The sequence below is a fragment of the Serratia sp. PL7 genome (assembly GCF_945957435.1).
Window position 1 is genome coordinate 1 of record NZ_CAMFLB010000006.1, and the last position, 115,343, is coordinate 115,343.

A 115,343-nucleotide genomic window follows, 5' to 3' on the forward strand; every position below is an offset into this window, starting at 1 on the left:
TTGGGCAGCCAGTTGCTCCTGCAGTTTCGCCATCGCCTGCTGGGACTTCTGGTCATTCTCTTTGCTACGTGCTGACAGTTGATCTTGCAGCTGTGTTACCTGCAAGGCTTTTTGTTCACTGTCTTTTGCCTGGGCAGCCAACTGTGCTTGCAGTTTCGCCAACGCCTGCTGATTTTGCTGCAGTTGCTTGGCCTGCTCGGCTTTTTCATCGTTAGTTTTAGCATACGCCGTCAGTTGCTCTTGCAACTTGGCACCAGCCTGCTGCAACTGTTTCACCTGCTCAGCTTTCTGCTGGCTGTCTTTGGTCTGGGCAGCCAGTTGCTCCTGCAGCTTCGCCATCGCCTGCTGGGACTTCTGTTCATTCTCTTTGCTACGGGCTGACAACTGGTTCTGCAGTTGGGCAATGGCCTGTTGATTTTGCTGTAACGTTTGCTGCAGTTGCTTGATCTGTTGCGCTTTTTGTTCGTTATCTTTGGTTTGCGCTGCCAATTGTTGCTGCAATTGCGAACTGTTACGTTGCTCCTGCTGTTGCAGCTTCATTTGCTGCATCTGACGCTCGCTTTCCTTGGCCTGTGCGGCAAGCTGCTGCTGCAGCCGCGCATTTTCACGTTGGCTTTGCTCAATGGCCTGTTGCAGACGCGCCAACTCTGCTGAAGAACCCGCTGACTGAGATTGCGCTTTACGCAACTGTTCAAGAGCCGCTTCCTGGCTGGTGACTTTGGCTTTCAGCTGATTGATGGTTGCCTGCAGCGTCTTCATCTCGCGAATACGCTCACTGCCCCTCTCATCCGCCGACTTTGCCAGTGCGTTAGGTTTGCTGCCGGCAGGCTTACTACTTTTGGGTCTTGCAGGTTCTGCTGTATCCAGTTGGGAAGGCGTCAGAAACAGGAGTGCCGGAGCCTCATCCACCTGGCGTGTGATCGCGTCCAGTGAATTCAACGCATGGGCATCGGGATTAACCGCCTCCTCAGCCCTTACGACTCCTAGCGGCAACGCCAACGTCAACAAGGCACCGCAATATATCCTGCGTTTCATTTCACGCTTTCCCCTCTCTGGATCAGGCCTTGCAGGACATCACGTTCGATCTCGGCACATAACTGATTGGTCTTGTATTTGTACAACGCATCAAGAGTGTCTTTGGTTGTCGAATTGACATCGCCGCGCACCGCGCTATAAACCGAGGCATTGTTCACCAGACGGTTAAAGTTGGCCTGTTTGACCGCGTAAGCCTTCGGATTAACCTGCTTGAGTGAGGCCAACTCGCTTTGGCAAAGGCCAATCTTGCTGGTTTTGGTTTCTGCGGCAACCGGTTGTGGTGGCGGGGACACGCTGATCTGCTGAGGGGGAGCTTGTACGGTGGTCGCTGGCGAGTCTTCTTGCGAACGGGTCTGTGCGGTTTTCTGGCATCCTGCCAGCAATAAACCACTGCACAGTATTACGCCTAAACAGAGGTTCTTTTGGGTGCTTATCATCGAAAATTCCTTTCAAAAAATTCCGTTACCGATAGGTCAACTCAGACAAGATCGGTTATATCCTGGATAAATAATATGTGCACTTTTCAGCAATGATATAGGGGAGGCTCTTCAGTAGCAAACATTCACTGGAGCTATACTATGGCCGCTCATTGCCCCTACTCTTGCAACATTCGCCATGGTCTATTGACTTAACGAATACTGAGCCGGGTTTCCTCGGTGACCTGCATAGCGCAATAATGCGCCGCAACTTGCCAGCGATTTAACCTACCCACGACGTTTATGAAGTGCAAAATAATACTGGTATTTTGTATATCCAGCAACTCTACAAGCGAGCCTGAACGCCGAGTTGCGGGGCAAAAACGGCGTTAGTCGCCAGGAAGGATAAGGATACGCTCCGGTATGCAACAGCATCCACTCTGATCCCCCGGTAAAGAAAACCGCAAAAAATCAAAATAATATACATTAAAAACAATTAGATAGATTAATTAATGACGATATCCGCCGCTATGCTTCTGCCCGTCATTTTTCCGAATAAAGATGACTATTAACCATGATAAAAAATAGATGTTTATATTATTAAAAATGCATTTTTTGGCGATTTACTCCACACGTGCCCGGATGATTTTCTATAACGACAGCACGAACCAAAGATTTATCCGAGGCATTCTGATTGTTGTGTTAAAAATACGGGGTTTGATGATAATCCTTAAGCTGGCTCTCCCATCGATTATTAGGAACAATCCCCACAAATTACAGGAAATATCTTAGCAAAAAATCTCATTTCCTCGCTTTATTATTAGGAATTTTCTCGGCCTTGCTCTTTAAAATATCCACACCTCGCAAAATTCGGGATTAACTCACAAAATGTGTTCGGCCTACATTGATAGTGGACTGCCTGCCAGTGATAAAGTTTAAGCTGCTGGAAAATAAGCCGATTTGCTCATAACCTCGACAAACGGAACTTTTGTGCATTTTCATGCTTTACAAGCCCCATCGGCACCGCTATTATTCGCCCCGTTCACACGATTCCTCTGTAGTTCAGTCGGTAGAACGGCGGACTGTTAATCCGTATGTCACTGGTTCGAGTCCAGTCAGAGGAGCCATATTTAGAAAAGCCCGCTTAGGCAACTAAGCGGGCTTTTTGCTGTTTAAACACCGTATGACTCAATCGTCATAAGGTTCGCCGAGCGTGAGCATCAACCGGTTGGCCCAGGCGAAGAAGGCCGTCGCCTGCACCAGGTCCAACAGTTCCAGTTCGCCCAACCCTTGTTCGCGTAACGCAACCAACTGAGCCGCGTTGGCCTGTGGTGGCGTGGCCGAAAGCGCGGCGGCAAAGTCTATTTGCGTACGCCAATCCTCACCCTGCCCCTCGCTCAAGATCCCTCCAGGCGCGACATCCAACAGGCGCTGCACCTCATCTGTCCTTTTAGATAACTGCGCCGCTTTACGCACATGCACCGAAGCACAGTAAATACAGCCGTTCACCTTGCTGGCCACCGCCGCAGCCAACTCCCGATCCTGGCGGGCCAGACCACCAGCGGTGTAGAAAATGGCCCTATCCGTGATGGTTCGTTGTTCCAACACCGCATGATCGCGCGCCAACAAACGGAAATAGTCAGAATTCGCGTGACCGAACTTGGTCAGCAAGGCTTTTCCCGGCTCGTCAAACGCCTCCAAGGGCTTAGCAGCAATCCAAGGCTCCCATCCCAACTCCTGGCTGGTGAACGCAGGCGGTGCATGGCGGCCACTGGTTGTATGGCTCGCAGTGCGCCAAGCGGAGGCTCGGACGGGAGCACGACCGCTGGTCGCTACCGGCAATCCAGCCAGCAAGCGGTAGCCGAACAACAGACGGCTCTGGAAACTGACAAAGGCGATCAGTTGTGAAAGCGTGACAATGTCATCCAACGACCACCCCGCCTGTTGCAGAGCCTGTAAGTGTTTGGCTTCGGCCCCGGCAGGCTTGAAGGCCAGGCGTTCTGCATGATCCAATGCAGCCTGCAAACGTGGGCCGTCTGCGGGCTGAGCTTGTTGCAATTGGGCATAATGCGCCGCCAGTTGCCGATCGCCGTGCCATTCACTGATACGTTGTGCCAACAGCAGGCGCTCCGCAATCCCAAAGCCGCCCACATCCTGTGGCGCGAACAGCCTCTGATAGCTGGCCTCAATCCCGTCGGTGGCCGCCTGACGTGTTGCTCTGGCCTGTGCCAAAGGAGAGTCTGGGGCGATTTCAGCAAGTCTGGTCAGGTGATCCTGGGTGTCGGTCATACGTTTTCCTCTGCGTGATGTGAATAAGCCAACGTGGCAGGATTGCGCCGCTGCCAGCCCAGTGCCGGTGCAACGTCGCGAGCAATCAGCTCAATGGAGCGCAAAATATAGGCGTGTGGCGGATCGATAGAGTGCACCTGAAATGCCAAATCGGTGACGCGGGCCAGCGCGCTATCGCGTTGCAACGAGGCGATCACCTGTTCTGGCGTACCGAGATGCACGTCAAAAGCGCGGATCAGACCGTCGAGCGATTCATCCTGCACCTGATGCCCACTGGCGCGTAAACGCTCCAATCCACGGCTAAGCCCCTGTGCAGCAAAATCCCGTGCACGGTTCTGATCTTCGGTCACAAAAGCGGTGCGCGATCCCATGATGCGGGGCTCCACCCCAGGCGGCAGCGCGGCGAGATAGGCATCAATAATCGGATTTTGCAGCTCATCGAGTGGCGTATCCGGTGTGGCTGGCGGCCGGGGTTGAGTACGTGACAACATCAGCCCATCCCCAGCCTTACCAGCCCGGATCCCACCTTCAACCGAGAAGGTGGCTTGCCAAACGCGTTTTTTCAATTGGGGAGCGGCCGGATAGAGACGGTTGGCCGCGTTGCCGAGCGCTTCGCCGCCCCAGGCATCCAGCAGAATGCGTAAATTATCGTTAAACGCCGCATTACGCCGCTCGGCATCAATACCAAAAGCGCTAAACGAAGACGGGGTTCCTCCTGCCGCCAGCCCCACTTCCAACCGGCCACCAGATAGCAGATCCAACACTGCCGTATCTTCCGCCACGCGAACGGCAGACTCCATCGGCAAGGTGATCACTCCAGTCCCCAAACGAATATGCCGGGTGTGCGCCGCAGCCTGAGCCAAAAAAACCAGGGGTGAAGGCAGCCCGCCCTCATCCTGATGAAAATGGTGCTGCGCAACCCAGGCGGTGTCGAACCCGGCGCGTTCGGCATGGACAATCTGCTCGGTGGCCAGCCGGTAACGTTCCTGAGCACTGCCGTTATCCAGCAGGCGGGTAAAAAAGCCGAGACGTTTAGCGCTCATGAGGCATCCTTCAAAGTTTGATACATCCCACGGCCAGGAATGGCCGCAATCAATTGGCGGGTATAGTCACTGCCCGGCCGGGCAAATATCTCGGCGGTAGTGCCCACATCTACCTGCTCCCCACGGCACAGCACCGAGACGCTGTGCGAGATTTGCCGCACCGTCGCCAGATCGTGCGAGATAAACAGGTAGGTCAGCCCCAGCTCCTGCTGTAGCTGCTGCAATAAGCGCAGGATTTGCGCCTGCACGGTCACGTCTAGTGCCGAAGTGGCCTCATCCAATACCAACACCCGAGGTTGCAGTATCAGAGCACGGGCGATGGCGACCCGTTGGCGTTGGCCACCGGAAAGCTCACGCGGTTTGCGCGTCAAGAGCTCGGCAGGCAGAGCAACTCGCTCGAACAGTTCCCGCACCCGCCGGTAACGCTCAGCCTTGGCGACAGGCTCAAAGTTGAGCAACGGCTCTTCGATCGCCTGATACAAGGTTTGCGCCGGATCGAGCGAAGCAAAGGGGTTTTGATAGACCAGTTGGATACGCCGCCGAAACTGGCGCAGCGCCTCGCCCTTTAGCCGGGTAAAATCGACGCCGTCGATAACGATCTGCCCAGCATCCGGCCGCTGAAAACCCAACAGGCAGCGGGCCAAGGTGGTTTTACCGGAGCCAGACTCGCCGACAAGCGCATGTGTGGTGCCGCGCTGCACGCTGAACGACACCCGATCCAAAGCGCGGAACGGCTGCCCGCCTCTGCCAGCAAAACGGAAATCCTTCACCAGTTCGTTGACGACGATAGCCGGTTCCGCCTTACGGACAATCGCTGGCGGAGCGACGGAGGCCAGCGAAGGCACATCGGCAAACAAGCGGCGGGTATATTCATGCGCCGGTGCCTGCAATACCGCCGCCGTTTGCCCCTGTTCTTGTACCCTGCCATGACGAAATACCAGCAGCCGATCGGCCCGTTCCGCCGCCACGCCCAAATCATGGGTGACGAACAGCACCGCCGTGCCAAACTCCTGACGCAGTTCGTCGATCAGATCGAGAATGCGTTTTTGTACCGTCACGTCCAACGCACTGGTCGGTTCATCGGCAATAATCAACGCAGGCTGTAACGCGATGGCGATGGCAATCAGCACCCGCTGTTTCATACCGCCAGAAAGTTCGTGCGGATACTGACGCGCCCGCAATTCCGGATGAGTCAGCCCTACACGGGTGAGCAACTCTACTACCCGAAGCTGTACCCGCTTGCGTGGCAGGCGTCGGTGAATATTAATGATCTCGGCAACCTGCTCACCGATGGTTTTAACCGGGTTCAGCGAACTGGCGGGATCTTGCGGGATCAGGCTTATCTGCGCACCACGCACCGCATCCAACTGGCGCGGTGACCAGTGCGCAATATCGGTGCCATTAAGCCGGATAGCCCCCTGCTCCAGGCGGCCATTTTCCGCCAGCAGGCCGATAATCGCCTGGGCCGTGGTGGTTTTCCCCGATCCAGACTCCCCAACCAGGGCAACGACTTCCCCCGGCTGAATGGTAAAAGAAACGTTGTGTACTACCCGCTGGCTGCTGTTGCCCTGCTGATAGGCGATAGAAACGTTATCCAGCTCCAGCAAGGGCACAGGTGAAACGGTTGTCTGTGGGTTCATCGGCGCGCGCTCCCTAATGCATGGCTGATTCGGTTGGCGGCCAGCACCACGGCAACCACCATCAGGCCGGGGAAGGTAGTCAGCCACCAGGCCGTTGAGATGTAGTTACGCCCTTCGGCGATCAGCAAGCCCCATTCCGGCGTGGGCGGTGGCGTGCCGTATCCCAGAAAACTCAGGGTGGCAATCGCCAGAATGGCATTGCCAAACTGTAGGGCAGAGAATGCAATCACCGAGGTCAGCGAATTAGGCAAAATATGCCGCCATAGCACCGCCCAAAAGTGTCCGCCGCTGCCGTAGGCCGCTTCAACGTAGTCGCTGTGCCGCACCCTCAGCACCTCCGCACGTGCCAGACGCGCAAAGTTGGCCACCGACGAGATCCCCACCGCCAGCGCCGCATTCACCGTGCCGAAGCCCAGCAGGATAATTACGCTCAAAGAAAGCAGCAGCCCAGGGATCGACAGCAAAACATCAACCAAGCGCATCACAACATCATCGACGATGCCGCCTAAAGCCCCAGCGACCACACCCAGCGACGTCCCCACAACCAGCCCCAGCGCCACGGCAACTAGCGCTGCGGATAAAGTGTGCGATGCGCCATAGACGATCCGGGCGTAGAGATCGCGCCCCAGCGGATCGGTGCCTAGCCAATGTTCACCACCGGGTGCCAGACGTTGTGCTCCGGCAATCCCTTCCGTGCCGCTGTACACAGTAAAGAGTTCTGGGGCGATCGCCCATAGCACAGCGATCCCAAGCACGATCCAGGCTAGCCACAGGCTAAGCGGATAACGCCGCTGAGCAGGCCTGGCTGTGCGTACACTCCCTTCGGCTTCCCCACCGGACAGATCGCGTTCCGGCATCACGGATTTTTCCAACGGAATACTGCTCATCGGGTCGCTCCTGCATAGGTTTTCAGTCTGGGATCGAGCAACGGGAACAGCAGATCGACCAGCAGATTGAGGAAGACAAAGGCGGCGGCAGAGATCATCACCACCGCCTGTAGCACCGCCACATCCTGGTTCACGACCGCCTGCTGTGTCAGTTGTCCCAGGCCACTGCGGCCAAATACGGTTTCGGTGATCAGCGCTCCGGCGATCAGTTCGCCAAACAAAATGCCCGCGATAGTCAGCACCGGCAGCATGGCGTTACGCGCCACATGTCGCCACAGCACTCCGCTACGGCTAGCCCCTTTGGCACGCGCCACCGCCACAAACGGCTGAGTTTGCACGCTATCAATGCTGCGGATCAGGATCTGCGCCAGCGGTGCAGAGATTGGGATTGCCAAGGTGGCGATCGGCAACAGTAGGCCAACCCACTCGCCTGGATTAATGATCGGCACCAGCTTCAGCCGGAATGAGAAGATCTGGATCAACACGATGCCAAGCCAGAAGGTGGGAACCGACACAAACAGCGCAGGCAGCGATTGCAGCGTCGATTTCAGCCAGCCAAAACCGGTCAGATTGGAGACAAAGGCAATGACCAGTGCCAACAGCAAGGCCAGGGTGAAACCCAGCACCGCCAGTTGCAGGGTGGCAGGCAGGTTGGCAGCCAGCAAGGCACTCACCGGCACGCCGTTCTGGATCGAATAGCCCAAATCACCGCGCAGGAAATTCCCCAGCGTATGCAGATATTGCTGCCACAGGGGGATATCGGCACCGTAGGCGGCGCGCATGTCGGCAATCTGCGCCGGACTAAGGCCCATATCCGGGTTCTGAAATTTAATCAGGATCGCGTCGCCTGGCAGCACCTGCAGCAAGATAAACGACAGCGTAAATGCCGCCCACAGCACCAACAACGCCTGCCCGGTTCGGCCACTCAGGTATTTCAGCATCTTTATCTCCTCGAATATGGCGTTACCGTTTCTCTAACCACGCGCCATAGAAGCTTGGCCGACCCACGGCTTCAAAGTTGACACCTTTCAGATAGGGAGCACCGGCAAAGACCTGCGGCTCTTCAAAGAACGGGATCACATAGGCCTGATCCAGCAGATACTTTTGCGCCTCACCGGCAATCTGTAAGCGCTTGGCCGGGTCCACTTCAGAGGCGATCCCCAGCAGCAGTTGGTTCAGTGAGTTGTCGATAAATTTACTGTTCTGGCTGGTGCCCCCCTGCTGCAACAGGCCATCACGATTGGTGGGATAAAACTGGCTTTTAATCACATCGGGATCGGCACGGCCCACTTCTACCACCGAAGCCGGGGTCTTTTGCGGATCGAGGTTATCCGCCACCCGGCTACCTGCATCGCCTGCCAAGATATTCAACCGCGCCCCCACCTTGCCCCACTGCTGCGAGACCAGTTGTAGCACCGCCTTGTTTTGCGGCTGTGGCAGCGACTCGTACACCGTTAACAACAGCTTCTTACCATCCTTCTGGCGCAGGCCGTCGCTGCCCTTTTGCCAACCGGCGTCATCCAGCAGGCGGTTGGCCTTCGCCAGATCGAAGGTCAATTTATCGGAGAGATCGACAAAACCGGCTGCCGAGGAGGCAATCACCGATTTAGCTTGTGGGTAGTTGGCAGAGAACAGCGTATCGACGATCTGTTTGCTGTCGGTGGCATGCAGCAGCGCTTGCCGCACGCGAATGTCGGCCACCAGCGGATTGTCTGGTCTGAAGGCAATGCTGTCGTTGACGCCACGGGTTGGCGCAGCATAGATCGTAAAGCCCTGATCCTGGGTTTGCTTCTCATCGTAAGCCTGGATCTGGCGAATAAAGTCCGCCTGTCCGGCCTGCAACGCACCAATTCGCACGCTGTCTTCCGGGGTGACGATCACCTTGATGGCATCCAGATTGGCCCGCCCTTGCTGAGCCAGCTTGGCTGGTCCCCAGCGATAGTCTTTACGTACGCTGAGATCGACCTCGCGCCCCAGGGTTTCACCGCTCACCACAAACGGGCCAGAGCCGATAATATGGCGCGCATCACCCAGTTCATCGTATTGGCGGTTCAGCGTGCTGAGCGACACCAGCCCGGAACCGATGGTCGCCGTACCTTGCAGGAAACCTGGGGACGAGCGTTTGAAATAGAATTTGACCGTCAGCGGATCGATGACCTCACTGTGGTCATAGTTATTGATCACCTCGGAAACCGGCAAGCGCAGCGATTTATTGCCCAAACCGTAGGTATCAAAGTTCTTCGCTACCGCGTTGGCATCCAGCGGCGTCCCGTCGGAGAACGTCACGCCGGGGCGAAATTTGAAGGTATATTCCGTTTTATCAGGGTTGCTGGACCAGGACTCGGCGATCCAGGGTTCGATCTCCAGCGTCTTGGGGTTCTGGTAGGTCAGCTTGTCGGTGATCTGGTTAAGGATACCGCCGTTGGGATAAAACCCGCCGGAAGGGGGATACAGATTGGTATGCGCCTGCTGCTCCAGATAGATCAGAGTGCCGCCCTGCACCGCCGCAATGGCCGGGCTCGCCGCAGCCGCAGCGCCTAAAACCACTGCCAGTCCGCTGGTTAACGCCTTGAAAGGAAAATTAAACATGGGTGCCGTGCCTTCTTTATGTCGGTTTGTTATGGGTTAGATAACAAACCAAAACGGCACGGAGTTGAACGAACTAATTTCGCTAACTAATGATGAAAAAAGCAGTAACGCGCCAAGCAGTGGCCAGGCACGCCTACACGCCCCATCAATCCACCTGATACTGCACAATCAACTGCCCTTTCTTCATCTTGACGGCGGTGATTTGCACCTTGCCCAACTCCGCCAGCGAACGCACATGGGTGCCACCGCAGCCATAAGCTGGCAGATCGCCAAACCCGACCTGGCGGACGCCTTGCTGCTCTTGCTGCCTACGTGGCAAATCGGCGGCGATCAAATCCATCAGCCGTTGCTGTAAATATTCCTGTTCCAACACTGTTGTCTGCGCACCCGGCGCAAAGGTAATACGCCCTTCCCCCGGCCAGTGGTGCGCTTTCACCGGCTGCCAGCCTTGGCCCTCCCCCAGCCAGCCAATCAAATGCCCGGCAGAATGCCAACGGGTATGCAGGTGTCGTTGTTCACCGTCGATCTCCAGCGTGACCAGGCCACAAGGCAATGGCTCGGCCAGATAATGGAGTAATTGATCGCCCTGCGCGGCAACTCGTAACACCGCTACGCCGCCGATCGTGCCGCTATCGCTTGGCTGCCCGCCGCCCTGTGGGTGAAACAGTGTCGCATCCAACTGCACCGCATAGCTGCCATCCTCTTGCGCCGTGCAGGACAATACCCGTGCCTGGAGTTGCAAATCATCGTGATAATAATAAAGTCGTTCGGTCATGGGCTCTCTCCTGGTTAACGCCGTTATTATATTCGTGCCATAATCGGCTGATAATCCGTCTTCACTACAATGGACCTTTGCGCCATGAGCACAAATCTTTCCAGCGCACTGCTGGTTGAAATGGCCGTATTTGTTCAGGTGGTGGAAAGCGGCAGCTTCTCCGCCGCCGCCCGCCAGTTGGGCAGCTCCCCTTCTGCCACCAGCCGCAGCGTTGCCAGGTTGGAACAAGCGCTGAACGTACGGCTGTTGCACCGTACCACCCGCAAACTGCGCCTAAGTGAGCAAGGGGAGGCCGTTTTTCAGCGCTGCCGCAGCATGCTGGATGCCGCCAACTCAGTGTTGACCATCAGCGGCCAGGGCAGCTCAGAGCCGGAAGGGACGATCAGCGTCAGCGTGCCGAAGGCCGTCGGGCACTTTGTTCTGCATCCTCACATGCCGGCGTTCTTGCAGCGCTATCCGCAGGTGGATGTTCATCTACGGTTGGAAGACCGCTACATGGATTTGATCGACGATCGGGTCGATCTGGCACTGCGCATCACCGACCGCCCGTCACCGGGCCTGATCGGCCGCCCGTTGATGACCATCGAACATTTGCTCTGCGCCACTCCGCATTACCTGGCCCAGCAGGGCACGCCGCGTCACCCAAGAGACCTGACGGAGCATAGCTGCATATATCTGGGGGAGACGCCCAGCGACGCACGCTGGCGTTTTCGCCGCAACGGCAAAACGGTTTCGGTCAATGTCCGGGGGCGCTATGCCGCCAACCACACAGGGGTTCGGTTGGACGCGGTGAAACAGCATATTGGTATCGGCAGCCTGCCCTACTTTACCGCCCACCAGGCGCTGGCCAGCGGTGAGATTGTGCAGGTGTTGCCAGAATGGGATTTCCTCAGCAGCTATCATGGCGATCTGTGGCTGCTATATGCCCCAACTCAGCATCTCCCCCCCAAGTTGCGGGTATTTATTGACTATCTGGTGGCCAGTTTAGGCCAGGAACCCGCGTTAAAGCGCCTTGCGCAGGGTGATATTGATGCGGTGTGACCCCACCAGTGAATGATAACCCTCTTTCACCGGCATGATGCCGTGGAAACACAATCGCGACGGGCCGCCCCAGACCACCACGTCACCGTGGGCCAGAGGGATACGCTGCGTTCTGTCGCTGCGTTGCAGGCCACCAAACTGAAAAACGGCCGGTAGCCCCAGCGATACCGAAACGATCGGTGCCGTAAAATCATGCTCGTCAATATCTTGATGCAGCGAAAGCTTGCTGCCCGGATCGTAGCGATTCATCAGGCAGGAATCCGGGACGTAATGACCAAACCCGGCCTGCAAAGCCGCTTCATCGGCCAAAGCCAGCAAAATTGCCGGGATTTCTGGCCAACTTTTGCCGGTTCCGGGATCGCGCTGCGAATAGCGGTAGCCATTACTGTCGCTGTTCCAGCCGTTGCCGCACCAGCTCATGGCCACCGACATGGTGAAACCGCCCGGCGTGGTCATATGCCGCCAAGGCACCTGTGCCACCACGCCGTTGACCGCCGCCAGCAGTTCCGGCCCGTGATCGCGAACAAAACCGTGCAATACCACCGCCCCCGGCGCGATTTCCTCACGCCAGGGCGGTGGCAGCGCATCTTCAAACAGATCGATTGTCATCGCCTTTACCTGGATAAATACACAGGTGTAATTCTAACCGCTTGGCCGTTGTTGTCCAGTCCGGCGTAATTCATTGTTGTTAGAGCTAAATAACCTTAGAGTAGCCGCAGGAAATTCCATTAATAATCAGGAACGCTGGTGATCAAGGGCATCATACTTTCCGTCGTCGCTTCCCTGCTGTTCGGCGTGATGTATTACTACACCTCAATGCTAACCCCACTCGACGGCGAGGAAATCTATGGTTGGCGCACCTTGCTGACGCTGCCGTTTCTGACGCTGTTTATGCTGCTTTCCGGCGACTGGGTGCGGGTGAAAGAGATGCTGAACTGGCTACGGCAGCGCCCGCATCGCGTGCTGTTGTTACTGCTCACCACCTCAATACTAGGAGTTCAGTTGTGGCTATTCCTGTGGGCACCGCTGCACGGTATGGCACTGGATGTCTCACTCGGCTATTTCCTGTTGCCGCTGACCATGGTGTTGGCAGGGCGAGTGTTTTTCCGCGATCGCCTGTCTGTGCTGCAAAAGATGGCGGCCCTATGTGCACTGGTTGGCGTGGGTAATGAGCTGATCCAGGTGGGCGGGGTTTCCTGGTCAACGCTGGTAGTCGCGTTAGGCTATCCCGTTTACTTTATTCTGCGCCGCCGCTTGGGCACCGATCATTTGGGCGGACTGTGGTGTGAGCTGACGCTGATGCTGCCGGTTGCCGCGCTGTTTGCCCTTGGTGGCTCAGAACCGCTGGCGGCGCTGACGGCCAAACCGCTGCTATATTTGCAAATCCCGCTGTTGGGCATTATCAGCGCGCTGGCGCTGGTGTGCTATATCCTGGCCAGTCGCCTGCTCCCTTTCAGCCTGTTTGGCCTGTTGAGCTATGTAGAGCCGGTATTGTTGGTGATCGTCGCACTGCTGTTGGGTGAAACCATTAACGCCAACCAGTGGCTGACCTATCTCCCGATCTGGCTGGCGGTCATGCTGCTGGTACTGGAAGGTGCACGCCATCTGCTACGCAGAAGAATGTAATGCTGAAAACTGGCCTCATTACATAGTGCTAGGCTTGCAACTCAATGGGCGCAGCATGCGGCGCCCCTACGGTCGAGCATCTTTGCCCCGACAATTCAGCAATTCTATCTGAAGATTTACCTCCTACTGCCAAACCAAAATCATTACTAAAAATTATATTTAAAATATCAAACATAAAAAACAGTAATATTTAAAACAACTTTTTCGCCATTAATTGTGCGAAAACGTTGCTCTAAGATTTTATCCTTATTACTCTACGCAACTCATACACTCCAGATATGTTAATGATATCCCCGGCAAAAGTGCCAGTTCTGTCTCGTTTTAATCGGGAAAGAGGGATATCGAGCGCGCTCTTGCCATTTAAGCAACCGCCACACTCACTATTTGCGTCGTCGTCAAGGAAGAGCTGAGATGCAACAGACCCTACAAAACTGGTTGAAGAACACGGCTGGTTCACCGCTGTACGCTGTCCTGGCCAATACCAACGGTGCTGAAGGCATCAAGGCCTATTACCGTGAGGACGGCAGCCGCACGCCGTACGGGCTTTACGCCAATACGCCGTATGCCAACTGGTTCGAGGTGATGCCGGTGCTGGTGCCGCTCACTGATGGCAGCCCGTTCCTGCACTGGGTGGCAGAAACGCCCCTGCGCAACTGGGGCTGGTTGGCGCGTTCACCGTTACCGCAGGTTGCCCTGGCGGCCCACCTTGCCGGTTTGACTCAGGTGATCATGCCTGGGGGTAAAGCGGTGTTTTTCCGCTACTGGGATGGACGTTTTCTGCCGGCACACCTGCGTTATATGGGGGAGCACTGGATAGATGTTCTGCCGGTGTTCTCGGATTACTGGATAAACGGCGAGGTGTTTACCTGCCCGGTAGATCCCACGGCGCAAGCCCAGGTTAGCCCCTGGTGGCAGGTGCCGCAACGTCTGATTGACCAACTTCTGAAAACGGATCCTGGGCCGGTGATTGCCCAGGCATTACAGCAATTGCAGGAAACCCGTGCCGATCTCTATGGGCGTTTTCCCCCTGCCTTACTGGAGATGAAGATCCGACATTTACTGGTGCAAAGCCATGGGCAGCGTGAAGGGCTGATGGCTCGCATCGTCACCACATTGGAGAGTGAGTGATGAGTTATTATGGGTATGGCAACAACTCGACGACGTATACCAGCAGCGCATACGGGAATTACAACAAACGGGTGACGATCCCTGCTGACCCCCTGACCCCTGAAACGCGTTATCAACAGGTCGTCAGCAGCTTTAAAAATTGCCTGAAACGCTACCACGATACGACAGAGTTTCCGCTATTGGGCAGCTTGCTGTTGATGGATCAAGAGGTGAAAGTCGGGGACTTTGTCATTGCCACCAAGCGGATAGACAATGAAAAGTTTAACGGCATCATGCAGTGCACCCTTAACCAACCCATTACCCTGACGCACGCCTTTGAAGCCAAGGGGTATATTCCAATCGCGGGTTCGCCCTTCAAGATCATCAAACGTAAGAAAAAGGCCCCGGAACAGTTTCAGCAGATAGCCTATATGAGTGTCAACCAGGCATACGGGCCTTACTACAACAATATGGCGTCCTCGGACTTTGAGGACATCACGGTGCTGGATGGCCTGGCTTTCGATGACAACGGGATGGCCACCATCGAACTGCCCGAGTGCGACGATGCCTACACCTATCACGTTGTCGTCAACGCCCAGGCCAGCAGTGAAAGTAACCTCCAGCGGCTGGATGAATCCTACAGCGAGCTGATCGTCAAGTGTACCAACCTGCTGGAAACCCAGTGGGGCACACAGCAGCGGGCAGCTTGGCAGGCTTTTGCAGCCCAGGGCTCTCAGGTGGACTTTACCCAGGCGTTCAAGGCCTTTTTTGCCGGGTTACGTGACAAAATCCTCGAATTGTACCAGACCGCCAAAAAGATCGTGCAATGGGTCACCAGTGAAAACGTGGATGCCATGCTGGCTTATATCGGCCAGAAGGGGGTGGATAAAATGAAAGAGCTGTATGAAAGCGGCAAAAAAGAGATTGCCGATACATTAGTGATCCTCTCCGATGAGGTACTGATGTTTATCTGTGCCCACGCCTTATACAGCTACTTTTGCCTGCTGACACCGCAACAGATCGCCAATTTTGCCGGGGGAGCGGCAGGTGAGCTGGTCATGATGCTGTTGCTCTACATCGTGCTACCCGGTTCCGTAGCAAAAATAGCCCTGGACGGGTTGGATAGCTTAGCCGGTATTAAACCGGCGACTAATTAAGGAGAGCCAATGAAACCGTTGTTTCGTGCCAATGCCACCGCAGGGAAAGAGATCATGGGGGGGATTAGAGAAATCATTACCCTGATCAATGAGCACATCCCCCACTATGTGGCCATGAACCCTACCCGGGCAGGAGCAGTACCGTTAAATATTAAAAAAACCGCGAATATCGACTCCGCTGGCTTGGGCAAGGGGCTGGAAAATCAGAGCAGTGTGGTCGCACGCTCTAATAATCTTAATGAAATCAAGATTGAATCGCCGATCACCCAGGCCAACAGCAGCGGTCAGAATCCGCAGGGTAAGGCGACGCCAAGAAGCGAGAACGCTGATCTGGATGGCGATCCGATATCATTGTGCACCGGCGAAGAACTGTTGACGATTAGCGAAGGCAGCCTGCCAGGGTTGTTGCCCTTCACCTGGCAGCGTTTTTACCGCACCAGCGCCTGTGAGTTGGATCTGGGGTTGGGGTACGGCTGGAGCCATAGCCTTTCCCACCGCCTGCATTTTACCGACGACACCATTGTCTGGCATAACGATGAAAACCAGCGGACCCCCTTCCCCTATCCGAATGCCGAACACCCTACCCTGACCAATGTGCTCGGGGGCGCGGTGCTGGCCCTCGGTAGCCACGAGAACGAATACTTCCTCACCTTTGGCGGTGGCGCAGGGGTGTATACCTTTGTGCGTGAGGGAGAATGGGGGCGGTTGACCGCCCTCAGCGACAAATATCACAACCGTCTGCAACTGGAATACGATCGCCAGCAGCGCCTGATCCACCTACAGCATGCGCAGGGCCGGTTGTTGTTCCAGTACACGGATGATGACTCGGCGCACATCGCGCAGGTCCATTTGCAGGCACTGATCCGTGAAGAGGCCTATCGTGATGCGGTCTGGGTGACGCAGCAAGTGCTGGCACATTACACCTACAACGCGGCCGGGCAACTGGCCAGCGCCCTGAACGCCTGTGGGGAGCAAGAGCACTACCAGTACAACGAGGCCCATGTCATCACACAGCGCCAGTTGGCGGGCGGCGCCTGTTTTAACTGGGCCTGGGAAGGCGTGGGACCAGCATCACGCTGTATCCGTCAGTATGGCAATTTCGCCCAGTTAGATACCCGTTACCTGTGGGACGATAACCAGCGGCAGGTGACGCTAAGGCGCTGCGACGGCAGCCAGGAGATTTATCAATACGACGGCCAGGCCCGGCTGATTTTCCGGCGGGCAGCGAACGGTGCAGAAACCCGCCATACGTACAACGAAGAGGGGTTACGCGTCAGCACCACCGATGCGTTGGGCCAGCAGACCCGTTATTTTTATGACGACGCGGGTAACCTGGTGCTCGAACTGAGCCCGGATGGGAGCATGACACGCTACACCTATCTGGACGGTCAGCTCAAGCGGGTGGCCAAGGGTAGTGGTCGCCTGGAGCAAGTGTGGCTCAATAGCATTAATGAACATGGGGATATCTACGCGGCGCGCTCACCTGGGGAACAGGTGACCGAGTACGACTACTTCCCGAACGGGAAGATGCGCGCCGTTACCCATCCTGACGGGGTGACACAAACGTATCGTTGGGATAACGTAGGGCGTTTACTGGAGAGTACCACCAGTGGCGGTAGCGTGCGCCGTTACCGTTATACCCCCCTTGGCACCCAGCCGATCGCCGTCACCGATGAAGCAGGTAATACCACCCATTTTGTCTGGGATGCGTTGGAACGGTTGCTGGAACAGACCACGCCGGACGGCCGCACCCAGCAATACCGTTACAATGCCTATGGCAAGGTAACCGAATCGCGCGATCCGGCCGGTTTGGTGACCCGCTACGAGTACGCAGCTCCCCTGCATCTGCTGACGCGCAAAATCCTGCCAGATGGCAGTGCGCTGGAGTACCGTTACGACAACACGCACCTGCAGGTCAGTGAGATCCTCAACCCGAAAGGGGAAAGTTACCGCCTGGCTTACACGGCGACGGGGCTGCTGAGTGAAGAGATTGGGTTTGACGGGGTTAAAACCGCGTATGCATACGATCTGAACGACAGGCTGATTGAAAAACAAGAGTACGGCAATCAGCCAGATGCGGAGCCGCTGGTCACCACCTACCAGCGCGACTGGCAGGGAAAACTGCTGCGTAAGACCCTGCCGGATGGGCAGGTAGAGCAGTACGACTATGATGCACTGGGGCGGTTAATTGCCGTCAATGACGGGCAGACACCGCTGGCCTGGGAATACGACATCGCCAATCGCCTGGTGGCAGAGCACCAGGGGTGGGCAACGCAGCGTCATGAGTACGATCCGCACAGCGGGTTGTTGAAAGGCAGCCGACTGCCAGACGGCCAACAGCTGGCCTACCACTACCAGCATGGCCAGGTGCAGGGGATCACGCTGAATGAACAGCCGCTGCTGGCGTTCAGCCACGACAACGCCGGGCGCGAGCAGGAGCGGCGGCAGGGCAACGGGCTGGTCAACCGCTACCAGTACGATAGTCTGGGGCGTATGGTGGAGCACCGCTTGCAGGGGCCCGGCGAGATGGGGCTACAGCCACTGTGGGAGCAGCATTACCGTTACCAGGCGCAGGGTGAACTAGCGAGCATCACGGGCAATGCCCCACGGGAATACGGCTATGATGCGCGGGGGCAGTTACTGAGTGCACAATTCCCCGGCAGCCACACAGCGGTAGATCGGCACAGCGTAGCAGGGGAAAGCTTCCTGTACGACGGGGCCGGTAACCGGGTCAGTGAACAGGGCGAGCGGGACAGCGCCCCTGGCAACCGGCTGGCGTTTTTTGGTGACAGGCACTTCGAGTACGATCGCTTTGGTAACCTGGCGGTAGAGCGGCGCGGCAAGGCCCACAAATTGGTGACCACCTTTGCCTATGACTGTCGGCACCGGCTGATAAAGCGGACCGATCCGCACGGGCAAGTAACCACCTACACTTATGATGCGTTTAACCGCCGAACCAGTAAAACCGTAGAGGGCCGGACCACAGAATACCTGTGGCAGGGCAATAAGCTGATTGCGGAAACGGACAATCAGCAGCACTGGCAGACGTTCTTGTATGAGCCGGGTAGCCACAGGCCGATGGCGACGGTGGTGGGCTCTACACGGGTGAACAGCCCGAAGGTCAGGACCTATTGGTACCAGAATGATCACCTTGGTACGCCGCACAGCCTGACGGACAGCCAGGGCAATACCGTATGGCGGGGGCAGTACAGCGCCTATGGGCAACTGACCGAGGAATGGACGCCACCGGATGATCCGTATGAACACCCACAACCGAAGGTCAACAACCCACTGCGTTTTCAGGGGCAGTACGAAGATGCGGAAAGCGGGCTGTATTACAACCTGAACCGGTATTATGATCCGGGAGTTGGGCGGTATCTGACGGCGGATCCGGTGGGATTGCTGGGCGGGTTAAATGGGTATGCTTATGTCAATGGAAACCCTGTGGGTTGGGTAGATCCGTTGGGGCTGTTTAAGGTAGACAGTAACGGATTTGAAGGGGTAGAGAAACTACAGAATGACCTGGTCGAAGTGTATAGAGTTCAACCTATTAATAATTCATCAGATATTCTTCTAGGTGGCGCTTTTTTGGATCAAAGATTAAAAGGTCGCAGCTTATTGCAAGCTAATAGAGAACGTCATCGTTTAATGAGACGTATGACGTCTGATGATCCTAGTGTCGCAGTAAATGCTATGCAGCAAGCTCAGGGAGGAAGGGCTAGTAGCCCAGTAATATCAACAACTCTTGATAAAGCTGGCGCAGAGGCTAATTTAGCTAAACTTGGATCAGTTGGTGTTCCTGCTGAGTTGATTACTATCAGAGGCCCTCGCTCAGGAGGGATTGACTTCAATCTAGAACTAATTCAACGTGGGGGTAGGACAAAACGGTTCGGTGATGAAGATATGAAAGAATTTGGAATCAAAGATTTATATGTTCCAGCTGAGGGTAAGAGTAAATCAGGATTCGAGATAATCGATAGAGTGAGAACAAAAGAATGAGTGAACTTACAGTTTTTTGGAAAAAAGAAGCCGTCGGTAAGATACTTGACCCGCAACCAGATAATTTCCATCTATGCGGAAAATGGCAACCTATAGCAAGTAATTATTTAGATGATTTTATTAATGACGTACAAGAAACCGAAGATTCTTTAGTCTGCGTAGGAAGTGAAGAAAAAGGTTTAACTGGAGTAGTTTGTGCGGTACCTGATGAGTACATAGACGTTTTAATTAGAGACTCCTATAAGAATCTTCATGAATTATAGTAATAACCAAAGAGCGGTCCTCTGATCGCTCTTTAGTTGTAAGCCTAAACAAACCTTGAACGCTGAGAATTTCAACTCAGTAACGGCTAAGGATTATTTTTAAGTTAATCGTTCGAATAAGGAAGCACATTATCATTGATGATGATGTGCCTGTTTCTGATATCTCAACAAGGAAAGTATATATGGTTAACCATGAAGCTAATAGCTTGCAACTAGCGGCGTTTTTGGACTAGAGCCTGCATCAAAATCATCTGGGGCAATTCGTCATTATTCTCCGCCAGCAAATAAAGCAATAGAATATGTTTATGACCCTAAAATAGGAAAATTTTACGTAGGATGCCATAAAGATCCACCCCCTTATATTCACCTCATGAAAATGTTGCAGAAGCTATAAAATCAGATAGAACAGAAGTTTTAGGTGGAATGTTTAGACGAGGACAAAATGGGGGATTTCTTACAAATGAGCACAGTGGACACTATGGAGAACGCTGGACATTAGAACTTCGTGATAAATTTGTTAACCAAATGAAAGAGTACGGAATTGATGTCAAACATCAAAGGTGGAAAAATGAGTAATAGTGAAAAAAACTGACCATGAGGAATGGGAATGGTATCTGCTTATTGAATGATGGGCAATGGGTCGTCATGTCCAATAACAAGATCCCCCCCCTTAAAACCAGCGATGACTTTTGGTTTTCCTTCCCTATTTTGGAATGCTCACCTCAGCCAACCAAGGAGAAGCTTGGTGATGATTTTCCATATAATGAACTTTTAAAACATGCTCTTTGTAGTGAGTCAAAATATTGGTCAAGCCTTGCATTGCAATGGCTAGAGCTCATCAGTTTGGATGAAAAAATTAAATTAAAAGAGATATTGGAACTAATTGTGTTGGATAAATCTCACCCCCAGCGCAGCCGACATTTAGCTAGGAAATATTTAAAGGATATGTAATTTATTTTTATATAATTAATGCAATAAATGAAGTAAAAAAACTGAATTACAGCCTTGAGAATGGGAGTTCAAACTCAGGGCTGAACCTCATTATTACACTACCAATACCGCCTGCACAGCGCTGATAACGACCTCGCCTAGGCTAATCTTACCACCAGCCCCAACGCTACCGGCCAACCCACTCCCATTCAGCCAAGCACAGTAAGAAAATGCGGAAAGCGGGCAGAATTACTACCTTAACCGGTGGGTGTTTGGTGTTATTTTCTGGCGGCTCTGATAGGGTTGGCGGGTGGGCTCAATCCTTATCAATATGTTGATGTAAACCCGGTTGGCTGGGTAGATCCTCTGGGTTTAAAAGGACTCCCTGGGTTTGATAATCAAGCTACAGGAAATAGAAGCCCAGAACCTGAAATACTTAGGCCACAAGAAAATATTTATATACCGAGAGACCAAAATGGAAACCCTATTGAATTAGTTAAGCAACGTGTTAACGGTCAGGATATACCTCTCCCTCATCCCGATGCTGAAGGAAGAGCGCACACGGTTCTAGGAGGTAAAGTAAGCTCGGAAGGTGGTGGAGTGTATAGACAGTCAGCTGAATTCCCAGAAAATACATGGCCTTTAGCTAATGGGCAACCCGTACCTATAAGCGAAGTTCACTGGGGGGATCATGGTAAGCCTCATCATCATCCAAACCCTCACCAGCACCCTTTTATATTTGACGGGAAAATTTGGTTAAGAACGAAAGGTAACCAAATGCTTCCATTTAACACATCAACGCAAGGGAAATAGTATGGATATCTATGTGGATTTATTTTTACCGAAGGGTAATGATGTTTGTCATTTAAAAGAAGACCTAATATCATGGGGGGGGGAGAGTTTCTCCCAATCCCCAAAAAAATATTCTTGGATGGACACACTGAAATTCGCCTCCCCCGAACACTCTCCATCATACGAGATTTTATTACCTCAAAATGTAGAGTTAGATAATTACTCAATATATTCAATTGACGATAATTCGATATATGAGTGGGAGCAGGATGTTAATAATCACCTAGTATCTAATAACTATTTAAAAAAATTCATCACCGATGAATTACCTAATATAGACTCATGGATAGCTGCTATTTCATTTGATGAAGACATTATTGACAACATAAAGAAAGTGATTTTCATCAATAATGTTAACGAACTAATAGAAGAGATAGAGAAAGCAATGAACTGGAATGATACCAATGGTTTCATTGCTTATAAAATATAACTTAATTTTATAGCTCATCCTTTAATAAATAATTAGGAGCTACCAAGGGATGAACTGCTGTATTAAGAGTATATGATAGAACGAAGGTGAGGGGTTATTCAGCTTCCAGAAGGTAAAACTGGTTTGCAGGATATACCCCTCCTATTAGAGGATGAACTCATAACGAAGGAAATGTTTTTAGCATTAATCCATATACTTCCTGGATGCGAGACCATGCTATAGCTCGTTCCTATTCTCAGACTGATGGTATAATTTTGGAGTTAAAGCTGAAGCCAAGACGGTAATTAAAAATGGTCACAGGAGCTTTCTGATAGAAAATATTTTGAACAAGAAGTTCTTATGCAAGGGATTCGTGATAGCGGCATCGAGGTATTTAAACCATGATAACTATTGATTTTTTGATACGCAGGCTCAGTTGTTTTGATAATAAAATATTGTCTAAAGAGACAATTGATTTACTTTCGACCTCGATAAAATTGATCGAGGTCGAATATGATAAAAACATAGCTATTAATGAGTTTAAAATACATCGAAAATATCTTGACAAGGCTGGTGTTAAATATTTTGGAATTAATGAGCTAATAGATATACTTATGAAAATTTCAGATGAGAAAATATTAATTATAAATTGCCACAATGAAAGTCATGTATTGAAAATTTTTATGGATCTAAATCATAATGTTATTGGTGTGGTGGGATTTGAAAAACGTAGAAGAACTCCAGAAGAGATTGAACGGGAAATGCATAATTTAAGAAGAAAGTAGATTTTGTGCTATACCTAAAATACCATCATCATCAATGGATGATTTGTTGGCGACTGGAAAGCTGCCGGGTAACTCAGGCAAAATTATTACAGATCGAAGTGTTTCTTATAGCGACCTATTCAAATTAAGCACTAATAACTCTACCGGTTTTCCAAAAGAAGTTTTACTAGTTAGGCAGGAGATTGATGGAAAAATGCGTCATGTAATCTATTCTGGAGATGCTGGTCGTGTTGGCGAACCTAAAAATAGTAGGCCAATAGCACATACGCATCCTACAGAAAACATTTATCAGCAATGGCCATCACCTGGTGATATGAAAACCATCAATGGATATTATTATGCGCAACTTGATATAAAACAAAACCATAAGACCCAAGCACACTCCATTATTTGGGGAGATAAACCAGGAGAAACAACTACAATTTACCCTGGACCAGGAAAAGAACCTCTCCCATCTAGAAACCCCAAAAAGAGGAAGTAATTCCATGAGTAAAAATGATAAAATTACCGACCAAGAAATCACAGAAAAGCTGACTTCAGATGGAATAAGCCTTGATGAATACATTATACAAGAGACATATTCTGGTGACTATGAGTTAGCAGCAAGATTAACTGACGGGCGATACTTTAATTTTTTTTGGGAAGATGAACAATTTCATCAAGCAGCTTTAGAGTTTATCAAGAGAAGAGGAGCTGAAATTATTTCATGGGATGATTATGTGCATAAAAATTGAAGCTAATTATTTGTGACGAGACAATAAAATAATATTAGCCCTGAGAGCAAAATTATTATCATATCGCGAAGTTTTTCAAGGTGAAAATGTTCTTGGGCGGAACGTACAATTATAGAGTATGACAAGCAGGAGGCCCAGTTGACAGAAAAGTTGAGTGGGCAACCCAGTAGGTCAGTAGGATGGGGGCAGGTGAACAGTTCCCATCGCCACTGCTCAATTTCTTGTATCAAAACACAGACAAAACAGGGAGTGGGCAGGAAAATACAACGCTATTTATCCCTGATTGAAATCAGTAAGGAACCTTTATTCAACATGGTTAAATTAGGTATTCCAGCAAGGGTTTGGAATGGCATTGAGTTTAGCAATCACTCAAAAATAGCTCAAGAAGTCTCATCTAATTCGTGTGACACGAGGCGTTGGGTTGCTTTGTATGCTTTATTTAATATTCCAGAAAAAACCAAAATCAGTCCGCATGCATATGATTTTTTAAGGAGTTCAAAAGACTTTAAATATTGCGTAGTTGATTTTGAAATACCAAAAAATTTGATTGAATTTAATGACGGGCTTGATTCTGATAATACAATCAACCTGAAATGTTTAACAGCAAACACCGAAGAAGAACTAGATTCAATTTTTAAACAGGAAGGGATAAACCCAGCGCTATTTGTTCCGCCTTGGCGTTGTAATTATCCAATTTAACTTATAAACCCCGACCGCTACATTGATGTCGGGGGTGCTTCCTCACTATTTTCTCGACTGAGGAAGTAAAAAACACGGTGTGAATTTGGAAAGTCTTTCTCAACAATACCGTCTGTCGAGGGCAGTACAGCGCCTACGGGCAACTGACGGAGGAATGGGCACCGCCAGATGCACGGGACGAACACCCACAACCGAAGGTGAACAACCCACTGCATTTTCAGGAGCAGTATTTCGACGCGGAAAGCAGGCTGCACTTATTACCGATATCGTTATTATTCGCCGGACACGGGCAGGATAATTTAAAATCCAATAAACGTCGTAACAGCATCACCTTGCAGCCAGAAACGCCCGCTAAAGCGGCGGCCTGAGTGGCAAAGCGGCGTCAGCGTTTTTTGCAATTCCAGCTCGAAGGTCTGCGCCTGCATATCCAGCTGGGTTACCCGCGCATCCATAAAATCAAAGTAGCAGCGTACCTGCGGGTAAAGCGCCTTAAACAGGCTTTCCTTAGCGGAAAACACTATCGTCAACAGCAGGTTAAAAGGCTGTGGATGTTGACGTAACCACTGGCATTCGTCCTCATTGACGATGCCGCTCCACAACTCTTCTGCTCGTGCAGGCGGGATCTGCGTTTCCACGTCAATACCCACGCCACCTGCCCCACTCTCATGCTGAGCTGCGCACAGCGCTGTATCGCTGTTGTGACTGATCGCCCCGGCAATCCCAGCGGGCCAGAGCGGTTCACGCTTCTCCCCGCGCAATAAAGTAAAATCCTGATGCCCCAACTCTGCCAGCACCCAGCGTGCCAGATAGCGCCCGGCCAGATATTCGGCCTTACGTTTGGCGACTGCTGGTGCGACATGTTCAGGGAAATCGATACCGACGGCAGCAAACAGATCGTCGTGGTAATCCGCGACAGAGAAGTGACATTGCGCGATCAGGCCAGCAAAGCCGTCAACCGGCAATAATTCAGCATTGAGAATAAAAGAAGAGAGCACGTTTCATCCGTGATAAGGGGTCCGTTGAGACAGTATATACCGCGCGGCTGGCCGGGGCGAAACGGTTCGCCCCGGCAGCACTGTTAATGCAGGACGTCCTTCATGGTTTTTTCAAAGTCGCTCCAGGCACAGAAGCCGTCTTTATCGACCGGGCAGCCTTCCAGCGCCAGTGTGACGCGCTGCGGAGGGGTACTCAGCGTCAGCGGTTCGGCATTACGCAACTGTTCGGTTGATTGGTAGACATACTCAATCTTCAACAGATCGCGATCGTCTTTGCCATCGTGCCAACGTTGGAACACCAGCTTGCCGCCAATTGGGGTCTTCTCATACTGCTTCGGCAGCTCATACGGCTTGAACTTCATCGCTGACAGCAAGGAAGCAATGTTGGAATCATGCCCCACCAGCACGGTCAGCTTCGGTGAATCCGCCTTGCGCTCACTAATCAGCGCCGAATTGATGTAGGTCAGCAGCGGTTTGGCAACGTTCTGGGCGACGACCGGCGAAGTGAACAGCGAATCCTGATAGCCATCTTTCAGCTTGGCCAACTGCTGCCACTGGTGCGGCGTCACAATCTTGCCCCAGGCTACGTCTTTCATCGGGAAGCCTTCGTAATACTGCAGCATAAAGGCATCCACCAACGAGTTACCCACTTTCAGCGGGCCAGAAACGCCTGGCTCTTTCCCCGGCACCGCGCTCATTTTGTTCGGTTCAGTGGCCAGGTTGCACTGCTTGTCAATCTTGCAGGCGGGGGAGTCTTTGTAGTCGATGATCTGCTCGAGCTGTTTGTAGGAGGCGTCCAGCTTCAGCGATGCCAGCTCGGCATTCATGGCGCTCAACGCCTGCTGGTTAAAGGTTTCGCTGCTGTTGGTGATAATCGGGTTGAAGGTAGGATCCATCTCCCCCATTTTCTCCTGATGATGCACGCTTATATCGCAGCCTGGGAATGCACCGTTGGTAAAGAACTGCGCGGTGGCTACCGTGCGTTGCAGGCTGTTGGCATACACGTAAACGCTGTCAGCGGCCGGGCAACCTTCCTGCGGCAAAATGCCCGCCTGCTTGAGCCACGCGTTGAAATAGTGGCCCATATACACTTCCAGCACGCCGCCCTTGGTAGTCAGCAAGCCACCTGGCGTATCCCACTGTGGCCAGGCTTTCGGCGTGGACTGGGCCAGCACGCTGCCGTTGTTCGCCAGCGGCGCGCGCAGGTTATGGCGGCTCATCACCAGCACCTGTTCCAGTTGATAACCGTCGTTCTCGGCAAAGGCGGTGCCGCTAAACAGCAAAGGCAGGCAAAGTAATAACGTTTTTTTTCTCATCCGCAGAGGCTCCCTAAATATGATTATTTTGAATAGGTTAACGTTGGATTTGTATAATGACGGCGTTCGACATGAAAGTGTGTGACGGGCGTCACGGGGGAAGGGAATGCAACAGCGGCCATCCGTGGATGGCCGCCGATTAACTTAATACCACAGGCTAAGAATTGGCCAGCCGATCAACAGCAGCGCCGCGATATACACCACGCCAAGGATACCGCCAAGACGCCAGTAATCTTTCGACTTCACATAGCCGCAGCCATAGATGATCACCCCTGGGCCAGTGGCATACGGGGTCAATACCCCCATGATACCGATAGACAGCACCAGCAGGATGGAAAGGTGCTCCATCGGCACGCCTGGCAAGCCTTTACCTACCGCCAGGATCATCGGCAGCATGGTCGCGGTGTGGGCCGACAGGCTGGCAAACAGGTAGTGCGCGTAGTAGAACACCAACACCAGCAGAACGACCGTCATCTTCGGTGAGAAACCGTCCAGATGGGTGCTCATGGTGGTGGCAAACCAATCGATAAAGCCGGAGCGGCTCAGGCCACTGGCCATCACCACCAACGTTGCCAGGTTAACCAAGGTATTCCAGGCGCTGGAGTATTTGGTGATGTCTTTCCAACTGACCACGTGCAGGGCAAGCATCAGCGATACCGCCAGCAAGCACACCGTTGTCGCATCCAAAATTTTACCGCCGAACACCCACAGACACAGGCTGAGTAACACCAGGCCGATCAGGGTATATTCTTTGCGGGTCAGTTTCCCCATCTCCCCCAGTGCCGTATTGGCCCAGCCAGCCACTTCATCGCTGTGGGTAACGCCTGGCTTATACAGGTAGTAGGAAATCAACGGCGCAACGATCAGCAGCAGCAACCCAACCGGCAGGAAGGCCAGGAACCATTGCATCCAGGTGATATTGATCCCGGCAATCTTGTTGACGAACTCGATGCCCAACACGTTAGGTGCCGCACCGGTCACAAACATGGAGGAGCTGATGCTGGTCCCCACCACCATCATCCACATCAGGTAACCACCGATGCGGCGCGAAGAAGGATCGTTCGGGAAGGAATCAAACAGCGGTGGCAGGTTCTTTACCACCGGGAAGACGGTGCCACCGGTACGCGCGGTGTTGGACGGGGTAAACGGCGCCAACATGATATCGATGATCACCACCGCGTAGCCCAGCGTCAGGGGGCGTTTGCCCATGAACTTCACCAGGAACAGCGCGATGCGTCGCCCTAACCCGGTAGCTTCATAGCCCAGCGCAAAGATAAAGGCCCCAAACACCAGCCAGACGGTGGTACTGGAGAATCCGGCCAGCCCCCATTTGAGCGCCTCTTTACCGGCTTTAAAGCTGGGATTGGCCAGCTCTTCGGCGCCAAACAGCACCCAGTTGGAACTGAGCACGCTGACGGTCACGGCAATAAAGCTGATCGCCGTGGCCGGGATCGGCTCCAGGATCATACCGACGATCATCGCCACAAAGATGGCAAAGTAACGCCAGGCTTGCGGTGGCATGCCCTCCGGCGTGGGTATCATTAACAGGACGGCAAGCACCACCAACGGGGCGATCGCTTTCCAGATTTTCTCTTTGGTTTCGGACATGGACACTTCTCCTGAAGGCTTCGTTATTTTTTTAAGCCCCCGTCTGCGGCAACTGCGCCAACAGCCAGGTGACTATCAATAAATCGGCACTGCCGCCGGGGCTGAGATTGCGGGCGATGCACGCGACGTCGAACTGCCGCAAACGGGCAATACCCTGTGCAGCACCAGCCCCTCCCTGTGCCAATAACTGGCTGGCATAGTGTTGTAACCAGCGCAGCCCCTTGATGCCGCCCCGCGAGGCGACGTTGGTATCATCGTTATGCGCCATCAGCCACAGCAGGCTGTCCAGCAGCGCGACCTGCTCGCCACACCCACTGGCGATCCTCTGGCGATAGAGCGGCAACGAGCCGCCAATCACCCGCTGAAAGCCGGATTCAGCCTCACCACGGGCACCGCTCAGGCCAAATTCGGCAAATAACCGTTGCCCTGCCGTCTGGCCCGCGTTGTTGCGTTGCAGCTCTCGGCTAACCAACCCGCGGCACATCTGGGCCACTTCGCCACACAGGCTTTGGGCGTCAGTCTGCCGTTGTTGTTGCTGTAAACGGCCAAAGGCGCAGCACAACAGCCCTAGCGAGAACACGCTGCCTTTATGGGTGTTGATGCCGCCGGTAGCACGGAACATCTGTTGTTCACAGGCCATACCCAATGGGCGCAGGCGCGCAAGCTGCTGCTCGACGGACAAACCGGCATCAGCCATACCCTGGCGGATAAAATAGGGCAGCCATCGACCAATCGCCCGCGAGCTGCGGTAGAAGTGGCCAATATCCATGTCGCGATGCGCGCCGTTGTTGTGGCGATCGACCAACCCCGGTTTCGGCGTCAAGTTGACCTCCACCAACAGCGCTCGATAGGCGTTGCGGGCAAAGCGCTGGCTGTGCGAAAGATCTGTAACCGTCGGCTGCCAATCAGGCTGGGAGTGCATCATTGAGCATCCTTTCCATTGCATTGAGCAGTTGTTCGGTGCTGTGGCTCTGTTGGCGGGCGCAAATCTTGGCTGGCTGATTGCACAGCAGACAGCTGCGTTCAGGCAGACCAAGTTCGCGCCGCGACAGGATCTTCCCTTGCGGGGTCAGCACATCGATATCCCACAGGCGGCCAATCGGCTGCTGGATTTCCAGCTGAATGGCCGCCTCTTTCACCGCACGGGCATCGGCTTGCAGCGCCAGATAGCCTTCGCAGCCAGTGGGCAGCCCCAAGGTCTTCTGCTGCAAACAAAGCCAGCCTTGCTGGCGATACATCTGCTGCAAGGCCTGCCTACCCAGGTTGAACACGCGCCGCGTCATGGGGCTGTCTTTCACCGCCCCCGGCACCACCAGAGTGAGCACCACCAGCGTGGCGGTAGGATGGCGCGCCAGCCACGCCTGTTGCCGTGCCTGCCGGCATTCACGGCTGGAAAGCAGTTCGGGCAAACTTACGGCGCGGCTAGCGGCCAATTCGGGGGAGATGTAAGCCATGACGTTACTCCGCGACCTGATGTACGACGTCAATCACCGAACCGTCGCGATAGCGCACCACGGCCACCACGTTATCGGTAAAGGCGATCGGTTTTGGTTCGCCGGTCAGTACCAGCGCACGCTCACGTAGCCATTCGATGGTGACCACCTGCAGACCAGCATCGCGTAACCTCTGCGCCAACTCTGGGCGGGCCGGGTTAACGGCAATACCGTGGTCGGTCACCAGAATGTCGATGCTGGAACCCGGCGTCACGCAGGTAGTCACCTGCTCAACCAGCGTAGGAATGCGGCCACGTACCAACGGCGCGACAATAATCGCCAACCGCGCCGCCGCTGCGGTATCACAGTGGCCACCGGAAGCGCCACGGATCACCCCGTCGGACCCGGTTAGCACGTTAACGTTAAAGCCGGTGTCAATTTCCAGCGCGCTCAGCACCACCACGTCCAGGCGGTCAACCGACGCGCCCTTAGAGCTGAAGTTGGCGTATTGATTAGCGCTGATCTCGATGTGGTTTGGATTGCGAGCCAATGACATGGCCGCCGCGCGGTCAAAGCTCTGCACGTCCAGCAGTTTGCCGATCAGGCCTTTCTCATGCAGATCCACCATAGTGGAGGTGATGCCGCCCAACGCAAAACCTGCACGGACGCCACGGGCACGCATCTTGTCCTCCAGGAAACGCGTTACGGCCAGCGAAGCGCCGCCGGTGCCGGTCTGTAAGGAAAAGCCTTCGGTGAAGTAACCAGAGTCAACGATCACCTCGGCAGCACGGCGGGCAATCAGCAGCTCACGCGGGTTGGAGGTCATACGCGTGGCATCGGCACCGATCTTGTCCGCATCCCCTACTCGCTCCAACTGCACGATCAGATCGACCTGATCCTGTGCCAGACTGGCGGGATGATGCGGATAAGGCACGATCGCTTCGGTCAATAGCACTACGCTACGGGCCGCGGCGGCATCCACCTTGGCATAGCCGAGCGAACCGCAGCAGGCATCGCCGGTGTAGCCATTGGCATTGCCGAACTCATCGCAGGTAGGCACCCCGAGGAAGGCTACGTCGATCTGCAACTCACCCGACTCGACCAGGTTGACCCGGCCACCGTGCGAGTGAACCTGCACCGGCTCTTTCAGCAAGCCACGCGAAATGGCATCTGCCAAAGGTCCACGCAGGCCAGAGGTATAAATACGGCTCACCACACCATTGCGGATATGACCGACCAGCGGCGCATGGCAATCGGTCAATGAACTGGAGGCCAGCGTCAGGTTGCGAAAGCCCATCTTCGCCAGCACATCCATCACCTGGTTGAGGGCCAGATCGCCACCACGGAATGCGTGGTGGAAAGAGATGGTCATGCCGTCCTGCAGGCCGCTGCGGCGGATCGCCACTTCCAGCGACTCGCAGCGTTTGAGATCGCGCGGTTTACGCGCCTGCAGGTTGGCCTTGGAGGCTTCCTGATAAAGCCGCATCTCGGCGTGATTGTTCAAGGCCATCAGGCGTTGTTGGCGTTTCATCATGCTTCCTCGCTGTGGTTCGGTTCTTCACGCACGCCGGAAAGCGCTGCGCGTTGCAGTACCAGACGGGCCCGTTCAATCACCGGGCTATCGACCATCTTGCCGTTCAGCGAAACCACGCCACGCCCCTCTTTTTCTGCCGCTTCTGCCGCATCGACCACTCGCTGGGCATGAGCCACTTCTTTGGCGGTTGGGGCATACAGGTTGTGCAGCAGTTCGATCTGACGCGGGTTAATCAGGGATTTACCGTCAAAGCCGAGTTGTTTGATCAGCGCCGCTTCCTGTAGGAAACCCGCTTCGTTGTTGGCATCGGAATAGACGGTATCGAACGCCTGGATCCCGGCGGCGCGGGCGGCCTGCAACAGTGAGCAACGGGCAAACAGCAGTTCAATGCCTTCCGGCGAGCGCTCGGTACGCAGATTGCGTACATAGTCTTCGGCACCCAGCGCAATCCCAATCAACCTTGGGGAAGCCTGCGCAATCGCCACCGCGTTGGTGATGCCCTGTGCGGACTCGATCGCCGCCAGCAGGCCAGTGCTGCCGACCGGGCGACCACAAGCACGTTCAATGGCGGCGATTTCACGTTCCATATCCACCACGTCCTGCGCGGTGTCGGTTTTTGGCAAACGGACGATATCCGCTCCGCCACGCACCACCGCTTGCAGATCCGCCAGGCCATAGGCCGAATCCAAGGCGTTAACGCGCACAATGGTTTCTACTTCCTGATACAGCGGGTGTTGCAGTGCGTGATACACCAGGCGACGGGCCGCGTCTTTCTCACGCAGGATCACCGAGTCTTCCAGATCGAACATCAGCGCATCGGCCTGATAGATAAAGGCGTTGCTGACCATGGCGGCATTCGCCCCCGGCACGAATAGCATGCTGCGGCGCATACGGTGTTTATTCAGCGTTTTCACGGCGTTCCTCCCAAGGCAGCGTGGCGGATTCGCTGGCACGCATCAGCGCGGTTTCCAGCCGTGCACGCAGCACACAGTCCAGTGCGCCTTTATCGTCGACAATCACCTGCACCGGCGGCACGTCGTACTGCTGCAAAACCTGCAACAGGGTGTGGCGGATGGCATCGCCGAACTGTTTTTCCACGCTGCTGGCAATCAGCAGATCGTGTTCCGGGCCTTCTGCTGGCGCGATACGGACCATGACATCGCTGGATTCCAGCGTGCCGGCCATTGCTTCTCGGATTATTTTCATTGTTCACCTGATTGTGCGGACTCAAATTCTTGCGGTATTGGCTTGGCCCGGCGCTGTGCCTGCAGATCCTGCAGGTAGTACAGCGTGTCTTTCGGCACCAAAGGCGCGGCGGCATGGAAGTCTCCCGCAGCCAGCAGCTTGCGCACCCAGGAGGCAGAGATCGCCGTGCCCTGATACTGCAAGCGCTCAATTTCCACCAGTTCGATCGGTGGGCTAGGCAACGCCGGAGTTTCCAGCCAGTAGCGCATGTCGCGGTTGTATTTCGCCGTGACGGCGCAGAACGGTTCGTTGCCGACAAATCGATGCGTGATGCCCAACGCGGGGGCCAGATACTGGCGGAAAATTTTCAGATCGATTTCGGTGTAACAGTCGTCGGCAACCCCCTGCTCTTTAATGAAGTAGCAAGGGAAAGTGGCGCGGGAGATCACGTATTGAGACCCCTCATGCACCGTCAGATTGGTGATCCCCTCGGTGCCCTTCAGTACCAGATTGCGGCGATCTTCATACGGGAAGCGCGAGGTGTTTTCTTTCACCAGGAACAGATGCAGCCAGTCACAGCGGGCGGCAGCTTCCCGCACCAGATATTGATGGCCGCGGGTAAAGGGGTTGGCATTCATCACGATGCTGCCAATGGTGTCGCCCGGCTGGCGCTCGCTGGCCAGTTGTGCGGCGTAACGCTTCAGGCGGCACGGGCTGTTTTCCATCAGCACCACGATGCCCGGCACGCTGGCAATCGGGTAGAAACCACACTGGCGAAACAGCGCCTCATTCTGCACTTTGGTGTAGATAAACAGCTGGGTGTGATGGCGCTCATAGGCCAGATTCACCAGTTCGGTCGCCAATGATAACGCCAAGCCTTCACCGCGCATTTGCGGGCTGATGGCCACGCATTTGATAATATTTTCGGCGATACCTCCGCAGGCAACCAATTGCTCGCCCTGGGTCACGGTGATAAAAACCTCGACCGTGGTATCAATATTCAGATCGTTACTTCGCAAAAAAGCATTAATTGCCGCTATATTTTTGTGATCCGATCTTTTCACCCGATTAAATACGGTATCGCCCAACATGTCAGTCTCTCTAAAATAACTTATCAATAACATTTGAAATACAAAATCCCATTAGAGTTAACATCAAGGCGCAATAAAAACCTTAAAAACCATCAAGTTGAAATGACCTATAACGCGAACGGGGTATTTAATGGCGCCATGTTAAACACAAATAACGCGCTGATTATTGACCTATTTCACAATCTACCCGCAGTAAATAAGTTGTTTAATGGTTTTTATTTACTTAATTATTTTTATAGTTTTTATTAGCGACATAGTGTTTAATTAAATAACCATCTCGATGACATTTAATTAGCAGCGTAATTAAGCTACGGGGAATTAACATGGAATGGCTAAATATTCTGATTGTTGAGGATGAAACGCCGTTGGCAGAAATGCATGCGGAATTCATCAAGCAGAATGGCGGGTGCCGGCAGATTTGGCTGGCGGGCACCCTGGCACAGGCACGTACGATGACCGAACGTTTTAAACCCGACCTGATCCTGCTGGATAATTTCCTGCCGGACGGTCAGGGCATAGAACTGCTGCGCGAGCTGACGCTACAAGGCTACGGCGGTGGCATTGTGTTTATCACCGCAGCCAGCGATATGGACACAGTGGCCGAAGCGCTGCGCTATGGCGTGTTCGATTACCTGATCAAACCCCTGGCCTATGACCGCCTGGCGCAAACCCTGCAACGCTTTAGCCAACGGCGCGAAGCGCTGAAAGACACCGCGCGGGTCAACCAACGCCGTATCGATGAGATGTTCAATACCTACGCCCGCGGTGGCGATCAGACCGCGTTGCCCACCGGCATTGATGAGCTGACGCTGATGAAGATCCGCGCTCTGTTCGAAGATCCGCAAGTGCGCCATACGGCGGAAAGCGTGGCACAACAGATCGGGCTGAGCCGCACCACTGCCCGGCGTTATCTGGAGTTTTTCAGCGCCAACGATCAATTAGTGGCAGAGATTATTTACGGAAAAGTGGGCAGACCCCAGCGGCTCTATCGCTCTGCAAGCAATGGCTAAGCAGGAGCGCCCAACATACAGTGATGTAGTGGGCTGCTCCTGGGGCTGTCGTACCAGTTTGGTGAACTTGCACTATCACTGCAACGGCTTGTTCTGCCTTAAGAAACGCAATGCTGGGACTTTTGCACCTTTGACAAAGATAAACGCCAGCAGTAGCGATCCCCACAGTGCCATGGTGATATAGCTACTGACTCCCATGATATTTAGCCCGCTCTCCAGCATTTGTAACAGGAACAGCGCTAGCACAATGCCGAACACCTTGCCAAATCCACCATCAGGATTTACCCCGCCTAATACCGTCGCCAGGATAGTGATAAGCAATAGTGACTCACCGTAGGAGGCTTTGGCCGAGTTGAGTTTGGACATCATCAGCAACGCCGCGACGGCACACAGTAACGAGGAAATGACATAGACCCAAATCAGCGTGCGGCGGGTATTAATCCCAGAGAAAAAGGTGGCTTTTTCGTTGGAGCCGGACAGGTATATCTGTCGGCCCAGCGGGGTCTTGGCCAACATAAGCCAAAGCAGCAACGCCACCACGGCAAACAGATAAAGCGGTACTGGAACCCCGAGGAAATAGCTGCGATCCAATGCCAGTACATAGCTCGGAAAGTTAGAAATCGCCGAGCCTTTGGAGATCAGCACGTTCGCCCCTTTGAGCAAGGTCATGATGCCCAGTGTCGCCAGAATTGGGGATACCCGAACCACCGAGATAAGCACCCCATTGATGATCCCAACCACCAAGGCAACCGAAACCCCAGCCAACAGCATCACTATCAATGAACTGAACGTTGGCTCAAGATGGGTGCACACCCAGGCCATCACCAGCGCACTGGCGTTCGCAGTGGCAATAATGGATAAGTTGATGCCACCGGTCAGCATGGTGATCGCCATCGCCAGCGTCAATATCCCCGCGACGGGGATCTGTGAGGCGATGGATTGAAAATTGGCCGCAGACCAGAATACCTGTGGGATCAGCACACTGAACACGCCCGCCACCAGCACCAGCAGTACCACTAACCAGCGCTCGGTATGATCACGTTGAGTTGTTTTCGACATGGTTATATCCCTACCTTATGACGTTGGCCCCAGGCTGTCACACTGATGCTGATGACGATCACCAGACCGATCACCACGCTATGCCAGTACGACGAAATACCCAGTAAATTCAAACCATTTTGTAGTATTGCCAGCAAGATCACCCCGAGCAGAGTACCGGTTAGGGTACCCCGCCCGCCGACAATACTGGTCCCGCCCAACACCACCGCCGCCAGCACGGTGAGTTCATAACCGAGCAACGAGTCCGGTGCCACCGTCAAGACGGTATAGGACTGCACCACACCGGCAATACCGGATAAAAACCCCATATAGCCATAAACAAACAGTTGCAGCTTAACAATGCTGAACCCCATGCGGGATGCCGCTTCCTGATTACCGCCCAACGCATAAATTTGCCGGCCAATGCTGGTGCGAGTCATCACCAAGGCAGTGACGATAATCGTCGCCAGCAAGGTCAAAATGGGCAGAGAAAGGCCATAGTCATAGCCATCAGCGGCGGTAAAGGAGAACAGCATAGGCCCATGTTCGAACCATTCTGGATAGGTATACAGCCAGACACCCCGGCTGAGATACAGCAGCAACCCGTAGAAGATATTCAGCGTGGAAATGGTAATAATGATGGACGGCACCCGCAGGCGATTAACCAATAGCGCATTGATCACCCCCAGCAACAAGCCGATGCCTCCCGCCAGTGCGAAAGCCACCGGGAAATTACCACCAAACTTCACAATGAATGTCACCATGACATATTGCGAGATAATGGTCATTGCCGGGAATGAAATGTCAATACCGCCAGAAATCAAAACGATAAAAAAACCACACGCCAAAATAGTTAGCATGGCGTAGTTATTTATCAAGTCATAAATATTGGCGAGCGTCAGAAATTCTGGGCTGGTGAAAGCAAGATAAGTCGAAATAATCAATATGGTAAAAGCCAACATAACTTCATGGCGTTTCAGATGCTCTTTATTGAATAAGCCTGTTTTTCCTACATCAGATTTATTGAGTACATGGGGATTAGCCATTGACTACCTCCGCAATGGCAGCTTCGCTGCTGTTACTTGGCAAGAACTCCTGCACAAGCCGCCCAGACCGCATAACGATAATACGGTGGCTATTAAAGTAAGCTTCATCAATCTCATCACAAACCATTAATACCGCAATCCCACGAGCCGCCAACGCATTGATAATATTATAGATGCCTGCCTTGTTGGCGATATCGACCCCAACGGTCGGCGAGTCGAGGATCAGTATTTTCGGGTCGGTTGCCAGCCATTTGGCGATGGCAATGCGCTGCGCATTTCCACCGGATAACGTATTGACCGGCAAGTCGCTATTACCGATTTTGATCGACAGGTGTTTCACCATGTCTTCGACCAGGGTGTCGACTCGCTCGGCCCGCATCAGGTGAAAGGCATTTTTAAGCCGGTGTAATACCGTGGCACTGATATTGTCGCGGATTGATTGCTCCATAATCAGCCCGGTGCTCATTCGGTCTTCCGAGACATAGCCCACACCGGCGGCAATAGCGTCGCGGTTACTGGCGAACCGCACTGGCTTATCATTGATACGAATGCTGCCCGACTCGGGTTTCGTTAAACCAAATAGGCTGAGGCACAGCTCTGTGCGGCCAGACCCCAGCAAACCAACCAGCGCGACAATTTCGCCAGGATGCAAAGCCAGTGAGATATTCTGGTATTCGTTGCCGCGGGAAAGCGCTTCTACTGCCAACACGACCGGGCGCGCTGCGCTGTAAGGCGGTAGCACCTGAAAATCAAATTTCATATCCGTCATCAACCAGGCCAGCCGTTGATTATCCACTTCAGCAGCGGGGTAGGTTCCAACCCACTGGCCATCTTTCAGCACGGTAATACGGTCTGAAATCTCCAGCACTTCGCTCAACCGGTGACTCACAAATACCACGCAGATATTGCGTGATTTCAGCTCATGCACCACCCGTAGCAAGCCGTTAACTTCTTGCCGGGTCAGCGACGCGGTTGGCTCGTCCATCACAATGAGGCGGGCATCTTGTGCAAGCGCACGGCAGATAGCGACTAATTGTTTCTGGGCGATAGATAAATTCTCAACCAATTCGTCCAGATTAAGGTGGGCATCAATGCTGTTAATGACGCGTTCGGCTGTCTCCCGCATCTGACGTTTATTCACCCACAGCTGATGGTGATAATGGTTCATGGCGATATTCTCAGCCACGGTCAGGTTCGGGAATAATGATAAATCCTGATAAATGACCTGGATCCCCAGGCGGACAGACTCAATAGGCGTCAGGGTAGAATAGGTTTTGCCATCAATAATAATGGCGGCATCCCTATCGGGTTGGTAAACACCGGAGATAATCTTGATCAGTGTTGATTTGCCACAACCGTTCTGCCCAGCAAGGCAATGTACCTCACCCGGTAACAGGGTCATGGCCACCTTATTCAGCGCCTTGACGCCATAAAAGGTTTTACTGATATTTTCCAGGGTAATAAATGGCTGCATACATCCTCTTACTCCAGGCGGGCATTGATTGCAGAGCCGAACAAGATATCCGGCTCTGCGGTCATGCGGGGGAATTAATACAGGGAATCCACGTTGTCTTTGGTAACTCGCAATACATTGTGGAACTGAATCAGGTGTTTATCCTGATCAACCTCCGCTTTACCTACCCCTGGGATCTCCATGCCTGTTTCGATCTTCTCACCTTTAAGCACTTTGTCAGCAACGGCAGTCAGTGCATAGCCGGCAGAACCTGGGTCATACGTGACGCCCATGGCGATATCTCCGCTTTTAACCAGCGAGGCTGCCTGAGAGGGGATCATCATGCCGAACACGTGAACATTATTTTTCGCGCGTTTCTCTTTCACTGCGCGCCCGGCGCCAATTGGGCCTTGTGAACCGAAGGCCACAATACCTTTCAGGTCGCTATGTGCTTTCATCAGATCCAGTGTAGTGCGGCGTGAGTCATCAATGCTCTCGGCGACAGGCATACGGCTGGTCACTTCAAACATTTCCGGATAATGCTCTTTCTGATATTTAACAAACAAATCTGCCCACAGGTTATGTTGCGGCACGGTCAGGCTACCGACATAAATGACATAACCCCCTTTGCCCCCCATCGCTTTTGCCATTTCTTCCACGTTGTCGGCGGCAAATTTGGCGTTATCGATAATTTCAATATCCCAGTTAGCGCTAGGCTGCCCTGGTGATTCGTTGGTTAATACCACGATACCGGCGTCACGCGCTTTCTTGAATACGGGCTCCAAGACATCGGCATCGTTCGGCACGATACTGATGGCACTGACTTTCTTGGCGATTAAATCTTCAATAATCTTAACCTGTTGTGGGGCGTCGGTACTGGATGGGCCAACCTGATAGGCCTTGATCCCCAGGTCTTTACCGGCACGTTCCACACCTTCACCCATGCGGTTGAACCAGGGCATTCCGGCGATTTTCGAGATATTGACGACTTCCACTTCTTGCGCCAATGCACCGCCCGAGCCCACCAGCATGCTGAACAGGCTAGCCGCCAATAACGTTTTCACACTCAATTTTTTCATCTAACACTCCCGGATCTAATGTAGGTTGAGGCATAACCGCCTAATAGCGAGATAACACATTGGTATTATTTATATTTTATTGTTAGTGACGATTTACCGGGATGCCGATTTTACATCTGCACAACATTCCCGTAGAGGGACTCTACAGCCTCGATAGCGATTTCCCCCATATCTTTGAATGCTATTTATATGGACAAACTTGCAACCTTCCCGGTTTGCGACGGGTGTCATGCTCCAGAGGGGAGAAACGAAGCGAATTACGTAAAAATAGCCGTCAGGAGGGTAATAACAGTGCTGGTTACAGGGATACTCTGGGTCGATGCGGCAGACCATTTTAATGCCAATCTGTTAACTCCCTTCCATTTTGCAGCGCAACAGTTGCCAGCCAGAGTTTTCCTGCGCATGATGCGGAAAATCTCACACTTTGTTACAGGCTTATGATTAACGTTGCGCTGATAGACGACCACGTGGTGGTTCGATCCGGGTTTGCCCAGTTACTGTCGTTGGAAGAGGATATCCGTATCGTCGGTCAGTTCGACTCGGCAGCACAGGCATGGCCGCACTTGCTACGCGATCCGATCGACGTAGCGGTGCTGGACATCGCCATGCCGGATGAAAGCGGCCTCAGCCTGCTCCAGCGTTTACGCCAACAGCGCCCCACCTTTCGCGCCATTATCCTCAGCATCTATGACACCAATGCCTTCGTGCAAAGCGCGATTGATGCCGGGGCAGGCGGTTATCTCACCAAACGCTGCGGCCCCCATGAATTGGTGCAGGCGGTGCGCGCCGTCAGCAGCGGCGGGCTTTACCTGTGCGCGGATGCCTTGCGGGCACTGCGCCACACTCCACAGCCACCGAAAGAATTGCAGATACTCACCCCGCGTGAAAAAGAGATCTTCGATCTGCTGGTCAACGGCCTGAGCGTTAAAACCATTGCCCAACAGCTGACTCTAAGCCATAAGACCGTACAGGTGCACCGCGCCAATATCCTCGGCAAACTGCATTGCGACACGACCGTGGAACTGGTGCATTTCGCACTACAACATCAACTGCTTGCCGGGAGTTAACCGGTGCCGCCAATGGTGCGCCGCCTGGCGCTTTCGCTGTTTCTGGCGCTGTTTTTTGCCCTCAGTTGGCTGGCCCTGTGGACCATTAGCCTGCACCTGAGCCATAACGGTCAACAGGCCGTGCTGCTGTTTCCTCAAGGGCTGCGGCTGGCGCTGCTGATCCTGCTACCCCGGCGTTACTGGCTCACGCTGTTACTGGCGGAAGCCGCCACGCTGTTATGGCTGCATGACCAGCAATTGCTGAGCGATCGCTCGGTGCTGTTGCTGCCGTTGTTAAGCCTGCTACCAGCCTGGGCCACTCAGCGGCTGTGGTATCGCTATCACCTGTACTGGCAACGGTTATCGCTATTGCTGGCGGCCATCGCTGCCAATGCGCTGCTGTGTGGGTTATTGGCGGGGATCTGGCTGCCATCCAGTATCAGCCAAACCTTGCTGACCAGCTTTACCGGCGGCGTGCTGCTGGTGCCTTTCGTCTATCTGATTTATACCTACCTGCGCCAGCAACTGGTGACGTCGATGCCCGTTCCGCGCCCCTCAACACCACAGCTACGTACCTCGCTACTGCTGTGGTGTTCACTGTTTCTCACCATGGGGATTTGCGTGCAACTGGCGATCGCCCCGGAGATGGAGCGGCTGCTGCTGATCTTTATCTTTCTGCCCAACGTGTTTATGGCTTATCGCTTTGGCTGGCAAGGGGGCGTACTGGCGGCGCTGTTTGGCAGCGTGATGATCACCCTAACCCGTCAGGCCGGTGGCGCGTTTCAGGATCTGCAAGAGTTGGAGTTATTCCTTTCTACCCAGGCGCTGTTGGGGATTGGGTTGGGGATTGCCATCAGCCGTCAGCAGCAATTGGCGCAAAAGCTACAGCGCTATCGCCAGCAGTTGGAGCAAGAACTGGCGGCCAAAAGACACCTGATGGAGCGGCTGGTGGGAACCGAAGAAGAGGTGCGCAAAGCCATCGCACGCGAGTTACATGATGAAATCGGCCAGAATATTACCGCCATTCAGATCCAGGCGATGTTGGTGAACCGCAGCGCCACCGCCCCAGCCACCCGCCTGGCTGCGGAGCAGATTGATTCGTTGTCACAACGCATCCACCACACGACCCGCACCCTGCTACGGCAACTGCGCCCACCGGTGTTGGAAGAGATGGAGCTGGACAAAGCCCTGCACCACCTGGCCGATGAGTTTTCCTTTGCCGAACAGGGGATCAGCTTCCAGCTGGATTACCGCCTGCCAGCCACGCCAGATGATGAAACCCTGGTATTTACCCTCTACCGCGTGGCACAGGAGTTGCTCAATAACATCAGCAAACATGCCTGCGCCAGTCATGTGCATTTAAGCCTGACGCAAACCCACCAAACGATCACCCTGGAAGTCCGTGACGACGGCCAGGGCATGCCATTGCAACCCACCAGCGGTTTTGGCCTGCGCGGTATCGAAGAGCGGGTGCGCGCACTGGGGGGCGATTGGCGGCTCCATCGGCGTAATGGCACGCGCATAATTGTTAACCTGCCCACAAAACTGAACAAAAACCCCGTCTGACTAGGACTTAGTCTTAGGTGCCTAAAACCTTGTCTCATCCAATTCTATTTTCAGCACCCTACACTGCTCTCACTGTCTGGAGGACCTCATGGCATCGGCCACGTTAACCGCAGAGCAAATCAGCGCACGTTACCGCTACTGGCGACCACGCCTGATGTTTTCGATGATCGTCGGCTACGGCGCATTTTATCTGACACGCAAAAGCGTCAGCTATGCGATGCCGGTGATGCAGCTCGAACTGGGGTTGGACAAAGGGGATATCGGTCTGCTGGGTACGCTGTTTTACCTGGCCTACGGCGGCTCGAAGTTTGTCTCCGGCATCGTCAGCGATCGCAGTCAGGCGCGCTGGTTTATGGGCGTCGGGCTATTTATCACCGGCGTGCTGAACATCGTGTTTGCCTTTTGCCATTCGCTGACGGCGTTGCTGGTGGTCTGGACGTTAAACGGTTTCTTTCAGGGCTGGGGCTGGCCGCCCTGCGCCAAGATGCTCACCAGTTGGTATTCGCGCAACGAGCGTGGCTTCTGGTGGGGCACCTGGAATACCTCGATCAGCCTGGGCGGTGCGGCCGTGCCATTGCTGTCCGGATATATGGCTTCGCACTACGGTTGGCAGGCTGCGCTGTTGCTGCCGGGAGCCATCGGGATGCTGATCGGGCTGTGGCTGTGCTGGCAACTGTGCGGCAAACCGCAGCAGCAAGGATTACCCAGCGTAGGCCACTGGCGACGCGATCCGCTGGAGCTGTGGCAAGAGCAGCAAAGCCCCGCGATGCCGATACGGCGGATGTTGTTTGACACCATATTGCGCAATCCGACCATCTGGTTGCTCGGTGTGTCCTACATCCTGGTGTACCTGATACGTATTGCGCTGAACGATTGGGGCAACATCTGGCTGGCGGAGAGCCACGGCGTCAACCTGATGAAGGCCAACGCCACGTTGTCACTGTTTGAACTGGGTGGGCTGTTTGGCGCGCTGTTTGCCGGTTGGGGATCGGATCTGCTGTTTCGCGGCCTGCGAGCACCGATGATCCTGCTGTTCTCCATCGGATTGTTTGTGACGACGACCGCTCTGTGGCTGGCCCCGCTGCACCATTACGGGCTGCTTTCAGCCTGCTTTTTCGGCCTCGGCTTTTTTGTGTTTGGGCCGCAGATGCTGATCGGGCTGGCCGCCACGGAGCACTGCCACAAGGACGCTGCCGGTACCGTGACCGGGTTTCTTGGTCTGTTCGCCTACCTGGGGGCCGCGCTGGCCGGTTGGCCGCTGGCGCAGGTGTTACAGCATTACGGCTGGTATGGCTTTTTTGCCCTGCTGGCACTGGCGGCCACCTGCGTCGGCCTGCTGTTGATGCCGCTGTTGATGGCCGGGCAGATACGGCAACAGTAAGACATGATTTTTACAGGGTGATGAGGGGTTTTAGTCGGTGCAATCCCCCTCACCCTAACCCTCTCCCACAAGGTGAGGGGACCGAATGTGCAACATATTATCTTCTGCGTCTGACGTCAGATCGGAGGGACTGGAGCCAGAGGAAAAAAATGCCACAGATTGATCCTCGCCCCCAATAGCAACACCGGATCAGCTCCCTCTCCCTGTGGGAGAGGGTTGGGGTGAGGGGAAATTGGTTTGCTTTACCCTACAAAGACAACAACAAAAAGGACAACACCATGAAATTGACACCTCTCAACACCCTGCTGGCCACCACGCTGGCGCTGACTGCCCTGGCCGGAACCGTGCAGGCCAAAGGCCGTCTGGTGATCTATTGCAGCGCCACCAACGCCATGTGCGAGGAAGAAGCCAAAGTCTTCGGGGAGAAATACGACGTTAAGACCAGCTTTATCCGCAACGGCTCTGGCAGCACCCTGGCCAAGGTAGACGCGGAAAAGAAAAACCCACAGGCTGACGTCTGGTATGGCGGCACGCTGGATCCTCAATCGCAGGCTGGCGAAATGGATTTACTGGAGGCTTACGCCTCGCCGAACCTGGCGCAAATCATGCCGCAGTTCCGCGATCCGGCCAAACGTAAAGGCAACTACTCCTCTGCGGTGTATATCGGCATTCTCGGTTTTGGCGTCAACACCGATCGTCTGAAAGAGAAAAACCTGCCTGAACCCAAGTGCTGGAAGGATTTGACCAACCCGATCTACAAAGGGGAGATCCAAATCGCCGATCCACAAAGCTCCGGTACAGCCTACACCGCACTGGCCACCTTTGCGCAGTTGTGGGGCGAAGAAGCCGCCTTTGATTACCTGAAACAGCTGAACGGCAATATCTCACAATACACCAAGTCTGGCATCGCCCCGGCCCGCAACGCCGCGCGCGGTGAAACCACGATCGGCATTGGCTTCCTACACGACTATTCGCTGGAAAAAGAAAAAGGTGCCCCTCTGACTCTGGTTTCCCCGTGCGAAGGTTCTGGCTATGAAATCGGCGGCATCAGCATCCTCAAGAACGCCCGCAATATGGAAAACGCCAAGCTGTTCGTGGATTGGGCACTGTCAAAAGAGGCTCAGGAGCTTTCCTGGAAGAAGGGTCAGTCTTACCAGATCCTGACCAATACCACGGCAGAGACCTCCCCTAACTCGCTGAAGCTGGATCAATTGAAACTGATCGATTACGACATGGATACCTACGGCGCTTCCGACATGCGTAAAAAGCTGATCACCAAATGGGTTAACGACGTGAAGATGGGCCACTGATCCCATCCAGCATCTATCGGGCGTAGGCTCTACGCCCGCTTCATTTTCGTTTATTCCGGGGAATATCATGTCTGAAACCATCACCTTGCGCACGGCGCAGGGGCGGGATCCCATTTTCTACTGGTTGCTGCTGGCGCTGGCAGGTTTCGCCCTACTGCCTTCCTACAGCCTGGACTACGGGCTGCTGGAGGCGACCAGCGAAGAGCTGCTGGCGGCCTACGGATGGTCACATGCAGGCCTGGCTGTGCTGTGGTTTGCCGCCCCGCTGCTGCTGGCTGTGCGCCCGCAGATTGCCACTGGCCGCGAGCAACGCAACCGCCACCTGTTTGATGCCGGTTACGCCCTGGCCTGTGGGTTATTAGTATTTATCAGCGCCGCCGCGACCGGTACCGGGATGGGGTTCGCTACCTTGCCGCTGCTGGTGGCAATGGGCGCAGTGATCACCCTTGCACTCTCAAGGCTGGAATGGCTGGGTGGCGATCGCTTCGTACTCGGTTCGCTGGTGGCGGTGATCGCCCTAATTGTGCTGTTTATCATTTACCCCAGCATCGCCATCTTTATCCCGATGTTCACCGATGAGGCCGGTGCCTTCGCCCCGTTAGCGTTTATGCAAACGCTCGGGCAGGCGCATATCCTGCAGGTGATCTGGAACTCCTTCCTGCTGTCCGTGGCCGTCGGGATTGGCTGTACCTTCTTCGGCATGGTGCTGGCGATTTATACCACGCGTATCGCCCGCCGTTCGGCGGTGATTGGCCGTATCTTCTCGATCCTGCCAATCGTCACACCGCCGTTTGTGGTTGGCTTGGGCGTCACCCTGATGATGGGCCGCTCCGGCTACATCACCGAGCTGATGGTGACCTGGTTTGGCCTGACCAATACCAACTGGCTCTACGGCTTTACCGGGATCTGGTTGGCCCAGGTGCTGGCCTTTACGCCCATGTCATTTATGATCCTTGATGGGGCTATCAAGACCATCCATCCGTCGCTGGAAGAGGCGTCCTACACGTTGCGCGCCAACCGCTTCCAGACCTTTACCCAGGTGTTTATGCCGCTGCTGAAACCGGCACTGGCCAACTCGTTCCTGATCGTCATTGTTCAATCGTTGGCGGACTTCAGTAACCCCTTGGTTCTCGGCGGCAACTTCGACGTATTGGCCACGCAGATCTACTTCTACATTACCGGTGCGCAGCTTGATTATCAGGCAGCCAGTACGCTGGGCGTGGTGCTGCTGATGTTCTCGCTGCTGGTGTTCTGCGTACAATACATGTGGATCGGCAAGCGTTCCTACGTGACCATTTCCGGCAAATCCAACCACGGCGACGTTCAGCCGCTGCCGGTGACGCTGGTGTGGGGCGTCTCGCTGATGCTGTATGTCTGGATCGCCTTCAACATCTTGCTGTACGGCAGCATTTTCTACGGCAGCTTTACCGTTAACTGGGGCGTGGACTACACGCTGACGCTGGACAACTTCAGCAAGCTGTTCGGCCAAGGCTTCAGCGACGGCGCATGGCCTTCCCTGATTGATACCTTGCTGTATGCCGGGATTGCCGCACCGATCACTGCCATTTTCGGCCTGCTGATTGCCTACATCGTGGTACGCCAACAATTCCAAGGCAAGAAGGTGATCGAGTTCAGCACCATGCTGTGTTTCGCGGTGCCAGGAACCGTGGCCGGTGTTTCCTACATTCTGGCGTTTAACAGCGCGCCGGTTTACCTGACCGGAACGGCAGCCATCGTGATCATTTCGATGGTGATGCGCAACGTGCCGGTGGGGATCCGCGCGGGTATCGCAGGTTTGGGGCAACTGGACAAGTCGCTGGATGAAGCCTCTCTCAGCCTGCGTGCCGGTTCCCTACGCACCATAGTGTATATCCTGCTGCCCTTGCTGCGCCCGGCGATCCTCTCGGCGTTGGTCTACAGCTTTGTCCGTGCCATGACCACCGTGAGCGCCATTGTTTTCCTGGTTACGCCAGATACGCGCGTCGCGACGTCCTACATCCTTAACCGGGTCGAGGACGGCGAGTATGGCGTGGCCATCGCCTACGGATCGATCCTGATCGTAGTGATGCTGGCGATTATTTTCCTGTTTGATGCCCTGGTTGGCGAAGCGCGGGTCGCGCGTTCCAAAGCCCGGAATGCGGCCTGATACCCGGCGGAGAAGGATGAACAACATGTCTGACATTCAAGATAAAAAGCACTTTGTTGAACTGAAAAACGTCGCCAAGCGGTTTGGCAACAACACCGTGATTGAAAACCTGAGCCTGGCAATCCCCCGTGGGGATATGGTGACGCTGCTTGGCCCTTCCGGCTGCGGTAAAACCACGGTCCTACGTCTGGTCGCCGGGCTGGAGAAACCCAGTGGCGGGCAGATCTTTATCGACGGCGAGGACGTGACCGATCGCTCCATTCAGCAGCGGGACATCTGCATGGTATTCCAGTCCTACGCGCTGTTCCCCCATATGTCGCTGGGGGATAACATCGGCTATGGCCTGAAAATGCTGGGAAGACCCAAGGCGGAGATCCGCGATCGGGTACGTGAAGCCCTGATGCTGGTCGATCTGGAGGGGTTTGAAGAGCGCTATGTCGATCAGATCTCCGGCGGCCAGCAGCAACGCGTCGCTCTGGCACGTGCGCTAATCCTCAAACCCAAGGTGCTGCTGTTCGATGAGCCGCTGAGTAACCTGGATGCCAACCTGCGCCGCAGCATGCGTGAGAAGATCCGCGAGTTGCAGCAGCAGTTCAACATCACCTCACTCTACGTCACCCACGATCAAAGCGAAGCCTTTGCGGTTTCCGACACCGTGCTGGTGATGAACAAAGGAGAAATCATGCAGATTGGCGCGCCGCAAACGCTGTACCGTTACCCGGCCTCGCGCTTTATGGCCGGATTCATGGGCGATGCCAACATCTTCCCGGCCAAGGTAACCAGCAGCGGCGTAGAGATCTTTGGCTACCCGGTGCCGCGCCCGCAAGGGTTTGCCCCCGGTTTGCAGCAATGTACCGTGGGCGTGCGCCCGGAAGCGATTACCCTCAGCCAACATGGGGAACCGAGCCAGCGCTGCACCATCAGTAAAGTGGCTTACATGGGGCCTCAGTATGAGGTGCTGGTGAACTGGCACGATCAGTCGCTGCTGCTGCAGGTAAACGCTACGCAGTTACAGCCCGAACCGGGCGACAGCTATTTCCTGCAAATCCATCCGTTCGGCATGTTTGTCCTCGCCGACGAGTAAGCTGAATTGCCCCCCGCTCGTCGTTACGGGCGGGGTATTTTTCGATGTCCATCCCTTACTCCCATCTCGATATCACTGCATTTACGGCACTGATGTGATCTCGCTCTGCTTCTTCTCTTCTATCGCTTTGCAAACGCGCGCCGTCGGGTAATGCTGTCAGCCATGTAAACGCTTAACCTTTTGGCTTGAACCGGCTCAGGAAATGCCCACATGCATGCTAACTCCCGTTTTACCCTGGCGGAAATCCTCGCCCGCCGCGATTGGCAAAACCCTGCCTGCACTCATTACCAACGTCTACCGGCACATCCTCCGTTTGCCAGTTGGCGTGATGCCACTGCGGCCCGGGAAGATGCTGCCAGCCCGAGCCAACAACTGCTCAACGGCGAGTGGCAGTTCAACTATTTCGGGCGGCCTCAGGCAGTACCAGAAAGCTGGTTGGAACAGGATCTGCCGGATGCCGACAGGTTAGCTGTCCCTGCCAACTGGCAGCTAGCGGGTTACGACGCCCCGATTTACACCAACGTCAAATATCCAATCCCGGTAAATCCGCCGCTGGTACCCGAAGATAATCCGACCGGCTGCTATTCCCGCAGCTTTAGCGTGGATGCCGAGTGGCTGGCCAGTGGTCAAACCCGCATTATTTTCGACGGCGTTAACTCGGCGTTTTACCTGTGGTGCAATGGGCACTGGGTCGGCTATTCGCAAGACAGCCGTCTGCCTGCCGAATTTGACCTCAGTGCTGTGCTGCAACCCGGGGAAAACCGGCTGGCGGTGATGGTGCTGCGCTGGTGCGACGGCAGCTATCTGGAAGATCAGGACATGTGGCGGATGAGCGGGATTTTCCGCGACGTCAGCCTGCTGCATAAACCCGCCGCTCACCTGAGCGATATCCATATCACCACGCCACTGAGCGACAGCTTCCGCCGTGGGGAATTGGTGGTGGAGGTGCAAACCAATCAGCCCCAGCAACATCAAGTTCAGGTACAGCTGTGGCGCAATGAAACCCTGATTGTCGAGCAGACGCAGAGGTTCGGCAGTGAAATTATTGATGAGCGCGGCGCTTATGACGATCGCACGACTCTGCGTTTGCCCGTGGAACAACCCGCACTATGGAGCGCGGAAACGCCGGAGCTGTATCGTGCGGTGATCCTGTTACTTTCCCCAACCGGTGAACTGATAGAGGCGGAAGCCTATGACGTCGGGTTTCGCCAGGTTGCCATCAGCAATGGGTTGCTGAAGCTCAACGGTCAACCCTTGCTGATCCGGGGCACCAACCGCCACGAGCACCATCCAGAACATGGCCAGGTGATGGATGAAGCCACCATGCGCCAGGATATCCTGCTGATGAAGCAGCATAACTTCAACGCAGTGCGCTGTTCCCATTACCCAAACCATCCGCTGTGGTACAAACTGTGCGATCGTTACGGCTTGTATGTGGTCGACGAAGCCAATATTGAAACCCACGGCATGCAGCCAATGAACCGGCTTTCGAACGATCCACTCTGGCTGCCCGCCATGAGCGAGCGCGTTACGCGCATGGTGCAGCGCGATCGCAACCATGCCTGCATCATCATCTGGTCCTTGGGTAACGAGTCCGGCCACGGTTGCAATCATGATGCACTGTACCGCTGGGTGAAAAGCCAGGATCCTACTCGTCCAGTGCAGTATGAGGGGGGTGGTGCCAATTCCGCGGCCACGGATATTGTGTGCCCGATGTATGCCCGCGTCGATCAGGATCAGCCTTTCCCGGCGGTGCCCAAATGGTCGATCAAAAAGTGGATCGGTATGCCCGATGAACACCGCCCGTTAATCCTGTGTGAATATGCGCATGCTATGGGCAACAGTTTTGGCGGCTTCGATCGCTACTGGCAGGCTTTTCGCAAGCATCCGCGCCTGCAAGGCGGCTTTGTCTGGGACTGGGTCGATCAGGCCTTAACCCGCACAGATGACAGCGGCCAAGCTTATTGGGCCTACGGAGGCGACTTTGGCGATACCCCCAACGATCGTCAGTTCTGCCTCAACGGATTGGTCTTCCCCGATCGCAGCCCCCACCCAGCACTGTTCGAAGCGCAACGCGCACAGCAGTTTTTCCAGTTCCAGTTTGATGCCCAGCAACTGGCACTCACCATCACCAGCGAATACCTGTTCCGGGCAACCGACAATGAACAGCTTAACTGGCGTCTGGAGTTGGACGGCGTAGAACGAGCCAGCGGTAGCCTGCTGCTCAACCTGCCGCCACAGGGCAGCACCACGGTCACCCTGCTGGATAAGTTGCCGATGATCCACCGCCCAGGCGAGCTGTGGCTGAACGTGGAGGTGGTACAGCCTCATGCCACAGACTGGTCAGAAGAACATCATCGTTGCGCCTGGGATCAATGGCGTTTGCCACGCACGTTGCATCTGGCGCCACCAACCAGCGGCGGCTTTGCCCCGCAGTTAACGCAGAACGAGCAGCAGATTGACATTATCCACGGCAACCAACGCTGGCAGTTCGAACGGGCTTCCGGCTGCCTGAGCCAGTGGTGGCAAGATGAAAAGGCCACACTACTGACGCCGCTACGCGATAGCTTCATCCGCGCACCGCTGGATAACGATATCGGCATCAGCGAAGTGGATCGTATCGACCCTAACGCCTGGATCGAGCGCTGGAAGCTGGCGGGGATGTATCAACTGGAGGAGCAGTGCACACAGATTTATGCCGATGCGTTGAGTGACGGCGTACGAGTGGTGACTGAACATACGTTCAGCTTTAACCAGCAGGTGCTGCTACACAGCCGCAAACAGTGGCTGTTCGATTGCCACGGCAGCGTGCAGGTTGAGGTGGATGCCACGGTGGCCGACGCCCTGCCCCCTCCCGCCCGTATCGGCCTCAGTTGCCAACTGGCCGAGGTGCATCCACAGGTACAATGGTTGGGCCTGGGGCCGCACGAGAACTACCCGGACCGCAAGCTTGCTGCCCAACATGGACTGTGGACCAGACCGCTGGAGCAGTTGCATACACCCTATATTTTCCCAGGGGAAAACGGCCTGCGTTGCGACACGCAACGGTTGCACTATGGCAACCTGCAAGCCGAGGGGCACTTCCACTTCTCGCTCAGCCGTTACGGACTACAGCAGTTGATGAATTGCAGCCATGTGCATTTGCTGCAGGAAGAGCCCGGCACCTGGTTACATCTGGATGCCCAGCATATGGGCGTGGGCGGTGATGATTCCTGGAGCCCAAGCGTGAACGAGGACTTCCTGCTGACTGCTGGACGTTATCGTTATCGGTTGAGCTTGAAACGAGCAGCCATGGGATAAATCTGCCAAAAGCTCAACGGGTTGCGCATTCTGTAAGCAAACAAACGCAGAATGCGTAATCCCCTTTGACTTCCCCCCGGCACCCCGTTATCATTCCGCCCGTTCACACGATTCCTCTGTAGTTCAGTCGGTAGAACGGCGGACTGTTAATCCGTATGTCACTGGTTCGAGTCCAGTCAGAGGAGCCATATTTAGAGAAGCCTGCTTAAGGAAACTTAGGCGGGCTTTTTGCTTTTCGAACGATACAAAATCTTAAGGCAGCTTCCTCTTTAGGCCTAAAAACTGGCTACGCTTGGATCATTTCCCCGGTACGACATCGGCACCAATACGCTCGGCTAAATCCAACAGCTCAGCATAGGCCTTCTCATCCTGCAGAAGGTTTCTCGAGGCGCCAATCTGTTGCAGAGTGCCTGCTGGAATTCGATCCCCAAACAGCATCACGGCTCTGGCCGAATCGTCTTGCCTTGAAACCCAAGATAACCCCTGTATGTCTGGATGTTGTCTATGAATAGCCTGCGCCCACTCACGCGTATTTGGGTACTGATCCTTTTCGGTATCGATCAATTGCTTGCGCTGCACGCCTAACTTACGTAACGCCACGCTGCTTAAGTCAGCCAGGACCAGATTCTGGCTAACCTTGACTGTTGAGTGTACCTGCTGATTGAGCTTGTTCTTGTCGTAGTGCTTGTATCCAGGCGCATGAGATACGTCGTGGAACACCGATTCCATCAGTGCAGCGTCAAACGTGTACGCCGCGTAAAGGGTCGGAATAGCAGCCCCCTTGGCATCAGTTATTGGGCTGAAACGCGCGTTACCTTTAACTCCAGGATTGAACTGATCGCCTTGGTATATATCCTGGTGGATCCGATGCATCGCCTTGCTAGTGGGCAACGTCCAAGCTGTAACATGTAGCTTCGTCGGCGGTGGTATTACGGTATTGGCTTCCTGTGAGTGGGCACTCTCCTCTGGTATCGCTTCCCTGCGTTTAACCATGGTTGATCTCCTTTATCTCATCCTCAGCAGCCGCAATGACGCGTTCCGGTTCGCTAGCCAGCACGTCCTGTGGGCGCTTTCCGCCCAAGAAACTGTTGGCCGAGAGGAACCAGTATGCAAGGCCCCAGCCATCTTTATGTTCACCGAAGACGTCCAGAACAGGTTTCAATGCTTTGCGTGGCCGGTATCCGGTATCCGGGTCGAGCCCGTAGCCAGGGAAGTAGTCAACACCGTTATGTGTGATGGCAAATATCTGCTTCTGGCGTTTCCACTTGTTCGGCTGAGTACTTGGATTACTGGCGCTCAGCCCTGCCAATTCGGCAATCTGGGCTGCGGTGAGCCAGTCTGCACTTTCCAGTACGGCATTGCGCGAACGCGCCACCATGGCCGCTTCTTTGAGCAAGCTAGGCGTGGGTGGTACCTTTGGCACCAAAGCATCGACCAGAGCTTTAATCATCTGCTCACTTTGCCCACGTAAGGTCAAATCGATGAAGGAAACGATATTCGCCAACGTATGAGCCATCAGGTCTGCATGCCGGGCATTCGAACGCTCGAGGGGTACCACGATAACTTGCTCTGCCTTAGAGCTATCAAGCCGAATACGGACTTCCTGCGGTGTCCCGACCAAAGTAGGAAGCGAGGGTACATCATGGAGGGTAGTCATTTTCCACCTCATATAGATTATCAAGATTATCTAAAATAAAGATACTCCATATAATCCATTTTTGCTATCAGAACGGCAGTCAAACTTGTGACTCGCGCCCTGGAGAGCCTCTGGCTTCACGTTACGATAACCAAGAGCCTCACACCCAGCCCCTCAGAACCCGCCGCCAGATCACACCCTCGACATTTAACATGAAAAGTACAATTTTTTACCTGAATGTTACATTCCATTAAAATATCCTTCCCCCATACTCATCCCACGCCCACCCCTACCGAGGGAACCAACTGATGAATACTAGCAACCCGATGCTGGAAAAATTACTGCCCATTCTGCCACTTATCGCTGCCAACGCCGCACAGGCGGAAAGCGAACGAAAAGTACCGGATGAGAATATCCGTTTGTTAAAAAGCATAGGTATGCACCGGGTGTTCCAACCGAAAAAATTCGGTGGCCTGGAAATCTCCCTGCCAGAATTCACCGATTGTGTCGCCGCGCTGGCCGGCGCCTGTGGCGGAACCGCCTGGGCTTTCAGTTTGCTATGCACCCACAGCCATCAGATAGCGATGTTTTCCCCCAAACTGCAACAAGAGATCTGGGGCGATAATCCAGATGCCACCGCCAGCAGCAGTATTGCCCCGTTTGGCCGTATTGAGGAAGCCGAAGGCGGTGTCTATCTGAGCGGTGAAATGGGCTGGAGCAGCGGTTGTGACCACGCCGAATGGGCGATTGTCGGCTTTCGCCGCAAAAACGCCGACGGTGAGTTGCTCTACAGCTTTGGCGTGATCCCACGTAGCGATTACGAAATTCGTGATGACTGGTTTGCGGTTGGCATGCGCGGCAGCGGTTCCAAAACGTTGGTCATAAAAAACGCCTTCGTGCCGAACCACCGCATTGAAGCCGCTCAGGATATGATGCATGGGCGCTCTGCGGGTTTCGGCCTCTACCCAGACAGTAATATTTTCTACTCACCCTATCGTCCCTATTTCGCCTGCGGTTTTGCCGCCATCAGCCTTGGCGTTGCGGAGCGTATGCTGGTCGCCTTTAAAGAAAAAACCCAAAACCGCGTGCGAGCCTATACCGGAGCCAGCGTGGGGACGGCCACCCCGGCGCTGATGCGTCTGGCAGAGTCCACCCATCAGGTTGCTGCCGCCCGTGCCTTTTTGGAAAAAACCTGGCAAGAACATGCCGAACACGGCCGCAAGCACCAATATCCTTCTCACCAGACATTGACGTTCTGGCGTACCAACCAGGCCTACGCGGTCAAAATGTGCATCGAATCGGTTGATCGCTTGTTCAGCGCCGCAGGGGCAACCAGTTGGATGGAAAGCAATGAGATCCAGCGATTGTTCCGCGACTCACACATGACCGGGGCACATGCCTATACCGATTACGATGTCTGTGCACAGATATTAGGCCGCGAGTTGATGGGGTTAGAACCCGATCCGACGATGGTGTAACGAGCAGGAGAACCTATTTAATGACACATCACACAGAACCTGCTCTGGATCCCCGCGCATTTCGCCGTGCGCTGGGTAATTTCGCCACCGGCGTGACGGTAGTGACAGCAGCAACCGCAGATGGCACCCGCGTGGGAGTCACGGCCAATAGCTTTAACTCGGTATCACTGGATCCGCCGTTGGTATTGTGGAGCATTGATAAACGCTCCGGCAGCTACGCGATCTTTGAACAAGCCAGCCACTTCGCCATTAACGTGCTGGCCGCCGATCAGATGGATATCTCCAATCGTTTCGCCCGCCCCAGCGAGGATAAATTTGCCGGGATTGAGGTGGAGGTCGGCGCAGGTGACGTGCCTTTGCTGACCGACTGTGCCGCACGCTTTCAGTGTGAGAAATATCAGCAGGTTGACGGCGGTGACCACTGGATCCTGATTGGTAAAGTGGTCGCGTTTGACGACCTGGGCCGCGCACCGCTGGTGTATCACCAGGGATCCTATTCCATGGTGCTGCCTTACCCGCAGGTGGCGGAGCGCGTTGCACAGAACGCAGTAGGTAGCGCCAGGCAGGAGCGCCTGAATAACAACGTCTTCTACTTGCTCACCCAGGCGCTGCGCAGCTATCAAAGCAGCTACCAGCCCAAGCAGCTCTCCACCGGGTTGCGGGCCAGCGAGGCCAGAATGCTGCTGGTGTTGGACAGCGACGCCTGCCTTGATAAGGCCTGCCTACTGGCAGAAATGGCGATGCCAACCAGAGAAATCGAAGAGGCGCAGGAAGCGTTGTACCGTAAAGGTTTGGTGTCCAGCACCGAGAATGGCCATCACTTGACCGAGGCAGGAGAACGCCAGGCCAGCGTGCTGAGAGATATTGCTGCCAAACAGCAAGAGCAGGTCCTGTCCGCCTTCACGGCAGACGAAGTGGGCATTTTGAAGAAGCTGTTGCGCGGTATTATTGCCAATAGCCAGTGAGTTTACTCGGTAAACCTCATGCGCATTGTCGGCAACGGCAATGCGCATGAAAACCTCACCACCACATCCTACCTATTCATGCAGCCGTGAACCTATTCGCGCTACAGATATCCTCTGCCCTACCCAACCTAGCGCCGCGCAGACGGCCATCACCAACGTCATGGCAAACGGCGTGTCATCCTGCAACCAGGAAACGGCCAGGCTTGCCAACGCCCCCATACCAAACTGCAACGAGATCGCCAGGGCACTGGCACTCCCAGCCTGTTGGCCACGTTGTTGCAACAGTAGCGACAGGCTGTTGGTGCCAATAGCATTCACCAGCGACATAAACAACACCACCAGAATCACCAGGATGGAGAGGCTCTGCTGATGGAACACCAGTAGCAACAGCCCAAACAATACCTGGGCGCTGCTTTGTATCATCAATAAGCGCGGCAGGCTGTAGACCTTCAGCATCCGCACGTTCAGCAGCAGCACGGCGATCATGCCAATGACGTTGCAGCCAAACAGCAGCCCGTAATACTGAGCGGGCACCTGGAAGTAGCTGATGTAGACAAAGGGAGAACCGCTGATAAAGGCAAACATCCCCGCGAAGGAAAACGCCAGAGTAGCAATAATGCCCATCGCTTCTCTGTCACGGACCAACAGGCAATAGTTATGAAACGCCTTCAGGATGCTGCCTGACTGCCCTGGAGGGGTTTTTAACGTCTCCGGCAGTACCCAGAACACCAATAATCCGCTGATACAGCCCACCACCGCCAACAACATGAAGATGGCTTGCCAGTCGAAGACCATCAGCAAAGCACCGCCCAACAACGGGGCCAGCAGCGGTGCAATCATGGTAACCAGCGTCATTAGCGATAACACTCGGGGAAGCTCTTCCGAGGCATAAACATCCCTGGCGATGGCGCGCGCCATCACCACCGCGGCCCCGCTACCAAATGCCTGTAACGCCCGCAATACCACCAGTTGCTCAACCTGCGTGACCTGCGTACATAGCACGCTGGCAATCACAAACAGCAGCATGCCGCTCAGCAACAGCTTTCGCCTGCCTAGCCGATCGCTAAGCGGCCCGTACAGCAACATACCGATGCAAAAACCGGCAAAGAATGCCCCCAATGAATGCTGCATCTGCCCCTGTGTGGCATGCAGTTGTTGCCCCATCGCGGGTAACGCGGGCAGATACATATCAATCGACAGCGGGCCAAAAGCCACCAGCGATCCCAGTAGCGGGATCAACCAACGTGGCGGCCGGTTAGTAAAGGCAGGTGGCATAGCGGCTCCTTTATCATCAATAACGCCTCAGCGGTTGTGGGCGTGAGTCTTGGTGATCATTCGTTAACATATTAACAATCATCTTATAAAATGGACACATTTAAGACAACATTTGTCTCTTTACTGATAAGAATGGATTTTATTAATACATTAAAGAAAACAGGACTGGCGTTGATCCGCAGAGGGATGGGAATGCTGGGAGGATGAATTTTTAGCGGGAACCCAGGGCTCCCGCAGAGGTTACTGTTGTCGGGTTGCCTTAGATCGCATTCAACTTCGCAATAGCCTCGCCCGGCAGTTTGAGTTGGGCTGCGGCAAGATTTTCTTTCAGATGTGCCAGGGAAGATGTCCCTGGGATCAGCAGAATGTTTGGTGAACGCTGCAGCAACCAGGCAAGTGCCACTTGCATAGGCGAGGCTCCTACCTGCTGCGCAACGTCCGACAACGTCGTAGACTGCAATGGCGTGAATCCACCCAGCGGGAAGAACGGCACGTAGGCAATGCCCTTGCCAGCCAGTTCGTCGATCAGTGCATCGTCATCCCGATGTACCAGGTTGTAATTATTCTGTACGCAGACAATCTCACAAATCTTCTGCCCTTGCGCAACCTGAGCCGAGGTGACATTGCTCAGCCCGATATGGCGAACCAGCCCCTGCTGTTGTAGCTCGGCTAGCACGGAGAGTGGCTCTTCAAGCGACCCTTCTGCCGGGCCGTGTGCATCAAACATGCAGCGCAGATTGACCACATCAAGCACATCCAACCCCAGATTACGTAGGTTGTCATGCACGGCCTGGGTCAGCTCCGCCGGAGAAAACGCAGGCAACCATGCACCTTGCTCATCGCGGCGAGCACCGATCTTGGTGACAATGACCAGATCGTCGGCATAAGGATGCAGTGCCTGGCGAATGATTTGATTGGTATAGTGCGGGCCATAAAAATCGCTGGTATCGATATGGTTGACCCCGTTGGCAATCACTTCACGCAGAACCGCGATGGCCGTTTCAGGATCCTTCGGCGGACCGAAAACTCCCGGTCCGGCGAGCTGCATGGCGCCATAGCCGAGCCGCTTGACGGTATGCGTGCCGAGCGTAAAAGTACCTGACAGATGGGTGCTGGACATAATCAAACTCCTAATAAGATGGCGCAAAGTTCAAACGCTGCCGTTGCCGACGATAGGCAAACAATATATACCCGTCGCCTGGCAAGCTACAGCGTTCAAACCCATCCGCGACAGATTTAGGGTTGAATCATCGAACCCGTTGATTAAATAACAAACCCGTAGTGCGAACCATCCGGCAGCTCGATATCCAGACGCAGCTTGCCCCCCGCAGCCTCGATATAGCGCTTGAGCGAGGAGAGCTTCAGATCGCGGCCAGGCTTTTCCATACCCGCGACGGTGGGTTGTTTGATGCCAAGCGCCTGCGCCATTTCAACCTGGGTTTTCTGCACCCGCTCACGAAGTTCGGCCAGGTGAATATTGAGCAGCGTATCCGCCGCAATGCGCTCAGCGCTGGCCACTACTTCAGCTTTTTCTTCCGCCAGGATTTGTTCCAGTGTTCTGCCCATGGCCTACTCCTTGTTCTCTGATGTATTCAGAAATTGGGTAAACTCCCGATCGGCAATCGGGATCATCACCTCATAAAAACGCTTCTCATTACCGGCCTTGTTACCAGCACAAAGCAAAATACCGCGACGACGTGGATCAAAGGCAAAGAATGCCCGTATCGGTATGCCTCGGCTTTGCACGCGTAGTTCCTTCATGTTGCTGTAGCGCGATCCCTTTACCGTGTCGGCATAAGGTCTGGGCAACTGAGGACCTTTTTCACGTAGTACAATGAGTGACGCCAGCACAGAAGCTCTGTCAGTGTCCTCCAACCGGCTGAACCACTCATCAAACATATCCGTTGTTTTAATCTCCCACACATGTGCTCCTTAGCAATATAGGTCAAAAGCTATATAGGTGTAAACCTATAAATTGCATTATGTCGGAGCTTGGTACGAGAGACAGCGGCCACAATGATGAAGCTGGGGGCCGATCCCAGCATTTCGATGACGGTGAAACATGAGCGTTGATATTTTGCGTATCTGGTAGCAAAACATGGCGGCAAGATGGGAGCTAAAGAGAGGGTACGTCTTAGATAGCCCTTGATTGCCGGGCCCGGCAATCAAGGGAACGTGGATCAGGCCTGATGGTGCTGCAAGCGTTCGCTGCGATAGAAACTCAATACACACCAGCCGAGGGCGATCAGGGCCAGCGGCGCGCCGACGAAGCCAATGTTTGGCATTCCCAAATGCAGGCTGACCTGGTTGCCCAGCAACGCCCCACCGCCGATCCCAAAGTTATACAAACCGGAGAAGATCGCCATCGAGACATCGGTCGCATCCGGTGCCAGACTTAGCACCTTCGCCTGCATTGAAAGACCAATCGCCATGATGGCCATGCCCCAAACCACACACAGCAATGTCAGAGTCGTTTCATTACCGGAGGCGGGCAACAGCAATAACAGGCTGAGGGCCAGCATACCAATTGCCCCCATGAAGAAACCCGACGGGAAACGTTCGCTGTAGCGGCTGAACAGCAGGCTGCCGACAATACCCGCAGCACCAAACAGCAACAGCATCAAGGTGGTGAAGTTAGCAGATAACCCGGCCACGGTCTGGATAAAGGGCTCGATGTAGCTGTAGGCAGTAAAGTGCGCGGTCACCACAATGATGGTCAACATATACAGGCTGACCAGCTCCGGGCGTTTGAACAGCAGGGGAACGCTGGCCAGTGAACCGGAATGCTCGCTTTTCAGCACCGGCAGCAAGCGCCACAGCATCACCAACGCCAGGGTGGCGCACACGGCAATGCCAATAAACGTCATACGCCAACCGAGTAGCTGCCCCACCACTCGCCCTAACGGTAAGCCCAACACCATCGCCAACGCGGTTCCCCCTGCCAGCATGCTCAATGCCTGTGCCTTCTTGCCTGCGGGTGCGACACGAATGGCCAATGACGCGGTGATTGACCAGAACACCGAGTGCGCCAGCGCCACACCGGCACGCGAGATCACCAAGGTGGTAAAGTTCCAGGCCACCGCGGTGAGCACATGGCTGGCAATAAACAGGATAAATACCCCGATCAGCAGCTTACGCCGCTCAATCTTGCTGGTCAGCAACATACAAACCAGCGACATCGTGGCAACGATCCAGGCATAAATGGTGATGATTAGCCCCACCTGCTCGGTTTGCATCCCAAAGCTTTGGGCAATATCACTCAATAATCCGACGGGGATAAATTCGGTGGTATTAAAGATAAATGCCGAAATGGCCAAGACGACCACGCGCATCCAGGCGGTCGAGCGGGAAGTGCTGATTTCATCCATCGTAAGGTGTTCCGGAACAGGGGCTGGCAGTCGTGCCATTTTAACTAACCTGTAACCAGAATGCGACCTAGATCACGTTTTTGTGACGCTGTTTTTTTCAACAGCAGGGACACACATGCGGCGCCCCTTCGATCAAGGATGTCAATGCGCCCCTCATCGGGGCGATTGCCTTTATGCGCCCCCCAGATAAGCCTTTCTCACCTCCTGATTGCTCAGCAGTTCCGCGCCGCTGCCGCTCAGGCGGATTTGCCCATTGACCATCACATAACCCCGATCGGACAGTTTCAAGGCATGATTGGCATTCTGCTCCACCAGGAAAATTGTCATGCCACCATTGGCCAGTTCACGCAGAATGCTGAAGATCTGTTTGACGATGATCGGTGCCAGCCCCAGACTCGGCTCATCCAGCAACAGCAGCTTTGGCCGACTCATCAGCGCACGGGCTATCGCCAGCATTTGCTGCTCACCGCCGGACATGGTCATCGCCCGCTGGTTACGCCGCTCTTTCAGGCGGGGAAACAGCTCATACATCCGTTGCATATCTTCAACAGCATGATGGCTGCCGAGGGTAATAGTGCCCATCAGCAGGTTTTCTTCCACGCTCATGTCAGGGAAAATCCGCCGCCCTTCCGGGGCCTGGGCAATACCGCTACTGGCCACAAAATGCGTCGACCGCTGGCTGATATCCGTCCCCTGAAACAGGATCTGCCCACCGCTGATGCGGGGTTGGCCAAAGATTGACATCAGCAAGGTGGATTTCCCCGCCCCGTTGGCCCCGATCAACGCTACGGTTTCCCCTTGCCTGACCTGCAATGACACCTGTTGCAGCGCCTGGATCGGGCCGTAATGGACATCCACCTCGCGAAATTCCAGCATCACCTCGCTCATCCCGCCAGCTCCTCTTCGTCTGCGCCCAGATAGGCGGCGATCACGCTGTCATTGTGTTGGATCTCCTGCGGCGTTCCCTCGGCAATTACATTGCCGTGGTCCAGTACGATCACCCGGTCGGAAATCTCCATCACCATTCCCATATCATGTTCGATCAGTAGCACGGTAATTTCATGATGCTGGCGCAGAAAGCGGATGATCCGGCTCAGGGTCGCGGTTTCCACCGGGTTCAACCCGGCGGCAGGTTCATCCAGGCAGATCATTTCCGGGGTGGTGCACATCGCGCGGGCAATCTCCAGCCGCCGCTGCTGGCCGTAGGACATCTCCCCCGCCAGCCGGTTGGCACAGTCCACCAACTCGACCACCTCCAGCCAGTAAAATGCGCGGTCCAGTGCTTCATTTTCTGCCCGGCGATAGGCAGGCGTATTGAGCACGCCAGCAATCAGGTTGCGGTTACTCAAACGGTGTTGTGCCACCAGCAGGTTCTCCACCACCGACATCTCACGGAACAGGCGGATATTCTGGAAGGTGCGGGCCAATCCGGCACGGTTCACCAGATGTGTGCCACCAAACATTTTGTAGTACAGACGCGACCCCAGTTGCGCGGGGTTAATCCAGTCCCCGGCACGGAATTTCTGGCCGAGGATACGGATCACATCAATCGTCCGTTTGTGGGTATTGAGCAGGATCGCCCCGCCGCTGGCACGGTAAAAACCCGTCAGGCAGTTGAATACCGTGGTTTTCCCCGCACCGTTCGGGCCGATCAACGCGGTGATCGACCCACGCTCCACTTCGAGATTCACATCGTTCAGCGCTTTGATGCCGCCGAAGTGCATCATCAAATGTTCAACGCGCAAAATGGCATCGCTCATGGTGCTACCCCCTTGCGTGGCGTAAAGCTGCTACGGCTGATACGCACCAGGCCGCGTGGCCGCCAGATCATCATCAACACCATCAGTACGCCAAACAGCAACACTCGATATTCGGCAAAGCTGCGCAGCAGTTCCGGGGCCACCGTCAGGACAAAGGCCGCCAGCACGACACCGATAGTCGATCCCATTCCACCCAATACCACGATCGCCAGGATCAGCGCCGATTCAAAGAAGGTAAACGACGTTGGATTGACGAACCCTTGATAGGTGGCAAAGAACACCCCGGCGATACCCGCGGTGGAAGCCCCCATCATAAACGCCGAGAGTTTGACCAGCACATGATTAAGCCCGAGCGAACGGCAAGCGATTTCATCCTCCCGTAACGCTTCCCACGCCCGCCCTATCGGCATCCGCGTCAACCGATGTTTGACGAACAGCACCAGCAACACTACCAGACACAACACCGCGTAGATGAAGATAAACTTCAGGTTGGGATTATAGGTAATACCGAGGAACTCATGGATCGGTACTCCCCCTTCCTTGGCTCGGCGGCCAAACTCCAGGCCGAACAGGGTCGGTGCAGGAACCGAAACGCCGTTTGGCCCGCCGGTTAACGATACCCAGTTATTCAGCACCAGGCGGATGATCTCACCAAAGCCCAGCGTCACTATCGCCAGATAGTCACCGTGCATACGCAGCACCGGGAACCCCAGCAATGCCCCGGCCAGCGCCGCCATCAGCGCCCCCAACGGCAACATCGCCCAAAAACCCAGGCCCAAATACTGATAGCCCAGCGCCAGACCGTAGGCACCAATGGCATAAAACGCCACGTAACCCAGATCGAGCAGCCCGGCCAGCCCCACCACAATGTTCAATCCTAGCCCTAACAACACATAAATCAGGCCGAGGATCGCCACGGTCAGCAGGTATTTGGTCGCCATAAACGGGAACAGCAATGCCAACACCGCCAGTAGTGGCAGGATCCAACGCAGGCTCGTTCTGGCGCCGACTGGCCGAACATAAACACCGTCATTGCCCCCCTCAAAACGCGCCGACACCTTGCGCCCCAGCGGCGTTTGCAAAAACAGGCTGAGTAACAGCCGCCCCGCCATCACTACCGCAATAATCACCACCAGGCGGCGTGGCTCAAAGTTGAAACTGTAGCCGTCCAGCACGATGCCGACGATCGGGCCAAACACAATCAGCGCGATCAGGCCCGCGAGAACCGCATCCAGCAGGCTGCGTTTAACACTCAGCCCTTGATGAACTGTGGATTGAGACATAGTTTTCCCTCACACCTTAGCGACCATTGGTCGCCCCAGCAGGCCCTGAGGGCGGAAAATCAGGATCACCACCAGCAGACCGAATGAAAACACATCCTTGTAATCCGAGTTCACCATGCCGGCGAACTGTGCCTCTGCCACCCCAAGCAGCAAGCCTCCGAGCATCGCGCCGGGTAATGAGCCAATGCCCCCCAGCACCGCTGCGGTGAAGGCTTTGACGCCGATAATAAAGCCCACATAAAAATCGAAGGTGCCGTAGTTCATGGTGACCAGCACCCCTGCCAGCCCGGCCATCGCCGCGCCGATCACAAACACCAGCGAGATCACCCGGTCGGTATTGATGCCGAGTATCGATGCCATCTTGCGATCCTGTTGGGTAGCCCGGCAGATACGCCCCAGGCGCGTGCGTTGGATCACGTAGGTAAGCACCGCCATACCCAATAGTGCAGCGACCAGAATAAATACCTTGGTGTAGGTAATCTGGATCACACCACCATCAAAATTGAGCCGAAAAACGCCGTCCAGCAGCGTGGGGATCCCCTGCTGGCGCGGCCCTTGGCTGATCTGCGCATAGTTTTGCAGGATCAGCGACATACCGATGGCAGAAATCAGCGGAGCCAGACGCGTGGAGTTTCGCAGCGGTTTATAAGCGATACGTTCAATCACCCAGCCATAAACACCGGTGACCACGATGGTGAATACCAGGGTGCCCAGGATCAACAGCGGGAAAGAGTGGAGACCAAAGAAAGAGAGCAGCGCCAGGCCAATTGCACACAGATAGGCAGAAATCATATACACCTCGCCGTGGGCGAAGTTGATCATGCCAATAATGCCGTACACCATGGTGTAGCCGATGGCGATCAGGCCATACACCGCGCCAAGGGTCAGGCCGTTAATCAGCTGTTGCAGGAAGAATACATCCATAATAAGCAATCTCACCTGATGGGCGAGCCGCAAGTTCAGCACCACGCGGCCCAAAGGGGGTTAAGGAACGGATCCGCCATACGCTCGGATCCGTTGATCTTTACATCAGAGCTGGTGATATTTGCCTTTGTCATCCCATTGGTAGACCACGTAGTCTGATACCTTCAGGTCACCTTTTTTATCCCAGGCTTTTTTCCCCATCACGGTATCCACATCGTGAGATTTCAACCACTCGCTGGCCTTGGCGCTGTCTTTACCGCCGGTGGCATTGAACGCAGCGGCGATGGCCTGGATCGATGCGTAGGAGTACAGCGTGTACCCTTCTGGTTCAAATCCACTCTCGCGGAACTTGGCAATCACCGCCTTCCCTTCTGGGATCTGACGCGGATCGTTACCGAAGGTCATCAGCACGCCAGTGGTGTACTGTGGTCCTCCGGCCGCCGTTACCAGCTCCTCGGTAACAATACAGTCGCCGGAGAAGAATTTTGCTTTAACACCTTGCTCACGCATCTGGCGCACCAGCGGACCTGCCTCTGGATGGCAGCCGCCGAAATACACCACGTCTGGATCCACCGAGGCGATTTTGGTCACCAGGGCGTTAAAGTCTTTCTCACCGCGCGACAGCCCTTCATACATCACTTCCTTCACGCCACGTTTGTTCATTTCTGCCTTGGCGGCATCTGCCAAGCCCTGGCCATAGGTGTCCTTGTCATGGATGACGGCAATCTTTTTCGCCTTCAGGGTATCCAACATGTAATTGGTGGCGATAACCCCTTGCTGATCGTCGCGTCCGCACATGCGGAACATGTTATTCATGCCACGTTCGGTGATTTGCGGGTTGGTGGAACCGGGTGTGATGGCAATGATCCCGGCTTCGTCATACACCTCTGAAGCGGGCATGGTAGAAGACGAGCAGAAGTGCCCCACCACCGCAGCGACGTGATCCTGATCGACCAACCGGTTAGCTACCGAGACTGCCTGCTTAGGTTCACAAGCATCATCGCCTTGCACCAGCTTGATTTTTTCCCCTTTAATCCCCCCGGCCGCATTGATGTCTGCGGCAGCCTGCGAGGCCCCACGCCAGTATTGATCCCCATAGGTAGCATTTGGGCCGGAGAATGGCCCGGCGACGCCAATCACGATATCGGCATGTGCAGAAAAAGCCGTACTAAAACAACCAATAAGCAGAGCAGCAAGCGGGGTTTTTAGCAATCTCAATGACATTTTGCATTCCTCAGCACTGTTTTAGCGAAAGACCGTAGACCCGGCCAGGTGCAAATTGCGGCCAATAACGGCGGCAATTGCAGGACGACGGGTAAATGACGTGGAGCAGTCACTTTATGTGTAGTCGGGGAAAATAATTTGCGCGAGAGCGCAACCGATTTACCCGCGTTTATCCAAGCAAAAATCTAGCCATTGTGACGGCGCATACAAAAATAGAGCCGATTTGCTGGCGCTCTCAGCCGTAAAAATGAGGAGGCTCACTGGTTTTAACGGGCAACGAGCGTTAGAAAAGAACAAGAAGAATTTGCTGGCGCACCTTGCTGGTGCAACTGGAGGGCATTTTGGATGAGCAGAAAACAAAAACGCTCCCTAAGAGAGCGTTTTTGGTACAACACCATGTATTCCCGGAATATCTGAATACGGGGTATGCGCGTTAGGCGCCAGTCACACGCTCGATCAAGGCATTGGTCAGATCGGTGCTGATACGGTTACAGGTTTTGGCAATGCGGAACTGATAGGCGGCATCCATGATTTGATGGATGTCGGTGCTGACATTGTCACGAATGCGCATGTAAAGCTTGGCCTGCGCCACAATATCGTTCAATTCTACGCTGCGGGTTTGATACAACCGCGGGCTAACCTGTTGCAGAGCATTCAGCTCTTTCATGCAGGGATACATGATGTCATCGGTACCGACAGAAGCCATCGGTTGAGCTGGCTGCGTAACGGTGGCGCTAGGTGTAACTGGGGTTGGCGCAGGGACACCGGCGGCGGTGGCAGGTTTGGTTTTCGCAGTCTGGCACCCTGCCAGCAACACACACAATGCGGCTATGGCGATTGTTTTTTTCATTACTAAAAAACTCCGGGAAACAAAGGAACGGCGTGGTTTACCGCTATAAAAATGGCTTGGCGTAGCATAGAGTAATAAAGCAAGCATTGACAAGATCTGCGAGAGCTTCATTACTGGCATCAGCATAGAATGCCCGCCAGAGTAACATAGAAGAATCTTAAAAAAAATCACTTATCGTCAGACGCTCCAACCTATTATTTTGATTTACATCAACTTTATTAAAAAAACCAAGCCCCCGGAAGCTGAAAACTAAAAAAACAATCTCGATCACAGTTTGGTAAAAAATAAGCAGATATTCCTGGGTTTCACTGGTGGTCATCATCCTGATGGCGTTGAGTTCCCTTCTGATTAATTTATATTCGATGAGTAGTATTTTTGTGGGATCGCTTTATGACGGTGCTACTTAGCATTCTGTCATGCTCGCTAAGCTGCATGTTGAACGCGCTAATCTTTTCCTCATGGTTCCGCATTTTACGCGTTGTTAACCAAAGCAAAGTGCCGAAAAACGAGCCAATATGCTCAATCTGACAGCAAACGCACTTTTCCCTCACTTTAGTGCTTTGACAAACCCAATACGCCTCGCTATTATTCGCCTCGTTCACACGATTCCTCTGTAGTTCAGTCGGTAGAACGGCGGACTGTTAATCCGTATGTCACTGGTTCGAGTCCAGTCAGAGGAGCCATATTTAGAGAAGCCCGCTTAGGCAACTAAGCGGGCTTTTTGCTTTTCAACGGCGTCTCAGCAGCCACCCTATTTCCTATACTTTCACATGCTCCCGCCGTAAATGGTAATCCACCTGGTACTCGCTGGCATTTCTGAACATCACCGAATAATTCACGAAATCGCCGCTGTCGCTGTATGACAGCGAGGTGATGCGCAAAATAGGTGTCAGCTCATCGACATTCAGCAGCTTCGCCATCTTTTTATCGGCCAGTACAGGCGTGAGGCTCTCATAATTGCCGCGCACGATGATGTGGCATTCATCTTCGATATAGCTGAATTTTGACCCCTCCAGGTGGGCAACGGACAAATTGCGATAGAGCTTCGCGGGCATATAACTGTCTTCGACCATCAGAGGCTTGCCATCCACCGAACGAACCCGTCGCGAGTAGTAGATCCGTTCATCAATCTTGATGCGCAGCTGGCTAGCGATAGCGGGTGGCGCGGGCATAATAGTAAACTCCAGCACGTCGCTTACCACTTCCTTACCCTGATTGCGCATCACCTCGATAAATCCGGTCAGGTTGGTGGTTTCATGATGCACATCTTTCTTCGCGACATAAGTGCCGCTACCGTGGCGGCGCTCCACCAATCCCCACCCCACCAGCAGATCTATCGCCTTGCGAATGGTCATGCGGGAGACGCCAAACTCTTCCGCCAGGCGAACCTCCGCAGGCAATGGGCTGCCAATATGGTAATCGGCAGAATTGAGCCGAATGCGTAGCCTGTCGGCTATAGATTTGTAGATCACTGATAGACCTCTCTGAAGCTTCGCACTGCGCTTAAATAATCCACTTCCTATAAATTAATAGGCTGTTTTTATTGAAGTTGCAAACAACCTCATCAGGTGAAAATTTCAAGTGAAATCGTCGTGTACAGTTTTATGACGAAAAGTAGACAACTTGGTGCAAACAAAAACCATGAATGCGATCACGAATCGGTGCGACGGACAAAGATAACCCCTCACGTACTCCCTACTCTGCTTCTCAGACCCGCGTTAAAGAATAAGGTCATTTCCCCTACAGGTTGTTACATGAGGATTTAAAATGCTCAGTCAAATACAACGTTTTGGTGGCGCAATGTTTACCCCGGTCCTGCTATTCCCGTTTGCCGGGATTGTGGTCGGTATCGCCATTATGCTGCGTAACCCGATGTTTGTCGGCGAAGCGCTCACTGCACCCGATAACTTATTTGCGCAAATCGTCCACATTATTGAAGAAGGCGGCTGGACGGTATTTCGTAATATGCCACTGATTTTCGCCGTGGGTTTACCGATTGGCCTGGCAAAACAGGCTCAGGGCCGCGCCTGCCTGGCCGTGCTAGTCAGTTTCATGACCTGGAACTACTTCATTAACGCAATGGGAATGACCTGGGGCCAGTACTTTGGCGTTGATTTTAACGTCGACCCGGTGGCGGGAACCGGGCTCACTATGATTGCCGGCATCAAAACGCTCGATACCAGTATTATCGGTGCGATTGTGATTTCCGGATTGGTCACCGCTATCCACAACCGCTATTTCGAAAAGCAACTTCCCGTTTTCCTCGGTATTTTCCAGGGCAGCTCTTTCGTCGTCATTGTTGCCTTCTTCGTCATGATCCCCTGCGCGTGGCTTACTCTGTTCGGCTGGCCAAAAGTACAGATGGGGATTGAATCACTGCAGGAATTCCTGCGCAGCGCGGGCTCGCTCGGCGTGTGGGTTTACACCTTCCTTGAACGCATCCTGATCCCGACGGGGCTACATCACTTTATCTACGGCCCATTTATCTATGGTCCGGCAGTCGTGGAAGGCGGTATTCAGGTTTACTGGGCGCAGCATTTGCAGGAGTTCAGTCAGAGTACGCTGCCGCTGAAAACGCTGTTCCCAGAAGGTGGCTTTGCGCTGCACGGTAACTCGAAGGTGTTTGGCTGTCTGGGGATTGCGCTGGCTCTCTACGCCACCACGGCACCTGAAAATCGAGTGAAGGTGGCAGGCCTGCTGATCCCCGCCACGTTAACGGCGATGCTGGTCGGCATTACCGAACCACTGGAGTTTACCTTCCTGTTTATCTCGCCGGTACTGTTTGTCGTCCACGCATTTCTGGCCGCTACCATGGCGACGGTCATGTATATGTGCGGCGTGGTGGGCAACATGGGCGGAGGTCTGCTTGACCAGTTCCTGCCGCAAAACTGGATCCCGATGTTCCACAACCACGCATCAATGATGTTTATTCAGATTGGCATTGGACTTGCCTTTACCGCTATCTACTTCCTGGTGTTCCGCACCTTGATTCTACGTTTCAATCTGAAAACGCCGGGCCGCGAAGAGGCTGAAATCAAGCTCTACAGCAAGGCGGACTATCAAGCATCCCGCCAGCAAACTACGGCAGCGGCCGCGAAAGAAACCAAACAAGGCCAGGCTGCCGGTTTTCTCGAAGCACTTGGCGGAACCAACAACATCCTGAGCGTTAACAACTGTGCGACCCGCCTGCGTATTGTCCTGGTGGATATGTCGCTGACGCAAAGCGACGACATTTTTAAAGCGCTGGGCGCCCACGGTGTGGTGCGACGCGGCAACGGTATACAGGTAATTGTGGGGCTGAACGTCCCGCAGGTCCGCGACCAGATCGAAAACCTGATGAAAGACGCTTCTTCGAGCGAACTTAAATCCATGACGGAGGCAGTATCATGAATAAATTCTCTGTAGTTGTAGCTGGCGGTGGTAGCACCTTCACTCCTGGTATCGTACTGATGTTACTGGCAAACCAGCATCGTTTCCCGCTGCGCGCCTTGAAATTCTATGATAACGATGGTGCGCGCCAGGAAACCATTGCCGAAGCGTGCAAAATTATCCTGAAAGAGCAGGCACCAGACATCGAATTCAGCTACACCACCGACCCCAAAGTGGCATTTACCGATGTGGATTTCGTGATGGCGCACATCCGCGTGGGCAAATACCCGATGCGTGAAAAAGACGAAAAAATCCCTCTGCGCCACGGCGTGCTTGGCCAGGAAACCTGCGGGCCAGGTGGAATTGCTTACGGCATGCGCTCCATCGGCGGCGTGCTGGAAATTGCCGACTACATGGAGCAATACTCACCAAACGCCTGGATGCTGAACTATTCCAACCCGGCGGCGATTGTGGCAGAAGCAACCCGTCGTTTACGTCCAACGGCAAAAATCCTCAACATCTGCGATATGCCAATCGGCATTGAAAGCCGCATGGCGCAAATTGCTGGCCTGAAAGACCGCAAAGAGATGCGCGTGCGTTACTACGGGCTTAACCACTTCGGCTGGTGGACGTCTATTGAGGATCTACAGGGCAACGACTTGATGCCTAAAATCCGCGAATACGTGGCTAAATTTGGCTACGTTCCACCCTCAGATGAACATGGTACGGAGGCTAGCTGGAATGACACCTTTGCCAAAGCGAAAGATGTCTGGGCGTTGGATCCAGAAACCTTCCCAAATACCTACCTGAAATACTATCTGTTCCCGGACTACGTAGTAGAGCATTCCAACCCGGAGCGTACCCGCGCTAACGAAGTCATGGATCACCGCGAGAAGCACGTTTTCGGCTCCTGCAATGCCATTATCCAGGCGGGTAAATCCTCGGCAGGCGAGTTGGAAATCGACGAGCATGCCTCCTACATCGTCGATCTGGCAACCGCCATCGCCTTCAACACCCAGGAGCGCATGCTGTTGATTGTGCCAAACAACGGCGCTATTAATAACTTCGATCCGGAAGCCATGGTCGAGATCCCCTGTCTGGTTGGCAAAAGTGGCCCGCAACCGCTGGTGGTTGGCAATATCCCGCAATTCCAGAAAGGGCTGATGAGCCAGCAGGTGGCGGTAGAAAAACTGGTGGTCGATGCCTGGGAACAGCGTTCTTATCAGAAACTGTGGCAAGCCATTACGCTGTCAAAAACCGTACCCAGCGCATCAGTTGCCAAAGCGATACTTGATGACTTGATTGAGGCGAACAAGGACTACTGGCCTGAGTTGAAGTAAGTAAGGATAGCGTTATTCCCCTCCCTTAATCCCTGTACAGGCCGAGGAGGGGAAGATTGGAACAGGAGTTAAATGGGCGCAGCAGCGCCCCTACAAAACCGCGTTTTACCAACGTAGCACGTTGCCTGCATAGTCAATAAAGTGATGCCCTCCTTTGCCTCGCCAGGCCAGCACCTGGCTCACAATGCCAGAGCAGCTTTGTTCGACAGTCAGCGTGGCATTCGTTCCGCCCATATCCGTTTGTACCCAGCCTGGATGCACCGACAGCAAAGTCAACTCCCGCCGTGCGGCGGTATCACGCAACCCACGCGTTAACATATTCAGAGCCGCTTTGCTGGCGGCGTACAGCGGATAGGTCGCCGCGTCGTTCTCATTTAAACTGCCCAGCTCCGATGTCATCAACGCCATCACGCCGGTGTGCGGTTTCACCAGCGGTATTAACGCTGCCGCACAGCGAACCGGGGAAAAGGTATTGGTCATAAACAGTTGAACGATCTCATCGTCATTCGCCTGGGCAACGTCCTGATGGGCTGGCCCGTAAACACCTGCGTTGATAAAGATAAGATCGAATTGTTGCGGCGACAGCCGCTCTTTCAGGGCAATCCTTTCATCCTGATGATTGATATCTAACTTCAGCCATTGCGTATCAGCCGGGCTATCGGCTGGCACCGCGCCGCGACAGGTTGCAACTACCTGCCAACCCTGCATGGATAGCTGCCTGACAATGCCTAAACCTATTCCGCGTGACGCACCGATGATCAGTGCCGAGAATGGAGATGTCATGATTTTCTTCCTTATGTCGATAGCTGTCGGCTTACCACCCTTGAATTACTCTGGGTCCACGTGGGTCATTTTGCCCATCACAAAGGCTAAATTAGCCGCCGCGATCAGTGCCGCAGCGTGAGCATCGGTACTCATCTGTTGCGCATAGAGCAGACCATTGGCTGCTTCGTTAGCCACGGTGATGGTCCCTACGCCGTTGCGATAAGACTCCAGCGCGGCGTCGTAGGTAATAAACGCGGTTTTTACCAGGTTCAATGCTGCCTGGTTGGCTTCTAGCGCAGATTGTAACGTATCGGCAGCCACGATAATCTCTCGAACCGCAGCCTCCTGCGTCTTTTGGAAAGTCTCGTTTGCCACGGCAGCACGTGATTCGGCCTCTTTCACACGGGCAGCTCGTATTCCACCATCGTAAAGCGGTACGGTAACGCCCAAGAGAATGCTAGAGGAGGACGTTTGCTGACCAATAGGCGGCAATCCCTGCATATCAAAGCGCCCATCGCCACCCGCGACCGCGCTGGCGAGATAGACCTTAGGCAAGAAGTCCGCCTCTGCCGCCTTGATGCCTGCGGTTGCGGCCTGAGCAGCAGCATAAGTTGCCAATACGTCTGGCCGCTGGGAGAGCGCCAGTTTAATCATCTGCTGGGTTGGCGCACTGGCCGTCTGCGGCAAGGGTTTATCCTCGGCATAGCCTACTTTGATTTGCGATGAGGCAGAAATGCCCATGGCTGCCAGTAAGGCCTGCCATGCGTCACGTTCCGTTCCCTGTGCCACAACGCGATTCAGTTCCGACTGCGCGACCTGCTGGCGTGCCTGCGCGACTTCCACCGTTGTCGCGACACCATTTTTGTTTCGCGCCAAGGCAGCATCGAGGATTTTCTGGCTATTGCGCAGCGTCTCCTGCGCTATTTTGCGGCGTGACTGGGCCGCACCGTATTGGTAATAGCTGCGCGTAACATCGTAAATAATCTTTTGATGCATGCCGTTAAAGGCGACGTTGGCGGCATAGGAGGTGTGCTTGGCCGCCTGTTGCAAAGCGCTACGCTGACCAAAATCGAAGATTAACCACTGCAATGCCAGTGCCGGTACAACCGCGCTGCCGGTGGTATCCAGATCGTGTTGGCCGCCAATGTCATAAGGCAACGGCGTGCGCGTTCTTTGATAGCCGCCGATCACGCTGGCTGAAATCATCGGCAAAAATGTCGCCTCAGCCATACCTACGCCCAGCGCAGCCTGCCGCGCCTGCTGCCAGGCGATGCGGGTATCCGGGTTTTGCATCTGGGCGATGTCGATAAGCTCGGGTAACTGGTAAACCTGTTCCTGGTTGATCGCAGGTGGTGCAGTGAGTTCCGCTACCGCCGGGTTGGCCGGAACAGCAAATTCATGACTGCTGATGCCGTCAGGCGCCCAGGGAGAGGAAGGGCTAGCCGGGGCCAACGCCAATTGGTCCGTGGCACAGCCTGCTAACAGACACAGCCCCACTGCCGTGCTGAAAGTTCGTATTTTGAAAGTCTGAGTGCGCGGCTTCATCCGAGAAGTTCCTCAAGTCGCCTGATGCTTTGTTGGATCTCAAGTTCAACGGCGGGTGGCAAACCGTTATTGCTGCCTGTTGGTACTGAGGGATTAATCACTCCACCACTCGAGGAAAGTCGGCTGAGCCGTTCCACATCGGAGGAGGACTTATCAAAGGGCAAAAACAGCGCCGGACAGAGGTTTTCCATTTCGCCAAGGATAGCTTGCAGACGCCGGTATTCTTCGGGAGAAGGGCGTAGCGATCTTGGTTCAAAAGGAACCAGCCTTAGCGCCTCCCGTGCCGTAGTCAGTTCTTCTTCAACCTCTGCCGCCTGTCTTATCGCTGCCGGGCGTTCTGTTGGTGCCAATGCGGCCAGATTGCTTAACCCCGTGACCAGGCTGCGGATGCGAGTGCGGACAAAATCAGCAATGGCGACGGGCCAAACATAGGTGAATAATAAATACACCACCAGATTCCCCAGCAAGATCCCCAGCACCCTGTCGAGCGCGACGCCCAAATCCGTACTCGGCCCAAAGCCATGTAACACGGTCAGTAAAAATGCCAGTCCGATTTGTATTCCCGCATAGGCAATCCGCTCATTGCCACTCGATACCCAGGCACTGAGCAGCAGCGCACCGAACACCAGCGCCATTAACTGGCCGATATCACTCAGCGACGGAACAATAAAAATCAGCGAAAGCACGCCCATCAATGCGCCTATCAGGCAGCCAACGATGCGCAGCGTCAGCTTGTGTACCGTCTCCCCCGCCGTGCCGAGCGCAGCGACATAACAGGTGATCATGGCGGTATGAATATCTTGCCAGTCCAGTGCGGTATAGACGAGATAACAGATCACGCTGGCCGCCGTGGTCTTTAAGGCAAATTGCTGATGGACGGGATTGGTAAAGGCGTCTGCGGCTAAAAACGAGGCTTTTGGCGCACTGGTGTCTACCGCGTTATCTGGCGTTGCAAGTTGCACCAGCGCGTGGGTGACTTCGTCATTTTTCCCACTCTGATTAAACGCAGGGAGTTCAACCACCTGGCCTGTGGTAATGGCCTCGGCGGCAGAACTGCACCAGTCTGCCAGTTCAGGGCGAGTTAACGCCGGTACGGTTTTATTGAGGGCTGAAATTGCCAACAGTAACCGATAGCTGCTGTTGACAGCGGCGGTTAGCCAGGCGGCCTCTGCGGCAGGCCGCAGATGGAAAATGCGCACGAGCATAGCCCGCTGTTGATGTTCGCTCTGCCCTTCCCGCAGCAGCTCCTCCACTTTACGCAGGCTGGGGGCATCCGGGTGGCGTAATGCCGCACCGGCAACCTCTAAGCGCTCTGCCAGACTTGCGCGTAACAGTTTCCAGGGTGGCCGCCCGATGAAAAGATTAAATGCCACTAATAGCAGCATCGGTGATGCGGCCATCAGCCAGGCATACAGCACCGCGCGTACCGCCAACTCTCCATTCGGCGCATCGCCAAGCAGCGACATGATAAAAGCGATCACCAGCGCAATAATGCTGCCCACGGGCCCGAGTTTGCTCGCCGAGCCTAGCCAGAGAAAGGCAAACGAGCTAAGGACCAGCACCGCCATGCGTAAAGGCGCAGATTCCAGGGTATAAGGCAGGATCAGCAAGATCAGCCCCACCACTATGGAAACGAGCAGGGTCACCGCAATGGCCATCGCCATACTTTCGGCGGCGTCTGGTTTCATCACGAACAAAATCAGATAGCAGCTAATCGCTGATTCGGGGATACCGTACAGCATGGCAACCAACGTCATCAGCGCACAAAGCGCACCTACCCGCCAGGCCATCGCCAATCGGCCAGGGAAATAGGCCAAATCGCGCTTCACCTGGCGCAGCATTCTGCCCCAAGGGCTGTCAGCAACCATGGTCGTCTCGTACTATTGCCACCGCGCTGGCACCAATGCGCATCAACTCAGCCGGCGGATCTTTAAGGTTGATCCGCACCGGGAAACGCTGTTCGACCCGCACCCAGTTCAGCGATTTCGGGACATAAGGCAGATTTCGTGGAATGTTAAACTGCTCCTCGGAGCTGATCCCCCAGCCAATGCCCTCCACTCTGCCCTGAATCGCACGCTGGCGATCGGCCATGACATAGACCGTGGCGCAATCCCCCGGTTTGATGTGCGCCAGCTCTGTTTCGCGAAAGTATGCAGAGGCGTGCCAGTGGTCGCTATTAATCAGCGTAAATACCGCCTGGTCCGGCATCACAAATTCCCCCGCCGAAACATTAAGCCCCACCACCAGGCCATTGTGCGGCGCTCGTATCTGGGTATTTTCCAGCTCTTGTTCGGCAATGGCCAATGCGGCGCGGCGAGCACTGAGCAAGGCCTCAGACTCCGCAGCGCTGCTGATTAATGCCTGTGAAGCGACGGTTTGCTTCAGCGCCTGTTTCAGGCTGATTTCCGCATCGTGTTTGGCGGTCTGGGCATCATCAACCTGCTGGGCAGTGACATAGCCCTTGCCCAGCAGCGGCTGAATGCGTGCCAGCGTTTGAGTTGCCAGCTTAAGGTTGGCCCTCGCCCGGTTAACTTGCTCATCGGTGATCGCCGCGTTAGATTGTTCTGCGATCATCGTGCGGTGCTGTGTATCCCAGGCAGCTTGCGCCATCTGCAGTTCCGCCCGCGCCTGCTCGACCCGCAAACGGTAAATCGTCGGATCGAGAGTGAACATCACCTCACCCCGTTGGACCTTGCCGTTTTCTGTTACGTTAATTGACTGGATACGCCCAGGAACGGAGCTGCTGACGTTCACCACGCTGGCACCGATGACCGTATCTTGCGACGTGGGATTTAACGAATTTTGACGCAGCGTCAACCACCCTGAAATAGCGGCAGCAATAACGATAACCACCCCGATGACGATCGCTATCCGACGTTTATTGCCCTGTTGTTTTAACCTGTTCATTTTTAGCGCACTTAGAATAAAAGCAATGACATAAATGCTACGGCGAGCGCCAGGCAGGTATAGACGAAGAGTCGCCACGGCAGGACTTCGTCAATTCCTGCAAAAATCAGCAGAATGCGAGCCCCTACCGCCACCATAAGGCCAATCCCTGCACAGGCTAACCAGGCAGGGAAATAAGAGCCGAGCAAGGAAAATGCTGGCGCACCAAAGTCACGACACCCGATGAGGCTAAAGGTACTGACCAGCAATAAGGCCAACGCTCCATAGCGCATATGGCCTGAACGAAAAAACAAAGGCTCCCGGCGCTGACGAAAAGAGTGTGCGCTTGCCATTTTATCTCCCAAAACCGCATTGCGGCGCTGTACTAAACCGCGCTGTTTTCCAGCGTATTTTTATAAATTTGCCCATTTTTCATGATCATCTGAAATGCTTCCTCAGGCTGGGCGAGCAGTTGAATATCCGTGAGCGGATTGCCATCGACGATAATCATATCAGCCAAAGCCCCTGCTTCTATCACACCCAGCCTCTCGGGATAAGGGTTCCGTGGACCGGAAAGCGCGCAGAGTTCAGCATTAACGCTGGTTGCCATTTTAAGAATTTCGAGAGGCGTATACCAGCGGATCAGCTTGGCGAGCTGTGCCCCTTGACGTGTGGCAAGCTGGGCGTCGAAGAGTGTATCGGTACCCCAGGCAGTTTTTATGTGGTGCTTTTTCGCTAGTTGGTAGGCGTTATCGGTTCCAGCGGACATCACCAGTTGCTTGGCGCGTGAGGCCGGATTCGCCATAGGTACGGCATCTTCATCGTCCAGGAAAGGTTGCAGGCACCACCACAGATTCTGTTGCGCCATGAGCTCCACGGTCTGTTCATCCACCAACTGGCCGTGTTCGATACATTTCACGCCGCCTTTGATTGCCATGGTAACTGCACGGGCCGTGTAGGCGTGAACGGTCACGTAGGTACCCCAATTTTCCGCAGCGGTCACCGCCGCCTGGATTTCGGGCACGGAGCCTTCCGTCACGTCGATGCCGTCATAGAGCGAGGCTACTCCGCCACCGGCCATAAATTTGATCTGGGATGCTCCCCTCATCAGCTGTTCCCTGGCGCGTAACAACACCTGATCGGCACCATCGGCAATGGCGGTTATCCCCACCCTCTCGATATAGCTCAGAGAGTCCGCGGGGGCGCGAGGGACTTCGCTGAGCATGCGAAAATCACCGTGGCCGCCGGTCTGGGAAATGAACGCCCCGGACGGGTAAATGCGCGGGCCAACCGTAATCTGCTCATCAATCGCGCGCTTCAGACCAAACACAGGCCCGCCCATATCGCGGACCGTGGTGAACCCACGCAGCAGCGTTGCCTGAGCTTCGGCAATCGCCAGCGCTTGGATATAGTTAAAATCGGCCGTCATCGCCGTCATCATGGAAGGGCGAGCCATGATGGCATGCCAGTGCGCATCAATCAGGCCGGGCATCAGCACGCCACCGTTGCCGTCTATAACTATTGCTTCCGCAGGCGGAGCCGTATCAGCGGGTTCAATCGATTTGATTTTGTTGCCTTCAACGATAACCTGCATCCCCTCGCGCAGTTGGTCAGAAACCCCGTCAAAAATTCGTACGTTGATAAACACTTTTAGCTGCGTAGCGCTGGCGGTTGTATTGGAATGTGTGGATTGCACTGCGGGTATTGCTGCTGCGACCGTGGCTGTCGTTATCGGCGGCGCTTTCGCCGCCTGGCGGGTTAGCACCGTATTAATGCGTATAAATGCCGGGCTGTGGCATAGGCATGCCTCAGAATGTTCGTAGGCAGGCAGAAACATGGTTTTTTGCTGCATAACTCATCACTCCTTATCAAATCAAACCGACTTCGCGGGTAACTGCAGATTTTGTTTAGAGTAATTGTAGAACGTAATCCTCACAATGCTTTATTTTTCAATAATTTTATGCCCTCATTAATAAACCATTAGATTGCAGTGGATAATATGGGAATTACCTTATCAATAAAGAGAAAAGTCTCATTAACAGATTTAATGTTATTATAACCATGCCGTAACAATGATTAAATTACTGTCATAAAAATCCTAGTGCAACTAGCTCTATGAATCACCACCCCCTTGCTTAAAAAATACTGGCAAAACGCCCAAAAAGCAAAGCCTCCTTCTAACTGATTTTACTGGTAATTATCTATATTTAAGTTGATTTCCTATCTTTTCCAGAAAATGTTCTAGAATTAACGCCAAGACTTGATGGCGTTAGTAGAGCACAGGGGGCGGTTTTACATGGTCCTGCCGAGTATATTGACATATAGAAATCAAGAGGGTTTTTATGAGTAACAGCAACCAGAAAAATAACAGCAATGTTAATGATGATGTTTATTCTTCGATCGACTTAGCCATTTCACTACCGAAATCTGGGTTTCCAGACGCAGAGCGAAATCCTCGCCACGTATTTAGTGCCATCCGCGATGAATTAATGTTAGATGGTAACTCACGGCAAAACCTGGCGACATTCTGTCAGACCTGGGTTGATGAAGAAATTCGCGACCTGATGGATCTGTCCATCGACAAAAATATGATTGATAAAGACGAGTATCCACAAACGGCCGAAATTGAGGCCCGCTGCGTGCGCATGTTGGCCGACCTGTGGAAATCGCCGTCGCCGGGCACCACGCTGGGCTGCTCCACCATTGGCTCGTCAGAAGCCGCTATGTTGGGTGGGTTGGCGTTGAAATGGCAATGGCGCAAAAAACGTGCCGCACAGGGTCTATCAACCGATAAACCCAATATGATCTGCGGGCCGGTGCAAATTTGCTGGCACAAATTCGCGCGTTATTTCGATGTAGAGTTGCGAGAAATCCCTCTGGAAGGCGATCGCCTGATCATGAACCCCGAAGAGGTACTGAAACGAGTCGATGAAAATACCATCGGTGTAGTACCCACCCTCGGAGTGACCTTTACCTGCCAGTACGAGCCGGTAAAAGCGGTCAGCGACGCGCTCGATAAACTCCAGCAGCAGACCGGCCTGGACATTCCCATCCATGTCGACGGTGCCAGCGGCGGCTTTCTCGCCCCATTCTGTGCCCCTGATCTGGAATGGGATTTCCGCCTGCCCCGCGTAAAATCCATCAATACCTCAGGCCACAAGTTTGGGCTGGCCCCTCTGGGGGCGGGCTGGGTGGTATGGCGTGAAGCGGCAGACTTGCCAGAAGAGCTTATTTTCAACGTCAACTATCTTGGCGGCAATATGCCTACCTTTGCGCTCAACTTCTCACGCCCTGGTGGGCAGATCATCGCCCAGTACTACAACTTCTTACGCCTTGGTCGCGAAGGCTACGCCAAAGTCCATAACGCTTGCTATGCCACGGCCCAGTATCTTGCCGACGAGATCGGTAAGCTCGGTCCGTTTGAAATCCTGTTTGATGGCGACAGTGGTAAAGGCATCCCGGCGCTGGCCTGGAAACTGAAAGAAGGCGCCAATATCGGTGGCTACACGCTGTATGACCTCGCCGATAAATTACGCTCGCGCGGCTGGCAGGTACCTGCGTACTCCATGCCAGCCAATCGCGAAGATCTGGTGATCCAGCGTATTTTAGTGCGCCACGGGGTGAGTTTTGACCTGGGTAGTCTGTTGCTTGACGATCTGAAACGAGCACTTGAGCATTTCGAAAGTCATCCGGTCGTTAATCCACTTTCGGAAGATGAAGCGGCCGGTTTTAACCACGGCTGATCCGCATCTGACCTGTTAATGGAGTGGCTTGCTCCTCGCCACTCCTGTTAACCATAAGAAATCAACTGGCAAGCACCTTCGCTTGTCCCAGGAGAATTGCCATGGCTACCACTCAAATAATAGCTGCGCCAAAACAACTCACGCTGTTGGGCTTTTTTGCCATAACGGCATCAATGGTAATGGCGGTTTACGAATACCCAACGTTTGCAACCTCTGGCTTTTCACTGACCTTCTTCCTGATCCTTGGCGGCTTGTTGTGGTTCATTCCGGTAGGATTGTGTGCCGCTGAAATGGCGACGGTCGAGGGTTGGCAGGAGGGCGGCGTGTTTACCTGGGTTTCTAAAACCCTCGGTGAGAAATGGGGGTTTGCCGCTATTTCGTTTGGCTATTTGCAAATCGCGATAGGCTTCATTCCGATGCTCTACTTCGTGCTAGGGGCGCTGTCCTATATTCTTAACTGGCCCGAACTCAATAACGATCCGATAGTTAAAACCGTCGCCGCACTGGTTATTTTATGGGGCCTGGCCTTGACTCAGTTTGGTGGCACCAAAAATACTGCTCGCATCGCCAAGATTGGTTTTTTTGCCGGTATTCTGCTGCCTGCCGCTATTCTGGTGATCCTGGCCATCACTTATCTGCGCTCTGGTGCTCCCATTGCGATTGAAATGAATGCCGAAACCTTCTTGCCGGACTTCACCAGCATGAGCACGTTAGTGGTGTTTGTGGCCTTCATCCTAAGCTATATGGGGGTGGAAGCATCGGCTACCCACGTCAATGAAATGAAAAATCCGGGCCGCGATTATCCGCTCGCCATGCTGCTGTTGATGTTTGCGGCAATTTGCCTGAGTTCTGTCGGCGGGCTCTCGATTGCCGCCGTGATACCCCATGAGCAAATCAACCTCTCTGCGGGCGTGATGCAAACCTTCACGGTGCTGATCAATCATTTGGGGACGGGCTTTGAATGGGCTATTCGTGGCATCGCTGCGCTGTTGCTTCTGGGGGTGCTGGCTGAGATCGCCGCTTGGATAGTCGGGCCTTCCCGCGGGATGTTAGTGACGGCACAACAAGGGATCCTGCCTGCCCGCTTTGCCAAAATGAACAAAAACGGCGTACCGGTGGTGCTGGTCATTTCCCAGTTACTCATCACGTCGGTGGCACTGATTGTTCTGACCAATACCGGGGGGGCAATAACATGTCGTTCCTGATTGCGCTGGCGCTGACGGTAGTGATTTATCTTTGCAGCTATTTCCTGTTATTCCTGGCGTATATCCAGCTGATCCGCAAGCAGCCGAATAACAAGCGCACCTTTAATATACCGGGAGGCAATGGGGTTAAAATTACAGTGGCGGTCATTGGGTTGCTGACCTCTCTGGTAGCCTTTGTCGTCTCCTTCTTCCCTCCTTCGGGGCTGCCGGGTGGAGAAGCTAACGACGTCTACGCCGGTTTACTGGTCGTGTGCTTCCTGGTGGTGCTGGTAATCCCCTTCATTATTTACGCCTTGCATAATAAAGCCGCTGGAGCGAAAAATATTACGCTGGTGCCAATCAGCACGGATAGCGCTCAGGAAGGGCATTTCTTCATCCATCCGAAGGCTCGCAGCCCGCATCACATCATTGTTGATGGTAAAAAGGTTCACTGATCCTCGATTATTGGGTGGATGTGCGGCAACGCCATCCACCTCTTTACACCCCGATTAATTGACGCACTCAAGATCGCTAATACGCTGGGAGATCCGCGCTTTGGGAAGCCCCATGGCAATAGCCGCGCGGGTGAAACTCCCGGTTTCAACCACGTTGACAAAAGTGGCCATGGCTGCAAGTTTGTCCATTTGTTCACAAATATTGAACAGAGTTAACTTTCATAGTCTATTTATTAATTTTTGCTGTCAAATATCATGACGATCGCGGTCTCAACCAATCCAGGGGGGAAGCGCCCAAAACCAAGGCGTTTTACCATAGGGTCAGCGACCAGGTTGGCTTGCAAGTCGACGACTTCAGCCAAACCTTTATGTCACAATGAACCAAAGGGGCGGTTTCTCAACGCGCAGTTACCCCAGCTTGCAGAACGCACCATGGAATACCCCTGTTTCATATACAACCACTCGCCACGAAAAGGATCACGACATGAGTGTCATTTTACAGATTGATTTTAGTTTCCCAGCCGACCAGCTTGGTGCAACCCTGTCCAAAAATGCGCAATCGCTGGCCGAAAGCATCAATCAAGAGCCGGGTTTCATCTCCAAGATCTGGACTGAGAATGAGCATACTGGCGAGGCGGGAGGGATATACTTTTTCGAAAACCGAGCGTTTGCCGAAACATATGCCGAACACCACGTCAAAAGGGCTGAAGCGATGGGGGCTAAAAATATTCATCTGAAAATATTCGACATCAACCTTCCCCTGACCAAAATCAACCATGGGCGCTGTGATTAATTTTGTACTACCTCCGTCATTTGACGCGTCCCCCTTCCTTTTGGAAGGGGTGACACTGATTGAGTCAGCGAATTTGCTGTCTGCCTGAACGCCTTGTTTTTCGCCAATACCAGAAGCCGCCCAACAAACTTACCATCACCAATATCCCTAAGGTCATTAGCCAGTTTATGTATCGCATTATAAACGGAGGCTCCCCACCATCACGAAGGGTCTGTACATCCTGCGCAGTCACTTTGTCGTCAATACCGGCAAAACGACTGCGAACATAGTTACTGACTGAGGCAATTTGCGCGTTGTTTAACTGGTCAGAAAATGTGGGCATGCTGATATCAGAATGACTGGTTTTACGTTGGATACCTTCCACGATGACCATCACCAAATTCTGCGGACCCAATGCGGAAACCGCACGGTTGCGAGTTAATGCGGGATAAAAGTTATCGTCGGTTCCCTGACCGTCATGGCCATGGCAACTCGCGCAAGCATTTTCATAAAGTTTAGCGCCGTCCGTTGTTGAGCTGTCTGTCAGGGTTCCCCGCCCGGTGAGAACGCTGTTGATATCAACCCGTGGCGATTGAAGCCCAATGTCGGCAACCGCCGTAGGAATGGCTGGCACCTGCTTAACCCATGAAGCGATCGCATTCAAATCATCATCCGTCATCAAGCTGAAGCTGTTTTGAACGGCTTCCGCCATCGCACCTGCCGCCTGTGCCTTGCCAACCAGATGCCCGGTTTTCAGGTAGGTGACCAGATCCCGTTGGCTCCAATCGCCAATGCCACTCTTATCTGGGGTAATATTAGGGGCGTACCAGCCACCCAGCGGGCTACCAGCAAGGTTAAGACTGCTCTGCTCTGCCATCATGATATTGCGTGGGGTATGGCAGGCACTGCAATGCGCCAACACCTCAACCAAATACTTACCGCGCTCCAATGAACCAGGATGTGCCTCTGCCTTATCAGCGGAAGCGCCGCTGAGATACAACAGATTCCAGCCCCACATAATCTGCCGGATATTAAACGGGAAACTCAGATCGGTACGTGCTGAAGGCGGAATATCTGCGGGTTCAACCCCCTGCATAAAGTAGGCATAAAGTGCCTGTACATCCGCCGTCGTCATATCTCGGTATGAAGTGTATGGCATAGCTGGGTAGAGATTCTTGCCATCAGCGGCGATACCCTCACGCACAGCCTTGGCAAACTGCTGCTCGCTATAATTACCGATGCCGTACTGTTTCGAGGGGGTAATATTACTGGCAATGATACGCCCCATCGGTGACTCGATCGCGTATCCCCCAGCAAACGGAACGCCATTATTGAGAGCCTGACGATGGCAGGCACCGCAATCAGCAGCGATCGCAATATATCTCCCACGCTCAACCAACGCCTTATCGGCGGCAAATACAGCCAAAGAGTGGCTAAACCCAATAAACAACACGGTTACAGCGAGAAACCTGAAAAGTATTTTCATATTCAAATCTCACGCTCAATGATTTCAGCTGCGCGAATACTCAGAGCGACGCCCGTCAGCGTGGGATTGACGACTCCCGAAGCGGGGATCACCCCAGTTGTCGCGAGAAACAGGTTGCTATGATCCCAGCACCGGCACTCGTGGTTTACTACTGAATCTTTTGGGTTATCGCCCATGATGACGGTCCCCATTAAATGGTCACGGTTTTGCCAGCCAGTATTGTCATTAATGACGGTGCCCCCCATCAGAGCGACGAATCTTTTGTAATCCGCCTCCACCACGGATTTTGCCGCTTTGACATAGTCATCGACTTCGTAATTCACCGTCAGCATCGGAATGCCCAATGCATCTTTGCGTGTGGTACTTGGGCGTACGGTATTGCTTGCCTGGGGGAGGGTTTCAAACACCGTTGAGATATCGACCCAGCGTGCCGCCTGATGGCGGATCTGCTTGTCCAGTTCGCTACCTATGACGCCTTTAGCTATGAGACGTTGCGCTACGGCCATATTGGGGACATTGTTAGCAATGGCGTGCTTGATTGCCGCTCTTGTTTTACGAAAATCGCCGTCGCGAGAGTTGAATATTCCCCCTTGCTGTACGGCGCCTCGCCCCGGCCAGAGAGGTTCATCGGCCAGAAACTGCAAGCCCATGCCGGTATGATCCATTAAATTACGCCCCACCTGATCGGAGCTGTTGGCGATATCCGACATTAACAGCAGTTTTGCCGTTTCCAGCCCGTGTGCGGCAACGATAAAGTATTTTGCGGTTAACCGCGTATCGACACCTTTAGAACTGCGAACATGAGCTGCGACAATTTTGTCATCAACGCCTTTTTCCAGTTTCCACACGGTTGAATCCGTCAATAAACGCGCCCCGGCATCTTGCGCATGCTGGGCATGTTGATCACCGCTGTACATGGCTCCAATCGGGCATACCGGCATACAGTTATTATTGCCGCTGCAGGCGGGGCGACCATCATACGGGCGAGTAGCCCGCCCATTGGGTTCATGGATGAAATGATAGCCAGCCGGAGCCATTCGGCTTTTCAGCCGCTGGAATAGGTAGGTTTCACCTTCAGGTAACATCGGATACGGCTGTGAACGCGGAGGAAAAGCGCTGCCGCCCTGCCCACTCTGATCGTCGGTATCACTGCCGCAAACCCCCAAAGCCACCTCGGCCTGGTGGTAGAAAGGCTCCAACTCGTGATATTCCAGCGGCCAATCACGCCCCACGCCATACAATGTTTTTAGCTTCATATCACTAGGCAGATAGCGCCAGCAGGCGGCCGCCCAATGCCAGGTTGTCCCCCCCACAAGTTTCAGCATGCCGGGCCGGAAATCAAAGGAACCGGTATTCTCGATATATTGTTCATCATAGGAGTGATGGGCCCAAGGCTCGTTGGGATAGGGGGAGTTATAATTGGATTTTTTCGATGAGTTTCTGAAGTTTTCGACGATCTTCCAGCGCGGTATTTTCTCTCCAGCCTCAAGAATAATAACCGCCTTGCCACTGCGGGCCAGCAAGGTTGCGGCATTACTACCCAATGCGCCAGAGCCAATGACAATCACATCGGCATCATAGTGTTTACTCATGATATTGCTCCTATTTTCAACGGGAACTAGTCGCTGTTGAGGGTTATAGGTGGCTGCACCCAATAGTTTGTCTTGCCACGGGAATAAGTGGGGATCACTGTCGCGTCCAAAGTTGGAGCATAGGCAAAGGCATCGGTATAGCTGACGAAACGCGTGTTATCTGACGCCCGTAGCGATACGGGTGTTCCTGTATAACCAAGATACCAGGCTGAAATGATTTTCTTGGCGGTGTCGCCAGTGGGACCAGTCATAATCAAATGATTATTCAGCTCATCGGCCGAGAGAATATTGGCAACGCTCAGCGCATTGGCCAGCAACTGCATTTTCTCCTGAAAGGAAGGATCCTCTTCCTGCAAACAATTCAAGGCACGCAGTGCTATTACCGGGTTCATTTTTTTTCCGTTGGTTAATAGCACTGAAAGCTTAATAAAAATGGCAGCGTCGCTGCTTTCACTTGGCATTCTTCCCCAGGATAAGGAAGGTTTGAATACGGCAAAGCCCGTCAGGGCAGCACCTACGGTTAGAAAACGCCTTCTCGAATACATAAATTACGGCCTAATTAAATAAGTACAGCGAATGTCCTCCAATAACTCTACAATGTAAACAGATTAATTTTCCCCTAAATTTATGACCACGTTGAAATTATCTTTTTTTGACATTAAAAAACAACTTAGGCATGTATATTGATGACCAATTGTAGATACCCCCCTATAAATTAGGAGACCGCTAGTGGCAAGCTATCAACTCTCAGTTTGTGCAGAAATGGTGTTTTTGGACTTACCCTTTATCGAACGTGTGAAGCGCATTCATGCACTGGGCTTTGGTGTTGAAATCTGGAGCTGGGCCAATAAGGATATCGATGCACTGGTGGCGACAGGAGCTCGTTTCACTTCAATGACCGGTTATCTCAGCGGCAATCTAACCGATGAGCAAGAGATCGCGCAGTTGCTGCAAAGTGCAGAAGCCTCCCTGATGATAGCCGAACGGTTGAACTGCCCCTGTCTGAACCTGCACGGTACCGGCCTGGATCCACAGGGCTTACCGGTAAAACCGGTTGAGAGGGTGACGGGTAACATGTGGCTGAAGGCTGCCGATACGCTTCGTTGTTTAGCACAACTCGGTGAACGGGCTGGGCGTATCTTCACCCTGGAGAACTTGAACCTGACGGTTGATCATCCCGGCACGCCTTTTGCCCGCGCAGCTGACACACTGGCATTGGTAGAGACGGTCAATAGCCCAGCGCTTAAGATGAACCTTGACCTCTATCACGCACAAATCGGTGAGGGCAACCTGATTGAACTGATCCGCCGCTGTGGCACACAGATTGGCGAGATCCAGGTGGCGGATGTGCCTGGGCGTATGCAGCCTGGGACCGGGGAAATCAACTATCGCGCCATTGCCAGAACGCTGCAGGAGATTAATTACCAAGGAGTGGTAGCACTCGAAGGCTGGGCCTCCGGGGACAGTAGCGAAGCACTGGCACAGTTTCGCGATCGCTTCACGCTGTGATGTTTTGCCCGGTGGGGAATCGCTAAATGGGCGCAGCATGTGCAGCGCCCCCCTCCCGTAAAGCGTGGTTTTGTCAGCGCTAGCGTGCGGCTGCGAGGTACTTGGCCATCTCTTCCTCAGGCACCATACCGCCACCGGTTGCCCAAACCAAATGCGTCGCATTAGCGATCCGTTGGGTATCGATCTGATGGCTGTCCAGATATTGAGGGTCGGCGCAAACTCGAGCTGGCCCCGCCATGCCAGCCAACGCAGAAGGCTCCAGCTGAATGCCCTCAACAGCGGCGAGCAAGCCAAGCAGGTCGTACATCTCCTGATCGCTCAGGGTGTAGAAACCATCCAGCAGGCGTTCCATGGCACGCCCGACGAACCCGGAGGCCCGGCCAACGGCCAAACCATCCGCCGCCGTGACGTTATCAATCCCCAGGTCCTGCACCGCAATGTGATCGTGCAGCCCGGTGTGGATCCCAAGCAGCATGCAAGGTGAGTGCGTCGGCTCGGCAAAGATGCAGTGCACATGGTCACCAAACGCCAGTTTTAGGCCAAACGCCACTCCGCCAGGCCCGCCGCCAACGCCACAGGGCAAATAGACAAATAACGGATGGTCCTGATCAACCTGGATGTTCATCTGTGCAAACTGCTTTTTCAGACGCCCACCGGCCACCGCATAGCCGAGGAACAGGGTTTGCGAATTTTCATCATCGATAAAGAAACAGCGCGGATCGGACTCTGCCTGCTTGCGCCCCTGAGCCACCGCCACGCCGTAATCCTGCTCGTATTCCACCACGTTAACGCCGTGCTCGCGCAGTTTACGCTTTTTCCAAGCGCGAGCATCGGCAGACATATGCACGCTCACGCTGAACCCCAGCTTGGCGCTCATGATGCCAATCGACATCCCCAGGTTGCCGGTTGAGCCCACGGCAATGCTGTACTGGCTGAAGAACTGCCGGAACTTGTCGCTAAACAGGATGCTGTAATCGTCGTCTACCGTCAGCATACCCGCCTCGATGGCCAGCTTTTCCGCGTGGGTCAGCACTTCATAGATGCCGCCACGGGCCTTGATGGAGCCAGAAATCGGTAAATGGCTGTCCTTTTTCAACCACATTTTACCCGCGATGGCCTGCTCATAACGCTGCTCCAGCGCGCCCTGCATAGCCGGGATCGCCACTACCTCAGACTCGATAATGCCATTCGTTTGTTGCGTTTCAGGGAATGCCAGGCACAGATACGGAGCAAAGCGTTGCAAGCGCGCTTCGGCTTCGGCGACATCATTTTGCGTCAACCCGACATAGGGTAGCCCTTCCGCCAGCGTGGTCGTATTGGGGTTGAACCAGGTCACCGCTTCCAAATCCATCAGCCGTTGCACCAAAGGAAATTTCACTACCAGGTTTTCAATGTCTAACGTATTCATAAATAGTCTCTTTTGGTCTAGATGATATAAGAAAGCAGGAATGTGGTTCCCAGCGCAATCAGCGAAGCAATAAAGGTGGCCGAGGTATAATACTTAAACATCTCGCTGAGCGTCGCGCCGCAGTATTGTTTAACCAACCAGAACAGCGAGTCGGTGACAATGGTGCAACCGATGGCACCAGAGCCGATAGCCAACGCGATGATCTCGGGGCTGACGCCAGGGTAATGCGGCAGCACGGGAGCAACAATCGCCGTCGCCCCCATCATCGCCACGGTGGCCGACCCCACAGCCGCATGCAGGCAGATAGCCACCAGCCAGGCCAGCAAGATCGGATGCATGTCCATATTCGACAGGATCACGGCCAGCGTATCTGCCAGCCCACTGGCTTTTAATATGCCGTTGAATGCACCGCCGGCCCCGATAATCAGCAAGATGTTGGCGATGGAAGAGAAGCCGTTTTCCGTTTTGGTCAACAAGGTGCCCATGCCCATGTTGCGGCGAATCCCCAGCACGTAGTAGGCCACGAAGGCGGCGATAAACATGGCGGTGATCGGGTTGCCGATAAACTCCAGGAAGGTATACAGCGCACTGTCTTTGGCCATATAGAGTTCCGCTGCGGTTTTCACCAACATCAGAATGATCGGCAATAGCACGGTAAACAGTGTGGCACCCAACGAAGGCAAGTCCTGCTCGTTGCGCACCTGCACGGAGGAAAACTCGGCGGGTACGGGTTTGAACGGCAGACGCTTACCGACCAACTTGAGGAACAGTGGCCCACCGATCAGCGAGGCGGCCAGCCCGACAATCAGGCCATAAACAATCACCGAGCCCACATCGGCACCCAGCTTGTTGGTGACAAACAGCGCCGCCGGATGCGGAGGAACCACACAGTGCACAGCCATCAATGCGGTACACAGCGGGATCGCCAACTTCAGCAAGGAGGTATTGGTTTTTTTGGCAATTGAGAACGCCAGCGGGATCAGCAACACCACGCCCACTTCAACAAACAGCGTAATGCCGCAGACCAGCCCCACCAGCACCATGATCACGTCAGCCGACAGCCAACGGCACTTTTGCAAGGTGATGCCAATGCGTTCTGCCGCCCCGGACACTTCCATCATGTTGCCCAGAATGGTACCTAAACCAATCACCGCCGCCAGGAAGCCCAAGGTCCCGCCGATGCCGCCTTCAATAGCATTGACCATTTCCAGCGGGTTCATGCCCATCAGGGCCCCCACATAAAAACTGGCCAGCAACAGCGCCAGGAACGGGTGGATCTTGAATTTTACGATAGTGAGAATAATGATAATGATGCTGCTTAATAACGTAGCGACTACCCAGATCTGCGAGTCCATGTTCAGCGTCCTTCCAGGATAAATTTCACTCCTATTGGAAACTAACGCCCCAGCGCTGACAAACGATCAAAATGCCTCTTCACATGAGCCAGATTCAATCAATCAGGTGATTTCGGTCAACATTTGGCACTATTTCTGTCTTTGACTCACATTGCTTCATCTTTAAGTCTCCGGCTTCGATATAATCTGGTTTATTTCACAGGCGATAACCATGTACGACGACAAGCACCAACTCGCCCGCAACAGACACCTGAATGGCTATCAGCTAGCCAAGCTGCATACGTTTGAGATTGCCGCGCGGCAAGGTTCGTTCGTGCTGGCCGCCGAAGAGTTGGCAATCACCCCCAGCGCCGTCAGCCATCGGCTCAACAACCTGGAAGCCGAGCTGGGTTTTAAGCTATTCCAGCGCTTTCACCGCCGGATCGAACTGACCCCCGAGGGCGAGCGGTTGTTCTGGGTGTTGAAATCGTCACTCAGCTATCTCAATCAGGAAATACTGGAGATTAAAAGCCAGGAGCTGTCTGGTACCCTGACCATCTACTCACGCCCGTCGATTGCCCAATGCTGGCTGGTGCCCAAGCTGGCGGACTTCGATCGCCAATATCCGGCCATCAGCCTGAATATTCTCACCGGCAACGAGATGGTGAACTTCCACGGTGCGGGGATCGATCTGGCGATCTATTTTGATGACAAAACGCCGGAGAAACTCGATTGCCAGCATTTGATGGATGAGTCGATCGTGCCCGTATGCAGCCCGGAGTACGCAGAACGCCATGAGCTAGTGGGTAACCCCGCCAACCTGCGGCGTTGCACGTTATTGCACGATCGTCAGGCATGGAGTTACGACTCGGACATCGGGGAGTGGAATACCTGGGCCAAACACTTTGATCTGGAATTTGCCGAAGGCCAGCGCGGTATGGGGTTTGATCGTTCGGATCTGGCAGTGATCGCGGCCATGAACCACGTGGGAATTGCCATGGGCCGCAAGAAGTTGGTGAGTAAGCGCCTGGAGAATAACGAACTTATCGCGCCCTTCCCCGGCATGGAAATGCAATGCGCACAGCGCTACTACATTTCCACGCTCTCGGACCGGCAATGGCCTAAAATCAACGCCTTTATCCAGTGGTTAAAGGCCATGGCCGACGAGTCTTAATTAGCCGCCTGCTGGCGCGCCCATGCCAGCGTCTGCGCTGCCAGCTTATCGCTGGCCAGGCCAAAGGCCTGCACGACGTTGTCCATCGATGTACCGTGGATCGGCTCGCGAACCGCAAAACTACGGCTGGCCATCACTCGGCGATCGGAGGTGCGTACCAGGCGAGCATCAAAGCGGATCACCACTTCGCCCCGATCTCCGTTATAGATCCCTTGGAAGGAGGATAAATCGCCGCCCAGCTCAAGATCCGCCTGTAAATTGTCATCGTCGCTGCTCACCGAGCGGAAATGGCCGTTAGTGCGGAACTCCTGGATCAGGCGATTACGCAACAACAGCGGGGCCGGATCGCTCCAGCGCGAACCGCTAAAAGAGGTGATCTCCGCGCCCTGAGGCTGCACAGCAATACGCGTACCGTTCAAGAACTGGCTGGTATTGGGCTGCACGATACGTACCGAGCGTTCAGACGCCTGGCCCCCTGCCACGGCCACTGGCTGGGCTGGCAGCAAATACACCTGCTGTATCGGGCTTTCCGGCAAAATAGTGCAGGCGGCCAGCGGCATCACGGCTACCAGCACCAACAACCGTAGCGTCTGGCGAAGTTTTAGCTTAATCATTTAGGGGTAAACTCCTTGGTACGTTCGCGGCCCCTGAGCAAGGCGGACGGGTTCTCTTCCAGGCGGCTCATGGCACCGCGTAAGGTCAATAAGGTTCTGCGTAATTCATCTACCGCCGGGCCAAGATCGTTGAATCCCCGGATGCCACTATTCAGTGACTGCTGATTTTCGCCAATCAGCTTGTTGAGCAGCGCGGTGGTTTTTTCAAGCGATGCCATGGTATTAGCCGCATTGGCGACCAGTTGCTTGCCCTGCCCGTCCAGCAGCACGTTAGCATTACGCACCAGCCGATTGGTTTGCGCCAGCGTATCGTTGCTTTGCTTGGTCACCAACGCCAGTTGCTGCAAGATGGTGCGGATATCTTCACGCTGCCCCGCCACGGTATTGGTAATCTGTTCCAGATTATCCAACGTATTCACCAACCGTTGCTGATTATCCGGCGTCATCAGTTGATTCAGGCGTACCAGCACCTCGTTGACATTAGTCATCACATCTTCGCCATTGGCAAGCAACTGAGTCAACGGCGATGGCGTGGCGATAATCACCGGGATTGCCCCATCCTCTCCCTTCAGCAACGGGCTGGTTTCACTGCCACCGCTGAGCTGGATATTGGACGTACCGGTAATACCAGCTATCGCCAGGCGAGCCTGGGTGTCCTGGCGGATCGGTGCAGAGGCCGTGACCCGAATACGCGCCCAGACTTTGGTCGGCACGTTGGGATCCAATCGCAGCTGAGTGACTTCGCCCACGCGGATCCCACTGTAATTGACCGTGCTGCCCTGTGATAGGCCGCTAACGGCTTCATTGAACACGATATCGTACTGCTTGAACTGGCGATCGGTGCCGGACTTGGTCAGCCACAGGCTGAACAGCAGCACGGCGGTGAAAATAATCAGCGTAAATAAACCAATCAAGACATGATGCGCACGGGTTTCCATTTGTTATTGCCTCTCTGGGATATTCGTTACGGCCTGCTGTGCCGCCCGCCCACGCGGGCCGTGGAAATATTCTTGGATCCAGGCATCGTCAGTAGCGGCTACCACCTCCAGCGTATCCACCACCAGCACCTTCTTCTGCGAAAGTACCGCAACCCGGTCACAGATTGTATAAAGCGTATCGAGATCGTGGGTAACCAAAAACACCGTTAACCCCAAGGCATCACGCAGCGTACGGATCAGGCTGTCAAAGGCGGCAGCGCCGATGGGATCCAGCCCAGCCGTTGGCTCATCCAGAAATACGATTTCCGGATCCAACGCCAGCGCTCGGGCTAACGCGGCACGCTTGACCATGCCACCAGAAAGCGAGGCCGGATACTTGTTGCCGGCACTGGCAGGCAGCCCGGCCAGCGCCAACTTCACCTGTGCCAATTGCTCGGCATCTCGGCGCGGTAAGCCTGCGTATTCAATCAGCGGCAACGCCACGTTTTCGGTCACCGTCAGTGAGCTGAACAAGGCACCGCGCTGAAACAGCACGCCAAATCGCCTTTCCAGCACGGAGCGGCGCGTACCAGAAAGCTCCATCAGATCCTCGCCAAAGACGTGGATCTGGCCGGCGGTTGGACGGCGTAGACCAACGATGCTGCGCAACAGCACGGATTTGCCAGTGCCCGAACCGCCTACCACGCCCAGGATCTCTCCTCGGCGCACGTCCAGATCGAGGTCCACATGCACGCATTGGGTGCCAAAACAGTTTCGCAATTTACGGATGCGAATAATGGCTTCCGGGGTCGTCTGGCTCACACGCCCATCTCCATGAAGAACAGTGCAGCGACCGCATCCAGCAGGATCACCACAAAGATTGAGTGCACGACGCTGGCGGTGGTATGTGCCCCTACCGACTCGGCGCTACCGCTGACTTTAAACCCTTCAAGACAGCCGATAATGGCGATCAGGAACGCAAATACCGGCGCCTTGCTCATCCCCACCAGGAAGTTCTGAAAACCACCACTGCTCTGCATGATGGTTAAAAACATGGTCGGTGAGATATCCAGCGTCAAGGCGCAGACGACCATGCCGCCAAAGATGCCGCTAATCATGCCGATGAAGGTCAGCATCGGCAACGCCAGGAGCAACGCCAGCACGCGCGGCAGCACCAGCAGTTCAACCGGGTTCAGCCCCATCGCCTGAATAGCATCTATTTCCTCATTGGCCTTCATCAGCCCGAGTTCTGCGGTAAAGGCGCTGGCGGTACGACCCGCCATCAAGATGGCCGTCAGCAACACTGCGAACTCTCGCAGGAAGGAAAACACCACCAGTTGCACGGTAAAAATGCTGGCACCGAAGGTAGACAGGACGGTTGACCCCAGGAAAGCGATGACTGCACCTACCAGGAAGGTCAGCAGCATAATGATCGGCACCGCGTTCAGGCCGATTTGCTGGAGATTGGCCACCAGCGAGGTGAGCCTCCAGCGCGTAGGGCGTAGCAGATTGGCAAACAGGGTTTGCAACGTCAGGCCGATAAACCCCAGCAGGGCTACCAGGTTGTGCCAGAAACTCTCCATCGACCGGCCGACGTTGGCCAGCAGTTCGATTGCCAGACCGGGCGGCTTTTCTGCCGGTGGTGGCGTAAATCCTTGCAAGGCACGGCCAACGGTTTCCAGCAGCACGCGGCGTTCCACAGGGAGCGTGGGGGCTAACTGTTTGAGATCGGATATCCGTTGGTCACCCAGCAGATTGACCAGCAAGGTGGCACCTGCCGTATCCAGGCTGCCCAGTTGGCTGAGATCGAACACCACATCCGCCGGCAAGCGGGTTTGCAGTTGCCCAACGGCGGGTTCCAACAGGCGATAATGTGCCAACACCCAATCCCCAGATGCCAAGATACGGGGAGGATGAAGCGTCTCGTCCAGGTTGAGAAAGGTGCTGAGTTGCGGTTCTGCCATCGATGACAGCCTCTGCTGGCGAAGAAATTTATACCCGTCATCCTTCAAGCGACCGCTTGAAATCGATTGGGCAAAGTCTATTTATAACATTAGCGTAGCGGCTTTAAGCAGATTTGCTATAGCACGGTAACATATCGTTATTCTTTAAGGTCATTCAGGGCGCTGCCCCCCTGAAAAGATGCAGGGCCGGGAGATCCCCAGCCCTGTTTGACGCGAATTACTTCACTTCGCCCATCGCTTTCAGCTTTTTGGACAGATCGCGACGTTCTTTCGACAGATCGGCATTTTTGATGATGTAATCATCAACGCGATCTTCATAGTCACCGCGCATGTTGGCGATGATGCCCTGAATGTCTTCAATGCTCATGCCCGGCTTGATGTACTCGCTCAGGTTGTCGAGCAGCAGCACACGCTTCTGGTTGTCACGAATTTTCTTTTCGTTGTCGACGATTTCACGCTGTAGCTTGTTTTTACGGCGGAACATACGCACAAACTCCAGAACGTCCTGGAAACTCGGCTTATTTGCATTATCCATCTTCATACCCTTGCTTTAGTAATACACAGATTCATTTGCTTACGGCCACAATGATACCAAGATACAGGGTTGTGGCCGTCAGACACAACTGTCATTGCCTTATCTTACCCACTTTAGCGCATTGACCCTATCCTGATGCACCTGCTTCATGATCTGATCCACTATTCCTGAGTATTGGCCGTACAGACCTTGAGCAGATCGCCCAACTCTTCCAACTGCTGCGCCAGTTCCATGCTCAGCCAGACATAGCCATAGATAGGGGCTTCGCTGAGTTGAGCAGCACTGGCCTCTTGCATTAATGTCTTCAGCTCTGCGGAGATATCGCTCAGTTCCCCGGCAATGACCTGCGCATGCAGGGGCTCACCATCTCGCATAATATTCGCCAGCGATTCGATAGCGCGCTGCGTCAACAACTGTGAACTACGCAAGGTTTTGGCATTGAGCATAATAAAATGGGTTTCACGCGAGGCCCAGTAAGCATCGGCTAACAGCTCCAACGTGCAAACCAGATTGCGGCTCAGGGTCTGTACCGCTTCAAAGACCGGTTTGGCGATATGAGTCTCTTTGCTGGCGGGGGCGATCAGTGTGCGTAGCTTCACCACATCGCCCAGCAAGTTTTTGAGCCTAGGCTCCAGCCGGGGCCGCTCAATCATGTTGGGTGAAAGGTAAGCGCCGTAGATCTTCCCTACCGTCTCCAGGCAATCCGCCATTTTCATTCGCCACAGCACATAAGCCCGCTGCGGGTAGATGCTGGTAAACAACAGCGCCAGCAACGAACCAAAAATCACATCGCCACTGCGCCACAGTGCGATAGATATATCGCCGGCCCCAGCACCGATGACCACTGCCAGCGTAATGCCCACCAGCAACGCCATATAGGGCCGTTTGCCCAGCGTCAGATAGCCGCAGGCAAACATCACTACCCCGCACCAGGCCAGCATCACCGGCAGTGAATACAGCTCCAGGTATAGCGCAATCAGGCCAGAAGCCGCACCAAACACCGTACCGGCAATACGTTCCAGCGCCCGTTGCAGCACGTTACCCCAAAAAGAGATCGGCCCCATCACGACGATCAGCGTGATCAACGGCCAGGTACCTTCCGGCACCGCCAGCAAACGGATCAACAGAAAGGTCAGGATAAAGGCCAACCCGATCCGTACCCCGTGGACGATACGGTAATTACGGTAGATCAGATGTTCAAAAGAAGAGATTTTTCTATCCAGACGCACGCTTGTCCCCACCAACCCTGCTGTAAAACCCTTATTTTAGTGGAACATTGCGGCTGACGTACAACACAAGCTGTTGAAAGATGTTTCCTGATTAGGAATGGGTTTAGGTTGACGCTAAAGATTTTAGCGGCGAAGGATTTACCTTTTTGCTAAAGAGTGAGATCATCGGCGCATGGAAACCAAAGAAATCAGGCGCAACAACCTGCGCGATCTGATGGCACGTTTCGCCCGACAAGGCACCAACCAGAATGAGTTTGCCATCCTGGTGGGATCTTCTGCGCCAACGCTGAGCCAGATCACCGGTGAAAAATCCTCCCGCAACCTGGGCGACAACCTCGCCAGACGCATTGAGGCCAAACTCGGCTTGCCCAAAGGCTGGTTCGATGTATTCCATGAGAAGGCGCTGGAACAGCCGTTTGCCAACGTGGCGGCCGAATCGGATTTCCAACCGGCACGGCTCAAACCCGTGGTATGGGAAGATACCGAGCAGGACAAGGAAGAGTTTGTGGAGATCCCATTGCTGGATATCGATTTCTCCGCCGGTGACGGCTGCTACGAAATTGTCGATAGCGAAGAGTTCTCGCTGATCTTCCGCCGCTACTATCTGCACAAGATGGGGGTGCCGGTGAACGCGGCACGCATTATCCGCATCTCAGGTTCCAGCATGGAACCCCGATTGCAGGATGGCGATGTGGTGGGTATCAATACCGTCGATACCCGCATCCGCGAAGGGAAAACCTATGCGATCCGCCACGGCAATCTGTTACGGGTCAAGATCCTGATTGAGCAGCCCGACGGTGGCGTGGTCATTCGCTCTTTAAATCGGGAAGAGTACCAGGATGAACGGCTCAGCTATCCACAGCGCAAAGAGCAACTGGTGGTGCTGGGCCGGGTATTCTGGTCATCCTCCTCCTGGTAAGATCCTGAAAGCGGGCGCAGCATGCGGCGCCCCTGCGTCACGCCCCCCAGCCGCTATTTAAAATCCACCGCCATTTGCTGCGGTATCGACAACCCGCGGGTTGATTGCACGCAGCGGCCAATATAATCGGTAAAGCGTGGCGGCTTAGGCATGCCTAACTTGAGGATTTTTTCGTTGCTAAAGCGCACGTTCAGCATCGCAAAGGAGCCGTACAGGCGCATCGCTTTCAACATCAGGCGCTCATTGCACGGCCCGAAGATATCCTTCAACTGTTTGCGCATTTGCAGCAGGGCTTCGTAGCTGACCTGCGCATAGCGATCGCCCACCGGTGGCTCCTCTAGTGCGGCGGCGATGGCATAATCGATATCCGCAAAACTGACGCTGCTCTCCTCCCCCGCCGAGATATGGTAAACATCGTTATCCAAGCTATCTCGGTTGAGCAGCATCACTAACGCATCGGCGCAATAGTCCACCGGGATCACATCAATACTATCTTGCAGCGAACACATAAACTTACGCAGCATCAACGCCATACTGAACACCCAGAAAATACTGCTGGAGGGTTTGCAACCCAACTGCGTATGCCCCACCACGATCGAGGGCCGGGCGATCACCAGCGGCAGTTGCGGGCAGGTTTGCCGCATCAGTTGCTCGATGGTCGATTTGGAGCGGGTATATTCCACCAAGTGTTCGGCAGTTTCTTCAAACTCGGCGCTTTCTGCTACCAACGAACCCACCTGAGGTGCGCAAGACATTGCCGTGCCCACATGCAGAAAACGTTTTAATCCAACCACCTGAGCCATTCGCTGCGCAAATGCCAGCGTGCCTTCAACGTTAACCTTCCAAATAAGTGGGTTATTACCAAATGACGCCACCGCGGCACAGTTAACAACATGAGTTACCTTGTTAATACGGGCGTCAGACAAAAAATATTCAGGCTCGCTTAAGTCACCCAGTAAAATATTCTTTACCGTCAGCTTACTCAGAATGTTTTTATCTATATTGAACTTTTCCATATTAGTGAAAATACGGTTTAAGCCCTGTTCTTCGGTTTCCGCACGCACCAATAATAGATAGTTAACCTTTTGATTTTCTGTCAGTAACTTTTCAAGCACCGCACCACCAAGAAAGCCAGTCGCCCCAGTCAACAGTAACGTTTTCATCTTACACACCTACATTTGCATTGAATGAAGTGGAGTGTATGCCTATATTTATAAACCAGAAGTAAATAGAAATTAACTGATTACGTAACGACTTCCCCTAATATTGCCTTAATGAATATCCTGAAACACTCACAGGCAATTAGTAACAGCTCAGCGCATCTTTTATTCCGTTTGTTTAATTAACATTTATGTTGTCTCTGATTTAATTAACGAGATTAATCCCATGCACTTTTTAGGAGCTATCATGAGCTACAACCAAAAGGTCTGGCTGACTGTATTAACCGTTTGCACGCTATTCTGGCTGGCTCTGATTAGCGGTCTGTATACCTATGCAAAATCTCTGGATCATCAGCACGATCATGGCCAGCAAGAACAAGCGATGAGCATCAAGCCAGTAAAGCACCATCCCACTCTGGCACAGGCCCTGTGAAGGTTCTGCCCAGAATGAGGTAGCGACAAATTCTCTTTAGCCTCATATTATGCGCTATCGAATAGGGAGAAAGACATGCCACGACCACTGGATGGCCTACCCCAGCAAGAACGTGAAAAGATCCAAACCGATTTGCTGGCACTAAGAGTTATTTATAGCGAACGCTACGGCTGCGCCGCCGAGTGGGAAAGCGCCGAAACGCACGTCCCCACGCATCTACGCGGCTACTTTCAGCAACGGCTGAACTTCTATCGCACTGGACAGCACCACTCAATTTAACGTTAAGCATTAACCAATACTTGGCATCGGTGATCGCGCCGTTACAATAGGGCTATTCCCTACGCCAACAAGAGATGCGACTTTGAGCAGCAAGGCACCGGCCACATTCTACATCCACGACTACGAAACCTTCGGCAAAAGCCCGTCAATGGACCGCCCGGCGCAGTTTGCCGGAGTGCGTACCGATATGGATTTCAACATTATCGAAGAACCGCAGGTGTTTTACTGTGCGCCAGCCGATGACTACCTGCCCGACCCCGAGGCGGTGATGATCACCGGCATCACGCCTCAGTTGGCGCTGGCCAAAGGCGTTAACGAGGCCGAGTTTGCCCGCCGTATTCATGAGGCGTTCAGCGTCCCTGGCACCTGTATTCTGGGTTACAACAATATCCGCTTTGACGATGAAGTCAGCCGCAACATCTTTTACCGCAGCTTCTACGACCCTTACGCCTATAGCTGGCAAAACGGCAATTCGCGCTGGGATCTGCTAGACGTGATGCGTGCCTGCTACGCCCTACGCCCGGAAGGCATCATCTGGCCAGAAAATGAAGATGGCTTCCCCAGCTTCCGTCTGGAACATCTGACGCGTGCCAACGGCGTTGAACACGAGCACGCTCACGATGCAATGTCCGATGTCCATGCCACCATTGCCATGGCCAAGCTGGTCAAACAGGCGCAGCCAAGGTTATTTGACTACCTGTTGCAGCATCGCAACAAACACAAGCTCAATGCGCTGATCGACGTCGCGGAAATGACGCCATTAATGCACGTTTCCGGCATGTTTGGCGCGGCACGGGGTAACACCAGTTGGGTTTCACCACTGGCCTGGCACCCAGACAATAAAAATGCGGTGATTATGTGCGATCTGGCAGGGGATATTACCCCGCTGCTGGAGCTGAATGCCGATGAGCTGCGTGAACGTCTCTATACCCGCCGCGATCAATTGGCTGCCGATCAGGCCCCGGTGCCGATCAAGCTGGTGCATATCAATAAATGCCCGGTGCTGGCTCCGGCCAAGACGTTGCTGCCAGAAAATGCAGACAGGCTAGGCATCGATCGTCAGGCGTGTCTGGAGAATCTGAAGGTGCTGCGCCAGCACCCGGAGATCCGTGAAAAAGTGGTAGCCATATTTGCCGAAGCCGCTCCTTTCACCCCTAATGATGATGTAGATGCCAAACTGTACGACGGTTTCTTCAGCGATGCCGACAAAGCGGCGATGAGGATCATTCAGCAAGCCAAACCGCAGAATCTACCCGCGCTGGATTTGACCTTCAGCGATGGCCGGATGAAAGAGCTGCTGTTCCGATTCCGGGCCCGTAACTACCCCAATACGCTGGACGACGCCGAGCAGCGCCGCTGGTTGCAGCACCGCCAAGAGGTGCTGAGTGCCGAACGGGTGCAGAGCTATATCTTGCAGCTGGAGTCGCTGTACAACCTGCACGAAGGGGATAAAGAGAAGATGGCGTTGCTGAAGGCGCTGTTTGATTACGGTAAGCAGTTAGTGGGATAGCCCTGTGCTTTTCCATTGATTAACGGGCGCAGCATGCGGCGCCCCTCCACAGCGAGTCGGATAAGATTTGTTAGTAATAAAAAGGGTTCCAACATGTGGAACCCTTTTTGCTATCGCGAGGCAGGCGAGTGGATTAAGCCACGTCTTCGCTTGCTTGTGGCACCGGCAGGCTGAAGCTGCGGGTGACAAACGTCAGATACAGCAGGCCAATCGCCGCCCAGACCAGGCCCAGCGTCATCGAGCTGACTTCCAGGTTGACCCACAATGCACCGACGGTTAACGCCCCCAACACCGGCAGGATCAGGTAGTTGAAGGTGTCTTTCAGCGTACGATTACGTTTCTCGCGAATGTAGAACTGCGAGATCACCGACAGGTTAACGAAGGTGAACGCGATCAGAGCACCAAAGTTGATCAGTGCCGTAGCCGTGACCAAATCGAACGAAACGGCAGACAGCGCAATCGCACCAACCAGCAGCACGTTCAGCGCTGGAGTACGCCATTTTGGATGCACATAACCGAAGAAACGCTCCGGGAATACGCCATCACGGCCCATGACGTACATCAGACGGGAAACACCCGCGTGAGATGCCATACCGGAAGCCAGTACGGTTACGCACGAGAACACCAGGATCACCGACTGGAAGAACTTGCCAGCCACATACAGCATGATTTCCGGCTGTGATGCGTCAGGATCTTTGAAGCGCGAGATATCCGGGAAGTACAACTGCACGAAGTACGACACCACGATAAAGATCACGCCGCCGATCAAGGCCGTCAGGAAGATGGCTTTCGGGATCACGTTTTCTGCATCTTTGGTTTCTTCGGATAACGAGCTGATGCCGTCAAAGCCGAGGAACGAGAAGCACAGAATGGTCGCACCGGTGATCATCGGCACCACGTGCGCGTTGTCAGACCAGAACGGACGGCTGCTCACCAGCGTACCGGCACCCTCACCGTGAGAGATACCGTTAATCACCAGGCCCAGGAACACGATCATGATTGCCACCTGTACCACCACGATAATGGAGTTCAGGTTGGCTACCAGCTTGATGCCACGCAGGTTGAACGCCGTCATCAAGGCAACCAGTGCCGCAACGAAGATCCACGAAGGCACTCCTGGGAAAATGGCTTCCAGGTAAATTTTTGCCAGCAGGATGTTGATCATCGGCATGAACAGGTAGTCCAGCAGTGATGACCAACCCACCATAAAGCCGACGTGCGGGCTGATGGCTTTCTGGGCATAGGTATAGGCAGAACCGGCGGAAGGGAATTTCTTCACCAGTTTGCCATAGCTCAGGGCGGTAAACAGGATCGCCAGCAGAGCAAAGGCGTACGCGGTCGCGACGTGACCGTCGGTCAGGCCGGAGACGATGCCGAAGGTGTCAAAGATGGTCATGGGCTGCAAATAGGCCAGACCCATCATGACGACCGGGACTAAAGTCAGTGTTTTACGCAGTTGGGCGCGTTGGCCGGCAACTGGTGCGGCGGTGATGATGTTATCGGACATCGCGTAGCCCCCCCTTACCTTCAGTCTTGCGGATAATAGACACGCCAAGACTCAAGGTTGCGGGGAAACTTCGCAACGTGCGACTGAATTCTAAAAGGGGGATGAGGGAAGCTGGATAACTAGGCACAAAAGCCTGTGTTGCTCCATAATCGCTGCGACCGCAACGGAAACCGGCGGGCACCGGTGCCAAAGTGAAAAATTGCCCCATCTTTCTTATCCTCATGAGTCACGACCATAAAGTTTTGGTTGATCGCGACGAACCTATTTATCTATCCGGCTCGATGTCCGGCCTCGCTTGATGTATGAAACACACGTTGGTAAAACATAATGCAAAAAAAATAACCGACGCGTTAAAACGTCGGCTATCTGCATTTCGCGTATTTTGCCATAAGATCACAGAAAGACAAGATCCTGAAACCTTCTAATACAAATTCTTTTGCTTAATATCAGGAAAAAGGCCCTTCATTGCCATCAGGGTACCTGAGATCAGGCATTTTTCAGCATCCAGTCGATCTCGGTTTCCGTCACCAATCTCTCAAACTGCATCAGTTCACCCATTTTGCAGGCGTGATAAACCCGTGAAAAGCGTTCACCGAGGTAGTGCTTCAGTTCGTGCTGATGCTCAAATTCGTACAGGGCATCGCTTTGGCGGATCGGGAACGGTAACCCCTCCTGCTCCAAACCGTTGCCAGTCACCGGCTCAGGCAGCGGTAATTCGGTGTCTAGCCCGTACAGCATCCCCGCCAGGATTGTCGCCACCACCAGATAAGGGTTGGCATCGGCACCGGCAACGCGGTACTCCACGCGGTGGTTCTGCGCATCGCCACAGGGAATACGCAACGCCACGGTACGGTTGTTATGCCCCCAGGACGCCTGGATCGGCACATACATCCCCGGCTGGAAACGGCGGAACGCATTCACGTTGGGTGCCAACACCGCCATCGATGCGGGCATCAAGGCGATCATCCCGGCTAATGTTCGCTCAAGCAGCGCCGAGTCTTCGCCATCCGCTTCGGCAAACAGGTTTTTCCCCGCGCTGTCTACCACGCTGAGATGGACGTGCATGCCACTCCCCGCGTATTCCTCATAAGGTTTCGCCATAAAGGTGGCATGCATATGGTGATGTTCGGCCACCTGACGCACCAGCCGCTTCAGCGCCAGCGCATGATCGCAGGCTTGCAGCACGTTGTCGGTGTGATTCAGGTTTACTTCGAACTGGCCGGGGGAAGCTTCAGCCACCGCACCATCCGCCGGTAGCCCTTGCATCTGTGCCAACGTGTCGATGTCGTTGAGCACCCCTGAAAAATGGTTGAGGTTATCCAGCGAATAGACCTGGCTCTGTACGTTACGCTCCTGAGTGCCCGGCGCGCACGGCGGTTGCAGATAACCTGCCGAGTCTCGCTGTCGATCGATGAGATAAAACTCCAACTCTACCGCTACCACCGGGAACAGTCCGCGCTGGCGCAACGCCTGCCATATTCGGTTCAGTACATTGCGGGGTTCAACGTCAAAGGGAGTACCATCTTCATCCAGCATGGTCAGCAATACCTGACCAATGTGTTGCGGATCTGCCGCCGACGGCGTCAGCGTACCGGGCACAGGCATGCAGATCCGATCCGGTTCGCCCAGCTCCTGGCCCAATCCGGCCTCTTCGACCACGTTGCCCAAAATGTCCATAGCGAACACCGAGGCGGGGAAATAGCAGCCTTTTTCAACTTTTTTCAACCCGGAGACGGGAATGCGTTTACCGCGGAAGGAACCATTGAGATCGGTGAGGAGGATATCGATATACTGCGTGGCAGGATGGCGTTCCAAATAGTGAGCAACCTCACTTTGGAACGCGCTACTTCGCCTTTCTTCATTATGCTGTGCAAAATCTTCTACTACTGCGCTATTGGTTTGCATACATCACCTGCCGTTGTGCTCTTGGGAATGCCTTCGCATCCGCTTGCCGATTGACTTAACACATGGTTTGATTTCTCTGTAGAGTGCGCCACAGGCTGGCGCTCAAAATAACACCCATAACATGAAACATAGCTTTAACATAAATGGTTTGCAAATGTTACAATGGCGTTTGATTATTCGCCAGGGACTGCTAAATTGATAAAATATTGACCGAAAAGGCGTTGTTTGCGCTTTGTTGGTACAGAATTTCTTCCGCCAGACCAGGGGGAAACATGGGCAATATATTTTACAACGACCGCCCAACTACCGATATCATGTGGTTTCGATATCACTCAGACAGGTACCCGGCTCCGGGTGTGATCCCAACCTGTCGCTCCTATCAGAAGGAACTACCGCTATGAGCGAAGTCAGCTTGGCACCAGGCAAGCGCCTGTCGCAGATCCGTCAGCACTTGGGTTTGTCACAGCGCAGGGTCGCCGAACTGTCCGGATTAACCCACAGCGCCATCAGCACCATTGAGCAGGACAAAGTCAGCCCTGCCATTAGTACGCTACAGAAACTGCTGAAGGTCTATGGGCTATCGCTGTCTGAATTTTTTGCTGAACCTGAACGGCCAGATGAACCCAAAGTGGTGATCGAGCCGGACGATCTGATCGAGATCGGCAGCCAGGGCGTTTCGATGAAGCTGGTGCATAACGGCAGCCCTACCCGCAGCCTGGCCATGATGCTGGAGACCTATCAACCGGGCACCACCACCGGTGAGAAGATCAAACATCAGGGCGAAGAGATCGGCACGCTGCTGGAGGGGGAGATTATGCTGACGGTCAACGGCCAGACCTATCTGCTGACCGCTGGCCAGAGCTATGCCATCAACACCGGCATGCCCCACAGCTTCAGCAATACCTCAACGCGCGTTTGCAAGATCGTCAGCGCACACACCCCAACCACCTTCTGACAAGATCCGCCGGAGGAGTGATGATGGAACATGTTGCCAGCTATTATGCCGCCAGCGCCAACCCCCACGCTCCTTATCCCCAGCTGAACGAGGCTATCCGCTGCGATGTCTGCATTGTCGGTGGCGGTTTTAGCGGACTTTCCAGCGCACTGCACCTGATCGAGGCCGGTTACGACGTGGTAGTGCAGGAAGCCGCCCGCATCGGTTGGGGAGCCAGTGGGCGCAATGGCGGGCAGGTGGTCAACTCCTACAGCCGCGATATCGATGTGATTGAGGCTCGCTACGGCCAGCAGACAGCGGCAATGCTCGGCAGCATGATGTTTGAAGGTGCGGAGATCATTCGCCAGCGAATCGATCGCTACGCCATCGCCTGCGACTATCGCCCCGGCGCGGTTTCTGCCGCCTTAACGACCAAACAATTCAACGCGTTAACAGAGAAAATGGCGCATTGGCAGCGTTATGGCCACCCGCAACTGGAACTGCTGGACGGGGAAACCATGCGCCGCACCGTTGCCAGCGAACGCTATGTCGGCGGGCTGCTGGATCGCCACGGTGGTCATTTGCATCCGTTAAATCTGGCGCTAGGTGAGGCCGAGGCGGTCCGCCGCCATGGTGGACGGCTGTTTGAACAATCGGCGGTCACTCATATCGATTATGGTCAACCCGCCAAGCTACACACTGCTCTTGGCTCCGTCAGCGCCAATCTGGTGATCCTGGCAGGCAACGCGTATCTGGGGGAAAAGCTGGAACCCCGCCTCAGCCGTCTGAGCATGCCTTGCGGGTCACAAATCATCACCACCGAGCCTTTATCTGCGGATATGGCCCTTTCCCTGTTGCCGGATAATTACTGCGTTGAAGACTGCAACTATCTGCTGGATTACTTCCGTCTGACGGCAGACAACCGTTTGTTATACGGCGGGGGCGTAGTCTATGGCGCACAGGATCCGGCGGATATCGAGGCCAGGATCCGGCCCTTGATGCTCAAAACCTTCCCGCAGTTGAAGAAGGTGCGCATCGATTACCGCTGGACCGGCAATTTCCTGCTGACCCTGTCGCGCTTGCCGCAGTTTGGCCGCCTGGAAAATAACGTTTACTACCTGCAAGGCGACAGCGGCCACGGCGTGACCTTGACGCATCTGGCAGGCAAACTGATTGCCGAAGTGCTGCGCGGCGATGCGGAACGCTTTGATGCTTTCGCCCAACTCCCCCATTTGCCGTTCTTCGGTGGCCGCCATTTACAGGTGCCATTTACCGCGCTAGGGGCCGCCTACTATGCCTTGCGCGATCGCTTAGGGTTGTAAGCTGTGTCCCTCAATATGCATGTGAGCACCGCTCGAGATCATATAAGCAACAGTAGCCCGCCTGTCACCTCTGCGCCACTCGCCTATCATATTCTACTCATTGGATGCATTACCCGATTGAGTTTCCTAACCATGATCCACTAGTTCAATTTTAATGATGTAGTCCGACAAAAATATCCACTATCAATAAAATCGCCCGCACATAGAATGAAAAAATAGAGAAGTGATTTAAATCAAAAATGTATCCGGTGAATTTATTCAACACTATTAAAATAGGAAGGATGCCTTTAGAAAATCAGCCATATTGTAGGTTAATTTATTACGTTTTATCATCAAATATCTCTGTATGTTTACTAAGGAGTGTTCTGTAATGGATCGTCGTGATTTTATGAAATTAGGTATTGCTATTAGTGCAGCCGCCCCACTGTCAAAAATAGCCTTTGCAAAAGATCCCCACCATACCGATAATATGAAGCCATCCTCTAATATTATTGAACATGTAGATGAGGAGACTAAATCACTTGAAGAACTATATGAAGAAGCAATTATAGAGGGAGGCGAGCTTACTGTTTATGCCGGAGGAGATACTGTAGGTCAACAGGATGGTAATGCAAACGCATTTAGAAAACGCTTTCCTAAAATGAAGTTGAAAATGAATGTCGACTTTTCAAAATTTCAAGATGCGCGTATCGACCTGCAACTAAAGAGTAATACATTAGCCGCTGATGTTGCTCACCTTCAAGAATTACAGAATTATCCTCGATGGAAAAACGAAGGTGTTTTACAACCCTATAAACCAGCTGGATTTTCTAAAGTCTATGATAAATTTAAAGATAAGGATGGTGCATGGGTTGGTATATGTGTTAACGCATTTTCAAATCTTTCAAATGTACAACTTGCACCTAACCCTCCGGTGGATGCAAATGATTATCTTGACCCAAAATGGAAAGATAAAATAATTCTCGATTACCCTAATGATGATGACGCCACTCAATTTTTATTTATGAAAGTGATAGAAATATATGGTTGGGAATGGTTGGAGAAATTCTTGAAACAAAACCCAATCTTCGTTAGAGGTGGACAAGAACCTGTAGACCAAGTCTATTCAGGACAAAAATCTGTAGCGTTTGGCGTATTTGGTGATCTTGAAGTAAACAATACGGATAAAGCCCGGTTTATCATACCCAAAACAGATCCATTTATGGCCTGGGCCCAAAGAGCTTGTATGTTTAAACAAACAAAACATCCGGCAGCTGCCCGACTCTATTTAAACTGGTGGTTATCAGAAGAACAGCAAAAACACTGGTATCAATGGCCTGTACGAACTGATATCAAACCTAAAGGTGGTTATAAGCCTATTTGGGAATATCCAAATGCCTATTTGGATGAATTTGTTGACACTATGATGGACCGAGGGTTAATGGAACGTTTTAGAGCCCAACTAACTCAGTACATAGGAGAAGCTCAGGGAATGCCTAGCGGTGGTATTCAAGGCAGGTATCCAGATACCGGACATTAAGATAGTTCAGTTTCGTTAAGCATCACTAAATACCTGTGCCTAATACCACACTACTTTTTTAACCCAGGTTTAATGCCTCGGCAATAGTGAAGCGACGTCCATATACTGTTCACGTTTTTCGGTAGGTAGCTGAGAACATCAGCCACCGAAGCGGAAGTCGTTATCTGCTGTGAGGCTGGTGAACAATGGTCTTACGAACGTTGTAAAGGCACTGTTCTATGCTTATACCCTATGCGCAAGCATGTTCTTGCGCATACTTTCGCCCCAAAATACGCTTTGGTCTCTGACCTAAGGGGAAAAAAGAGATCCAACCTCCTAGCCATGGGCACAGCCTACTCCCCCCGCCAAGCCGCTTTTATCGGGTTAAGCGCATTTTGCATGTTGCAAAAATGGCAATTCGTGTTACAAAAGAGTTTCTTTAGCCGTCTATACATCCAAATGAATTTCACGTTGCCGCCACCACGCCGCGATTTGAAACACGAGGGGCGCAACGTCTTCAGCCAAACTATGCCGACCAACACCGCTTCACGCCTGGAGATGCGTAATATCTCCATCGCCTTTGCCGGGTTCAACGCACTGCAAAACGTCGATTTTACGCTGCAAGGCGGTTCGACCCATGCGTTGGTGGGGGCCAACGGCGCGGGTAAATCCACGCTGATGGGCATTCTCTCTGGCGCACATAACCATTACCAGGGTGAAATTTTTATCGACGGCCAAAAGGTCGATATTCATTCGCCGCTGCAGGCCCGCCAGCACGGGATCCAGGTGGTGCAGCAGGAGGTGGATGTGGCGCTGATCCCCACGCTGTCCGTCGCGGAAAACATCATGCTGGACTGGCTCAATCAGCCGGGCCATCTGCTGAACTGGCGGCAGTTGCATCGCCAGGCCGCCGCGCTGTTGCAGCAGCTTGGGCTGAATATCAACCCACGCCAACGCCTGGAAGCCTGTACGTTGGCGGAGAAACAGCAGGTGCTGCTGGCCCGGGCGCTATCCCACCGCTGCCGTTTTCTGGTGCTTGATGAGCCGACGGCTCCGCTAGACAGCAATGAGAGCGAACGCCTGTTCCACATCGTGCGCCGCCTGCGCGCCGAAGGTATCGGCATCGTGTTTATTTCCCACCGCATCCACGAATTGAAAACCGTCTGCGACCATTTGACGGTGCTGCGCGACGGTCGTCATGCCGGTGAAGGCAGCATGCAGGGCCTGAGCGGTGAGCAGATCGTCGAAAAAATGCTGGGCCATTCGCTGGACGATATCTTTCCGGCCCCCCGCCCACCGCACGGCTCGCGCCCGTTGCTGCGGGTAGAGGGGTTGCACGATCGCCATAAACTGCGTGACGTCTCTTTAACCCTGCATCAAGGGGAGATCCTAGGCATTGCCGGGCTGGCGGGTGCAGGTAAGACCGAGCTTTGCAAAGCGTTATTCGGCGCAACCCCCAGTAAATTGACGCAGGGAGAGCTGCACGGCAAACCCTGGGCACCGCATTCGCCACATCTTTCGGTAGCACAAGGCCTGGCGCTGGTGCCGGAAGAGCGCCGCAAGGAAGGCATTTTTATCAACGAAGCCATCCCGATGAACCTCAGCGTCAGCGCCGATGACAGCTTCTCCCGCTGGAGCCTGTTTAGCCGCCGCCGAGAACTGCGCTGGGCGTTAGAGATTATGCAGCGGCTTGGCGTGAGGGCCTCTGGCCCACAGCAAAAGCTGGCTCGCCTGTCTGGTGGCAATCAGCAAAAAGTGGCGATCGGTAAATGGTTACGTGGCAACGCCGACGTACTGATCTTTGACGAACCCACCAAAGGCGTGGATATCAAGGCCAAACAGGATCTGTTCCGGCTGATCGACGGTTTGGCACGTGACGGCAAAGGCATTATCTATGCTTCCGGCGAGTTTTCCGAGCTGGTAGGCCTGTGCGACCGCATCTGCGTGCTGTGGGATGGCCGCGTGGTGGCGGAACTCAGCGCCGCCGATATTGATGAAGAAACCCTATTACTGTATTCCACCGGAGGAACTCCTGCGTGAGTAAAGAATTATCCCTGAAAAGCGTTCTGCCCTGGCGCCACCAGCTGTTTGAGTTTTTGTATAAATGGGGGATGTTGCTCACCGTTGTCGCCTTGATCGCGCTGTTTGGCCTGGCTTCCGACAATTTCCTCGATGCCAACAACATCATCAACATTTTGCGTTCGATCGCCATCGTGACGGTGATTGCCATTGGCGTGTCGATCTCACTTTCTGTGGGCGGCTTCGATCTCTCCGTCGGCTCAACGGCGTCGTTGGCTAATGCGCTGGTGATCTCGCTGTTTGCCTGGTACGGCTTCGGCACTACCGGTGCCATCGTGCTGACGCTGCTGCTGTGCACGCTGGTCGGCCTGTTCAATGCCTTTTTGATCGTGGTGCTGAAGATCCCCGATATGCTCGCCACGCTCGCCAGTCTGTTCGTTATCCAGGGCGTGGCCATGACCTACAGCTACGGCGGCTCCATCACCCAGAATATGGTGCTGCCGAACGGGGATATGGCCGAAGGCGTGATCCCAGAAGTGTTTTCCACGCTGGGCCAGGTGCCGGTGATCGTGCTGATTATGCTGGCGGTGACGGTGATCATGCAGCTTTTCCTGTCGCTGACCAAGCATGGCCGCCGGATGTATGCCATCGGCGGTAACCCGGAGGCCGCCAGGCTTTCCGGTATCCGCACGGTACGTTACAGGGTTACCGCATACATGCTTTCCTCCCTGCTGGCGGGCCTTGGCGGTATTTTGCTGGCGTCACGTATCGGTTCCTCACAGGTTAACGCTGGTGGCGGTTACCTGATGGATGCGGTAGCAGCAGCCTATATCGGTTTCTCCCTGGCGGGCTCCGGCAAGCCTAATGCTCTGGGCACCCTGGTTGGCGCGATTATCCTGGGCGTATTGCAAAACGGCCTGGTGATGCTCTCCGTGCCCTACTACGCCATGGATATCATTAAAGGGCTGGTGCTGGCATTGGCACTGGCGATCACTTACATCCAGAAACGCTGACCTCCCCCCGGCGCACCACTGCAGTGCGCCGGGCTATCCCCCTCCTTTTCCTCTGGTTTCAATACATTACTGATCAAATATACAAATGATACGAGTTATCATTTGCATTTACATTTCTGTCAATTTCCTTACAATGGCCTGACGTTTTACTCACGCAACGGAAATTCTCGCGGCAGCGTGAAAACATATTCTTTTAAATCAAACAACTAACAGGAAAACCTGTTGACCTCGGGACGGGAATATTTAACCCATGGAAAAGCCAAGCTATAACACTTTAACCGCGTTAATCCTCGCATCACTCGCCAGCGGCAGCGCTCTGGCACAAACGGAAGATACCATGGTGGTCACCGCCTCCGGTTTCCAGCAGAGAATTCAAGATTCGCCGGCCACCATTTCGGTGATCCCTCGCCAACAGTTGGAAACCCGCGCCTACCGCGACGTCACCGATGCGTTGAAAGACGTGCCGGGCGTGGTGGTAACCGGCGGTGCCAGCAGCAGCGATATCAGCATTCGTGGTATGTCCTCCAAATACACGCTGATCCTGATCGATGGTAAACGTGTCGATACGCGTGGCACCCGCCCTAACAGCGATAATGCCGGTATCGAGCAAGGTTGGTTGCCGCCATTGCAGGCTATCGAACGTATTGAAGTGGTTCGCGGGCCAATGTCTTCACTCTATGGATCCGATGCCATGGGCGGGGTGATCAACATCATCACGCGCAAAACCTCGACCACTAAAGACTGGGTTGGCTCCCTGCAAGGCGATGCCACCATTCAGGAAGACCGGGATTCCGGTGATATCTACCAGACCAACGCCTACGCCTCCGGCCCGCTGATCGAGGGGCTACTTGGCCTGCGGGTGAATGGTCTGTTCTCCCATCGTGGGGAAGACCACTTCACCAATGGCTTTAACGAACAGCGTATGCGCAGCGGCACGGCGGTATTCAGCCTGACGCCGGATGAAAAGAACGATTTTGATTTCGAAATCGGCCGTTCCCTGCAGGATCGCAACAGCACGCCGGGTAAGTCCGTAGCATTAGAAAACTGCCGCAAAGGCGTCTGTAAGCCGAACTCCTCCAGCGACAACCTGTATACCCGTAATAACTACTCGATCACCCATAACGGCTATTACGACTTTGGTAACAGTACCAGCTACATTCAGCGCGAAGAGACCAATAACCCCGGACGTAACATGAAGATGTACAACACCATCTTCAATACCCAGACCCAGTTTGACCTTGGCTCCCACATGCTGAACCTCGGCGGGCAATACCGTTACGAGAAATTGCAAGACGGTGGCAACCAGCTGGAAGCCGCTGACGGTTTAGACCAGTTGACCCGCTGGAGCTGGGCGCTGTTCGCCGAAGACGAATGGGCGCTGACCAACGATTTCAGCCTGACCACCGGGATCCGTATGGATCGCGATCAGAACTACGGCAGCCACTGGACACCGCGCATGTATGGCGTGTGGCACCTGACAGAGATGTGGACCGTGAAAGGCGGGGTTTCTGCGGGTTATCGCTCGCCAGACCTGCGCCAGTCCTCTGCCAACTGGGGCCAGATCACCGGCGGTGGCGTGAGCAACGGCATCATCGTGGGTAACCCGAATCTGAAGCCAGAGAAAAGCATCAGTGAAGAAGTCGGCATACTGTGGGATAACCAGGAAGGGCTGAACGCAGGCGTCACCCTGTACAACACCGATTTCAAAGACAAGATCACCGAAGTTCGCCGCTGTAACAGTTCAGAGGATCCGGCCTGCACCATCGGTAACACCACTTATGATTTCGTCAGCGACCGCGTCAACGTGGATAAAGCCAATATGCGCGGTATCGAAGTGACCACCGGCTGGCAGATCACCGAAGACTGGAAGCTGAGCACCAACTACACCTTTACCGAGTCTGAACAAAAGAGCGGTGAGTTCCAGGGCAAGGCGCTGAACCAGATGCCGAAGCACATGATCAATGGCGTGCTGGATTGGCAAGCCACTGAGGATCTCGGCCTGTGGTCACGCGTTAACTTCCGCAGCGAAACCTCGGAATACCTGAGCCGTACCTCCATGGCGGTCAGCACACCATCCTATACGTTTGTTGATGCCGGGGTGAGTTACCAGGCGCTTAAAAACCTGCAGCTTAGCGGCGGGGTATACAACATTCTGGATAAAACCGTGGATTACGAACACTACAACACCACGCTGGATGGCCGTCGTTATACCGTAGGCATGACTTACAACTTCTGATTGCCGAGCATAGTTTGTAACAAGGGGCTGCCATCGTGCGGCCCTTTTTTTGGTTAGCGTTTAACTGGGGGGGTTTTACGGGGAGATAACGCGGCGGTAACCCGCCGCGTCTAGAGCCAATCACTTACTTGTCAGGATTCCACTTCGGGAATTCCATTTCGCTGTACTTCACCACTTTGGTGCCGCGCGTCAGCTTATAACCGAACCAGATAATCAGGAACAGTGGAATACCGATGTAGGTCGCCGTCACGCCGTACCAGTCGATACGGTCCGCCAGGAAGGCCTGATAGTTCTGCCCCAGCGTGATGATCAAGCACAGCACGAAGGCAAACATTGGCCCCAACGGGAAGAAACCGGACTGATACGGCAGATCGCTCAGGCTATTCCCTTGCATCACATAGCCGCGGCGGAAACGGTAGTGGCTGATGGCGATCCCCAACCAGGCGATAAAGCCGGTCATGCCCGAGGTATTGAGCAGCCACAGATAAACGGACTGATTACCAAACATCGAGCTAAGGAAGCACAGCGCCGCCACGACGGTGGTGGCATACAGCGCATTACGCGGCACACCGCCTTTTGACAGCTTGGCGAAAATGCGTGGTGCCTTGCCTTCCGAAGCCAGCGTGAACAGCATACGGGTTGAGGCATACATCCCGGAGTTACCCGCAGAGAGTACCGCCGTCAGGATCACCGCGTTCATCACCGCCGCCGCAGACAGCAGGCCAGCATGTTCGAATACCAACGTGAACGGACTGACGCTGATGTCTTTTACGTCATTGCGTAACAGGCTTGGATCGGTATAAGGAATGATCAGGCTGATGATCAGGATCGCGAAGATATAGAACAGCAGAATACGCCAGAACACCTGACGCACTGCACGTGGAATGTTCTTGCCCGGATCTTCCGACTCGCCCGCCGCGATACCGATCAGCTCGGTGCCCTGGAACGAGAAGCCGACGATCATCGCCACGCCAATCATGGCCGAGAAGCCACCGGCAAACGGCGCATCACCGATCGTCCAGTTATGCCAACCGGCATTTTCACCGCCCTTCAGGATACCGAAAATCATCAGTACGCCAAGGCCGATAAAGATAATTACCGTGCTCACCTTGATCAGCGAGAACCAGTATTCCGCTTCACCGAAGCCTTTGACCGAGATGTAGTTAAGCAAGAACATCAGGCCAAGGAACAGGGCGCTCCAGATCCAGCCCGGCGTGTCTGGGAACCAGTAGTTCATCACCAGCTGTGACGCCACCAGGTCGACCGCAATGGTCACCGCCCAGTTGTACCAGTAGTTCCAGCCCAGCGCAAAGCCGAAGCCCTCTTCAACATACTTGGCGCCATAGGTGGAAAACGATCCTGAAACCGGCATAAACGCCGCCAGCTCACCCAGGCTGGTCATCAGGAAATACACCATCAGACCAATCAATGCATAGGAGAGTAACGCGCCGCCTGGGCCTGCCTGGGAAACCGTTGCGCCAGAGGCAACAAACAGGCCGGTACCGATGGAACCGCCAATGGCAATCATGGTTAAATGCCGCGCTTTCAGCTCGCGGCGTAATCCGGGTGCTTGCTGCCCCGCTGTTTTTATATCCTGCTGAGCCATTCTTACCCTATCTGCTCGTCAAAAATGAGGGCCGGATTGTAACAAATACCCGCCAGCGAACTAGTAACATTGCCCTGATATAAGATAGCTTCATAATCCGCGGCCAATTATTAGCAGCGGTCCTAATGATGACTTTATGCCACCTTGAGCGGCTGTTGCCCAACGCAATAACTCAAGAAACGCTGTAGCGCATTGGAAATGTGTTTTTGCCGGTGATGGATCAGATACAGCGTGCGCATCAATGGCGGCAGAGGGATACTCAGTTCCACCAAGGCTCCGCTAGCCAGCTGTTCTTCCACAACGCGACGTGACAGGCAACTGATGCCGATACCATGGCGGACCGCGTGCTTGATCGCTTCCGAGTTGCCCAACTCCATCACCAACTGGAAGTTTGGCAGGTGCGCCAGTAGCAAATGATCCAGCACTTCCCGCGTGCCAGACCCCCGCTCCCGCAGGATCCAAGGGGCACTGGCCAGCGTTGCGAGAGTCACCGGTTGCCGTAGCAATGGGTTATCCGGCGCGGCAAACACCACCAGCTCATCTTCAAGCCACGGCTGGGTGACCAACTCAGGCATGTGGCACGGCCCTTCGATCAGCCCCAGATCGACACGAAAATCGGCTACCGCAACAATCACCTCCTGGCTATTCCCCACATTCAATTCCAACGGAGTAGCAGGAAAATCTTTGCGATAGTGGGCAATCATCTCTGGCAGCATATAGTTGCCGATGGTGCTGCTGGCGGCGATACGTAACGCGCCGCTGTCATGCAGGAACAGCTGTTCAATTTCCCCAGCCTGTTCCAGCAGAGCCAGTGCTTTGGGATATAGCAAGCGGCCATGTTCGTTGATCACCAGGCGTTTACCCACGCGATCGAACAACAACACCTTCAGTTGTCCTTCCAGATCGGCCAGCGCCGCGCTGACCGCCGATTGTGATAAAGCCAATACCACTGAGGCCTGAGTGGTGGATCCGCTTTTCAGCACCTCGGTAAAAACTTCCAGTTGGCGCAAAGTGATATGCATAACAGCCTCGACATAAAGAGAATGGTTATACCCGCGTCTTTCAAGCTGCCGCGTTGTTACCTGCGCTTGAAATCCATAGGGTAAAGACAAAACCATTTAAATTAAAACACCAAAAAAACAGTCACACGGCGTCGGTAAGCTCACCGCCCTGCCTTATAAGGTTATCACGTTTACAGGATTAGGCTTGGCGACGTAGCCGAACCGTCCAGGCGATAAACCACTTATTCAGATAGGTTATAAATATATAATCAATTTCTCTTTTAGGTCACCTGCTTTTATCATTGCACTCAGGAATTTAGCAGAGGACAGAATAATCATGGCGAGTCACAGCACTCAACCCTATCCCGAACAGCGTTTTCCCCTGTTTGGACTACCCCGGTTGATACCAGGCTTACTGCTGACCGGCGCGCTGACCGCGTTTTCGGTCTGGGCGGGCGATGTACCCTGGATTGCCGGGTTGGGATTAGGCGCTCTAACGCTGGCGATCCTGTTCGGCATC

The 115,343-nt window shown here is 54.0% G+C and carries 100 protein-coding genes, 3 tRNA genes and 2 pseudogenes (1 of these 105 running past the window's edge); 45 read left to right on the forward strand and 60 right to left on the reverse strand.

The window, feature by feature from the left end:
* Together N6G83_RS24385 and N6G83_RS24390 are read right to left on the reverse strand one after the other, a co-directional pair.
* On the reverse strand, window positions 1–1,035 hold a 1,035-nt coding region (locus N6G83_RS24385), incomplete at its 3' end, for a hypothetical protein (protein ID WP_260524037.1).
* Window positions 1,032–1,472, reverse strand: coding sequence for a hypothetical protein (locus N6G83_RS24390; protein ID WP_024528157.1), 441 nt, complete (start codon window positions 1,470–1,472; stop codon window positions 1,032–1,034). The genes N6G83_RS24385 and N6G83_RS24390, both read right to left, overlap by 4 nt.
* 1,030 nt (window positions 1,473–2,502) lie before the next feature.
* On the opposite strand from N6G83_RS24390, the gene N6G83_RS24395 reads away from it, so the two are divergent.
* Window positions 2,503–2,578 (forward strand) — tRNA-Asn (locus N6G83_RS24395).
* A gap of 61 nt (window positions 2,579–2,639) precedes the next feature.
* Here N6G83_RS24395 and N6G83_RS24400 read toward each other — a convergent pair.
* The 7 genes from N6G83_RS24400 to N6G83_RS24430 form a co-directional block, all read right to left on the reverse strand.
* A complete protein-coding gene (locus N6G83_RS24400) occupies window positions 2,640–3,740 on the reverse strand; it encodes an alkylhydroperoxidase domain protein (protein WP_211134825.1) in 1,101 nt (366 codons plus the stop codon).
* Entirely contained in the window at window positions 3,737–4,783 is a 1,047-nt protein-coding gene (locus N6G83_RS24405) for a putative FMN-dependent luciferase-like monooxygenase (protein WP_211134824.1), read from the reverse strand. Before N6G83_RS24405 ends, N6G83_RS24400 begins: the two co-directional genes overlap by 4 nt.
* The gene (locus tag N6G83_RS24410) at window positions 4,780–6,423 is read right to left on the reverse strand and encodes an ABC transporter ATP-binding protein (RefSeq protein WP_211134823.1); all 1,644 of its coding nucleotides are present in this window, start codon (window positions 6,421–6,423) and stop codon (window positions 4,780–4,782) included. Before N6G83_RS24410 ends, N6G83_RS24405 begins: the two co-directional genes overlap by 4 nt.
* The gene (locus N6G83_RS24415) at window positions 6,420–7,310 is read right to left on the reverse strand and encodes an ABC transporter permease (protein ID WP_211134822.1); all 891 of its coding nucleotides are present in this window, start codon (window positions 7,308–7,310) and stop codon (window positions 6,420–6,422) included. The genes N6G83_RS24410 and N6G83_RS24415 overlap by 4 nt, the downstream gene beginning before the upstream one ends.
* Entirely contained in the window at window positions 7,307–8,251 is a 945-nt protein-coding gene (locus N6G83_RS24420) for an ABC transporter permease (protein ID WP_211134821.1), read from the reverse strand. The genes N6G83_RS24415 and N6G83_RS24420 overlap by 4 nt, the downstream gene beginning before the upstream one ends.
* Window positions 8,252–8,273: 22 nt before the next feature.
* Window positions 8,274–9,899: a TIGR04028 family ABC transporter substrate-binding protein gene (locus N6G83_RS24425; protein ID WP_211134820.1), complete on the reverse strand. Its 1,626-nt coding sequence runs from the start codon at window positions 9,897–9,899 to the stop codon at window positions 8,274–8,276.
* Between the two features lie 145 nt (window positions 9,900–10,044).
* The gene (locus N6G83_RS24430; protein WP_065683291.1) at window positions 10,045–10,674 is read right to left on the reverse strand and encodes a hypothetical protein; all 630 of its coding nucleotides are present in this window, start codon (window positions 10,672–10,674) and stop codon (window positions 10,045–10,047) included.
* Window positions 10,675–10,758: 84 nt separating this feature from the next.
* Between N6G83_RS24430 and N6G83_RS24435 the strand changes: the two genes are divergently transcribed.
* Window positions 10,759–11,715: a LysR family transcriptional regulator gene (locus N6G83_RS24435; protein WP_024528143.1), complete on the forward strand. Its 957-nt coding sequence runs from the start codon at window positions 10,759–10,761 to the stop codon at window positions 11,713–11,715.
* Here N6G83_RS24435 and alkB read toward each other — a convergent pair.
* Complete coding sequence (gene alkB, locus N6G83_RS24440; protein WP_024528142.1) at window positions 11,677–12,324, reverse strand: DNA oxidative demethylase AlkB; 648 nt, start codon at window positions 12,322–12,324, stop codon at window positions 11,677–11,679. The genes N6G83_RS24435 and alkB overlap by 39 nt on opposite strands.
* 138 nt (window positions 12,325–12,462) lie before the next feature.
* Here alkB and rarD point away from each other — a divergent pair, with 138 nt between their 5' ends.
* The 13 genes from rarD to N6G83_RS24500 all read left to right on the forward strand — a co-directional run bounded on the left by rarD (window position 12,463) and on the right by N6G83_RS24500 (window position 24,276).
* Window positions 12,463–13,341, forward strand: coding sequence for an EamA family transporter RarD (gene rarD / locus N6G83_RS24445; RefSeq protein ID WP_074032276.1), 879 nt, complete (start codon window positions 12,463–12,465; stop codon window positions 13,339–13,341).
* A gap of 411 nt (window positions 13,342–13,752) precedes the next feature.
* Window positions 13,753–14,469, forward strand: a complete 717-nt coding sequence (locus N6G83_RS24450; protein WP_260524038.1) for a DUF4123 domain-containing protein — start codon at window positions 13,753–13,755, stop codon at window positions 14,467–14,469.
* Complete coding sequence (locus tag N6G83_RS24455; RefSeq protein WP_260524039.1) at window positions 14,469–15,605, forward strand: hypothetical protein; 1,137 nt, start codon at window positions 14,469–14,471, stop codon at window positions 15,603–15,605. Before N6G83_RS24450 ends, N6G83_RS24455 begins: the two co-directional genes overlap by 1 nt.
* A gap of 9 nt (window positions 15,606–15,614) precedes the next feature.
* Window positions 15,615–19,604, forward strand: coding sequence for an RHS repeat-associated core domain-containing protein (locus N6G83_RS24460; RefSeq protein ID WP_260524040.1), 3,990 nt, complete (start codon window positions 15,615–15,617; stop codon window positions 19,602–19,604).
* The gene (locus N6G83_RS24465; protein ID WP_098930593.1) at window positions 19,601–19,867 is read left to right on the forward strand and encodes a hypothetical protein; all 267 of its coding nucleotides are present in this window, start codon (window positions 19,601–19,603) and stop codon (window positions 19,865–19,867) included. The genes N6G83_RS24460 and N6G83_RS24465 overlap by 4 nt, the downstream gene beginning before the upstream one ends.
* A 390-nt stretch (window positions 19,868–20,257) precedes the next feature.
* Entirely contained in the window at window positions 20,258–20,443 is a 186-nt protein-coding gene (locus tag N6G83_RS54950) for a polymorphic toxin type 43 domain-containing protein (RefSeq protein WP_138106379.1), read from the forward strand.
* Window positions 20,444–20,512: 69 nt separating this feature from the next.
* On the forward strand, window positions 20,513–20,818 hold the full coding sequence (locus N6G83_RS24470) for a hypothetical protein (protein ID WP_211136602.1): 306 nt from the start codon (window positions 20,513–20,515) through the stop codon (window positions 20,816–20,818).
* 282 nt (window positions 20,819–21,100) lie between these two features.
* The gene (locus tag N6G83_RS24475) at window positions 21,101–21,610 is read left to right on the forward strand and encodes a hypothetical protein (protein WP_138106316.1); all 510 of its coding nucleotides are present in this window, start codon (window positions 21,101–21,103) and stop codon (window positions 21,608–21,610) included.
* 1 nt (window position 21,611) lies between these two features.
* Window positions 21,612–22,079, forward strand: coding sequence for a hypothetical protein (locus N6G83_RS24480; RefSeq protein ID WP_211136601.1), 468 nt, complete (start codon window positions 21,612–21,614; stop codon window positions 22,077–22,079).
* A 380-nt stretch (window positions 22,080–22,459) separates the two neighbouring features.
* Window positions 22,460–22,843, forward strand: a complete 384-nt coding sequence (locus tag N6G83_RS24485) for a hypothetical protein (protein ID WP_211136600.1) — start codon at window positions 22,460–22,462, stop codon at window positions 22,841–22,843.
* Window positions 22,844–22,877: 34 nt separating this feature from the next.
* On the forward strand, window positions 22,878–23,324 hold the full coding sequence (locus tag N6G83_RS24490; protein WP_211136599.1) for a hypothetical protein: 447 nt from the start codon (window positions 22,878–22,880) through the stop codon (window positions 23,322–23,324).
* A 4-nt stretch (window positions 23,325–23,328) separates the two neighbouring features.
* Complete coding sequence (locus N6G83_RS24495; protein WP_074031949.1) at window positions 23,329–23,577, forward strand: hypothetical protein; 249 nt, start codon at window positions 23,329–23,331, stop codon at window positions 23,575–23,577.
* Between the two features lie 138 nt (window positions 23,578–23,715).
* Window positions 23,716–24,276, forward strand: a complete 561-nt coding sequence (locus N6G83_RS24500; protein ID WP_143182318.1) for a hypothetical protein — start codon at window positions 23,716–23,718, stop codon at window positions 24,274–24,276.
* A gap of 299 nt (window positions 24,277–24,575) precedes the next feature.
* Here N6G83_RS24500 and N6G83_RS24505 read toward each other — a convergent pair whose 3' ends face one another.
* From N6G83_RS24505 to citC, 9 genes are all read right to left on the reverse strand, one after another.
* Entirely contained in the window at window positions 24,576–25,271 is a 696-nt protein-coding gene (locus tag N6G83_RS24505; protein ID WP_211136598.1) for a 4'-phosphopantetheinyl transferase, read from the reverse strand.
* 83 nt (window positions 25,272–25,354) lie between these two features.
* Entirely contained in the window at window positions 25,355–26,587 is a 1,233-nt protein-coding gene (agp, locus tag N6G83_RS24510) for a bifunctional glucose-1-phosphatase/inositol phosphatase (RefSeq protein WP_074031946.1), read from the reverse strand.
* Window positions 26,588–26,731: 144 nt separating this feature from the next.
* Complete coding sequence (locus N6G83_RS24515) at window positions 26,732–28,195, reverse strand: anion permease (RefSeq protein ID WP_211136597.1); 1,464 nt, start codon at window positions 28,193–28,195, stop codon at window positions 26,732–26,734.
* A gap of 31 nt (window positions 28,196–28,226) precedes the next feature.
* Window positions 28,227–29,120 carry a triphosphoribosyl-dephospho-CoA synthase CitG gene (gene citG / locus N6G83_RS24520; RefSeq protein ID WP_074031945.1) on the reverse strand — a complete coding sequence of 298 codons (894 nt, stop codon included), beginning with the start codon at window positions 29,118–29,120 and terminating at the stop codon, window positions 28,227–28,229.
* On the reverse strand, window positions 29,101–29,649 hold the full coding sequence (citX, locus tag N6G83_RS24525; protein ID WP_024528136.1) for a citrate lyase holo-[acyl-carrier protein] synthase: 549 nt from the start codon (window positions 29,647–29,649) through the stop codon (window positions 29,101–29,103). Before citX ends, citG begins: the two co-directional genes overlap by 20 nt.
* 4 nt (window positions 29,650–29,653) lie before the next feature.
* Complete coding sequence (gene citF, locus N6G83_RS24530) at window positions 29,654–31,159, reverse strand: citrate lyase subunit alpha (RefSeq protein WP_211136604.1); 1,506 nt, start codon at window positions 31,157–31,159, stop codon at window positions 29,654–29,656.
* Entirely contained in the window at window positions 31,159–32,052 is an 894-nt protein-coding gene (gene citE, locus N6G83_RS24535) for a citrate (pro-3S)-lyase subunit beta (protein WP_115650749.1), read from the reverse strand. Before citE ends, citF begins: the two co-directional genes overlap by 1 nt.
* Window positions 32,053–32,059: 7 nt before the next feature.
* The gene (gene citD, locus N6G83_RS24540; RefSeq protein WP_024528134.1) at window positions 32,060–32,368 is read right to left on the reverse strand and encodes a citrate lyase acyl carrier protein; all 309 of its coding nucleotides are present in this window, start codon (window positions 32,366–32,368) and stop codon (window positions 32,060–32,062) included.
* On the reverse strand, window positions 32,365–33,438 hold the full coding sequence (citC, locus tag N6G83_RS24545) for a [citrate (pro-3S)-lyase] ligase (protein WP_211136596.1): 1,074 nt from the start codon (window positions 33,436–33,438) through the stop codon (window positions 32,365–32,367). The genes citD and citC overlap by 4 nt, the downstream gene beginning before the upstream one ends.
* Window positions 33,439–33,761: 323 nt before the next feature.
* On the opposite strand from citC, the gene dpiA reads away from it, so the two are divergent.
* Window positions 33,762–34,448 carry a two-component response regulator DpiA gene (dpiA, locus tag N6G83_RS24550; RefSeq protein WP_211136595.1) on the forward strand — a complete coding sequence of 229 codons (687 nt, stop codon included), beginning with the start codon at window positions 33,762–33,764 and terminating at the stop codon, window positions 34,446–34,448.
* Between the two features lie 75 nt (window positions 34,449–34,523).
* On the opposite strand, the gene N6G83_RS24555 is transcribed toward dpiA, so the two are convergent.
* The 4 genes from N6G83_RS24555 to N6G83_RS24570 form a co-directional block, all read right to left on the reverse strand.
* Window positions 34,524–35,507, reverse strand: a complete 984-nt coding sequence (locus N6G83_RS24555; protein ID WP_211136594.1) for an ABC transporter permease — start codon at window positions 35,505–35,507, stop codon at window positions 34,524–34,526.
* 2 nt (window positions 35,508–35,509) lie between these two features.
* Window positions 35,510–36,448: an ABC transporter permease gene (locus N6G83_RS24560; RefSeq protein WP_029711009.1), complete on the reverse strand. Its 939-nt coding sequence runs from the start codon at window positions 36,446–36,448 to the stop codon at window positions 35,510–35,512.
* A 76-nt stretch (window positions 36,449–36,524) separates the two neighbouring features.
* Window positions 36,525–38,006 carry a sugar ABC transporter ATP-binding protein gene (locus N6G83_RS24565; protein WP_074031941.1) on the reverse strand — a complete coding sequence of 494 codons (1,482 nt, stop codon included), beginning with the start codon at window positions 38,004–38,006 and terminating at the stop codon, window positions 36,525–36,527.
* Between the two features lie 74 nt (window positions 38,007–38,080).
* On the reverse strand, window positions 38,081–39,016 hold the full coding sequence (locus tag N6G83_RS24570) for an autoinducer 2 ABC transporter substrate-binding protein (protein ID WP_226906712.1): 936 nt from the start codon (window positions 39,014–39,016) through the stop codon (window positions 38,081–38,083).
* Window positions 39,017–39,501: 485 nt separating this feature from the next.
* Between N6G83_RS24570 and N6G83_RS24575 the strand changes: the two genes are divergently transcribed.
* From N6G83_RS24575 to N6G83_RS24610, 8 genes are all read left to right on the forward strand, one after another.
* Window positions 39,502–40,131 carry a response regulator transcription factor gene (locus N6G83_RS24575; protein WP_024528126.1) on the forward strand — a complete coding sequence of 210 codons (630 nt, stop codon included), beginning with the start codon at window positions 39,502–39,504 and terminating at the stop codon, window positions 40,129–40,131.
* A 12-nt stretch (window positions 40,132–40,143) separates the two neighbouring features.
* Window positions 40,144–41,676 (forward strand): MASE1 domain-containing protein, encoded by a 1,533-nt coding sequence (locus N6G83_RS24580; RefSeq protein ID WP_186579460.1) that lies wholly within the window; start codon window positions 40,144–40,146, stop codon window positions 41,674–41,676.
* 88 nt (window positions 41,677–41,764) lie between these two features.
* Entirely contained in the window at window positions 41,765–43,057 is a 1,293-nt protein-coding gene (uhpC, locus tag N6G83_RS24585; RefSeq protein WP_211136593.1) for an MFS transporter family glucose-6-phosphate receptor UhpC, read from the forward strand.
* A gap of 278 nt (window positions 43,058–43,335) precedes the next feature.
* A complete protein-coding gene (locus N6G83_RS24590; RefSeq protein ID WP_024528123.1) occupies window positions 43,336–44,367 on the forward strand; it encodes an ABC transporter substrate-binding protein in 1,032 nt (343 codons plus the stop codon).
* A 67-nt stretch (window positions 44,368–44,434) separates the two neighbouring features.
* The gene (locus tag N6G83_RS24595; RefSeq protein WP_024528122.1) at window positions 44,435–46,513 is read left to right on the forward strand and encodes an ABC transporter permease; all 2,079 of its coding nucleotides are present in this window, start codon (window positions 44,435–44,437) and stop codon (window positions 46,511–46,513) included.
* A 25-nt stretch (window positions 46,514–46,538) separates the two neighbouring features.
* Window positions 46,539–47,597: a ferric ABC transporter ATP-binding protein gene (gene fbpC, locus N6G83_RS24600; RefSeq protein ID WP_037375424.1), complete on the forward strand. Its 1,059-nt coding sequence runs from the start codon at window positions 46,539–46,541 to the stop codon at window positions 47,595–47,597.
* Window positions 47,598–47,807: 210 nt separating this feature from the next.
* Window positions 47,808–50,897, forward strand: a complete 3,090-nt coding sequence (locus N6G83_RS24605) for a beta-galactosidase (RefSeq protein ID WP_024528121.1) — start codon at window positions 47,808–47,810, stop codon at window positions 50,895–50,897.
* A gap of 112 nt (window positions 50,898–51,009) precedes the next feature.
* Window positions 51,010–51,085: transfer RNA gene (locus tag N6G83_RS24610), tRNA-Asn, on the forward strand.
* Between the two features lie 109 nt (window positions 51,086–51,194).
* Here N6G83_RS24610 and N6G83_RS24615 read toward each other — a convergent pair.
* Window positions 51,195–51,890 (reverse strand): RES family NAD+ phosphorylase, encoded by a 696-nt coding sequence (locus N6G83_RS24615; RefSeq protein ID WP_211136592.1) that lies wholly within the window; start codon window positions 51,888–51,890, stop codon window positions 51,195–51,197.
* Window positions 51,883–52,554, reverse strand: coding sequence for a hypothetical protein (locus N6G83_RS24620; protein WP_211136591.1), 672 nt, complete (start codon window positions 52,552–52,554; stop codon window positions 51,883–51,885). The genes N6G83_RS24615 and N6G83_RS24620 overlap by 8 nt, the downstream gene beginning before the upstream one ends.
* Before the next feature lie 287 nt (window positions 52,555–52,841).
* Between N6G83_RS24620 and N6G83_RS24625 the strand changes: the two genes are divergently transcribed.
* Both N6G83_RS24625 and N6G83_RS24630 read left to right on the forward strand, forming a co-directional pair.
* Window positions 52,842–54,011: a p-hydroxyphenylacetate 3-hydroxylase oxygenase component gene (locus tag N6G83_RS24625; protein WP_024528107.1), complete on the forward strand. Its 1,170-nt coding sequence runs from the start codon at window positions 52,842–52,844 to the stop codon at window positions 54,009–54,011.
* A 20-nt stretch (window positions 54,012–54,031) separates the two neighbouring features.
* A complete protein-coding gene (locus tag N6G83_RS24630; protein WP_065683277.1) occupies window positions 54,032–54,976 on the forward strand; it encodes a p-hydroxyphenylacetate 3-hydroxylase reductase component in 945 nt (314 codons plus the stop codon).
* Window positions 54,977–55,048: 72 nt separating this feature from the next.
* Here the strand turns inward: N6G83_RS24630 and N6G83_RS24635 are convergent, their stop codons facing one another.
* The 11 genes from N6G83_RS24635 to N6G83_RS24685 all read right to left on the reverse strand — a co-directional run bounded on the left by N6G83_RS24635 (window position 55,049) and on the right by N6G83_RS24685 (window position 65,660).
* Window positions 55,049–56,251, reverse strand: coding sequence for a Bcr/CflA family multidrug efflux MFS transporter (locus tag N6G83_RS24635; protein WP_173409018.1), 1,203 nt, complete (start codon window positions 56,249–56,251; stop codon window positions 55,049–55,051).
* Window positions 56,252–56,510: 259 nt separating this feature from the next.
* Window positions 56,511–57,371, reverse strand: coding sequence for an aldo/keto reductase family oxidoreductase (locus N6G83_RS24640; RefSeq protein ID WP_024528104.1), 861 nt, complete (start codon window positions 57,369–57,371; stop codon window positions 56,511–56,513).
* Between the two features lie 143 nt (window positions 57,372–57,514).
* Window positions 57,515–57,817, reverse strand: a complete 303-nt coding sequence (locus N6G83_RS24645) for a helix-turn-helix domain-containing protein (RefSeq protein WP_211135598.1) — start codon at window positions 57,815–57,817, stop codon at window positions 57,515–57,517.
* A 3-nt stretch (window positions 57,818–57,820) separates the two neighbouring features.
* A complete protein-coding gene (locus N6G83_RS24650; protein ID WP_098930548.1) occupies window positions 57,821–58,174 on the reverse strand; it encodes a type II toxin-antitoxin system RelE/ParE family toxin in 354 nt (117 codons plus the stop codon).
* A gap of 257 nt (window positions 58,175–58,431) precedes the next feature.
* Window positions 58,432–59,619: a sugar transporter gene (locus N6G83_RS24655; protein WP_211135600.1), complete on the reverse strand. Its 1,188-nt coding sequence runs from the start codon at window positions 59,617–59,619 to the stop codon at window positions 58,432–58,434.
* Between the two features lie 171 nt (window positions 59,620–59,790).
* On the reverse strand, window positions 59,791–60,507 hold the full coding sequence (locus N6G83_RS24660; protein WP_065683272.1) for an ABC transporter ATP-binding protein: 717 nt from the start codon (window positions 60,505–60,507) through the stop codon (window positions 59,791–59,793).
* Entirely contained in the window at window positions 60,504–61,379 is an 876-nt protein-coding gene (locus tag N6G83_RS24665; protein ID WP_211135597.1) for an ABC transporter ATP-binding protein, read from the reverse strand. The genes N6G83_RS24660 and N6G83_RS24665 overlap by 4 nt, the downstream gene beginning before the upstream one ends.
* A complete protein-coding gene (gene livM, locus N6G83_RS24670) occupies window positions 61,376–62,662 on the reverse strand; it encodes a high-affinity branched-chain amino acid ABC transporter permease LivM (RefSeq protein WP_024528100.1) in 1,287 nt (428 codons plus the stop codon). The genes N6G83_RS24665 and livM overlap by 4 nt, the downstream gene beginning before the upstream one ends.
* A 9-nt stretch (window positions 62,663–62,671) precedes the next feature.
* Entirely contained in the window at window positions 62,672–63,586 is a 915-nt protein-coding gene (locus N6G83_RS24675; protein ID WP_021180268.1) for an ABC transporter permease subunit, read from the reverse strand.
* A 105-nt stretch (window positions 63,587–63,691) separates the two neighbouring features.
* Window positions 63,692–64,810 carry a branched-chain amino acid ABC transporter substrate-binding protein gene (locus N6G83_RS24680; protein WP_021805814.1) on the reverse strand — a complete coding sequence of 373 codons (1,119 nt, stop codon included), beginning with the start codon at window positions 64,808–64,810 and terminating at the stop codon, window positions 63,692–63,694.
* 433 nt (window positions 64,811–65,243) lie between these two features.
* Entirely contained in the window at window positions 65,244–65,660 is a 417-nt protein-coding gene (locus N6G83_RS24685; RefSeq protein WP_024485160.1) for a hypothetical protein, read from the reverse strand.
* A gap of 607 nt (window positions 65,661–66,267) precedes the next feature.
* Here N6G83_RS24685 and N6G83_RS24690 point away from each other — a divergent pair.
* Window positions 66,268–66,343 (forward strand) — tRNA-Asn (locus N6G83_RS24690).
* A 75-nt stretch (window positions 66,344–66,418) separates the two neighbouring features.
* Here N6G83_RS24690 and N6G83_RS24695 read toward each other — a convergent pair.
* On the reverse strand, window positions 66,419–67,132 hold the full coding sequence (locus N6G83_RS24695) for a GntR family transcriptional regulator (RefSeq protein ID WP_211135596.1): 714 nt from the start codon (window positions 67,130–67,132) through the stop codon (window positions 66,419–66,421).
* Window positions 67,133–67,427: 295 nt separating this feature from the next.
* Between N6G83_RS24695 and N6G83_RS24700 the strand changes: the two genes are divergently transcribed.
* Entirely contained in the window at window positions 67,428–69,050 is a 1,623-nt protein-coding gene (locus N6G83_RS24700; RefSeq protein WP_074028277.1) for an alpha-glucoside-specific PTS transporter subunit IIBC, read from the forward strand.
* Window positions 69,047–70,369 (forward strand): 6-phospho-alpha-glucosidase, encoded by a 1,323-nt coding sequence (locus tag N6G83_RS24705; protein WP_024528097.1) that lies wholly within the window; start codon window positions 69,047–69,049, stop codon window positions 70,367–70,369. Before N6G83_RS24700 ends, N6G83_RS24705 begins: the two co-directional genes overlap by 4 nt.
* 105 nt (window positions 70,370–70,474) lie before the next feature.
* Here the strand turns inward: N6G83_RS24705 and N6G83_RS24710 are convergent, their stop codons facing one another.
* From N6G83_RS24710 to N6G83_RS24735, 6 genes are all read right to left on the reverse strand, one after another.
* Window positions 70,475–71,152, reverse strand: a complete 678-nt coding sequence (locus tag N6G83_RS24710) for an SDR family oxidoreductase (RefSeq protein ID WP_024528096.1) — start codon at window positions 71,150–71,152, stop codon at window positions 70,475–70,477.
* A 45-nt stretch (window positions 71,153–71,197) separates the two neighbouring features.
* Window positions 71,198–72,679 carry a TolC family protein gene (locus N6G83_RS24715; protein WP_074028275.1) on the reverse strand — a complete coding sequence of 494 codons (1,482 nt, stop codon included), beginning with the start codon at window positions 72,677–72,679 and terminating at the stop codon, window positions 71,198–71,200.
* Entirely contained in the window at window positions 72,676–74,547 is a 1,872-nt protein-coding gene (locus tag N6G83_RS24720; protein WP_248006617.1) for an FUSC family protein, read from the reverse strand. Before N6G83_RS24720 ends, N6G83_RS24715 begins: the two co-directional genes overlap by 4 nt.
* Window positions 74,537–75,586, reverse strand: a complete 1,050-nt coding sequence (gene mdtN, locus N6G83_RS24725) for a multidrug transporter subunit MdtN (RefSeq protein ID WP_211135595.1) — start codon at window positions 75,584–75,586, stop codon at window positions 74,537–74,539. Before mdtN ends, N6G83_RS24720 begins: the two co-directional genes overlap by 11 nt.
* An 11-nt stretch (window positions 75,587–75,597) precedes the next feature.
* Window positions 75,598–75,858, reverse strand: a complete 261-nt coding sequence (locus tag N6G83_RS24730) for a YtcA family lipoprotein (RefSeq protein WP_037434581.1) — start codon at window positions 75,856–75,858, stop codon at window positions 75,598–75,600.
* A 92-nt stretch (window positions 75,859–75,950) separates the two neighbouring features.
* Window positions 75,951–77,417, reverse strand: a complete 1,467-nt coding sequence (locus N6G83_RS24735) for a metal-dependent hydrolase family protein (RefSeq protein WP_211135594.1) — start codon at window positions 77,415–77,417, stop codon at window positions 75,951–75,953.
* Window positions 77,418–77,907: 490 nt separating this feature from the next.
* Between N6G83_RS24735 and N6G83_RS24740 the strand changes: the two genes are divergently transcribed.
* Together N6G83_RS24740 and gadC are read left to right on the forward strand one after the other, a co-directional pair.
* The gene (locus N6G83_RS24740) at window positions 77,908–79,308 is read left to right on the forward strand and encodes a glutamate decarboxylase (protein ID WP_074028267.1); all 1,401 of its coding nucleotides are present in this window, start codon (window positions 77,908–77,910) and stop codon (window positions 79,306–79,308) included.
* A 101-nt stretch (window positions 79,309–79,409) separates the two neighbouring features.
* A pseudogene (gene gadC, locus N6G83_RS24745) lies at window positions 79,410–80,947 on the forward strand (glutamate:gamma-aminobutyrate antiporter).
* 66 nt (window positions 80,948–81,013) lie between these two features.
* On the opposite strand, the pseudogene N6G83_RS24750 reads toward gadC, so the two are convergent.
* Window positions 81,014–81,136: pseudogene (locus tag N6G83_RS24750) on the reverse strand (LysR family transcriptional regulator); the annotation flags it as partial.
* Window positions 81,137–81,431: 295 nt separating this feature from the next.
* Here N6G83_RS24750 and N6G83_RS24755 point away from each other — a divergent pair.
* Window positions 81,432–81,740, forward strand: coding sequence for a monooxygenase (locus N6G83_RS24755; RefSeq protein ID WP_199063541.1), 309 nt, complete (start codon window positions 81,432–81,434; stop codon window positions 81,738–81,740).
* A 64-nt stretch (window positions 81,741–81,804) separates the two neighbouring features.
* Here N6G83_RS24755 and N6G83_RS24760 read toward each other — a convergent pair whose 3' ends face one another.
* From N6G83_RS24760 to N6G83_RS24770, 3 genes are read right to left on the reverse strand one after another with little or no spacing between them, the layout of a single operon-like run.
* Window positions 81,805–83,205, reverse strand: coding sequence for a cytochrome c (locus N6G83_RS24760; RefSeq protein WP_211135881.1), 1,401 nt, complete (start codon window positions 83,203–83,205; stop codon window positions 81,805–81,807).
* A gap of 2 nt (window positions 83,206–83,207) precedes the next feature.
* Window positions 83,208–84,797 (reverse strand): GMC family oxidoreductase, encoded by a 1,590-nt coding sequence (locus N6G83_RS24765; protein WP_024528086.1) that lies wholly within the window; start codon window positions 84,795–84,797, stop codon window positions 83,208–83,210.
* A gap of 26 nt (window positions 84,798–84,823) precedes the next feature.
* Window positions 84,824–85,342, reverse strand: coding sequence for a sugar dehydrogenase complex small subunit (locus N6G83_RS24770; RefSeq protein ID WP_037434566.1), 519 nt, complete (start codon window positions 85,340–85,342; stop codon window positions 84,824–84,826).
* Between the two features lie 184 nt (window positions 85,343–85,526).
* On the opposite strand from N6G83_RS24770, the gene N6G83_RS24775 reads away from it, so the two are divergent.
* Window positions 85,527–86,306, forward strand: a complete 780-nt coding sequence (locus tag N6G83_RS24775; protein WP_024528084.1) for a TIM barrel protein — start codon at window positions 85,527–85,529, stop codon at window positions 86,304–86,306.
* Window positions 86,307–86,385: 79 nt separating this feature from the next.
* Here the strand turns inward: N6G83_RS24775 and N6G83_RS24780 are convergent, their stop codons facing one another.
* Together N6G83_RS24780 and dsdX are read right to left on the reverse strand one after the other, a co-directional pair.
* Entirely contained in the window at window positions 86,386–87,714 is a 1,329-nt protein-coding gene (locus N6G83_RS24780; RefSeq protein ID WP_074028256.1) for a D-serine ammonia-lyase, read from the reverse strand.
* A gap of 17 nt (window positions 87,715–87,731) precedes the next feature.
* Window positions 87,732–89,069, reverse strand: a complete 1,338-nt coding sequence (gene dsdX / locus N6G83_RS24785; protein ID WP_024485917.1) for a D-serine transporter DsdX — start codon at window positions 89,067–89,069, stop codon at window positions 87,732–87,734.
* 211 nt (window positions 89,070–89,280) lie between these two features.
* Between dsdX and dsdC the strand changes: the two genes are divergently transcribed.
* Window positions 89,281–90,222: a DNA-binding transcriptional regulator DsdC gene (dsdC, locus tag N6G83_RS24790; RefSeq protein WP_211135882.1), complete on the forward strand. Its 942-nt coding sequence runs from the start codon at window positions 89,281–89,283 to the stop codon at window positions 90,220–90,222.
* On the opposite strand, the gene N6G83_RS24795 is transcribed toward dsdC, so the two are convergent.
* The 6 genes from N6G83_RS24795 to N6G83_RS24820 form a co-directional block, all read right to left on the reverse strand.
* Window positions 90,219–90,836 (reverse strand): ABC-type transport auxiliary lipoprotein family protein, encoded by a 618-nt coding sequence (locus tag N6G83_RS24795; protein ID WP_260524041.1) that lies wholly within the window; start codon window positions 90,834–90,836, stop codon window positions 90,219–90,221. The genes dsdC and N6G83_RS24795 overlap by 4 nt on opposite strands.
* Window positions 90,833–91,774, reverse strand: coding sequence for an MlaD family protein (locus tag N6G83_RS24800; RefSeq protein WP_024528079.1), 942 nt, complete (start codon window positions 91,772–91,774; stop codon window positions 90,833–90,835). The genes N6G83_RS24795 and N6G83_RS24800 overlap by 4 nt, the downstream gene beginning before the upstream one ends.
* A 3-nt stretch (window positions 91,775–91,777) precedes the next feature.
* The gene (locus N6G83_RS24805; RefSeq protein ID WP_024528078.1) at window positions 91,778–92,575 is read right to left on the reverse strand and encodes an ABC transporter ATP-binding protein; all 798 of its coding nucleotides are present in this window, start codon (window positions 92,573–92,575) and stop codon (window positions 91,778–91,780) included.
* Entirely contained in the window at window positions 92,572–93,717 is a 1,146-nt protein-coding gene (locus N6G83_RS24810; protein WP_024528077.1) for an MlaE family ABC transporter permease, read from the reverse strand. Before N6G83_RS24810 ends, N6G83_RS24805 begins: the two co-directional genes overlap by 4 nt.
* Window positions 93,718–93,934: 217 nt before the next feature.
* Entirely contained in the window at window positions 93,935–94,252 is a 318-nt protein-coding gene (gene tmaR, locus N6G83_RS24815; RefSeq protein WP_024528076.1) for a PTS system regulator TmaR, read from the reverse strand.
* Window positions 94,253–94,413: 161 nt separating this feature from the next.
* Window positions 94,414–95,481, reverse strand: a complete 1,068-nt coding sequence (locus N6G83_RS24820) for an FUSC family protein (protein ID WP_024528075.1) — start codon at window positions 95,479–95,481, stop codon at window positions 94,414–94,416.
* Between the two features lie 172 nt (window positions 95,482–95,653).
* On the opposite strand from N6G83_RS24820, the gene N6G83_RS24825 reads away from it, so the two are divergent.
* Window positions 95,654–96,400, forward strand: a complete 747-nt coding sequence (locus N6G83_RS24825) for a helix-turn-helix transcriptional regulator (protein WP_065683232.1) — start codon at window positions 95,654–95,656, stop codon at window positions 96,398–96,400.
* Window positions 96,401–96,453: 53 nt separating this feature from the next.
* Here the strand turns inward: N6G83_RS24825 and N6G83_RS24830 are convergent, their stop codons facing one another.
* Entirely contained in the window at window positions 96,454–97,563 is a 1,110-nt protein-coding gene (locus tag N6G83_RS24830; RefSeq protein ID WP_065683231.1) for an SDR family oxidoreductase, read from the reverse strand.
* A 244-nt stretch (window positions 97,564–97,807) separates the two neighbouring features.
* Between N6G83_RS24830 and N6G83_RS24835 the strand changes: the two genes are divergently transcribed.
* The 3 genes from N6G83_RS24835 to sbcB all read left to right on the forward strand — a co-directional run bounded on the left by N6G83_RS24835 (window position 97,808) and on the right by sbcB (window position 99,782).
* Entirely contained in the window at window positions 97,808–97,993 is a 186-nt protein-coding gene (locus tag N6G83_RS24835; protein WP_065683230.1) for a hypothetical protein, read from the forward strand.
* A gap of 75 nt (window positions 97,994–98,068) precedes the next feature.
* Complete coding sequence (locus tag N6G83_RS24840; protein ID WP_211135884.1) at window positions 98,069–98,272, forward strand: DNA polymerase III subunit theta; 204 nt, start codon at window positions 98,069–98,071, stop codon at window positions 98,270–98,272.
* A gap of 82 nt (window positions 98,273–98,354) precedes the next feature.
* A complete protein-coding gene (gene sbcB, locus N6G83_RS24845; RefSeq protein WP_211135885.1) occupies window positions 98,355–99,782 on the forward strand; it encodes an exodeoxyribonuclease I in 1,428 nt (475 codons plus the stop codon).
* A gap of 133 nt (window positions 99,783–99,915) precedes the next feature.
* Here the strand turns inward: sbcB and N6G83_RS24850 are convergent, their stop codons facing one another.
* Both N6G83_RS24850 and N6G83_RS24855 read right to left on the reverse strand, forming a co-directional pair.
* On the reverse strand, window positions 99,916–101,289 hold the full coding sequence (locus tag N6G83_RS24850) for an APC family permease (RefSeq protein ID WP_211135886.1): 1,374 nt from the start codon (window positions 101,287–101,289) through the stop codon (window positions 99,916–99,918).
* A gap of 486 nt (window positions 101,290–101,775) precedes the next feature.
* Window positions 101,776–103,194 carry a glutamine synthetase family protein gene (locus N6G83_RS24855; protein WP_211135887.1) on the reverse strand — a complete coding sequence of 473 codons (1,419 nt, stop codon included), beginning with the start codon at window positions 103,192–103,194 and terminating at the stop codon, window positions 101,776–101,778.
* A gap of 397 nt (window positions 103,195–103,591) precedes the next feature.
* On the opposite strand from N6G83_RS24855, the gene puuR reads away from it, so the two are divergent.
* The 6 genes from puuR to N6G83_RS24885 all read left to right on the forward strand — a co-directional run bounded on the left by puuR (window position 103,592) and on the right by N6G83_RS24885 (window position 112,216).
* A complete protein-coding gene (gene puuR / locus N6G83_RS24860) occupies window positions 103,592–104,149 on the forward strand; it encodes an HTH-type transcriptional regulator PuuR (RefSeq protein ID WP_021805845.1) in 558 nt (185 codons plus the stop codon).
* A gap of 20 nt (window positions 104,150–104,169) precedes the next feature.
* The gene (locus N6G83_RS24865; RefSeq protein ID WP_211135888.1) at window positions 104,170–105,450 is read left to right on the forward strand and encodes an FAD-binding oxidoreductase; all 1,281 of its coding nucleotides are present in this window, start codon (window positions 104,170–104,172) and stop codon (window positions 105,448–105,450) included.
* A gap of 370 nt (window positions 105,451–105,820) precedes the next feature.
* Window positions 105,821–106,969, forward strand: coding sequence for an ABC transporter substrate-binding protein (locus tag N6G83_RS24870; RefSeq protein WP_248006634.1), 1,149 nt, complete (start codon window positions 105,821–105,823; stop codon window positions 106,967–106,969).
* Between the two features lie 507 nt (window positions 106,970–107,476).
* Window positions 107,477–108,988: a sugar ABC transporter ATP-binding protein gene (locus N6G83_RS24875; RefSeq protein ID WP_211135765.1), complete on the forward strand. Its 1,512-nt coding sequence runs from the start codon at window positions 107,477–107,479 to the stop codon at window positions 108,986–108,988.
* The gene (locus tag N6G83_RS24880; RefSeq protein ID WP_211135759.1) at window positions 108,985–109,980 is read left to right on the forward strand and encodes an ABC transporter permease; all 996 of its coding nucleotides are present in this window, start codon (window positions 108,985–108,987) and stop codon (window positions 109,978–109,980) included. The genes N6G83_RS24875 and N6G83_RS24880 overlap by 4 nt, the downstream gene beginning before the upstream one ends.
* Before the next feature lie 250 nt (window positions 109,981–110,230).
* Complete coding sequence (locus tag N6G83_RS24885; protein ID WP_211135760.1) at window positions 110,231–112,216, forward strand: ligand-gated channel protein; 1,986 nt, start codon at window positions 110,231–110,233, stop codon at window positions 112,214–112,216.
* A 124-nt stretch (window positions 112,217–112,340) separates the two neighbouring features.
* Here the strand turns inward: N6G83_RS24885 and N6G83_RS24890 are convergent, their stop codons facing one another.
* Both N6G83_RS24890 and yieE read right to left on the reverse strand, forming a co-directional pair.
* Window positions 112,341–113,822 (reverse strand): amino acid permease, encoded by a 1,482-nt coding sequence (locus N6G83_RS24890; RefSeq protein ID WP_024528064.1) that lies wholly within the window; start codon window positions 113,820–113,822, stop codon window positions 112,341–112,343.
* A gap of 134 nt (window positions 113,823–113,956) precedes the next feature.
* On the reverse strand, window positions 113,957–114,844 hold the full coding sequence (gene yieE, locus N6G83_RS24895; RefSeq protein WP_211135761.1) for a DNA-binding transcriptional regulator YeiE: 888 nt from the start codon (window positions 114,842–114,844) through the stop codon (window positions 113,957–113,959).
* Window positions 114,845–115,160: 316 nt separating this feature from the next.
* On the opposite strand from yieE, the gene N6G83_RS24900 reads away from it, so the two are divergent.
* Window positions 115,161–115,343, forward strand: the 5' portion of a protein-coding gene (locus N6G83_RS24900) for a YeiH family protein (protein ID WP_211135762.1). Its footprint extends 927 nt past the window's final position; 183 of the gene's 1,110 nt are visible here — the first part of the coding sequence; the start codon lies at window positions 115,161–115,163; its stop codon lies beyond the right edge, outside the window.

What these genes read in the sequence shown, in the direction of transcription:
- N6G83_RS24390 (WP_024528157.1), bottom strand. Translation starts at nt 1,472, where the DNA reads ATGATAAGCACCCAAAAGAACCTCTGTTTAGGCGTAATACTGTGCAGT.
- N6G83_RS24400 (WP_211134825.1), bottom strand. Translation starts at nt 3,740, where the DNA reads ATGACCGACACCCAGGATCACCTGACCAGACTTGCTGAAATCGCCCCA.
- N6G83_RS24405 (WP_211134824.1), bottom strand. Translation starts at nt 4,783, where the DNA reads ATGAGCGCTAAACGTCTCGGCTTTTTTACCCGCCTGCTGGATAACGGC.
- N6G83_RS24410 (WP_211134823.1), bottom strand. Translation starts at nt 6,423, where the DNA reads ATGAACCCACAGACAACCGTTTCACCTGTGCCCTTGCTGGAGCTGGAT.
- N6G83_RS24415 (WP_211134822.1), bottom strand. Translation starts at nt 7,310, where the DNA reads ATGAGCAGTATTCCGTTGGAAAAATCCGTGATGCCGGAACGCGATCTG.
- N6G83_RS24420 (WP_211134821.1), bottom strand. Translation starts at nt 8,251, where the DNA reads ATGCTGAAATACCTGAGTGGCCGAACCGGGCAGGCGTTGTTGGTGCTG.
- N6G83_RS24425 (WP_211134820.1), bottom strand. Translation starts at nt 9,899, where the DNA reads ATGTTTAATTTTCCTTTCAAGGCGTTAACCAGCGGACTGGCAGTGGTT.
- N6G83_RS24430 (WP_065683291.1), bottom strand. Translation starts at nt 10,674, where the DNA reads ATGACCGAACGACTTTATTATTATCACGATGATTTGCAACTCCAGGCA.
- N6G83_RS24435 (WP_024528143.1), top strand. Translation starts at nt 10,759, where the DNA reads ATGAGCACAAATCTTTCCAGCGCACTGCTGGTTGAAATGGCCGTATTT.
- alkB (WP_024528142.1), bottom strand. Translation starts at nt 12,324, where the DNA reads ATGACAATCGATCTGTTTGAAGATGCGCTGCCACCGCCCTGGCGTGAG.
- N6G83_RS24450 (WP_260524038.1), top strand. Translation starts at nt 13,753, where the DNA reads ATGCAACAGACCCTACAAAACTGGTTGAAGAACACGGCTGGTTCACCG.
- N6G83_RS24455 (WP_260524039.1), top strand. Translation starts at nt 14,469, where the DNA reads ATGAGTTATTATGGGTATGGCAACAACTCGACGACGTATACCAGCAGC.
- N6G83_RS24460 (WP_260524040.1), top strand. Translation starts at nt 15,615, where the DNA reads ATGAAACCGTTGTTTCGTGCCAATGCCACCGCAGGGAAAGAGATCATG.
- N6G83_RS24465 (WP_098930593.1), top strand. Translation starts at nt 19,601, where the DNA reads ATGAGTGAACTTACAGTTTTTTGGAAAAAAGAAGCCGTCGGTAAGATA.
- N6G83_RS24470 (WP_211136602.1), top strand. Translation starts at nt 20,513, where the DNA reads ATGTCCAATAACAAGATCCCCCCCCTTAAAACCAGCGATGACTTTTGG.
- N6G83_RS24480 (WP_211136601.1), top strand. Translation starts at nt 21,612, where the DNA reads ATGGATATCTATGTGGATTTATTTTTACCGAAGGGTAATGATGTTTGT.
- N6G83_RS24485 (WP_211136600.1), top strand. Translation starts at nt 22,460, where the DNA reads ATGATAACTATTGATTTTTTGATACGCAGGCTCAGTTGTTTTGATAAT.
- N6G83_RS24490 (WP_211136599.1), top strand. Translation starts at nt 22,878, where the DNA reads ATGGATGATTTGTTGGCGACTGGAAAGCTGCCGGGTAACTCAGGCAAA.
- N6G83_RS24495 (WP_074031949.1), top strand. Translation starts at nt 23,329, where the DNA reads ATGAGTAAAAATGATAAAATTACCGACCAAGAAATCACAGAAAAGCTG.
- agp (WP_074031946.1), bottom strand. Translation starts at nt 26,587, where the DNA reads ATGAGAAAAAAAACGTTATTACTTTGCCTGCCTTTGCTGTTTAGCGGC.
- N6G83_RS24515 (WP_211136597.1), bottom strand. Translation starts at nt 28,195, where the DNA reads ATGTCCGAAACCAAAGAGAAAATCTGGAAAGCGATCGCCCCGTTGGTG.
- citG (WP_074031945.1), bottom strand. Translation starts at nt 29,120, where the DNA reads ATGATGCACTCCCAGCCTGATTGGCAGCCGACGGTTACAGATCTTTCG.
- citX (WP_024528136.1), bottom strand. Translation starts at nt 29,649, where the DNA reads ATGGCTTACATCTCCCCCGAATTGGCCGCTAGCCGCGCCGTAAGTTTG.
- citF (WP_211136604.1), bottom strand. Translation starts at nt 31,159, where the DNA reads ATGAAACGCCAACAACGCCTGATGGCCTTGAACAATCACGCCGAGATG.
- citE (WP_115650749.1), bottom strand. Translation starts at nt 32,052, where the DNA reads ATGCGCCGCAGCATGCTATTCGTGCCGGGGGCGAATGCCGCCATGGTC.
- citD (WP_024528134.1), bottom strand. Translation starts at nt 32,368, where the DNA reads ATGAAAATAATCCGAGAAGCAATGGCCGGCACGCTGGAATCCAGCGAT.
- citC (WP_211136596.1), bottom strand. Translation starts at nt 33,438, where the DNA reads ATGTTGGGCGATACCGTATTTAATCGGGTGAAAAGATCGGATCACAAA.
- dpiA (WP_211136595.1), top strand. Translation starts at nt 33,762, where the DNA reads ATGGAATGGCTAAATATTCTGATTGTTGAGGATGAAACGCCGTTGGCA.
- N6G83_RS24555 (WP_211136594.1), bottom strand. Translation starts at nt 35,507, where the DNA reads ATGTCGAAAACAACTCAACGTGATCATACCGAGCGCTGGTTAGTGGTA.
- N6G83_RS24560 (WP_029711009.1), bottom strand. Translation starts at nt 36,448, where the DNA reads ATGTTGGCTTTTACCATATTGATTATTTCGACTTATCTTGCTTTCACC.
- N6G83_RS24565 (WP_074031941.1), bottom strand. Translation starts at nt 38,006, where the DNA reads ATGCAGCCATTTATTACCCTGGAAAATATCAGTAAAACCTTTTATGGC.
- N6G83_RS24570 (WP_226906712.1), bottom strand. Translation starts at nt 39,016, where the DNA reads ATGCTGGTGGGCTCGGGCGGTGCATTGGCGCAAGAAGTGGAAGTCGTC.
- N6G83_RS24575 (WP_024528126.1), top strand. Translation starts at nt 39,502, where the DNA reads ATGATTAACGTTGCGCTGATAGACGACCACGTGGTGGTTCGATCCGGG.
- N6G83_RS24580 (WP_186579460.1), top strand. Translation starts at nt 40,144, where the DNA reads ATGGTGCGCCGCCTGGCGCTTTCGCTGTTTCTGGCGCTGTTTTTTGCC.
- uhpC (WP_211136593.1), top strand. Translation starts at nt 41,765, where the DNA reads ATGGCATCGGCCACGTTAACCGCAGAGCAAATCAGCGCACGTTACCGC.
- N6G83_RS24590 (WP_024528123.1), top strand. Translation starts at nt 43,336, where the DNA reads ATGAAATTGACACCTCTCAACACCCTGCTGGCCACCACGCTGGCGCTG.
- N6G83_RS24595 (WP_024528122.1), top strand. Translation starts at nt 44,435, where the DNA reads ATGTCTGAAACCATCACCTTGCGCACGGCGCAGGGGCGGGATCCCATT.
- fbpC (WP_037375424.1), top strand. Translation starts at nt 46,539, where the DNA reads ATGTCTGACATTCAAGATAAAAAGCACTTTGTTGAACTGAAAAACGTC.
- N6G83_RS24605 (WP_024528121.1), top strand. Translation starts at nt 47,808, where the DNA reads ATGCATGCTAACTCCCGTTTTACCCTGGCGGAAATCCTCGCCCGCCGC.
- N6G83_RS24615 (WP_211136592.1), bottom strand. Translation starts at nt 51,890, where the DNA reads ATGGTTAAACGCAGGGAAGCGATACCAGAGGAGAGTGCCCACTCACAG.
- N6G83_RS24620 (WP_211136591.1), bottom strand. Translation starts at nt 52,554, where the DNA reads ATGACTACCCTCCATGATGTACCCTCGCTTCCTACTTTGGTCGGGACA.
- N6G83_RS24625 (WP_024528107.1), top strand. Translation starts at nt 52,842, where the DNA reads ATGAATACTAGCAACCCGATGCTGGAAAAATTACTGCCCATTCTGCCA.
- N6G83_RS24630 (WP_065683277.1), top strand. Translation starts at nt 54,032, where the DNA reads ATGACACATCACACAGAACCTGCTCTGGATCCCCGCGCATTTCGCCGT.
- N6G83_RS24635 (WP_173409018.1), bottom strand. Translation starts at nt 56,251, where the DNA reads ATGCCACCTGCCTTTACTAACCGGCCGCCACGTTGGTTGATCCCGCTA.
- N6G83_RS24640 (WP_024528104.1), bottom strand. Translation starts at nt 57,371, where the DNA reads ATGTCCAGCACCCATCTGTCAGGTACTTTTACGCTCGGCACGCATACC.
- N6G83_RS24645 (WP_211135598.1), bottom strand. Translation starts at nt 57,817, where the DNA reads ATGGGCAGAACACTGGAACAAATCCTGGCGGAAGAAAAAGCTGAAGTA.
- N6G83_RS24655 (WP_211135600.1), bottom strand. Translation starts at nt 59,619, where the DNA reads ATGGATGAAATCAGCACTTCCCGCTCGACCGCCTGGATGCGCGTGGTC.
- N6G83_RS24660 (WP_065683272.1), bottom strand. Translation starts at nt 60,507, where the DNA reads ATGAGCGAGGTGATGCTGGAATTTCGCGAGGTGGATGTCCATTACGGC.
- N6G83_RS24665 (WP_211135597.1), bottom strand. Translation starts at nt 61,379, where the DNA reads ATGAGCGATGCCATTTTGCGCGTTGAACATTTGATGATGCACTTCGGC.
- livM (WP_024528100.1), bottom strand. Translation starts at nt 62,662, where the DNA reads ATGTCTCAATCCACAGTTCATCAAGGGCTGAGTGTTAAACGCAGCCTG.
- N6G83_RS24675 (WP_021180268.1), bottom strand. Translation starts at nt 63,586, where the DNA reads ATGGATGTATTCTTCCTGCAACAGCTGATTAACGGCCTGACCCTTGGC.
- N6G83_RS24680 (WP_021805814.1), bottom strand. Translation starts at nt 64,810, where the DNA reads ATGTCATTGAGATTGCTAAAAACCCCGCTTGCTGCTCTGCTTATTGGT.
- N6G83_RS24685 (WP_024485160.1), bottom strand. Translation starts at nt 65,660, where the DNA reads ATGAAAAAAACAATCGCCATAGCCGCATTGTGTGTGTTGCTGGCAGGG.
- N6G83_RS24700 (WP_074028277.1), top strand. Translation starts at nt 67,428, where the DNA reads ATGCTCAGTCAAATACAACGTTTTGGTGGCGCAATGTTTACCCCGGTC.
- N6G83_RS24705 (WP_024528097.1), top strand. Translation starts at nt 69,047, where the DNA reads ATGAATAAATTCTCTGTAGTTGTAGCTGGCGGTGGTAGCACCTTCACT.
- N6G83_RS24710 (WP_024528096.1), bottom strand. Translation starts at nt 71,152, where the DNA reads ATGACATCTCCATTCTCGGCACTGATCATCGGTGCGTCACGCGGAATA.
- N6G83_RS24715 (WP_074028275.1), bottom strand. Translation starts at nt 72,679, where the DNA reads ATGAAGCCGCGCACTCAGACTTTCAAAATACGAACTTTCAGCACGGCA.
- N6G83_RS24720 (WP_248006617.1), bottom strand. Translation starts at nt 74,547, where the DNA reads ATGGTTGCTGACAGCCCTTGGGGCAGAATGCTGCGCCAGGTGAAGCGC.
- mdtN (WP_211135595.1), bottom strand. Translation starts at nt 75,586, where the DNA reads ATGAACAGGTTAAAACAACAGGGCAATAAACGTCGGATAGCGATCGTC.
- N6G83_RS24730 (WP_037434581.1), bottom strand. Translation starts at nt 75,858, where the DNA reads ATGCGCTATGGAGCGTTGGCCTTATTGCTGGTCAGTACCTTTAGCCTC.
- N6G83_RS24735 (WP_211135594.1), bottom strand. Translation starts at nt 77,417, where the DNA reads ATGCAGCAAAAAACCATGTTTCTGCCTGCCTACGAACATTCTGAGGCA.
- N6G83_RS24740 (WP_074028267.1), top strand. Translation starts at nt 77,908, where the DNA reads ATGAGTAACAGCAACCAGAAAAATAACAGCAATGTTAATGATGATGTT.
- N6G83_RS24755 (WP_199063541.1), top strand. Translation starts at nt 81,432, where the DNA reads ATGAGTGTCATTTTACAGATTGATTTTAGTTTCCCAGCCGACCAGCTT.
- N6G83_RS24760 (WP_211135881.1), bottom strand. Translation starts at nt 83,205, where the DNA reads ATGAAAATACTTTTCAGGTTTCTCGCTGTAACCGTGTTGTTTATTGGG.
- N6G83_RS24765 (WP_024528086.1), bottom strand. Translation starts at nt 84,797, where the DNA reads ATGAGTAAACACTATGATGCCGATGTGATTGTCATTGGCTCTGGCGCA.
- N6G83_RS24770 (WP_037434566.1), bottom strand. Translation starts at nt 85,342, where the DNA reads ATGTATTCGAGAAGGCGTTTTCTAACCGTAGGTGCTGCCCTGACGGGC.
- N6G83_RS24780 (WP_074028256.1), bottom strand. Translation starts at nt 87,714, where the DNA reads ATGAATACGTTAGACATTGAAAACCTGGTAGTGAAATTTCCTTTGGTG.
- dsdX (WP_024485917.1), bottom strand. Translation starts at nt 89,069, where the DNA reads ATGGACTCGCAGATCTGGGTAGTCGCTACGTTATTAAGCAGCATCATT.
- dsdC (WP_211135882.1), top strand. Translation starts at nt 89,281, where the DNA reads ATGTACGACGACAAGCACCAACTCGCCCGCAACAGACACCTGAATGGC.
- N6G83_RS24795 (WP_260524041.1), bottom strand. Translation starts at nt 90,836, where the DNA reads ATGATTAAGCTAAAACTTCGCCAGACGCTACGGTTGTTGGTGCTGGTA.
- N6G83_RS24800 (WP_024528079.1), bottom strand. Translation starts at nt 91,774, where the DNA reads ATGGAAACCCGTGCGCATCATGTCTTGATTGGTTTATTTACGCTGATT.
- N6G83_RS24810 (WP_024528077.1), bottom strand. Translation starts at nt 93,717, where the DNA reads ATGGCAGAACCGCAACTCAGCACCTTTCTCAACCTGGACGAGACGCTT.
- tmaR (WP_024528076.1), bottom strand. Translation starts at nt 94,252, where the DNA reads ATGGATAATGCAAATAAGCCGAGTTTCCAGGACGTTCTGGAGTTTGTG.
- N6G83_RS24825 (WP_065683232.1), top strand. Translation starts at nt 95,654, where the DNA reads ATGGAAACCAAAGAAATCAGGCGCAACAACCTGCGCGATCTGATGGCA.
- N6G83_RS24830 (WP_065683231.1), bottom strand. Translation starts at nt 97,563, where the DNA reads ATGAAAACGTTACTGTTGACTGGGGCGACTGGCTTTCTTGGTGGTGCG.
- N6G83_RS24835 (WP_065683230.1), top strand. Translation starts at nt 97,808, where the DNA reads ATGAGCTACAACCAAAAGGTCTGGCTGACTGTATTAACCGTTTGCACG.
- N6G83_RS24840 (WP_211135884.1), top strand. Translation starts at nt 98,069, where the DNA reads ATGCCACGACCACTGGATGGCCTACCCCAGCAAGAACGTGAAAAGATC.
- N6G83_RS24850 (WP_211135886.1), bottom strand. Translation starts at nt 101,289, where the DNA reads ATGTCCGATAACATCATCACCGCCGCACCAGTTGCCGGCCAACGCGCC.
- N6G83_RS24855 (WP_211135887.1), bottom strand. Translation starts at nt 103,194, where the DNA reads ATGCAAACCAATAGCGCAGTAGTAGAAGATTTTGCACAGCATAATGAA.
- puuR (WP_021805845.1), top strand. Translation starts at nt 103,592, where the DNA reads ATGAGCGAAGTCAGCTTGGCACCAGGCAAGCGCCTGTCGCAGATCCGT.
- N6G83_RS24865 (WP_211135888.1), top strand. Translation starts at nt 104,170, where the DNA reads ATGATGGAACATGTTGCCAGCTATTATGCCGCCAGCGCCAACCCCCAC.
- N6G83_RS24870 (WP_248006634.1), top strand. Translation starts at nt 105,821, where the DNA reads ATGGATCGTCGTGATTTTATGAAATTAGGTATTGCTATTAGTGCAGCC.
- N6G83_RS24875 (WP_211135765.1), top strand. Translation starts at nt 107,477, where the DNA reads ATGCCGACCAACACCGCTTCACGCCTGGAGATGCGTAATATCTCCATC.
- N6G83_RS24885 (WP_211135760.1), top strand. Translation starts at nt 110,231, where the DNA reads ATGGAAAAGCCAAGCTATAACACTTTAACCGCGTTAATCCTCGCATCA.
- N6G83_RS24890 (WP_024528064.1), bottom strand. Translation starts at nt 113,822, where the DNA reads ATGGCTCAGCAGGATATAAAAACAGCGGGGCAGCAAGCACCCGGATTA.
- yieE (WP_211135761.1), bottom strand. Translation starts at nt 114,844, where the DNA reads ATGCATATCACTTTGCGCCAACTGGAAGTTTTTACCGAGGTGCTGAAA.